The following is a 114,275-nucleotide window of genomic DNA, read 5'->3' on the forward strand; positions in this document are numbered from 1 at the left end:
GTCATCACCGAGCAGGTCTTCGCCTTCAGCGGCATGGGCCAGCTGTTCGTGCAGGCGCTTAGCCGGGTGGATCCGAATCCGATCATGGGCTTCTTCCTTGTGACCGGCATTCTGGCACTGGTGTTCAACCTGGTGGCAGACCTTGTTTATACCGTCCTTGATCCGCGCGTAAGGGTGAAGTCATGAGCACTACGTTTTCCGCCGAAACCCCCTCCAACCCGCCCGGCACGGATCCCGAGACCCCTGCCAAAGGCAAAACCAAGGGCCTCTCACAGGGGCAGATTGTCCGCAAGCGCTTCTTCGACAACACGGCTGCGATCATCTCGCTGGTCGTCTTTGCCCTGATCTGCATCCTGGCGTTCTCCTCCATCGGATTCGCCGGCATACCGGGCTGGTGGAAGTACGACCACCGGCAGTTCACCGAGCAGATCAACGGCGGCGCACCAACGTTCGTCAACCTGTTCAACTGGGGCGAGCATCCCTTTGGCCAGGACCGCATTGGCCGTGACATGTTCGCCATGACCATGCGCGGCACGCAGCAGTCCATCATCGTGATGTTCCTCGTCGGCGCCATCGCCTGCGTGGTTGGTTCAGTAGTCGGAGCAGTTGCCGGCTATTTCCGCGGCATGGTCGAAGCCGTCCTGATGCGCCTGACGGACGTCGTCATCATCATCCCGATCATCGTCATGGCCGCCGTTCTGGGCCAGATCGCCAACCGCCTGGTCGGCGAGGGCATCGGAGTGGTCCTGCTGGGAATCTTCCTCGGCCTGGCGACCTGGACGTCGCTGGCACGACTGGTGCGCGGAGAGTTCCTGTCCCTGCGTGAACGGGAGTTTGTGGACGCCGCACGCATCGCCGGTGCCTCGAACAACCGCATCATTTTCAAGCACATCCTGCCCAACGCGGTTGGCGTGATCATTGTGAACACCACCCTGCTGATGTCCACGGCCATCCTGCTGGAAACCTCGCTGAGCTACATCGGCTTCGGCGTGCAGCCGCCGGACACGTCGCTGGGCCTGCTGATCAGCCAGAACCAGGAAGCCTTCCAGACCCGCCCCTGGCTGTTCTGGTGGCCGGGCCTGTTCATCGTGGCGATCTGCCTGTGCATCAACTTCATTGGTGACGGCCTCCGGGATGCTTTTGACCCGCGGCAGAAGAAGTTCAACGCCAAGAAGGCCAAGACAAAGCCGGCTGGCAACTAGTGGCAGCCCACCTGCCCGGAGCGGGGGCAGCCGGACTAGGCTGTCCCCGCCAGGGCGAAGAGCACGGCGGCCAGGACCGGCAGGCCCAGCAGCCAGCGCCAGTTGATGCCCACGGAAGCCCGGGTGGCTTCGGTCTGGTCAGTATCAATCAGGCCCGCGTTGACCAGCTGTTCCCAACGGCCCCGGACCAGGCGGGCAGCCTGGCCGGAGTCAGTATTGCTGAGGTCTCCGGGACGAACCGAACCGCCGGCGCCGTACGTGGTGCCCGGAAGGTTGCGCAGGTGTTCGGGCTTGCCCTGATGGGTGCCCCAGACGCCGGGAGCAGGCGCGGCCCATGCCGTGTAGGAGCCCTTCGGCGTGACAAGCTTCAGGGCGAACTTGGTGTCCACGTAAATCAGGGCGGCCCACGGAACCTCGATGGTTCGGAACGGGTTAGCCAGGGTTACTCCGGACCCGGACACCCGGACGCTCGGATACCAGAACAGCCAGGCTGCCCCGGCCGGGATCAGCAGCAGGGGCGCGGTGGCAAGCAGACCGCCAAAGCCTCCGGTCCACACCGCGGACACCATGGCCGCAGCGGTCAGTACCGCGGCGACACCCACGAACCACTTGGTGGTGCGCGGTCGGAAAACTTCGGTCTCGGGCTCGCTCTGCGGGTTCGGCATAACCCCATCGTTACAGCTTTTTCAGGCACCTCCGTAATCGGCCCGATGATCCGGGACCGGCGCGCTGCCTGGACGGAAGGAAACTACAGTCATGACTGAAACCTTCAGCACAGCGGAGACCCGCAGCACGGGCCGTCCGCCGGTCCTTGAAGTCCGCAATCTCTCCGTGGACTTCGGCGTGGACAAGGAATGGGTTCCCGCCGCAAAGGACCTGAACTACTACGTGAACGCCGGTGAAGTGCTGGCGATCGTGGGTGAGTCCGGTTCGGGCAAGAGTGCCAGTTCCATGGCCCTGCTGGGCCTGCTGCCCTCAAACTCGCGGGTTACCGGAGAGGTCCTGCTGGACGGCGAGCCCCTGCTGGGTCTCTCCCAGCACAAGCTGCGGCAGGTCCGCGGCAACGACGTCGCAGTGATCTTCCAGGAGCCGATGACGGCGCTGAACCCCGTCTACACTGTGGGTTTCCAGATCGTGGAGACCCTGCGGCTGCACAACGAGCTGTCTCCGGATGAAGCGAAGCAGCGGGCGCTGAAGCTCTTGGACATGGTGGAACTGCCTGACCCGGAAAAAGCCTTCAAGTCCTACCCTCACCAGCTCTCCGGCGGACAGCGGCAGCGTGCCATGATCGCTCAGTCGCTCTCCTGCGATCCGAAGCTGCTGATCGCTGACGAACCCACCACAGCGCTGGACGTAACGGTGCAGGCCGAAATCCTGGACCTGATGCGCAACCTGCGCAACAAGCTGGACTCGGCGATCGTCCTGATCACCCACGACATGGGCGTGGTTGCCGACCTCGCGGACCGCATTGCCGTGATGCGCCACGGTGTGATCGTTGAGACGGGCACGGCGAAGGAGATCTTCGCCAATCCGCAGCACCCCTACACCCGAGCGCTGCTCGAGTCCGTCCCTCACCTGGGGCAGGGCGCTGACGGTGACGGCGACGTCGACGTGGTGGCTGCACTGGCAGCCGCGACGCACGTTGAACTTGAGTCGGTAGACCAGGAAGAGCTGGAACGGCGGGAAGCCGAAGTCCTCTCCGGGCTGCGGACCGATGAAGCCGCGAAGATTGACGCTGCGGGCGGAGAACCGGTGCTCGTGCTTGAAAACGTCGCCATCGAGTACCCGAAGCAGGGGCGCGTAGCTGCCTTCCGCGCTGTAGAGGGAGCCAACCTGCGGATCCTCCCCGGCCAGGTTATGGGACTCGTGGGCGAATCCGGTTCCGGAAAGACAACCATCGGACGTGCCGCCGTCGGGCTCCTGCCCGTAGCCGAAGGCGAACTCCGTGTAGTGGGAACGGACATCTCCGAACTCAAGCCGAACTCCAAGGCCATGCACAATCTCCGCCGCCAGGTGGGCATGGTCTTCCAGGATCCGTCCTCCTCGCTGAACCCGCGGCTGCCCATCGGCGAGAGCATCGGTGAGCCGATGTTCCTGGCCGGCGAGGCCAAGGGTGCTGCCCTGCAGCAGCGGATCGAGGAACTGCTGGACCAGGTTGAACTGCCCCGCGCCTACCGCAACCGCTACCCGCATGAACTCTCGGGCGGACAGAAGCAGCGTGTGGGCATTGCCCGGGCGCTGTCGCTGAAGCCCAAGCTCATGGTTGCGGACGAGCCGACGTCGGCCCTGGACGTTTCCGTCCAGGCGAAGGTGCTTGAGCTGTTCCAGAACCTGCAGCGTGAACTGGGCTTCGCCTGCCTGTTCGTCACGCACGATCTTGCCGTGGTTGACGTCCTGGCCGACCACATCTGCGTGATGCGGAACGGACGGATCGTGGAGCAGGGGACCCGGGACCAGATCCTGCGCAACCCGCAGGAGGAATACACCCAGCGGCTGATCGCCGCCGTTCCGCTGCCCGATCCGGACAAGCAGCGGGAGCGCCGCGAACTGCGGGCCAAGCTGCTTCAGGCATCCGGCCCGGTCGCCTAACCGCCCGCCAAGCACTAATCGAGATAACAGAAACTGCCCGTTTGGAGCTCCAAACGGGCAGTTTCTGTATGTTCGGGAACCTGCCGAAAACCCGAAAAGCACAGTCTGCTTATTTTGTCCAGTAAGTAACGTGACGCATAGTACATCGTCCTCGAATCGTTATATTGGGGGTCGCCTCGATATAGTTGGAAAGCGAGGGGGACAGGCTTCCCGGCACCCGTACATCGGGCTGGCCGGAGAGGGCATGTCCCCTTTGGTTACCCGTAAAACGTGCGTAGCCAGGACCATTAGCTGAGGTCTGCGGAAGACACTCTGGGCACCCCCACCAGCTGCTACCCGGACATCAGCGCCGGAAACAACACCGGCTTCCTTTTCTATTCAGGAGGCGGAATGCGTTTACAGCGCGTATCCAAGGTTGTCAGCGTGGCGGTGGTTGCCGCTCTCGCGCTGGGAGCCTGCGGCGGAGGATCGAACAATGCGGACTCCGCTGCCACCAGTACAAGCATTACGGCCAACGGCACCGAGCCGCAGAACCCGCTGCTCCCCGCCAACACCAACGAGGTGGGCGGCGGCAGGATTATGGACCTTCTGTTCGAAGGCCTGCTGAGCTACGACGCCGACGGCAAGACGGTCAACGAAATCGCCGAGTCCATTGAGACCACGGACTCGCAGAACTACACCATCACACTGAAGGACGGGAAAACCTTCACCAACGGTGAACCGGTAACCGCGTCGTCCTTCGTTGATGCCTGGAACTTCGGTGCCGCCGCGAAGAACGCCCAGCTCAACTCCTACTTCTTCGAGAGCATCAAGGGCTACGACGAGGTGAGCGCTGAGGGTGCCACCACCGAAACCATGAGCGGCCTGAACGTGGTGGATGAGAAGACCTTCACGGTTGAACTCAGCCAGCCCGAATCTGACTGGCCGCTGCGCCTGGGCTACACCGCGTTCTACCCGCTGCCCGCCGAGGCCTTCGAGGACCCGGCAGCATTCGGGGAAAATCCGGTGGGCAACGGCCCGTACATGCTGGCAGGGGACAACGCCTGGCAGCATGAGGTCCAGATCGATCTGGTTGCCAACCCCGACTACACCGGCACCCGGGTTCCGCAGAACGACGGCGTGACGTTCAAGTTCTACTCCTCCTACGACGCCGCGTACGCGGATCTTCAGGCGGATAACCTGGACGTCCTGGACCAGATGCCGGCAGCCGCCCAGAAGACGTTCAAGTCCGATCTGGGTGAAGGCCGCTACTCGGAGAAGCCGACGGCGCAGAACCAGACCATCACCATCCCGCAGTACCTGGAGGAGTTCTCCGGCGAAGCCGGCGCCCTGCGGCGCCAGGCCATCTCCATGGCAGTGAACCGCGAGGAGATCACGGACGTCATCTTCTCCGGCGCCCGGCAGCCTGCCAATGACTTCACGTCACCGGTAATCGAGGGCTTCAACGCCGAGCTTCCCGGCTCGGAGGTGCTCGCCTACAACCCGGAGCGGGCAAAGGAACTGTGGGACCAGGCTGAAGCCATTTCCCCGTGGCCTGAGGGCAAGGCCTTCACGATCGGCTACAACGCCGACGGCGACCACAAGGAATGGGTGGACGCGGTCTGCAACTCGCTGAAGAACAACCTCGGTGTCGACGCGCAGGGCAAGGCCTACTCCACGTTCAAGGAGCTGCGTTCGGACGCCACTGCGAAGACCCTGAGCGGAGCCATCCGCACGGGCTGGCAGGCAGACTACCCGTCGCTGTACAACTTCCTTGGCCCCCTGTACGCCACCGGAGCAGGTTCAAACGACGGCGACTACACGAGCCAGACCTTCGATGACCTCCTGGCTGCCGGCCTGTCCGCAGCCACGGCCGAAGAAGGCGCGGCTATCTTCAACCAGGCACAGGAAGTCCTGCTGAAGGACCTCCCGGTCATCCCGCTGTGGTACCAGGTCTCCCAGACCGGCTGGAGCAACAACGTCACTGACGTGGAAACCGGCTGGAACGGCGTGCCTGTCTACTACAACATCGCACGCAAGTAATAACCCCGCGCGCCGTCCGCCGCCCGGGTTTCCCCGGGCGGCGGACGGCGCCACCAGGCAGAAAACAGGATTGCTAACCATGCCACTACCTGCCAAGACCCCAGACCAAGGCAGGCCCCGGCGATGACCAGATACATTGCCCGCAGGGTCCTGCAGATGATTCCGGTGTTCTTCGGAGCCACGCTGCTGGTCTATTTCCTCGTTTTCTCATTGCCCGGTGATCCGATCGCAGCGCTGTTCGGCGACCGGCCGGTCAACGAGGTAGTTGCCGCGCAGCTGCGCGAACAGTACAACCTCGACCAGCCGTTCATCGTGCAGTACCTGCTGTATTTGAAGAACCTGCTCACCTTCAACCTGGGCAATGACTTCTCCGGCCGGCCAGTGGCCGAGGTCCTTGGTCAGATCTTCCCGGTCACCATGCGCCTGGCAGTGCTCGCACTGCTGTTCGAGGCAGTGTTCGGCATTGTCTTTGGCCTGATTGCCGGGCTGAAGAAGGGCCGTATCTTCGACGCCACGGTGCTTTTCGTCTCCCTGGTCGTCATTGCCATCCCGGTGTTTGTGCTTGGCTTCCTGCTGCAGTTCATCATCGGCGTCAAACTCGGGTGGGCGTCGCCAACGGTGGGGGCGAGTGCCGGCTGGAGTGATTTGATACTTCCCGCCGTCGTCCTGGGACTGGCGTCCTTCGCCTACGTCCTGAGACTGACGCGCACATCCGTCATCGAAAACATGAATGCCGACTACGTCCGCACGGCTACGGCCAAGGGCCTTTCCCGCGGACGGGTGGTCACCGTGCACATCCTGCGGAACTCCCTGATTCCGGTCATTACCTTCCTTGGAGCCGACCTCGGGGCGCTGATGGGCGGGGCGATCGTCACGGAAGGCATTTTCAACGTGCCCGGCGTCGGGCAGAAGCTCTACCAGGCAGTCATCCGCGGTGAAGGACCAACCATCGTTTCAATCGTGAGCGTACTGGTCCTGGTCTACGTGGTGGCCAACCTGCTGGTGGACCTGCTTTACGCCTGGCTGGACCCGAGGATCCGCTATGAGTAAGAACCAACGGACCCAGGAGCACTTCGTCGCCCCGGTGGATTCCGCCGGGCTGCCGGAAACTGACGCAGTTCAGGACGGCCGTGAGCCCCTGAGCATGTGGGGTGAAGCCTGGCGGAACCTGCGCCGCCGGCCACTGTTCATCATCTCCGCGCTGCTGATCCTGCTGATCGTTGCGGTTGCGGCCTTTCCGCAGCTGTTTACGCACACACCGGCAGACGGCGCCTGCTACCTGGCGGATTCAAACGCCGGACCCGCTCCGGGACACCCCCTCGGTTTCACGCTGCAGGGGTGCGACGTCTATGCCCGCCTGATTTACGGCACCCGGGCATCGCTGCTGGTTGGCGTGATCACCACCGTCTGCGTCGTGGTCCTCGGCGGATCGCTCGGCGCGCTCGCCGGGTACTACGGCGGCTGGCTTGACGCCGTGATTGCGCGGCTGGGTGACATCTTCTTTGCCCTGCCGCTGATCCTGGGCGCGATCATTGTGATGCAGCTGCCGATGTTCCGGGAGAACCGCAACATCTGGACAGTCGTCCTGACACTGGTGGTCTTCGGCTGGCCGCAGATCGCCCGGATCACCCGCGGTGCGGTCATCTCCGTGCGGAACGCTGACTTCGTCGTCGCCTCCCGGGCACTTGGCGTCTCCAAGTTCCAGGCGCTGGTGAAGCACGTCCTTCCCAATGCCCTCGCCCCGGTGATTGTCACCGCCACCATTTCGCTTGGCACCTTCATCGTGGCCGAAGCAACCCTGTCCTTCCTGGGGATCGGCCTGCCGCCGGACATCATGTCCTGGGGCAATGACATCTCCGCCGCCCAGACCTCGCTGCGGGCCAACCCTGCAGCGCTGCTGTGGCCTGCAGGTGCGCTGTCCGTCACCGTCCTCAGTTTCATCATGCTCGGCGATGCCGTCCGTGATGCCCTCGATCCGAAAGCCCGCAAGCTATGACATCCAACGCCCTGCAGCCGGACACGGATCCGGCCCCGCTGCTGGACATCCGCTCGCTCGCGATTTCCTTCGAAACTTCCAACGGCACGGTGGACGCGGTGCAGGACGCCAATCTGTCTGTCCTGCCGGGGGAGACGGTGGCGATCGTGGGGGAGTCCGGCTCAGGAAAATCGACGACGGCGCTCGCAGCCATTGGGCTGCTGCCCGGCAACGGGCACGTCAGCGGCGGGCAGATCATTTTCGACGGCGAGGACATCACCCATGCCGGCCCGAAACGGATCGTGGAACTGCGGGGCAACTCAATTGGCATGGTTCCGCAGGATCCGATGTCCAACCTCAACCCGGTGTGGAAGATCGGCTTCCAGGTCCGGGAAACCCTCAAAGCCAACGGCCGTCCTTCATCGGATGAGGACGTGGCCCGGGTCCTGAGCCAGGCGGGCCTGCCCGACGCCGGCTCCCGCGCCAAGCAGTACCCGCATGAATTCTCCGGCGGCATGCGCCAGCGGGCCCTGATCGCCATTGGCCTCTCCTGCTCGCCGCGGCTGCTGATCGCGGATGAACCCACGTCGGCACTGGACGTCACCGTGCAGCGCCAGATCCTGGATCATCTGGCTTCGCTCACCCGGGAGATGGGGACGGCGGTGCTGCTGATTACCCACGATCTTGGCCTGGCAGCCGAGCGCGCCCAGCGCGTTGTTGTCATGTACAAGGGCAGGGTGGTGGAGTCCGGCCCGGCACTGGAGATCCTGAGAAACCCGCAGCATCCCTATACCCGCCGGCTGGTGGACTCAGCCCCGTCCCTTGCTTCCAAGCGGATCGACACTGCGAAGGCGCGTGGCCTGAGCGCTCCGGACCTGCTCGCGGCTGACCCCGGCCAGCAATCCGGCAAGGCTACGGCGGCGGACGTCATCGAGGTCCGCAACCTCACCAAGGTCTTCAAGCTGCGCAGCGGACTGGGCCGGCATGCCGACTTCAGAGCCGTTGACGACGTGTCTTTCTCGGTAAAGAAGGGGACCACCACCGCCGTCGTGGGTGAATCGGGTTCGGGCAAGTCCACGGTGGCCCGTATGGTACTGAATCTCGAAACCCCTACCAGTGGAAGCATCCTCTTTGACGGTGTGGACATAACTACCCTGGACAAAAAGAGGCTCTTCGAGTTCCGCCGCCGGGTGCAGCCCATCTTCCAGGATCCGTACGGATCGCTGGACCCGATGTACAACATCTTCCACACCATTGAGGAACCTCTGCGGGTCCACGGCATTGGGAACAAGGAAAGCCGTTCCAGGAAGGTGCGGGAGCTGCTGGACCAGGTGGCGCTGCCCTCCTCGGTCATGCGGCGCTTCCCGAACGAACTCTCCGGCGGCCAGCGCCAGCGCGTCGCAGTGGCCCGGGCCCTGGCACTTGATCCCGAAGTCGTGATTTGTGATGAAGCCGTTTCTGCGCTGGACGTGCTGGTCCAGGCACAGATCCTGAACCTTCTTGCCGAACTCCAGGCCGACCTTGGGCTCAGCTACCTCTTTATTACGCACGATCTCGCGGTTGTCCGGCAGATTGCGGACGACGTCTGCGTTATGCAGAAGGGAAAGGTGGTGGAAACCGGAACGACGGACGAAGTCTTCAACTCACCGAAGCAGGACTACACCAGGGCCCTGCTGGCAGCGATCCCGGGGGCGGGCCTGGACCTGCCGCCCGAGGCCGCCTGATATCCGCCAAGGCGTTCACCGGAAGACAGCGCATTAGGGAACCTTTGGCAAAACGACTAGAATGGTATGGTGCCCGCTGACAGCGGCCTATCGGTGACTTCTTACACGTGTGTTCCAACGCAGCATTTGTACAGAACTGCCGGATCATCCGGAGCGACTCCGGACCACTGTGAATTATCCCCGAACTGTAACCAATGAATTGAGTCTTCACGCATGTCAGAAACCAACACGGCTGTGAACAGCGCAGTGCGTAGCGATCTCCGCAATGTTGCTATTGTGGCCCACGTTGACCACGGCAAAACGACCCTCGTCGACGCCATGCTCAAGCAGACGAACTCCTTCGCCTCGCACGGAGATGTCGAAGAACGCGTGATGGACTCAGGTGACCTGGAACGCGAAAAGGGCATTACCATCCTGGCCAAGAACACCACCGTGTTCTACAACGGCCCCGCTGCCAACGGCGAAACCATCACCATCAACGTGATCGACACCCCCGGCCACGCCGACTTCGGCGGAGAGGTCGAGCGCGGCCTGTCCATGGTCGACGGCGTTGTCCTGCTGGTGGACGCATCTGAGGGCCCGCTGCCGCAGACCCGTTTCGTACTCCGCAAGGCCCTTGCCGCGAAGCTGCCCGTGGTGCTCCTGGTCAACAAGACCGACCGTCCCGACGCACGCATCGACGAGGTCGTCAGCGAATCCATGGACCTGCTCCTGGGCCTGGCCTCCGACCTCGCGGACGAAGTTCCCGACCTGGACCTGGACCTGGTCCTCAACGTTCCCGTTGTCTACGCTGCCGCCCGTGTTGGCGCAGCCTCGCTGGAGCAGCCGGCCGACGGCCAGGCGCCCGCGAATGACAACCTGGAACCGCTCTTCCAGACCATCATTGAGCACATCCCGGCTCCGACCTACGATCCGGAAGGTGTGCTTCAGGCACACGTCACTAACCTTGACGCTTCTCCCTTCCTGGGCCGCCTGGCGCTGCTGCGCATCTTCAACGGCACCCTTCGCAAGGGCCAGCAGGTTGCCTGGGCCCGTCACGACGGCACCCTGAAGACCGTGAAGATCACCGAGCTGCTGGCCACGAAGGCACTCGAGCGTGTTCCGGCCGAATCCGCCGGTCCCGGCGAGATTGTTGCCGTCGCCGGCATCGAGGACATCACCATCGGTGAAACCCTCACCGACGTGGACAACCCCAAGCCGCTTCCGCTGATCACCGTGGATGATCCCGCGATCTCCATGACCATCGGTATCAACACCTCCCCGCTGGCCGGCAAGGTCAAGGGCGCCAAGGTCACCGCACGACAGGTGAAGGACCGCCTGGACAAGGAACTGATCGGCAACGTTTCCCTTCGGGTTCTGCCGACCGAGCGTCCGGATGCCTGGGAAGTCCAGGGCCGCGGCGAGCTCGCCCTGGCTATCCTCGTGGAGCAGATGCGACGCGAAGGCTTCGAGCTGACCGTTGGCAAGCCGCAGGTTGTCACCAAGGTGATCGACGGCAAGATCCACGAGCCGATGGAACACATGACCATTGACGTTCCCGAGGAATACCTCGGCGCCGTCACCCAGCTGCTGGCAGCCCGCAAGGGCCGCATGGTCAACATGGCCAACCACGGCACCGGCTGGGTCCGCATGGAGTTCATCGTTCCCGCACGCGGCCTGATCGGCTTCCGCACCCGTTTCCTCACCGAAACCCGCGGCGCCGGCATCTCGGCTTCCATCGCCGAAGGCTACGAGCCGTGGGCCGGCCCGATCGAATACCGCACCAACGGTTCCATGATCGCTGACCGCGCCGGCGTCGTGACCCCGTTCGCCATGATCAACCTGCAGGAACGCGGCTCCTTCTTCGTAGAGCCGACCTCCGAGGTTTACGAAGGCATGATCGTGGGCGAGAACTCCCGCGCTGATGACATGGACGTGAACATCACCAAGGAAAAGAAGCTCACCAACATGCGTGCAGCTTCCTCGGATACCTTCGAGAACCTGACCCCGCCGCGCAAGCTGACCCTCGAGGAATCCCTCGAATTCGCCCGCGAGGACGAGTGCGTGGAGGTCACCCCGGAGTCGATCCGCATCCGCAAGCTCATCCTGGACGCCAACGAGCGTGCCAAGGCCTACCGCGCCCGCGCAAAGGCCTAGTTCCATCGCCACGGCCCAAGCATCCGGTTCCCGGGTCCCGCGTTGGCGGGGCCCGGCTGCCGTGGTGCTTGGCGCCCTGGCGGCGGGCATCCTGGGAACATCACTGCACGCCCAGGTGCTCTATGCGGGGGACACTGCGCTGCCGCTCGGCGCGGTTGGGGCATTGATCTTCAGTGCCGCGGTTGCGTCCTTCGCAGGGCTCTGGACACGTTCGGTGGCTGTCAGCGCGGCCACCGGTGTCCTCACCTACGTCCTGCTCGGAACGTTCTCACTGGACATATTCAGCGGACCCCTGATCGTCACCGGAACCTCTTCCGGGCTGGACCTGCCGGTAGTCACAGCCGGGCAGATCTGGCTCTTTGGCCAGTCACTGGCCACCATTGCCGCCGTGCTGGTAACCGCCGTCGTGCTGCGCTCCGAAGCCCGCTTTGAACGCGCCTCGGCGAAGGAAAACACCCTTCCCTACGGCACCGATCCTGGTTACCGTCCGGGACCGGAACCGCTTAGCTAGCCAGGTCCCCTGAGAGTTTTTCACTGGTTCGGTCCCGGTGATGGGCCAGCATCAGTGATGTGGGTGTGCCGTCGGGGTCCGGACCGCGCAGGGCATAGTCATCGAAAACCGCACGCAGCTTGTCCATCAGGATGCGGCGGTTTTCCTCGTTAAGGCACAGGCCCATACGCACTACCTCGATGTCCGACGGGGGAAGCCCCTCGATTTCCTGCAGGAACGTCTCCACAAAGACCATGTTGGTGCCCTCAGGCAGTGAGGCTTTCCAGCTCAGGCCGGTGGCGCGGTAGGGAATTTCCTTGGCGCCGCGGTTCCCCGTGCGCGGTGTTCCGGCAGCGAGAAAACCGGTGCCCAGCAGGGTTCGTACGTGATGCAGGGCAGTGGCAGGATTCAGTTCCAGTGCTTCGGCGATTTCCTTGTTGGTCCGCTCGGCATGCAGGCACAAACGCAGAATCCGCAGCCGGACAGGGGAGCTCAGCGCTCGTCCCCGGGCCTGGATCACATCATCGTTTGGCATCATCCCAGCATACCCGTGCGGAGAGCCGGGCCTTTTTGCAGTGATCAGGCGGTTCGCGGACGCCGGCGCTCAGGAGCGGGCGGGACAGGCTTGCCGGCAGTCACCAGATTCCACGGAATCCGGACCGGACCCTTGCGGGTCATCAGGGTGCACCCCTCGGAATCCAGCGCAGTAATGGTTCCCAGCGCGTCCGTCAGTCCGCCGTCAATGCGGTAACGCACGACGGCGCGCTGCCCCGTGCCGGCGGCGCGGAGGCGTTCCTCGGGGGTTGGGGAAGTCACCGTTACATAGTACGCGGCGGTCTCCCGGCTGGGAGATAATGGAACGGACTACTAACGTGGAAGCATTACCTCGTGGAGATCTGCGGTTTCGCGGATAACCGCACACCAAGGAAGGCAAAGGGACGTGACGTACGTAATTGCGCAGCCATGCGTGGATGTTAAGGACAAGGCATGCATCGAAGAATGCCCCGTGGACTGCATCTACGAAGGTGAACGCTCCCTCTATATCCACCCGGATGAATGCGTTGACTGCGGCGCCTGCGAACCCGTCTGCCCGGTAGAGGCCATCTACTACGAGGACGACACTCCCGAAGAGTGGGCCGACTATTACAAGGCCAACGTCGAATTCTTCGATGACCTGGGTTCCCCGGGCGGTGCCGCCAAGCTTGGCAATACGCACAAGGATCATCCGATGATCGCCGCACTGCCGCCGCAGAACCAGGAATGAGCACTGCAGCCTCCGGCACTTTCGGCCTGAACCTGCCGGAGTACCCGTGGGAAGCCATGGCCCCATACGTGCAGCAGGCCTCTGCGCACGCGGACGGCGCCGTGAACCTCTCCATCGGAACTCCTGTGGACCCGACTCCGGAGTTCATCCAGGAAGCCCTTGCCGGCGCAGCCAACGCGCCGGGATACCCCACCACGCACGGAACAGCCGAGCTGCGGCAGGGAATTGCGGACTGGTTCTCCCGGCGCCGTTCCGTCCCAGGCCTGGATCCGCAGGACATCATGCCCACGGTTGGTTCCAAGGAACTGGTTGCCTGGCTCCCGCTGCTGCTGGGGCTGGGAGCGGGCGACGTCGTCGTGCGTCCCACCGTTGCCTACCCGACCTATGACATGGGTGCCGTCCTCGCAGGAGCCACCCCCGTCGCCGCGGACGACCTCTCTGAGCTCGATGACGAGACACGCTCGCGCGTCCGCCTGGTCTGGGTCAACTCTCCCGGAAATCCGACCGGCAGTGTCCGCGGCGCCGAATCGATGGCAGCCCTGGTGGACCAGGCCCGTTCACTGGGCGCGGTAGTGGCATCGGACGAGTGCTATGCGGAACTCGGCTGGGGCGAATGGGACACCGCGCGAGGCGGAACCCCGGTACCGTCAGTGCTCGATCCCCGCGTCAGCGGAGGCAGTAACGAGTCCCTGCTCGCTGTGTACTCCCTCAGCAAGCAGTCCAACCTCGCCGGGTACCGTGCCGCGTTCGTCGCAGGTGACGGCGCGATCATCGCCAACCTGGTGAACAGCCGCAAGCACGCCGGGATGATTGTCCCTGCACCCGTGCAGGCCGCGATGCTGGCGGCGCTGTCCGACGACCGGCACGTTGCGGAGCAGAAGGACAAATACCGTGCACGAAGGGAGATGCTGGTCCCCGCGCTGGAAGCTTTCGGCCTGAAGATCAGCAGTTCCGAGGCAGGGCTGTACCTGTGGGCCACCGCGGGCGAGGACACCTGGACAACCATTCAGCGATTCGCCGCACTCGGGATCGTAGTTGGCCCCGGCGTTATCTACGGAGACGCAGGCGCCGGTTTTGTCCGGGTGGCACTCACTGGAAGCGACGAACGCATCGCCGCAGCAGCGCAGCGGCTGGAGGCAGCGGCGCGCTGATTGGGCGGTTGCATTATGCAGTGATGTTGCGCTTGCACAACAAGATCGCTGCCGATTAGTGGTAACGCCCGGTAAACCGGTAGCGTTTTAGCGAAATAGATAACAGCACGAATGTGTACTATGGGCGCTCTTCTCACGAGGACGCGGGCCCGTAGCAGTGGGTTCTTCAAACTCCTGAAGGAGAAAAATGACTGAGCGACCAAGTGCCGAACTGCACTATGGGACCGAGCCGGCGGACAAGCTGGAGCTTCCCCGCATTGCGGCCAAGGAAGGCAACGACGGCTTTGACGTATCGAAGCTGCTGAAGCAGACCGGCACCGTAACGTTCGACCCCGGGTTCATGAACACCGCGGCCACGACCTCGGCGATCACCTACATCGACGGTGATGCGGGAATCCTGCGTTACCGCGGATACCCCATCGAGCAGCTGGCAAAGCACTCCAGCTTCCTCGAAACTTCCTACCTGCTGATCTACGGCAACCTGCCGACTCCCGCAGAGCTTGAAGCATTCGACCACCGGATCCGCCGGCACACACTGCTGCATGAGGACCTCAAAGGCTTCTTCGGAGGCTTCCCGCGTGATGCTCACCCGATGCCCGTGCTCTCCTCGGCAGTCAGCGCGCTGTCCACCTTCTACCAGGATTCCCTGGATCCCTTCGACGAGGAGCAGGTGGAGCTTTCCACCGTGCGCCTTATGGCGAAGCTTCCCGTGATTGCTGCGTATGCGCACAAGAAGAGCATCGGCCAGCCCATGCTCTATCCGGACAACTCCATGAACCTGGTGGAGAACTTCATGCGGCTCTCCTTCGGCCTGCCCGCCGAGCCGTACGAACTGAATCCGAAGCTGGTCAAGGCCCTGGACCTGCTGCTGATCCTGCACGCAGACCATGAGCAGAACTGCTCTACCTCCACGGTCCGCCTGGTCGGCAGCTCCAACGCGAACATGTTCGCTTCGATCTCCGCCGGCATCAGCGCGCTCTTCGGCCCGCTGCACGGCGGTGCCAACGAAGCCGTGCTGAACATGCTGCGGGACATCCAGTCCACCGGCATGCAGCCTGAAACCTTCATGGAGAAGGTCAAGAACAAGGAAGACGGCGTGAAGCTCATGGGCTTCGGGCACCGCGTCTACAAGAACTACGATCCGCGCGCCAAGATCGTTAAGGCAACGGCCCACGAGATCCTCGCGGACCTCGGCGGCAACGACGAGCTGCTGGACATCGCCATGCGGCTTGAAGAGAAGGCCCTCGCGGATGACTACTTCATTGAGCGCAAGCTCTACCCGAATGTGGACTTCTACACCGGCCTGATCTACAAGGCCATGGGCTTCCCGGAGAAGATGTTCACTGTGCTCTTCGCAATCGGCCGCCTGCCGGGCTGGATCGCCCAGTGGCGCGAAATGATGCAGGACCCGCAGACCAAGATTGGCCGTCCGCGCCAGTTGTACACGGGTGTCCCGGAGCGCAACTACCCGGAACGCTAAACAGGCACAGCCAGTGCCCAACAGGTTCTAAAAAGGACGGGTCCGCATCCTCACTGAGGATGCGGACCCGTCCTTCGCTGTACGTCCGGCGGCTATGCCTGGGTGGCGTACCCCTGCGGGTTCTGCTTCTGCCAGTTCCAGTGATCGCGGCACATGTCATCCAGGGACCGCCCGGCGGACCAGCCGAGCTCTGCCCGGGCTGCCGAGGGGTCCGCGTAGCTCACGGCGGCGTCTCCCGGGCGGCGCGGCGCGAACTCGTAGGGAACGTCCTTCCCTGCTGCCTTGGAGAAAGCGGCCAGGACCTCCAGCACCGAGGAGCCGTTGCCGGTACCCAGGTTCCAGCGCTTGACCCCCTTGCGTGCGGCAATGTAGTCAAGGGCCGCCAGATGTCCGGCGGCCAGGTCCATGACGTGGATGTAGTCACGCACACCGGTGCCGTCAGGAGTGTTGTAGTCGTTACCGAAGACCATGACCTTCTCCCGGCGTCCCACGGCGACCTGGGCGACGAAGGGCAGCAGGTTGTTGGGAACACCAGTGGGATCCTCGCCGATGCGTCCGGATTCATGCGCGCCGACCGGGTTGAAGTAGCGCAGCAGCGCGATGCTCCAGCGTTCATCCGAGGCCCCCAGGTCTGCCAGGATGTCCTCGATCTGTTCCTTGGTCCGGCCGTAGGGGTTCACCGCATCCATCGGCATATCCTCTACCAGCGGCACCTCTTCGGAAGCCCCGTAGACGGTGGCTGAGGAGCTGAAGACGATGGTGCGCACATCGTGCCGGTCCATGGCTGCCAGCAGGTTCAAGGTGCCTGCAACGTTGTTCCGGTAATAGTGCAGCGGCTTGGCCACCGATTCGCCGACTGCTTTCAGCCCGGCGAAGTGGATGACAGCTTCGGGGGAGTGCTCGGCAAAGATGGCTTCAAGTGCCTGCGGATCGAGCAGGTCCGCCTGGACGAACGAAGCCGTGCGTCCGGAGAGTTCCTGGACCCGGTTCAGGGATTCGGTGCTGGAATTGGCGAGGTTGTCCATCACAACAACGTCGTGCCCGGCCTGCAGCAGCTCGAGCGTGGTGTGGGATCCGATGTAGCCGGTTCCGCCGGTGACTAGTATTCGCATGGTTTCCAGCCTAGCTGGTCCGCCGGGCGGCCAGCCTGAGGGCCTGCCGGGTTACCCCTGTCTGCCGGGTTAGCCCTGTCTCCCGGGTTAGCCCTGCCCGCCCACGGAGGCCGGGGCAATGTGGATGGCCACCTGCGTGCCGGGAGCATCGGACGGAGTCCACGTGCCGCTTCCACGGGTCCAGGTCATGGAGTCGAATGAGACTTCATTGATGTTCAGTGCCTTGGCGTTGGCTACAGCCCACTGGGCCAGCGACCAGCCGTATTCCCCTGAAGCACCTACCACCAGGACCTCGCCGAGCACCATGGCCTGCTGCTCGCCGTACAGCGTGTTCATCGCCGCCAGGACAGCGTTCGGATCACCGGGGGCCTGCGCGGGATTGAGGGTGCAGGCCAGCGCCGCGGGCGATTGCCCGGTCAGGGCCGAAGCGAAAGCCCTTCCCTCAGGCTCATGGTCCGCGTAGGCATCCGGATAGGCGCTTCGCTGGACTGTCTGGGCGGCGACCGTAACCGGCAGGTCCTGGTACCCGGGAACTTCGACGAGAGCGTCGTAGAAGACGTTCACGGCGTAGACCGGGTCCATCACCTGCTCCTGGGAGCCCCAGCCCTGCGACGGCCGCTGCTGGAACAGCCCGCGCGAATCAGGTCCCGCGTCATCTCCGTAGTCCAGATTGCGCAGCCCGGATTCCTGCACCGCGGTGGCCAGTGCGATCGATGCCGCACGCGGCGGAAGACCGCGCGCAACGGCTACGGCAGCAATCGTTGATGCGTTGGCTGCCTGGTCCGGGTTCAGGGACCAGGAGGCGTCGTTGACAGTAGCGGTGCAGCGTTCGCGTACCGGCTTCTCCTCGTCCCGGCCCAGGGCCAGGACGAGGAGGTAGATCAGGACTGCGGCGGCTGCCGCAGCGGCAAGCAGCAGCACGCTGATGGTCCTGCGCCGTGCCGCCGGCTGGGGGTTGCGGGCCACGGCCCTGCCTCCTGGTCGGGGTCCTAGTTGGCGTGCAGCGCTTCGTTCAGTTCCACAGTTCGGGCCAGCCGCGGAAGGGCCTCAACAGCGCCGGTTGAGGAATTGCGCCTGAACAGCAGGCCCGGAACACCGGAGAGATCTGCTGCCTTGACGGTGCGGACTTCGTTTGTTTCGGGATCGGTGACGCTGACGCGTGTGCCGGCGGTGACGTACAGGCCTGCTTCAACAACGCTGTCATCGCCGATGCTGATACCCACACCGGAGTTGGCGCCCAGGAGCACACGCTCACCGACGGTGATCCGCTCCTTGCCGCCGCCGGACAGGGTGCCCATGATGGATGCGCCGCCGCCGACGTCGGAGCCGTCGCCAACGACGACGCCCGCGGAAATCCGGCCTTCCACCATCGAGGTGCCGAGGGTGCCGGCGTTAAAGTTGACGAACCCTTCATGCATGACAGTGGTGCCTTCGGCGAGGTGTGCACCCAGCCGGACGCGGTCTGCATCGGCGATGCGCACCCCGGTGGGCAGGACGTAGTCGACCATGCGGGGGAACTTGTCCACGCCGTAGACCGTGACTGCACCGCGGGCGCGCAGGCCCAGGCGGACCGAGTCGAAACCGGCAACCTGGCAGGGACCGAAGTTGGTCCATACAACGTTGGGCAGCACGCCGAAGATGCCGTCCAGGTTGATGGTGTTCGGCGCCGCAAGGCGGGCCGAGAGAACGTGCAGGCGGAGGTAGGCGTCTGCCGTCCCGGCGGGAGCCTCATCGAGGTTGATCTCGGTGCGGACTACCTCGCCGCGGGTTCCGCGGACTTCATCCGCCATGGACGCAGCGGCCTTCTCGAGATCGGCTGCGAGTTCTTCGCCTGCCTGGAGCGGGGCCAGCTCGGGGCGGGGGTACCAGACGTCCAGGAAGGTGCCGTCTGCGGCTACAGTTGCCAGTCCGAGACCGGACGCGGTGCGTGGGGAGGGGGCTGCTGAAGTGCTTGAAGTCATGGGTTCCACTCTACCGAGCGGTACTCTGGACCGGTGACCGTATTACCTGCCAAACCCCTGAACCTGCACAACGACGTCGCTTCCCTCACAGCGGCCCTGATGGACATTGAGAGTGTGTCCGGAAACGAGGCCGCGATAGCCGACGCCGTTGAGGCGGCGCTGCAGGACCTCGGCCACCTTGAAGTGGTGCGCGACGGCGATTCCGTAATGGCACGGACCAATCTGGGACGCAGCGAGCGGGTCATCCTGGCCGGACACCTGGACACGGTGCCCCTGCCGTCCGTTCCCGGGTCCCGCGGAACCGTTCCGTCCAGCTGGGACGGCGAAGTCCTCTATGGCCGCGGTGCCACCGACATGAAGGGCGGGGTGGCGGTGCAGCTGGCGCTGGCGGCAAAGCTTACGGAGCCCAGCCGGGATATCACCTTCATCTTCTATGACCATGAAGAGGTTGATGCTTCGCTGAGCGGGCTGGGCCGGCTGGAGAAGTCCTTTCCGGAGTGGCTGAAAGCTGACTTCGCGATCCTCCTTGAACCGACCGACGGGACCGTGGAGGGCGGCTGCAACGGAACCATGCGCTTCCAGGCCCGCACCACCGGCAAAGCCGCACATTCGGCCCGTGCCTGGATGGGGGAGAACGCAATCCATGCCGCTGCGGAGATCCTGGTGCGGCTGCGGGACCACGAGCCGGCCACGGTCCGTGTTGAAGGACTGGATTACCGTGAGTCGCTCAATGCCGTAAAGATCCACGGCGGCACCGCCGGCAACGTCATCCCCGATTCCGCCGTGGTGGAAATCAACTACCGTTTTGCCCCGGACAAGGACCTGGCCCAGGCCGAAGCCTACGTCCGTGAGCTGCTGGACGGCTTCGACCTGGTGCGCACCGATGCTTCCGCAGGGGCACGCCCCGGCCTGGACCGTCCCGCGGCCGCCAGCTTCGTGGAAGCCGTTGGTGCTGAGCCGAAGCCAAAGTACGGCTGGACCGACGTCGCCCGTTTCAGTGCCCTTGGGATCCCCGCCGTTAACTTCGGACCGGGAGACGCGCTGCTGGCTCACTCCGACAATGAGCACGTCACGGCCGGCGCCATCCGCGAATGCCTGCGGGCCCTTCAGGACTGGCTGGCCTAGTTTCCGGCAGTCGAACGAGACAGCAGAAAGCGCCCTTTAGAAGCTTCTAAAGGGCGCTTTCTGCTGTCTCGTTTAGGAGGACCTACCGCACGGGTGCCGGGACGCCTTCCGGGTCCACGGCTTCGTCAGTCTTGAGCAGGGCCCCTGCGCGCGCGCCGAGCAGGCGCGAAAGGCGCTGGGCGGCAAACGTCAGGATCATGTTCAGGATGATGAAGATCGCGGCGGTGACAAGCAGGGCCGGCAGGATATTGCCTTCACCCGAGGCAAGCCGGCGGGCGTAGCCGAGCAGCTCCGTGTAGCCAATAAAGGTACCCAGGGCAGAGTCCTTGAGGATCACGACGAACTGGCTGAGCAGGGCGGGGAGCATAGCCACCAGGGCCTGCGGAACCTCGACGATGCGAAGCGACTGGCTGCGGGTCAGGCCGATGGCCAGGCCTGCCTCACGCTGGCCCTTCGGCAGGCCAAACACACCCGAACGCACCAGTTCGGCGATCACGGAACCGTTGTACAGGGTCAGTGCCAGCACGACGGCGACAAACGGAACGTCCGAGGACGGAACCGGCGTGGACTTCGAGAGGAACTGGTAGAAGAAGATCATCATCAGCAGCACAGGCACCGCACGGAAGAACTCAACGACCAGGCCGGCGACCCAGCTGATGGCCTTTACCGACGAAAGCCGGCCGAGGCCGAAGACCAGGCCGAACACAATCGAAGTCACGATCGCAACGCCGGCCGCCTTCAGGGTCTCCAGGAGGCCGGGAAGCATGAAGTACTCCCAGGTCCGGCCTTCAATAAACGGATTCCACTTGGCCGCGTCGAACTGGCCCTTCTCGGCCAGGCCATAGACGACCAGTGCGAGGAGGGCAAGGATGAACAGAGTGCCGAGGATGTTGCCAACCATGATGCGGCGGCGTGCCCGGGGACCGGGCGCGTCAAAGAGTACGCTCTGGCTCATCGTGCCACCGCCAGTTTCTTCGAGGCCCAGGTGGTGAGCAGACCAATCGGGATCACAATGAGCACAAAGCCCAGTGCGAAGGTCAGGAAGATCTGCGTCATAAGGTCAGGGCGGAATTCGATCATGGTCTTCATCAGGCCGGAGGCCTCAGCAACGGAAGCTACGGCGGCCACCGTGGTGTTCTTGGCCAGTGCAATCAGGACATTGCCCAGCGGTGCAACAGCGCCGCGGAACGCCTGCGGCAGGATGATCAGCCACGCTGCGGGCAGGAAGGACAGCCCGATTGAGCGGGCAGCTTCGGCCTGTCCCAGCGGAACGGTGTTGACGCCGCTTCGGATCGCCTCGCAGACAAACGCTGCGTGGTAGACCGAGAGGGAGAGCACCGCCAGCCGGAAGAAGTTGAGTTGGAAGTCGCCGGACAGGTTGACCTGCAGCTGGGACCAGAGAGCCAGGGTGCCGAAGACCATGATGATGGTCAGCGGGGTGTTCCTGAAGATGTTCACGTATGCCGTGCCGAACCAGCGCAGGCTGGCGATTGGCGAAATACGCATCACGGCCAGGATGGTGCCGAGCACGAGGGACCAGAGCGCGGCCCAGAACGTGAGTTGGATGTTGACCCAGAAGGCCCCGACGACGTCGTATTCGCCAAAGAGCTCGAGGAAACCTTCCATATGTCACCTCTTCCGTAAAAATGTGTGGAGCGGAGTTCGGGGCAGGGCCGAAAGCCCTGCCCCGAACGTTGCCGCCGAAACCCGGCGGAGGCGGGCCGCTTAGGCGCAGGCGTCCATCGTCGGCGGGTTCAGGTCGGCGTTGAACGTGTAGTCAGCGCCTTCGGTGTTCTTCTTGATGGCTTCTTCCCAGGCGCCGTCTTCGATCATCTTTTCGATGGCAGCGTTGATGTCTTCACACTTGTCGCTGTCCTTCTGGATGCCGACGCCGTACTTCTCCTCGGAGAAGGTGTTGCCGACAACCTTGAACTGGCCCTTGTTGGCGTCCGTGGAGGCGAGGCCGGCCAGGATGATGTCGTCGGTGGTGACGGCGTCAATGGCGCCGCCCTGCATGGCGGTGACGCACTCGGCGTAGCTCGGCTGTTCCACGAGGTTGGCTTCATTGGCCAGCGTGTCCTTGACCTTCTGCGCGGACGTGGAGCCGGTAACCGAGCAGAGGGTCTTGCCGTTGAGGTCTTCGGGGCCGGTGATCTCGGAATCGTCGGAGCGCACCAGCAGGTCCTGGCCGGCAACGAAGTACGGTCCTGCGAAAGCGACCTTTTCCTTGCGGGTGTCCGTGATGGAGTAGGTCGCGAAGATCATGTCCACCTGGTCATTTTCCAGCATGTTTTCACGCTGGGCAGACGGGGTCTCGATCCATTCGATCTGGTCTTCGCCGTAGCCGAGTTCGCCGGCTACGTACTTGGCAACATCCACGTCGAAGCCGCTGTAGGAGCCGCCTTCGTCGAAGCCGAGGCCTGGCTGATCGAACTTGATGCCGATCCGGATGCTGTCGCCGCTGCCGGAATCAGCAGAGCCGCTGGCCGAATCGCTGCCGGAGTCGCCGCCGCAGGCGGACAGGGTCAGAGCGGCAGCTGCAGCCATGGCGGCAACTGCGTAACGGGTATTGCGCATTTTTTCTCCTTGCATTGCGGCCGGGGCCCGTGGGGGCCGCGGCCTTGCCTCAAAGGGTGGATGAAAAACCGGCGGACGCCCTAGTGGGCGAGGATCTTGCCGAGGAAGTCCTTGGCCCGGTCGCTCTTGGGGTTGGTGAAGAACTCTTCGGGTGCAGCCTGCTCAACGATCTGGCCGTCCGCCATGAAGATCACGCGGTCTGCTGCCTTGCGGGCGAAGCCCATTTCATGGGTCACGACGATCATGGTCATGCCCTCCTGGGCGAGCTCCACCATGGTGTCCAGGACCTCGTTGATCATTTCCGGGTCAAGCGCAGAGGTGGGCTCATCGAACAGCATGACCTTCGGCTTCATGGCCAGGGCCCGGGCGATTGCCACGCGCTGCTGCTGGCCGCCGGAAAGCTGGGCGGGAAGCTTGTTCGCCTGGTTGTCCACGCCTACCCGCTTGAGGAGCGCCATTGCCTTCTCCTTGGCTTCGGCGGACTTCATCCGCTTCACCTTGACGGGGCCAAGTGCCACGTTGTCCAGGATGGACTTGTGTGCGAAGAGGTTGAACGACTGGAAGACCATGCCGACGTCGGCACGCAGCTTGGCGAGTGCCTTGCCTTCAGCGGGCAAGGCCTTGCCGTCAATGGTGATCTCACCGTCGTCGATGGTCTCCAGGCGGTTGATGGCCCGGCACAGTGTCGATTTGCCGGACCCCGACGGGCCGATCACCACAACTACTTCGCCGCGCGCTACATCAAGGTTGATGTCCCGCAGCACATGGAGGTCCCCGAAGTGTTTGTTTACGTTCTTCAGCGAGACGAGGGGTCCTGCTTGCTCAGGCACCGGCTGCCCTGATGTTGTGTCACTGGTCATAGATAGAAGATAGCGAACAAATCAACCCCTGGTGTCCCCGATCACTCTTGCATGGACAAATCGTGACGCAAGAGAAACCAAAAGACGGCGGCGGGTGAGAGCGGGCGTGAGGTCCTCATCACAGGCTCGCGCTAGCCTTGGTAGATGGCTATGAGCGACGCAGAAGACGGAACCCGTCCAATATCGGCGAAACGGCGCGGACCTGTGGAGCTGCGCCGCGGGCAGGCGCGGGTTCCGCAGTCGGACCGGTTCCTGCTTGATACAGCGGACGGGACCCATTTCACGCATACCGATCCCTGGCGGGTATTGCGGATCCAGAGCGAATTCGTTGAAGGCTTCGGCACGCTGTCTGAACTGGGTCCTGCGGTAAGTGTCTTCGGGTCCGCCCGCAGTCTCCCGGGATCCCGCTGGTACAAGCTCGGGGAAGAGGTTGGCAGGCTGCTCTCCGAGGCAGGGCTTGCAGTCATTACCGGCGGTGGCCCAGGTTCGATGGAGGCCGCCAACAAGGGGGCAGTGGAAGCCGGAGGGGTCTCGGTTGGCCTCGGGATCGAACTGCCGTTTGAAACCGGGCTCAATGACTGGGTGGACCTCGGAATTAATTTCCGCTATTTCTTCGTCCGGAAAACGATGTTCGTCAAATACGCCCAGGGGTTTATTGTGCTGCCGGGCGGCTTCGGCACGATGGACGAGCTCTTCGAAGCAATGACCCTGGTCCAAACCCAAAAAGTAACATCATTCCCCATAGTGCTGATCGGCACCGAGTTTTGGTCCCCGCTGCTGGAATGGGTCCGCGGAACGCTGCTTGAGGAGGGAATGATCTCGGCCATGGACCTGGACCTCGTGCACCTGGTGGATGACCCGGCTGAAGCCGTGAAACTCATCATTGCCGACAGCGCCGGCCACGTTTCCCTCTGACCACGCGGACTCATCTGCGACGATGGACCCGTGATGATCCTGCTCGCCTTCCTTGCCATCGCCGCCGTCGGCGCGGCCGCACTCCTGGTGGCCGGCCGCATCGGACCCGGCCGCCTGCGCCGCAGGTCCGGTTCCGCGGACGGGGGATGGGAGGCACTTAGCCCGTCAGAACCCCTGGCCACCCTTGGCGAGCCGGACCCGCGGCTGCCTCCGGTGCTGCTGCCGGAGCATCCCGGCGCGGCGGACGTTGGGGCACTGAAGTTCTCCGTTGCCTTTCGGGGTTATCGGATGGACGAGGTGGATCAGGTGCTTGAACGGCTGGGCGCTGCCCTGGAGGAACGGGACGCCGCCCTGGCCCGGTTCCGGGGGCCCGGGCCGGAAACAGACGCCGCGTCCGCGCCCCGAACCGGCCGGCACGCCCTGATTCAGCCCGGGGAAAGCGGAACCAATCCGCAGCCCGGAAGCACCAGGCCGGGAAACATTAAGCCAGGCACCACAGAACCGTGACGGCACTTCCCGGACCGGACGGAGCGCTGCGCTGTGCATGGGCCCTGGCCAGCGGCGACTACATGGAGTACCACGACCATGAGTGGGGCCGTCCTGTGCGGGGCGAGGCCGCCCTGTTTGAACGCCTGAGCCTGGAAGGGTTCCAGTCCGGACTCAGCTGGATAACTATCCTGCGGAAGCGGGAAGCCTTCCGGGAGGCGTTTGCCGGCTTCGATCCGGCCACGGTTGCGGGGTTTGGCGAAACCAATGTGGAGCGGCTGATGGACAACCCCGGCATTGTCCGCAATGCGGCCAAGATCCGGGCCACCATCGCCAACGCACGCGCCCTTCTTGCGCTGGGGGAGGATGAGTCGCTGGAAGCCCTGCTGGAGAAGCACCGTCCGCCCGTCCATGCTGCTCCCCGAGCCGCTGCTGACATTCCCCCCTCCACGGCGGAGTCAGCGAGCCTTTCGCGTGAGCTGCGGGCCCGCGGTTTTCGTTTCGTGGGGCCGGTGACTGCCTATGCCATGATGCAGGCCACCGGGTACGTAAACGACCATCTTGCTGACTGCGCCTTTCGCTGACCCGTGCCCCTGCCCGGTGCAGTTCCGCGCGGCAGAACCCCCGGATGTGTCCTCAGACACACCGAAATTTCGCCTGCTTACGGTTGTACGGAATAATGGTCGCAAATGCGGCTCGGGCGCCTAACAACAATAGGTCCGGGGCCGCGGCAGGAACGGTGATTACTCGGGGAATAACCCCGCAGTGCGCTTTTGAAAGGGGAATTTCAATATGGCTGCGATGAAACCGCGTACGGGTGACGGGCCCATGGAGGTTACCAAAGAAGGGCGCAGCCTGATCCTGCGGGTGCCGATCGACGGCGGCGGACGGCTCGTTGTCGAACTGAACGCTGAAGAAGCAGGCAAGCTCAAGGAATGCCTCCTCGGCGTCACCAGCTAGGCTGGATGCATGCGTCCTTCCAGGCTTACTTCCAAGCCTGCTGGTGCCTCTCCGGCTACCCGCAGGATGTCCATGACGGCGGTTTCCGGGCTCGCTCCGCTTTCGGAGCGCGCCGGAGATCCAGCCGGCGGCACCGGTCTGGCGCCGCGGACTGACGAGGGCGTAGACGTCCTCGCCGTTGCTATTGCCCCCGGGCCGCCCGGGGACCGCACGGTCCCCGAACCCAGGCGCGGCGCTGTTGAAGCCGCTGTGCAGTACGGCATCGACGTGGCTGCACGGGCAGAAGCAGCCGGAGTGACGGGCAAGGCAGGGGAACACCTGGTGGTGGAACCGCCCCGGGGATCTGCCGGTCTTGCGGGCAGGCTCATTTATTTGGGAGTGGGCGACGAATCCCACCAAAGCCTGCGGCGTGCCGGTGCAAGCCTGGCCAGGGCGACATCCGGAGCCAAGAGGATCCGGACGAGCGTTGTTGACGGGCTGACCCCGCAGGCGCAGCAGGCCTTCCTCGAAGGCTTCTTCCTGGGCGGCTACCGCGCGCCGCGCACCGGTGTAACCGATGCGCCGAAGCCGATGGCCGAGGTCATGGAGGTTACCGGGCTCAAGCCGCAGGCGCTTGAGCTGGCGGAAGTTGCGGCCCGTGCGGCCTGGCTGGCCCGCGACCTGACCAATACTCCGCCGGATGTAGCCACCCCTGAATGGATCGCTGCACAGAGCGAGGCGGTGGCGGCTGCCAGGGGGCTCGACGTCGAGGTCTGGGATCCGGCGCGCCTGGCTGCTGAAGGATTCGGCGGGCTCACCGCCGTGGGATCCGGTTCTGCCAACGGCCCGCGGATGGTACGCGTCACCTACCGGCCGGCGGGCGTTGAAACCACGGACCGGGTGGTGCTGGTGGGCAAGGGAATAACGTTCGATTCCGGGGGCATTTCGCTGAAGCCCCGTGAGTCGATGCCCCCGATGAAAATGGATATGGCCGGATCGGCCGTAGTGCTGGCGGCGGTGCAGGCCGCGGCCGAGCTGCAGGTTCCCTTTGAAGTGACGGCCCTGCTCGCTTTGGCTGAAAACGCAATCGGAGCAGCGTCCTACCGGCCCGGCGACATTGTCCGGACGTACAACGGCACAACCGTGGAGATCGGCAACACAGACGCTGAAGGACGGATGGTGCTGGCTGATGCACTCGCGTACGCAGTGCAGGAGCTGAAGCCCTCCGCCGTGATCGACGTCGCGACCCTGACCGGCGCCGCCATGCTGGGTCTGGGCAAACGACATGCAGCCCTGTTTGGCAACGATCCCGAGCTTCTTACCGCGCTGGAAGCTGCAGCAAGCGCCAGCGGCGAGCCGCTCTGGCAGCTGCCGCTCGTCCCGGATTATGAGTATCTGCTTGAATCAGCCACCGCAGACCTGGCCCATGTTGCCCCAGTGAAGGCCAAAGCCGGCGGGGGTGCAATTCTTGCGGCACTGTTCCTGGAGAAATTCGTGGACGGAACTCCCTGGATCCACCTGGACATCGCCGGGCCCATGGAAGTTTCCTCGGACACCCACGAGTACTCGAAGGGGGCCACGGGCTTCGGTGCCAGGCTCCTGATCGCCTTCCTGCGTGCACGGGCTGCCCGTGCAAGGGCAGAAACAGCCTAGCGGCCGGGAAGTACCTTCACGGCCAGCTGAAGGCCGTCGCCCGTGGGCAGAAGCGAAGAAACAAGCGAATCGTTGTCCCGGATGAGGCGGCCGACCTGCCGCATGGTCGCCGTTAGGGGTTCCCGTGCGGCGGGGTCGGCCACCCGCCCGTTATCCAGGGCCCCGTTGATGATCAGCAGGCCGCCGGGCTTCAGCAGCCGCACGGCCTGCTCGGCGTACAGGACGAAGGATGGCTTGTCCGCATCGATAAACACGAGGTCGTAGGCATTGTCCGTAAGGCGGGGCAGCACCTGTGCCGCCCGGCCGGAGATGGTGCGGGTGCGGTTTCCCGGAACTCCAGCCTCGGAGTAGGCCTGGCGCGCGGCGCGCAGATGGTCCACATCGGAGTCGATCGTGGTCAGTACCGAACCCGGACCAAGTCCGCGAAGAAGGCACACACCCGAAACTCCGGCTCCGGTTCCGATCTCCACGACTGTCTGCGCCTTGGATGAAGCGGCAAGTACGGTCAGCGCAGCTCCCACCCCGGTGCTGACCGGTGCGACACCCAGTTCGTGTGAACGCTCACGCGCGCGAAGCAGGACTTCATCCTCGAAAGGCAGGGCCTCCGTGTAGGACCACGTGCTCTGCTTGTCGGCGCTCATGGATGCACAGTCTCTTTCGCTCAATAATCGTGGGGAAGCCGCGTCAGGTGTGGGTCTGCCGCAAACCGGGGCGAACGAACGCCCGCGGAACTGCGGCGGAACTGCAGCAATACAAGCTTAAGGCCACTGAAGCACGGTTTCTGCCCATCGCGCCCGGGTGAGCCGCGCCTAAAAACGAGCTGCTGCCCAATGAGCCGCGGCCACTTGTCCTGATCCGTTGGGCATGCTAACAGCGAACTCACAGAATCATGCGCAAACATGGATGGTGAACTTACTGACGATCGCCGCCCCGCAATCACGCTGAGCTGATTCCGGGGCCGCAGGCTACGTTGCGAAGGGAGGAAACCGTGACGGGGACAACGGACGTTGCAGCGGAGGCATCCGCAGGAACCGAATGGGTGCGTCCCACCTGGCAGGAGGTCGTGGAAACACACTCCGCCAAGGTGTACCGCCTTGCCTACCGGCTGACGGGCAATAAGCACGACGCCGAGGACCTCACACAGGAAGTCTTCGTCCGCGTCTTCCGCTCCCTTGCCAACTTCCAGCCCGGCACACTGGACGGGTGGCTCCACCGGATCACCACCAACCTCTTCCTGGACCAGGCCCGCAGGCGCAGCCGCATCCGTTTTGACGGCATGAGTGAAGAGGCAGAGAGCCGGCTGCCCAGCCAGGGCCCCGGGCCCGAGCGCAGCTTCGAGTTCAACAACCTGGACGTGGATATCCAGCGGGCACTCGAGGAGCTTCCTCCTGACTTCCGGGCCGCGGTAGTGCTCTGCGACCTTGAAGGACTTTCTTACGACGAAGTGGCGAACGCCCTGGGCGTGAAGCTCGGAACGGTTCGTTCGCGCATCCACCGCGGGCGCAGCATGCTCAAGGAGAAACTGGCTCACCGGGACCCGGCCCAGCGCCGTACTCCAGCCGTGGGCCTGAAGATCCCCCGCGTGGCAGGAGCCGGCTAGAGGATATGCGCCACCCCAAACGCCACCTGCGTGAGTTCCTCGACGGGGAACTGCCGGCACGCCGGCGTGATGCAGTCGAGTCCCATCTTCAGCGATGCGCATCCTGCCGCTGCCTTGTGGAAGAAGAGCGCCGCCTGCGCAGCCGGCTGAGGGCAATGAGCGTGCCGTCTCCGCGCGAAGACCTGGCCAGCCGGATCGTGGCAGACACTGCCAGCGCCCGGGTACCGCAAATCCCCGAAGCCCGTAGCCGCAGGCGTTACGCCGTCGCAATCGGGGGCATTCTCACCCTGGTGTCCGGCTTCGTCCTGGCCGGTGCCTATGTGCTGGGAAGCATCGCCGACGAGCCGCTTTCCGCGCCCCGGCAGGCACATCTGCTGGCCGGCTGGAACCAGCTGGCAGAGCAGCGCAGCCTTTCAGCCGGAGAGCTGCAGTCCCTCAGGGATGCGGGCTGGTCCTGCCCGGAACTGACCGAACTCGGCTTCACATTGGCCTCGGCCCGCACCCTGGAAGTCGCAGGACACCCCGCCGTCGCCATGGAGCTGACCCGTAACGGCGAGACCGTCCGGGTCTATGAGCAGCGCCCGCGCGAGGGCGATGCAAATCCTGAGGTGCTTCACGCCCTGACCGGCAGGCCGGCCGCGCTGGAAGGATTCAGTGCGCCCGATGCGGGCCAATCGACAACACCCCGGCTCTGGCGGAATGAGGAGCGCCCGGGGGAGGCCGTGCTCTCCGCGCGCAATGTTACTTACACACTGGCGACATCGAAGCCGGACGAAACCATGTCCTCGGTTGTTGGAGAACTCTCCCTCAGCGAGTCCGCCCGCCTGCTGGTTCCTTCGGGCGACGCGGATTCCGGAGCCGCCGAACGTATCCTGCGGGGACTGGCGCTGCTCGCGGGCGCAGGGCGTTCATCTTGAGTCCAGCCTTAAAGTGGCCCCGGTCCGGCTGGAAAAGGTAACCTTCAAAAGTGTTCGGAATTAACGGCTATGAGCTGATCATCCTGGCGGTCCTCGCCGTGGCCATCCTTGGCCCCGAACGCCTGCCCGAATACGCTTCGCAGCTGGCGCGGCTTGTGCGTGAAATGCGTCGTATGGCAAGCGGTGCCCGGGAACAGCTTCGCGAAGAAGTCGGGCCGGAAATCGACGAGGTGGACTGGCGGAAGCTCGATCCCCGCCAGTACGATCCGCGCCGCATTATCAAAGAGGCACTGCTCGACGACGTTGAGGACGCGGTCCGGCCGGCTGCGGCCCGCAGCGCCGGCTCCGCACGTCCTGTGGCGGAGCGGGCCGGAGCCGCTCCCGCCGGATCTGCTCCTGCTTTCCCCAGCCCGGCGGCGCCGCCGCCCGTCCAGCGCATCGAACGCCTGGCCGCGGGGGAACGGCCCCCCTTTGATGTCGAAGCCACCTAGGGGACGGCAGCTCAACCGTTAGCTTCGGGGTGTCACTCCGAGGTTGAGACCGGCCAGTCCGCGGGGACGCCCCGCCAGGGCAGCGGCTATCCGGCGCAGTTCGCCGCCGGCACTTTCGGCTTCTTCGGCCGACTCGTCCAGCACCACCGGTTCTCCGGCGTCTCCGCCTTCGCGAAGCCTGACGTCCAGCGGAATGCTGCCCAGCAGGGGAACGCTGTAGCCCAGCGCCTCGCCCAGCCGTTCGGAAACGAGCGTGCCTCCGCCGGAACCGAACAGTTCCATGCGCTCACCTCCGGGCAGTGTCAGCCACGACATGTTCTCGATGACACCGGAGACTTTCTGTCCGGTCTGCGCCGCCACGGTTCCGGCGCGCTCCGCGACCTCTGCCGCAGCTGCCTGCGGCGTAGTGACCACCAGGATCTCGGATCCCGGCAGCAGCTGTCCCACTGAAATAGCGATGTCTCCGGTGCCGGGCGGCAGGTCAAGCAGCAGCACGTCCAGGTCGCCGAAGTAGACGTCGGTGAGGAACTGTTCCAGCGCCCGGTGCAGCATCGGTCCGCGCCAGGCAACCGGCTGGTTCCTGTCCAGGAACATGCCAATGGAGATTGTCTTGATGCCGTGGGCCACGGGGGGCAGGATCATCTCGTCGACCCGGGTGGGCGGCGCAGTGATGCCGAGCAGTCCGGGTACGGAGAAGCCGTGGACATCGGCGTCGACCACACCCACACGCAGACCGGATGCGGCCATGGCGGCCGCGAGGTTCACCGTCACGGTGGACTTGCCCACGCCGCCCTTGCCGCTGGCAACGGCGTAGACCCGGGTCAGCGAGCCGGGACGGTTGAACGGGACCCCGCGTGCTCCGGCGGGTCCGCGCAGCTTCTCCTTGAGTTCCTCACGCTGGGCCGGCGTCATGACATCGAGGTCAACCTGGACGGAAGTGATGCCGGGGACAGCACTGAGTTCGCGTTCGACGTCGGCGGTGATGGTTCCGCGCAGCGGGCACCCCGCGATAGTGAGCAGGACACCGATCCTGGCCGCGCCGGCGTCGTTCACTTCAACGCTGCGGAGCATCCCCAGCTCAGTGATGGGCCGGCGCAGCTCGGGGTCGATGACCCGCTCCAGCGCTGCGCGGGCGGCGTCCTTGAGGGGATTCTGTGTTTCGGGCACTGCCTAGTCTTCTCCCGCACCCTGGGTCGCTTTGGACGGCGGGGTTGTGCCGTCCTGGCCGCGGCGGCGGGTGCTGCGCCGCTGGCCGTCTTCTCGGTTGTCATTGGCGTCGAGGAGTTCCTCGAGGAGCCCGCGGATTTCGGAGCGGACGTAGTCGCGGGTAGCGACTTCCCGCAGCGCGATGCGCAGCTCTGCAATCTCGCGGGTGAGGTATTCGGTGTCCAGCAGGTTACGTTCAGCGCGTTCGCGGTCCTGGCGCATGGAGACCCGGTCCCGGTCATCCTGCCGGTTCTGTGCCAGCAGCAGCAGGGGAGCGGCGTAGGAGGCCTGCAGCGAGAGCATCAGGGTCAGCAGCGTGAAGCCCAGGGCCACGCTGTCGAACCGCAGGGGCTCTGGTCCCCAGGTGTTCCAGACGAGCCAGACAACGCAGAACACTGTCATGTAGAGCAGGAACTGCGGGGTGCCCATAAAACGGGCGAAGTTCTCCGTGGCATGGCCAAAGGCATCAGGGTTGGGAGAGAGCCGCGGGAACCACCTGGTTCGGGCGGTGCGCGGAGTGTCGAGGCCGTCAGTACGGGGGCGGTTCTTCTCAGCCATTCTTCCTTCCCTGCCACGTTATGGGGCCGGTGTCGTCGGAGGCACGCCAGTCATCCGGGAGCAGGTGGTCCAGGACGTCGTCGACTGTCACTGCTCCCACCAGGCGCCCGGTGTCGTTGACCACCGGCAATGAGTTCAAGTTGTAGGTTGCCAGCATCCGGGAAATCTCCGCGATGTTGGCGAAGTCCCGCACCGGCTCCAGATCGGTATCGAGGATGTTGCCCAGGGCCTCCGGGGGAGCGGTGCGCAGCAGCTGCTGGATGTGCACGACGCCGAGGTAGCGGCCCGTGGGCGTCTCCAGGGGCGGCCGGCACACGTAGATCGAGGAGGCCAGGGCCGGGGTGAGTTCTTCCCGGCGCACGTGTGCCAGGGCTTCAGCCACCGTGGCCTCGGGCGGCAGGATCACCGGGACCGGCGTCATCAGTGAACCGGCAGTGTCCTCTTCATACTGCAGCAGTCGGCGCACGTCACGGGCGTCCTCCGGCTCCATCAGCTGCAGGAGCTCTTCCTTCTGCTCCTCGGGAAGCTCGTTGAGGAGGTCAGCGGCGTCGTCGGGGTCCATTTCCTCGAGCACGTCGGCGGCACGTTCGACGTCGAGGGACTGCAGGATCTGCACCTGGTCGTCGTCGGGCAGTTCCTGCAGCACGTCCGCGAGGCGTTCATCCTGCAGTTCGCTGGCCACCTCGATACGGCGCTTGCCGCTCATTTCGTGCAGTGCCTCAGCGAAGTCGGCGGGCTTGAGGTCATCATGCTGGGCGACGAACTGTGTCGCAGCCTGCGGGCCGGTGATGTCCCAGTGGCCCACCTCGGGCCACTCGATAATGAGCAGCTCACCCTTGCGGCGCAGACTGCGCAGGCGGGAACCGCCTCCGCCGCGCCGCACGAACAAACTTGAAACGTGCCAGTCACCGGCGCGGTTCTGCTCAATGGCGATGTCTTCGACGGTTGCTTCCCCGCTGCCGTCAGCCAGGACAACCCGGCTGTCGAACAGCTCAGCGACCACCAGCATTTCCGCCCCGCGCTGCTGGAACCGGCGCAGGTTCACCAGGCCCGTGCAGATGATCTGGCTCGGGTCCATGGAGGTGATGCGGGTGATGGGCACAAACACGCGTTTCTTGCCGGGAACCTCGACGACGATTCCCACCGCCTGGGGCGGGCGGCCCGCGCCGCGGTCCAGTACGACGGCGTCGCGGAGCCGGCCCAGCCGGTCGCCCAGGGGGTCGAAGACATCCAGGCCCAACAGCCGTGCAATGAAGACGCGCGTAGGATTTGTACTCACCCTACTTAGGCTACTTGGCGGGGGCAGGATCGGTGCATTTATGGGACCGGGCGCCGTGCCGGCGTTCACTGCCAGCGATACATTGGCGCACTATCGGCGCAACTGCGAAAGAATAGGGGAATGTCGAACCTATTTGGCGCCTCATCCCCGCGGGACCTCGGACGAACACTGCCCAGGGGTGAGCTGGTTGGCCGCTACACTGCCTACCTGGACGCCCAGAAGGCAGTTGACTACCTCGCGGATTCAAAGTTTCCCGTCCACCTTGTCAGCATTGTCGGCAACGAACTGAAGTCCGTGGAACGGGTGACCGGCCGCCTGACGTACCCGCGGGTGGCCATGTCCAGCGCCGCGACCGGTGCCTGGTTCGGCCTTTTCGTGGGCCTTGCTCTCATGCTTTTCGGCGGCGGGGATTCATACCTTTCGCTGATCCCGTCCATGGCACTCGGTGCGATTTTCTGGCTGCTTTTCGGGGTGCTGGCCTATGCCTTCCAGCGCGGACGCCGTGACTTCACATCCACCAGCCAGGTGGTCGCCACAAGCTACGACGTGGTGGTGGCGCCGGAAGCTGCAAACGAGGCCCGCCGCCTGCTTTCCCAGCTGCCCATGGTGGGCCAGAGCGGACACCCGGCACCGCAGGCGGACCAGCCGCCGTATCAGCCTCCCTTCCAGCAGCCTCCCTACCCCGGCCAGCCGGCGCAGCCCGGTACCGCACCTGAACGTCCCTCCACCTGGGCCGATCCCTACGGCACCCGCGGAGCGGGACGCCAGGATGCGCCCGCCGGGACCGGGACTCCGGAGAACTCCGGTGCGCACGCGGCACCGGGACAGCCTGTCCCCGGGCAGCCGGTGCAGGGCCAGCCCCAGCCGCAGCCTGCACAGCCTTCCGGAACGCCGCGCGGCCAGTTCCCCGACCTGCCCGACGGCCGTCCCCGCTACGGTGTCCGCCTTCCCGCCGCCCAGCAGGAAAGCCCGAAGGAAGCTCCCGCGCCGGCCGGCGCCTCCCAGCCGAAACCGGGCCATGGAGAACAACAGCCGGTTCACGAGCAGCCCGCTCCGCAGGACGGCGGGGACTCCCGCACATCCGGTGAAGGGCGCTAGCGCATACGCTCCCCGAACATACAGAAACTGCCCGTTTGGAAATCCAAACGGGCAGTTTCTGTATGTTCGATACTGTTTTCGGAAGGCTACGAGGCGTAGATCCCGGCCATCCAGTCCTCGACGTCGGACGGGTCGCGGGGCAGTGCAGCACTGAGGTTCTCGGGACCGTCTGCCGTGATCAGGACGTCGTCCTCGATCCGCACACCAATGCCGCGGTACTCCTCGGGGATGCTGAGGTCCTCTTCCTTGAAGTACAGGCCGGGCTCAATGGTGAACACCATGCCCTCTTCGATGATGCCGTCCAGGTACAGTTCACGCCGTGCCTGGGCGCAGTCATGCACATCCAGGCCCAGGTGGTGGCTTGTGCCGTGGGGCATCCAGCGCCGGTGCTGCTGGCCCTGTTCAGAGAGTGCTTCCTCCAGCGGAACCGGAAGCAGGCCCCATTCCTGGAGACGCTCTGCCAGCACCCGCACGGCGGCGGCATGCACATCACGGAACTTGTTGCCCGGCTTGGCGGCAGCGAAACCGGCGTCAGCGGCGTCCAGGACAGCCTGGTATACACGGCGCTGCACTTCGGAGTACGTGCCGTTGACCGGCAGGGTCCGGGTGATGTCCGCCGTGTAGAGGCTGTCCGCTTCCACACCGGCGTCCAGCAGCAGCAGGTCCCCGGCCTTCACCGCGCCGTTGTTGCGGATCCAGTGAAGCACCGTGGCGTTGTTGCCGGCAGCGGCGATGGTGTCATAGCCGAGGTCGTTGCCTTCTTCCCGGGCACGGGCGAAGAATGCACCTTCGACGACGCGTTCCCCGCGCGGGTGGGTAATGGCGCGGGGGAGAGCCTTCACAACTTCGGTGAAGCCGTTCACGGTTGCGGCGACTGCCTCGCGCATCTGTTCGATTTCCCAGGCGTCCTTGACCAGGCGCAGCTCCGAAAGGGCTTCGGTGAGCTCTTCATCCTTTGAATCGAGGGCACTGAAGTCCATGTTTTCCGGGTCGAGCGCGGTGTTGTAGCGGACGGTGTCCACCAGCGCGTCAACCATTTCATCGACCTTGCGCAGCAGCCGCACGGACACTCCGCCGAACTGCGGGTCGCCTACGTTGGACGTGATGGCGGTTTCAGCCTCGGAGAGGTCCCGGGTCGGCAGGTCCACGAGTGCGCTGACCTGTTCCAGGTTCATCCTCGACCCGATCCAGAATGCGCCGTAGCGTGCGTTGGAATAGAACTCTTCATTGTCGGTGCCGGCCAGCGGACGGAAGTAGAGGGTAGCGGTGTGGTGGCCGCCGTCGTCGCCCTTGCCTTCTTCCACTGGTTCCAGGACCAGGACGGCGTCCGGTTCGTGGTCCAGGCCCAGACCGGTGAGGTGGGCGAACCCGGAGTGCGGACGGAACCGGTAATCGGTGTCGTTGGAGCGGACCTTCAGGGGGCCGGCCGGGATAACCAGGCGCTCGCCCTTGAAACGCTCGGAGAGTGCACGGCGGCGGGCGGCCGCGTGGGGAGCCACTGCGGACTGCTCCGGAAGCTCATCGGACGCGGACGCCCAGCCGGAGGACATAAAGTCCTTGAACGCCTGCGATGTGGGGCGTTGGGAACGGTTGTTCACCCGGTCCTCAAGCGGCTGTCCCTCGGACAGTTCCTCAAGGCCGGAATCGGCGGGGTTCATGGAATTGGCTTCAGTACTCACCTGTCTATGCTCTCACCGGCAGTTAACAAGGCCAAACATGCCCTGGTCTCCGCGGAGCGCCAACGCCGGATCCGCGCGGCTAACCGCGTAGATTGGAGGGGTGAGAATCGACCTGCACACCCACTCCAATGTTTCGGACGGCACGGAAGCGCCAGGGGCAGTGATGGCCTCCGCCGCCGCCGCCGGACTGGATGCCGTGGCGCTGACGGACCACGACTCCACTGCAGGGTGGGGCGAGGCAGCCGAAGTGGCCCGCACCCTGGGCCTGATATTCGTTCCGGGCATGGAGGTCTCCTGCCGCACCGAGGACGGGATCAGCGTCCATGTGCTGTCCTACCTCCACGACCCGTCCCATCCGGGTCTGCTGGCCGAGATCGCCAAGTCCCGCTCGGCGCGGGTAAGCCGGGCAGAACGCATGGTGGAACGGCTTGCCGAGGACTACCCCATCAGCTGGGCAGACGTGCAGGAACAGGTTGCTCCCGGCGCCACTATTGGCCGGCCGCATATTGCCGATGCGCTGGTTGCCGCCGGGGTGGTGCCTTCGCGATCGGCTGCTTTCGCCGGAATCCTGACCGGACGCTCCCGCTATTTCGTGGCGCACTATGCCCCCGATCCCGCGCATGCGGTGCGCCTGATCCGGGACGCCGGGGGAGTGCCCGTTTTTGCACACCCCGAGGCGTCCGCGCGCGGACGTGTGGTGGGAGAACGGACTTACCTGGAAATGATCGACGCCGGGCTGGCCGGCGTGGAGATTGAACATCGGGACAACCCCCAGGACGGCCGCGCCTACCTGCGCCGGCTGGCTGCTGAGCATTCCCTGCTGGTGACCGGCTCCAGCGATTACCACGGAACGGGCAAGCCGAACCTGCTGGGGGAAAACACCACCAGCGCCGAAGTCCTGGAACGGATTACTGAACTGGGTACGGGCACGCCCGTCGTCCGGCCATAACTGGTCCGGCCATAAGAAGTAGTCCGGCAGGAGCCATCCGGTCCCTGGCGGCTAGAGCGCTGCAGGCGCCGGCCCCGGGTCCACGGACTCGGCCGGTGCGTTCTTCGGGGCAGCAGCACTCCTGGCCCGGACGCGTTTTGGCTTGGCCGGCACCAGCACCTTTGCGGCATGTCCCAGCCGGCGCTCCATAACCTCAATGGCCTGCGGATTCGCGTCGACACAGACAAACCGGCGGCCGAGCTTCTCGGCTACCGCTCCGAGGGTTCCGGATCCCGCGAAGAAATCGAGCACCCAGTCGCCCTCGCGGCTGGAAGCGGCGACGGCGCGGCGGAGCAGGCCTTCAGGTTTCTGGGTCGGATAGCCGGTCTTTTCCCGACCGGTGGGGGAGACAATTGTGTGCCACCAGACGTCGGTGGGCAGCTTGCCAAGCGCCACCTTCTCGGGCGTCACCAGTCCGGGCGCCATATAGGGCTCCCGGTCCACTTCAGCATTATTGAAGTGATACGCAGCGGGATTCTTTACATAGACCAGGATGTTGTCATGCTTGGCCGGCCAGCGGTTCTTGGCCCGTCCGCCGTAGTCGTACGCCCAGATGATTTCATTCAGGAAACAGTCACGGCCAAAAAGGGCATCGAGCATCACCTTGACGTAGTGCACCTCGCGGTAATCCAGGTGCACGTAGAGAGTTCCGTCGTCAGCCAGCAGGCGCCAGGCTTCTGCCATCCGGGGTTCAAGGAACGCCCAGTAATCTTCGAAGGCATCGTCGTAGCTGGAGAGCAGTCCTTTGACCGTGGTGTAGCTGCGGCCCTTGAACCCAGTCCGGTCGCCGGTTCCCTCGACGCTGCGGACCATGGTGGTCTGCTGCCGGCGCTGCGCCCGGCCGGTGTTAAACGGGGGATCGACGTAGATCAGGGTAAAGGAGCCGTCCGGCAGGGTCGGCAGATAGTCCGCATTGTCTGCGTGGACTATCAGCGACCCGCCGTCCGGCGTCCAGTTAGGTGTGCTCATCCGTGTGCAGGTGATCCCGGCCTATTCGGCGCCGGGTGCCTTGCTGACTACCTCACCGTTGCGGCGGCGGGTACGGCTCCGGTTCCGGCGGGGACGGTCGGACTTGGCAGATTCGCCGGCTGCGGCGGGTGCTTCAGCTGCCTTCTCCGGGCTGCGGCCTGAGCCGTCGCGTGAACCCTCGCGGGAGCCGCGGGCGCGGTCGGAGCTGCGTCCGCGGTCGGAGGACCGGCCGCCGGAGCGCTGGCCCGAATCGGAGCGGGGAGCGCGGCGTCCGCCGGACTTGCCGGTCTCGCCGAGGTCTTCCAGCTTCTCAGCATCGATGCCGGCCAGCACACGCTTGTTGCGCGGCAGGCGGCCCTTGGTGCCTTCGGGAATGTCGAGGTCGGTGTACAGGTGGGGAGAGGAGGAGTACGTCTCCACCGGCTCCGCCTGGTCCATGCCCAGGGCCTTGTTGATCAGGCCCCAGCGGGGAACACCGTCCCAGTCCACGAACGTGACGGCCGTTCCCTTGTTGCCGGCGCGGCCGGTGCGGCCCACACGGTGCAGATAGGTCTTTTCGTCCTCGGGGCACTGGTAGTTGATCACGTGCGTGACGTCGTCGACGTCGATGCCGCGGGCGGCGACGTCGGTGGCAACCAGCACGTCGACCTTCTCGTTGCGGAAGGCACGCATGGCCTGCTCACGGGCGCCCTGGCCCAGATCGCCGTGGATGGCGGCGGCAGCGAAGCCGCGGTCCACCAGTTCCTCGGAGAGCTTGGCGGCGGTGCGCTTGGTCTTGGTGAAGATGATGGTGCGGCCGCGGCCGCGGGACTGCAGGATACGAGCCACGACCTCGCTCTTGTCCAGGTTATGCGCCCGGTAGACAACCTGGCGGATGTCCTTCTTGGTCAGGCCTTCATCTTCGGGATCAGCTGCACGGATGTGCGTCGGCTTGGTCATGTAGCGGCGGGCCATGGCGACGACGGGGCCGGGCATGGTCGCGGAGAAGAGCAGCGTCTGGCGGGTTGCAGGGGTGGCTGCCATCAGGGTCTCGACGTCGGGGAGGAAGCCGAGGTCCAGCATCTCGTCCGCTTCGTCGAGCACCACAATGCGCACGTTCTTCAGCGACAGCTGGCGGCGGTTGTGCAGGTCGATCAGGCGCCCGGGGGTGCCGACGACGATTTCAACGCCCGCCTCGAGCGCTTCGATCTGCGGTTCGTAGGCACGGCCGCCGTAGATGGTGACGATGCGCGCGCCGCGGCGGCGTGCCGCCGTCGTGAGGTCGCTGGCCACCTGGACCGCGAGCTCACGGGTGGGGACTACGATCAGGGCCTGCGGGGCGCCCGGCGCGGGCAGGGCGTTATAACCCTCATCGGCGGGGACCACTACGCGCTGGAGCGCGGGAATGCCGAAACCGAGCGTCTTGCCGGTGCCGGTCTTGGCCTGCCCGATGATGTCGTGGCCGCCCAGGGCAACCGGAAGCGTCATCGACTGGATGGGGAAGGGGTGGGTGATGCCGGCCTCTGCCAGGGATTCCACGATCTCGCTGCGGACACCGAAATCGGCGAACGTCAGTTCGGGAATCTCGGCAGCTGCTTCCGTGGTGGCGATGGTCTCGGTGACATCGAGTTCTTCATTGCTGTCATCAGCGGTCAGCGACGCATCGCTGACCTGGGAAAGTTCAGTGTTCAATTACATACCGTTCAGTTAGGCATTCTGCGCTGCCGCGCTCGACGAGGGGGCATAGGGCCCATCCCGGAGCGGTGGCACGCAGGTGATGCGTCCAGCGGAAGCCGATCGCGGGCTAACAACTGCTGGCCACTCCAACTGCATTCGGCAAAGGCAGCGGCCGGAAAATATCAAGATCGCGTAGGTACTGCGGGTCTCACAACCGGGTTGGTTAGTGTCTCCAACCGGCATTTCAAGAAGGTTTCAAGAAGTGGGAACGACCGGGCATCCATTTACTACCATTCCAGTCTACCCGGTACAGCCCCGCGGACCCGCATTTGGCTTCCCAGCGCGTTAGCCTCCGCGCCCCCGCCCCGGCGGCGGTGTGCGCCCACACAGGCAGAAGGGCCATGACAGAGTTTGAAGCCGCAGGGGGGTGGAAGTGGATTGCGACCCGCGACACACCGGTACGCTGGGCACATGAGCGAGAACAACTCGGCTTCAGCGCCGGCTGACATCGAAGCGCCCGGTACGCCGGAGGCCTACCGGCAGTTTTTGGCGGATCTCCTGGGCGTCATTGCCTATGGGGAGCTCTCCGCCTTCGAACGGATGTCTTCCGACGCCCGGTTTTCTCCGACCCTGCGGGACAGGGCGGCACTGGGCCGGCTGGCGGTGCGCGAATACAACCACTTTGAACGGGTCACGGCCTACCTTGAGTCCATGGGCGTGAATGCGGAGGACGCAATGGCGCCGTTCCAGCAGTCCGTAGATGCCTTCCACGACCGCACCCGGCCGGGGGACTGGTACGAATCACTCATGAAGTTCTACGTCACGGACGCGATCTCCGACGACTTCTATGCTGCGCTGGGATCATTGCTCGATCCCGCTGCTTCCAGCCTGATTGCGTCCTTGAAAACCGAAGGCGAAGCGCCGGTGGATGTGCTCTTCGTCCGGCTGCAGGAGTCCCTGAAGGATGATCCGCGGCTGGCATCGCGCCTGGCGCTGTGGGGCCGCCGGCTGGTCGGGGAAGCCCTGACCCAGGCCCAGCGCGTAGTGATTGAGCGGGCCCTGCCCCAGGGGTTGGACGGTTTCCTCAGCCGTGAGGAATTCGATGTACAGATCCGGGACCTGTTCAGCCAGCTCACCCGCAACCATTCACGCCGTATGTCCCTGCTGGGCCTCACCGCCTGACCAAATCCCGGCACAGCGGAATAGTGCCGGGTCCGTGCGATCAGTGCCCGCCGGCTGTAGCGTTTACGGCAGGCCGCAAGGCCGCCCCGCACGGACATAAACCGTGAACGGGGCATGGGCGTTTCGTTGGGGAGCAGTATGGGATCGGAATCACCAGGCGCCGTGCGCAGGGTACTTGGAGCGGCAGCGGTAGCAGCAGCAGTTGCCGCAGCGGCGACGGGCTGCGGAGCCGGCCCGGCGCCTCAGCCGCCGCCCGCTGCGGCGCCGGCTGTGCCTCCCATGGATGCCCCTTTTGAGCCAGCCAACGCCGAGGGAGGGAAAACCCCGCCTCCTCAGGGCGTTCCCGCCCAGGCCTGGGCCGCCCTGGAGAACTTCCTGGACGTGCGCACGGCCGCCGGTGCGCCGCTGCCGGAACCCGCGGCAGATCCTGACTGCTCCCTGCCCGGTCCGGGCTGCACCTGGGATTTCGGAGCGGAGACACTCGTCTGGTCAGCCGGCACCGGACCACGGGCACTGCGGGCGGAGATCTACGAGCGCTGGAAATCTTCAGTGCGTTCCCTTGGGTGGCCGGTAACTTCCGAGTACCTCTTCGGCGGGGACTACAGAACGGACTTCGAAAAAGGATCGCTGATCTACGTCCCGCGGCTGGGCCGGATCATGGACTGGAACCCGGCGGTAGAGAAAGCAGCAGTAGTTATTGGGGACTCTCAGGCCGGGCACGACACCTGGGTGGGCAAGGGCCTTGCGTCCCTGGGATACACACCGGTCATCCTTGGTGCCGGCGGCACAGGCTACACGCAGGGCAACGGGACGGTGGACAATTATCCGTCCGCGCTGGAAACCGAGCAGTGGCTCATGCCCTGGGGCGATCCCGCGCTGGTTGTCCTGCAGGGCGGCGGCAACGACGCATATGGAGCTGACAACACGCAGATCCGGCAGAACGCACTGCAGCTCATCCGGGAAGTGAAGCGGACCTATCCCCGGTCCCGCATTGTGGTGGTGGGGGTTATCGGTGACGGCACCGGGCGGAGGGCAGAAATAGACGCCCTGCTCGGCCGTGTGGCGGCAGAGCAGGGGCTGGATTTCCTGAGCCCCAGGAACTGGTGGAAACGGTATTCGCTGACTTCAAAACTGGCAGACGGGCTGCATCTGAGCCAGGCGGGCCACACCGCTGCGGCACCGGTTTTCGCCCGGGAACTGGGAGCCATCCTGAAGCAGGGCGGGGACTAGAGCTTGAGGATCCGTTCGAGCTCATCTTTGTCGCGCGCCGTGCGCCGGGCACCTGCGGCCAGTGCTGCCGTGACGGCCGCGGCCGGCCCGGCAAGGACAGGTATGGCCCAGGAGAGCCAGTAAAAGGACGGGCTGGTCACTACCGGAGTGAACTGCAGGATGATCCAGGCAAAAAGCCCTGCTGCCAGGGATATCCCCGGCAGCAGGAGGATGCCGTACGCACGCCGTCGCGGATCAGCACCCCAGACGATGAAACCTGCCGCTGCCGTTCCGGCGGCGGCGAGCATCAGTTCGCCCATGGTTTGCGGCTAGAGAGCGCCGAACCCGACGCGGCGGACTTCCTCGGCACCGATTTCCACGTAGCCGATCACGCCTGCGGGAACAATGATGAGCCGTCCCTTTTCGTCCTTGAGGCGCAGTTCCTTCGAGCCGTTGATTGCTTCGGCGACGGTGTCGGCGACCTGGTCCGCGCTCTGCCCGGACTCGAACACGATCTCGCGTCCGACGTTCTGGATACCGATCTTTACTTCCACCGTGGTGCCTCCTGTGTAAACGAACTCAAGTGAAACGAATCTACTCTAGATTTCCTTGGGGAAGCGGCTGATTCCGCGCCAAGCTAAACGGTAGACCAGCTCGGAAGCTGCATCTATGTCCAGGTCCCCGTCTGTTTCGAGCCAGTACCGTGCGCTGACCTGCGCCATTCCGGCCAGGGCCCGCCCCAGCAGTGTTGCCTCGATGTGGGAGAGCTTTGTGTCCTCAGCGATGACGTCCGCAATGTCGCTGGCGAAGCGGGCATTGAACGCCTCGATGCGTGAGCTGACCTCGTCGTCGCTGGTCAGGTCGGACTCAAAGACCAGCCGGTGGCCCTGGCTGTCCTGCGCCACGAATCGGAAATAGGCCCGCATGGTTTCCCGGACACGGAGCTTGTTGTCAGTGGTGGAGGTAAGCGCAGTCTGGAGGAACTGCGTGAGCGTTCCAAGATGGTCATCCAGCAGTGCCAGATAAAGCTCGCGCTTGCCCGGGAAGTGCTGGTAGAGCACCGGCTTGCTGACCTGGGCCGTGTCGGCGATTTCGTCCATTGCCGCACCGTGGAATCCGCGGCTGACAAAAACTTCCTGCGCCGCCCGCATCAGCTGCCGGCGCCGTTCTTCCCGGGGGAGCCGGGTGGACTTGCCGGCGGGCTGATTGCTCACGTGTAAAGGGACCTCTTTCGAATATTCCCGGACAGACCCGGGTTATGGGACAACAGTTTACCCGTGGGTAACCCTGTGGGAAGCGAACCTGAACGGCGGGGCCCGTACGGGGCTCGAATGGCGCTGTGCAAGGGCTTAGATTGGATCCCATGAGCATTGACCAGGCCGCGGCCCTGCCGCCTCTTACCGAGCCGGCGACCGAGCTGGACCGGGAGGAGAAGGAACGGTATTCCCGGCACCTGATCCTCCCGGGCTTCGGGGCGGAGGCGCAGCTGCGGCTGAAGAACGCCCGGGTCCTGGTAATTGGTGCCGGAGGGCTGGGCTCCCCGGCACTGCTGTACCTCGCCGCAGCCGGAGTCGGCACCCTCGGTATCGTCGATGACGACACCGTGGACACCTCTAACCTCCAGCGGCAGGTGATCCACTCAATGAACGACGTCGGTGCTTCCAAGGCGCGCTCCGCCCGGGACAGTGTGCTCGCCCTGAACCCGCTGGTGAACGTCCAGCTGCACGAGGTCCGGCTTGATGCCGGGAACGCCCTGGAGATTTTCTCCGGTTACGATCTCATCCTGGATGGAACGGACAACTTCGCCACACGCTATCTGGTCAACGACGCCGCGGAGATCCTCGGCAAGCCGTACGTGTGGGGCTCCATCCTGCGGTTCGACGGGCAGGTGAGCGTCTTCTGGGGAAAGCACGGTCCCACGTACCGCGACCTGTACCCGGAGCCGCCGGCGCCGGGATCGGTACCGTCCTGCGCCGAAGGCGGCGTGCTGGGTGTGTTGTGTGCACAAATAGGTTCGGTCATGGTCAACGAGGCCATCAAACTCATCACCGGCACCGGGCGCCCCCTCCTGGGCAGGCTGCTCGTCTTCAACGCCGCAGACATGACCTGGCGGGAAGTGGGGCTGCAGCGTGATCCGGACCGTGGGGCGGTCAGTGAACTCACCGATTACGAGGCGTTCTGCGGACTGGGTGCGGTGCCGGATACGCAGCAGGTTCCGGGCATCAGCGTCACCGAACTGGCCGGCCTTCTGGCCGGACGTGCTGCCGGGGAACTGGATTTTGACCTGCTGGATGTGCGCGAACCGGGTGAATACCAAATTGTGAACATCGACGGAGCCCGCCTGGTTCCGCGGGCACGCATTCTGGCGGGGGAAAAACTGCCGGAGGTAGGACGCACTGTCTACGTTTACTGCAAGTCCGGGGGGAGGTCAGCGGAGGTGACAAGCTTCCTGCGTGCCGCCGGGTACGGCAGCGCCTTCAACGTAGAGGGCGGAATCCTGGACTGGGTGCGCAGCGTGGAACCGGAGAAACCGGCCTACTAGCACTGCGGGACAAACGCTCCAGGGGAGCAGCAGATCGTTAGGCGGACCGGGCGGTATCTGTTGATCCGTCGTCGTGCTTTTCCCGGGGCTGGTCCACGGTAATGCCGTAAATGGCTTCCAGGCCGCGGATGTAGTCATCCTGCTGGCCGCTGGCAGCCAGTTCCCGGGCACGGACGGCGGGGACGTGGAGCAGGGCCTTGACCATGCGCCGCATGGCGAATTCGACTTCCTGGCCGGCACCGGTGCAGCCGTGCTGTGCGCGGACCTTTTCAAGTTCCTTGTCCAGGACGCCGAGGGTGTGCTTCCGCAGTGCCACGATGGCTGAGTCCAGCTCACGGCTGAGCTGCGCTTCGGAGAACGCCTGGGCAGCGTCGGTGACAATCCGGTTGGCCTGCTGCAGGGATTCGGCCTGCTCCGCAGGGGCTGCCAGACGGACGGACTCCAGCGTGATCACGTCAACGCCGTCGAGCTCCCGGACTGCCGGGTCGAAGTCGTGGGTCAACGCCAAGTCGATGATGACCAGGGGTTTGCCGGAACCGTTGCGTACCCGGCGGATGTCCTCGGCACTGACCTGGTTCTCGGAACCCGAGCAGCCAATGACGACGTCGGCGCGGGCAACCGCTTCGCCCAGGGACTCCCGGTCCAGTGCCGTGCCGCCGCGGGACGCGGTGAAGGACTCAGCACGCCCGGAGGAGGAGTAGACCGAGATGTCGGTGCAGCCGCGTTCCTTGAGCAGGGCCATGGTGGCTCCCGCATAGGCGCCAGTGCCGAAAACGACGACGGCTTTGTTCCGCCAGTCAGTGTCAACGGAAAGATCAGTGGCCAGCTCAAGCGCCACGGACACGATTGAAAGGCCGCGCTTGCCCAGGGCAGTGAGGGCGCCGACGTCCTTTGCCGTTCGTGAGGCGGTCTGGAACAGGCGCGTCAGGGTGCCGCTGGCAGTTCCCTTTTCCTGTGCCTCAATAAGTGCGCGGCGCACCTGCCCGGCAATTTCGCGTTCCCCGACGACGGCGGAGTCAAGTCCTGCGCCGACGGCGAACAGGTGCTTGGCGACGTCCTGGCCGGTGTTGGTGGTGAAGGACCGGGAGACGAGGTCTTCATCCAGTCCGGAGTGCCGGCTGATCTCGGCAACGGCCGCAGAACGGGCTGCTTCCAGGTCTGCCTCCGAGCGGGCTTCGCAGTAAACCTCGAAGCGGTTGCACGTGGCCAGAACCACGGCGCCGGCCACGGCGGGGCCGTTTTCCAGCAGGGAGGAAGGGACCTTGGGCGCGCCGGCACTAAGCCGGGCAACGGTTTCCAGGTCTACGTCAGAGTGTGTCGCAATGAGGGATAAGAGAACCACAGTGGCTTAATACTAGCCACCCGTTGCTCAATCGGTGTCATTGGCGACGCTCGTCACGGGTGATCTCGGACGCAATCAGCGGCTGGACTCCGCTTCCATCTGCCCGACGAGCCCCGGTTATCCTTTGGCAGTTTTTTTGGAGAGAATCAGAATATGACTCTCAGCGCCTCTCATCCGCTCATGGATGGCCGCACGGCCGATTCCCCGCTTATTGCTGCCTACCGCGGCAAGACCCCGTCCCGGCGTCCGGTCTGGTTCATGCGCCAGGCAGGCCGGTCCCTGCCGGAATACCGGAAGGTCCGGGAGGGGATTGGCATGCTCGATTCGTGCCTGCAGCCTGAACTCGCGTCCGAGATAACCCTTCAGCCGGTCCGCCGTCATGATGTTGATGCCGGCATTTTCTTCTCCGACATTGTCATTCCGCTCAAGCTGGCCGGAGTGGACGTGGACATCGTTCCGGGAGTGGGGCCGGTCCTGGGCGCTCCGGTGCGCACCGCCGCCGACGTCGCAGCCCTGCCCGAACTCACGGACGAGGCGCTCGAACCCATCCGCGAAGCCGTCCGGCTCACGGTGGACCAGCTGGGCTCGACGCCGCTGATCGGCTTTGCCGGCGCACCCTTCACGCTTGCCGCGTACATGGTCGAAGGCAAGCCCTCGCGGGACCACCTCGGTCCGCGGACCATGATGCACGCCGATCCCGAAACCTGGCAGGCACTCACAAACTGGGCCGCTGATGCCTCCGGCAAGTTCCTCCGTGCCCAGCTGGAAGCGGGAGCCAGCGCAGGCCAGCTCTTTGATTCATGGGCCGGTTCGCTGGGTCTGGCCGACTACACCTCCAAGGTGGCCCCGGCCTCCGCCCGGGCACTTGAGCACGTCCGCGGACTGGGCGCCCCGCTGATCCATTTCGGCACCGGCACCTCCGAACTGCTTGCTGCCATGCGGGACGTGGGAGTCGACGTCGTCGGTGTTGACTACCGGCTGCCGCTCGACGAAGCCAACCGCCGCCTGGGCGGAAGCGTCCCGTTGCAGGGCAATATTGATCCCGCGCTGCTCGAGGCGCCGTGGCCGGTGCTGGAAGCCCACGTCCGTCAGGTCCTGGAAGCGGGTTCGGCTGCGCCGGGCCACGTGGTGAACCTCGGACACGGCGTTCCTCCGGAGACTAACCCCGAAGTGCTGACCCGGGTGGTGGAGCTCATCCACTCCGTGGAGCCGTAGCCATGCCCGCTTCGCGCAGCAATCCCGGCCAGCCGGCGTCCGAAGGCACGCGTCCCGCGGCAGTGGTGGTGGGCGGCGGCATTTCCGGACTCATCGCCGCCCGTGACCTCGCCCGTGAGGGTTTTGAGGTGACGGTGCTGGAAGCAGCCGATGCCTTCGGCGGCTGCGTCGGCACCCATACCGTGGCCGGTCTGCAGCTGGACAGCGGGGCGGAGTCCTACGCAAGCCGCTCACCTGCCGTTCCCGGCCTCCTGGCGGAGCTTGGCCTGCAGGAGAAGATTGTGCAGCCGAATCCTGACGGAGCATGGCTCCAGCTGGGCGGAGCGGATCTGGCTGCCGCCGCCCAGCGCATGCCGCAGACCGGACTGCTGGGCATCCCCGCCGATCCGTGCGCTGAGGAAATCGCGCGTGCCATCGGCCGGACCGGCGTAGCCCGGGCATCCCTGGACCGGCTGCTCCCGGTTGCACCCCTGCTGCGCCGTGAACAGGTCAGCCTTGGCGAAGTGGTGCGCTCGCGGATGGGGGACGCCGTCCTCAAACGCCTGGTGACTCCTGTAGTTGGCGGGGTCTACTCCGCGGACCCCGACGTACTGGACGCAGATTCAGTGGCTCCCGGTCTCCGCAAAGCCATGGCCGAGCACGGATCACTGGGTGCCGCGGTCGGAGCCATGCGGAAGGCGGCCCCAGCCGGATCCACCGTCGCCTCCCTCCGGGGTGGCATGGGCACCCTGACCCGCGCGCTGACCGAGGACCTTGCTGCCCGTGGCGTGCACCTGTACGCCGGCACCCCGGTGACCGGGATCGAGCGCACAGGCACTGGTTTCCGGGTGAGCGCGGCAGGCACCGCCTATGCGGCTGCCGCGCTGGTCGTGGCAGCAGACGGACCGTCGGCCGTTGACCTGCTGGCGCCGTGCGTGCCCGAACTCGAGGAGTACCGCCCGGGCCCGGGCCCCGGCGTCGCGCTTGTCACCCTGGTGGTCGACAAACCCGAACTTGATGCCGCGCCGCGGGGGACCGGTGTGCTGGTATCCCGGGATGCCGAAGCCGTGCAGGCCAAGGCGCTGACCCACGCTACTGCCAAGTGGCAGTGGCTGGCCGATTCCACCGGTCCCGGAACGCACGTGCTGCGGCTGTCTTACGGCCGCGGGCTCGGGCCCGGACAGGAGGCGGACGCAACTGCCCTCCGCCCGGACGGGGAACTCTTCGAAGCGGCTCTGGCGGATGCGTCTGCGCTGCTTCAGGTGCCGCTCGAAAAGGCGGACGTCATCGGCTGGGACGTGGTCCGCTGGATTGGCGCGCTGCCGTCCGCGACCGTGGGCCACGCTGACCGGGTGGCTGCCGTGCGTGCTGCAATTGCAGAGGTGCACGGACTCGAAGTGGTGGGCGCCTGGCTTGCAGGCACCGGCCTGGCCGCAGTGACTGCGGACACAAGGTACCGGACCGAGCACCTTGCCGAAGCCGTAAAATCATAAAAATGTTCTACGCTTTGTAGAAGTTCCGTATTCGCCTAAGCCTGCCGGAAGCGGCAGACTGTAAGTCATGAGTGAGTCCATGGGTCAGAACGCACCAGCCGAAGCCGAAACACAAGAACAGTTCTTCACACTTTGGACCGTTTTCAAGCGGTCAGATCTTCCCCGTGAAACCAGCGACGGTGCCCTGGGCGCCTTCGAGGAACTGGTGGGCAGCTTCGCTGCCGAAAATGTAACCCTCCGCGGCATCTACGACGTTTCCGGCATGCGTGCCGATGCAGACATCATGATCTGGCTGCACGGCGGAAAGGCTGAAGCCCTGCAGGCTGCCCTGCGGCAGGTGCGGCGCTCCGAGCTCTTCGCCGGCACCGAGATTGCCTGGTCCGCCATGGGCGTGCACCGTGACGCCGAGTTCTCCAAGAACCACTGGCCCTCCTTCGCCCGCGGCATCGATCCCGAATCCTGGATCTGCGTATACCCGTTCGTCCGCTCCTACGAGTGGTACCTGCTGCCAGCCGAAGAGCGGGGCGCCATGCTCCGCGACCACGGGATGCTGGGCCGGGAATTCCCGCAGGTCCTTGCAAACACCGTCGCCTCGTTCGCCCTGAACGACTGGGAGTGGATCCTGGGCCTTGAAGCCCCCAACCTGGTGGACCTCGTGGACATGATGCGCCACCTGCGTTCCACTGAAGCGCGCAACCACGTGCGTGAAGAAACCCCCTTCTACACCGGCCGGCGCATCAGCGCTGCCGAAGTTTCCGAGGTGCTCCGATGACTTCACACTCCTCCGAATCCACCTTCAACCCGCTGGAAGGCGTCAGCGAGGACGGCGTGATGGCTCCCGCAGAATACGATGCCATCCTGCTCGCTTCCTTCGGCGGCCCCGAAGGCCAGGAAGACGTTATCCCCTTCCTGCGCAACGTGACGCGCGGACGCGGGATCCCCGATGAACGGCTCGAGGAAGTCGCCACCCACTACCGGGCCAACGGCGGCATCAGCCCCATCAACGAGCAGAACCGCGCGCTCAAGGCAGCTCTTGAAGCTGAGCTGGACCGCCGCGGGATCAAACTGCCCGTGCTGTGGGGCAACCGCAACTGGGATCCCTACATCAAGGATGTCCTCCAGGACGCGTACGACGCCGGTTACCGCCGCCTGCTGATGGTCACCACCAGCGTCTACTCCTGCTACTCCTCCTGCCGCCAGTACCGCGAAGACCTGGGCATCAACCTGGTTGAGACCGGGCTGGACAAGAAGCTGCAGGTGGACAAGGTCCGGCAGTACTTCGACCACCCGGGCTTCGTGGAGCCCTTCGTCGAAGGCGTCCGGGAGTCCCTGGCCAGGGTCCGGGAACAGCTGGCGGAAGCCGGGAAGGAAAACGGGAAGATCGAAATCCTGTTCTCCACCCACTCCATTCCCACCGCCGATGCGGAAGCGTCCGGCCCGCGCGACGTTGAGTTCGAAGAAGGCAGCGCCTACGTTGCCCAGCACCTGGCCAATGCGCGGGCCATCATGGACCGCGTTCCCGAGGCCGCCGGCCTGGACTGGCAGCTGGTGTACCAGTCCCGCTCCGGTGCCCCGCACATTCCGTGGCTGGAGCCTGACATCAACGACGCCATCGCCGAGCTGCCCGCCAAGGGCGTGGACGGCGTCGTCATTGTTCCGCTGGGCTTTGTCAGCGACCACATGGAAGTCATCTGGGACCTGGACACCGAGGCCATGGAGACCTGCACCGAGCTGGGCCTGGCCGCCCACCGTGCCCCCACCCCCGGGATCCACGAGAAGTTCGTTTCCGGACTGGTGGACCTGCTGTGCGAGCGCACGGTTGAAAACCACATTGCCGAGCGTCCAGCACTCACCAAGCTGGGACCCTGGTACGACGTTTGCCGTCCCGGGTGCTGCGCGAACCTGCGCGGTGAAAAGCCCACCATTGCAGGGGCGGATTCAACAGTAGGTGTGCAGTAGTGGCACATTCGCCGGTGCTGATCGGCACCCGCGGCTCAGCGCTGGCGGTCACCCAGACCACCACCGTTGCGAACACGCTGGCCGAACTTGGCGGTTTCGACGTTGACCTTGTGCGCGTCCGGACCGAGGGCGACGTGAACCGTGCCGCCCTGTCACAGATCGGCGGAACCGGGGTGTTCGTAGCCGCGCTCCGCGAATCCCTGCTGGCAGGGGACTGCGACGTCGCCGTGCACTCGCTCAAAGACCTGCCCACCGCCGAGGCTGGCGGGCTGACCATCGGCGCCATCCCTGCCAGGGTGGATGTCCGGGACGCGCTCTGCGCGCGGGACTCGCTGACCCTGGCGCAGCTGCCTGCCGGTGCAAAGGTTGGGACGGGCTCGCCGCGGCGGGCTGCCCAGCTTCGCGCTGCCCGGCCGGATCTTGAAATCGTGGATATCCGCGGCAACGTGGACACCCGCCTTGCCCGCGTTGCCGGGCTGGTGGACGGCGGCCCGGGAGACCTCGACGCCGTCGTGCTGGCCGCTGCAGGCCTGAGCCGGCTGGGACGCCTGGACATGGTTTCGGAGTTCCTGGACCCAGCCGTCATGCTGCCTGCCCCCGGACAGGGTGCGCTGGCAGTTGAATGCCGTACCTCCGACGCAGCCGAGGGACCGCTTAGCCGTGCCCTGGCCGCCTATGACGACACCGCCAGCCGGCTCGCCGTGACTGCCGAGCGTGCGCTGCTGCAGCGGCTGGAGGCCGGCTGCACGGCGCCGATCGGTGCGCTGGCCCGGGTCACTGAACAGGGCCTGGCCCTGGAAGCAGTGGTCTGCAGTGACGACGGAACCCGGATCCTCCGGCGGTATTCCTCCACGATGCAGGTGGACGAAGACGGTGCACGGGCCCTCGGGATCCGCATGGCGGAAGACCTCCTGGCGGCCGGCGCAGCGGATCTGACCGAGCTGGCATCCTAAGCGGCCGCGCCTAGATGACCGGAGGAAGCAGCAGGGAGAACCGGGCCGCAGGCGGGTCCGGCGGTTCCCTGTCCGGAGCTGACGTGGTGCTGCTGCGCAGTCCCGGCCGCGCAGGCCCCATGACCCGCGAACTTCGTTCCCGGGGAGCGCGGGTACATCTGATGCCCCTGATCGACTTCCAGCGGCCGGCGGACACCGAACCGGTTTCCGCCGGCCTGCGCAGGCTTGGTGCAGGGGACTTCACCTGGATTATCTTTACGTCCGCTACGACCGTCGGGGCTCTCTCCCTCGCTGCGGAGGACCTCGGCGGAACCCTGCCCGGCCTGTGCTCCGGCACGCGGGTGGCAGCCGTCGGCAAGGGAACGGCCCGTGCACTCGAAGCGGCCGGCATCTCAACGGACCTGCTTCCCGGCGCGGACCAGTCAGCACGCGGGCTCGCCGCGGCATGGCCGGCGTCGGAAGACGGAGCGAACCGGGTTTTCCTGCCGCAGGCGAACATAGCCGATCCGTTCCTGCGGACCGCGCTGGCGGCCTTCGGCTGGGACGTCTGCACCGTTGCCGCATACGAGACGGTGGACTATCCGGCTCCGGAAGACCGCCGAATCAGCGCCGAGCCGGAGGGCGACCAGGAACTGCTTTCCCCGTCCCGGTACCGTGCCGGCGCAGCGTTCCCGCACGCCGTCGTCGTAACCTCTCCCAGCACCGCCCGGCGGTTCGTCCGCGATGCACTGGTGCCCGGAACCGCCGTGCTCGCAGCCATCGGTGATCCCACGGCCGCCGAACTGCGCGGGCTGGGCCATCCGGCGGCCGCCACGGCAGAGCACCCCACTCCCGCCGGAATCGCCCGTGCCGTGGAAGCGGCGCTGGCAACCATAGATTTCCCACACCCTCACCCGGAAGGCAGAGAACAGCCATGAGCTTCCCCCAGCACCGCCCCCGCCGGCTGCGGACCACACCGGCCATGCGGCGGATGACCGCCGAATACCGCCTCGATCCGGCCGAACTCGTGCTGCCGGCCTTCATCCGCGAAGGCATCACGGAACCGAACCCCATCACCTCGATGCCCGGCGTCGTGCAGCACACCACACAGACGCTCAAACGCGCCGCTGCTGAAGCCGTGGAGCTCGGCGTCGGCGGCATCATGCTCTTCGGCATCCCCGCTGAGCGAGATGCCGAAGGCAGCGCCGGAACCGATCCCGAAGGCGTGCTGAACAAGGCAATCGCTGACGTGCGTGCTGAAGTCGGCGACGACCTGGTGATCATGAGCGACGTCTGCCTGGACGAATTCACCGACCACGGCCACTGCGGTGTGCTCGATTCAAACGGCGTGGTGGACAACGACACCACTCTTGAAATCTACGGCCGCATGGCAGTGGAGCAGGCCCGTGCCGGAGCGCACGTCCTCGGCCCGTCCGGCATGATGGACGGCCAGGTCGCCGTGATCCGCCAGGCCCTTGACCAGGCAGGGTTCCAGGACGTCTCAGTCATTGCCTACGCCGCAAAGTACGCGTCGGCGTTCTACGGTCCGTTCCGTGAGGCAGTGGACTCCCAGCTCAAGGGAGACCGGCGAACCTACCAGATGGACGCAGCCAACCGCCGCGAAGCACTCCTGGAGGTCGAGCTCGACCTCGAAGAGGGCGCAGACATGGTCATGGTCAAGCCGGCCATGAGCTACCTGGACATCCTCGCGGACGTCGCGGCGATGTCCCCGGTTCCGGTAGCGGCTTACCAGATCTCCGGCGAATACGCGATGATCGAAGCTGCGGCCGCGAACGGCTGGATCGACCGCCGCCGCGCCATCGAAGAATCCGTCCTCGGCATCAAGCGTGCCGGTGCCAACATCATTCTCACGTACTGGGCTGCCGAGCTGGCCGCCTGGCTGAAGGAAAGCAAGTAATGACCCAGACGACCTCCTCCGAAGAGCTCTTTGACCGCGCCCGTGCCCTGATGCCCGGCGGCGTGAACTCACCCGTGCGCGCCTTCGGCTCGGTGGGCGGCACCCCGCGCTTCCTGGTTTCCGCCAAGGGCCCGTACGTCACCGACTCCGAGGGCCGCGAATATGTGGACCTGGTTTGCTCCTGGGGCCCGGCGCTGGTGGGCCACTCCCACCCCGACGTCCTGGCCGCCGTGCATGCCGCAGTTGACCGCGGACTGTCCTTTGGCGCTTCCACTCCGGCAGAGGCCGAGCTGGCAGCCCTGGTGATGGACCGGGTCAAGCCGGTTGAGCGCCTGCGCATGGTGTCCACCGGCACCGAAGCCACCATGACAGCCGTGCGCCTGGCCCGGGGATTCACCGGCAGGAACCTGGTTATCAAGTTCGCCGGCTGCTACCACGGCCACCTGGATTCCCTGCTCGCATCCGCCGGTTCCGGCGTCGCGACCCTGGCGCTGCCCGGCTCCGCCGGCGTTACCGAGGCCACTGCAGCGGAGACGCTGGTGCTGCCCTACAACGACGTCGCTGCCGTGGAAGCAGCGTTCGCCGAGCACGGCGCGAACATCGCTGCTGTCATCACCGAGGCGGCCCCCGCGAATATGGGTGTTGTTTCCCCTGCTGAGGGCTTCAACGCCGCGTTGTCCCGAATCACCACGGCCCACGGCGCCCTGCTCATCCTTGACGAAGTCCTCACCGGCTTCCGCACCTCCCCTGCGGGCTACTGGGGTCTGACCGGCCAGAAGGAAGGCTGGGCTCCGGACCTGTACACCTTCGGCAAGGTCATTGGCGGCGGCATGCCCGTAGCTGCCCTGGGCGGCCGCGCCGAGGTCATGGACTACCTGGCACCAATCGGCCCGGTCTACCAGGCCGGCACCCTGTCCGGTAACCCGATCGCCATGGCTGCCGGCGTAGCAACGCTGACGGCCGCCACCGCCGACGTCTATGCGAACATCGACGCACGCTCGGCCCAGCTGTCCCAGGCTGTCTCCGATGCGCTCTCCGCAGAAGGCGTGAACCACAGCGTCCAGCGTGCCGGAAACCTGTTCAGCATCGCGTTCGGCACTGCCGGGAACGGGGTACACAACTACGCTGACGCCCTGGCCCAGGAAGCATTCCGCTTCAAGCCGTTCTTCCACTCGATGCTTGACTCCGGCGTCTACCTGCCGCCGTCGGTCTTCGAAGCCTGGTTCCTTTCGGGCGCACACGATGACGCCGCGATGGACCGGATACTGGCGGCCCTGCCGGCAGCAGCGAAGGCTGCGGCTGCCGCCCAGCCGTAGCGCCCTCCCGCGTCGAGATGACAGAAACTGCCCGTATCAGCACTGATACGGGCAGTTTCTGCTATCTCGGTGAAGTGCCTAGCCCAGGATGTCCCGGCGGTTCAGCGCCCACACCGCCAGCCCCGTGAAAAGAATGCAGGCAGCGGCGAGCAGTCCCAGACCGGGTAAGTCGAAGCCATCCGCCAGAGGGTCGTTCCGGTAGGCCCAGGAATAAGGCGAGAAGTTCCGCAGCCAGTCCAGGTCCGAGTTCTGGTTCGCCAGCGCGTTCATGACGTAACCCGCTGCAGCCACCCCTGCGGCGGTACCCAAGGCCACGGTTCGGCGGCCGGTGAGGGCACCTGCTGCCATCGCGATGCTGCCGGACAGATAACCCAGTCCAAGCCACGCTGCCTCCACTGCCGCCACGTTTGCGGCGTCCAGGCCAAGCTCAGAGGGGCCGCCGAGGGCAAGCACCACTACCGCCGTCGCCACAGCGAACCAGAGGAGCCTCACCAGGATCCCCAGCGCTGACTCCACGGCATACCGGACCCTGCCGACGCCATGGGAAAGGACCAACTCCAGCCGCCCGGATTCTTCGGCGCCTGCTATTGCCGTGCTTCCCCAGGAAACCGCAGCCGCAGTGATGAGGACGAACCCCAGCAGCCCGAAGAACGTTGCCTGGACGTACCCCGGACCGGAGAGGATGTCCTCGTAGCCCAGGGCATTCACCAGCTCGGCAGGAAGCGAGCTGATCAGGCTGCGCATCTCGGCGCCGTTCATGGAGGGGTAGAGCGGCAGGTAGAGCAGCAGCACGGCGGCAAGGGCCGCGGTCCAGATGAGGGTCGAGCGCCATGAATCGATGACCGCCCTGCGGAAGACCGGCAGCGGTTTAGGTGTGGAGATCATCGGCGGGCTCATTCCGGGCCCTTTCGAATGTCCCCGGCAGCGGCGTCGGGCCCGCCGTACAGCTGCAGCACTGATTCCTCGAGGTCAGGTTCTTCCACCGCAAGGTCCAGTATCCGGTGCCGTGCGAGCACCCTGATGAAGGCGTCAACCCCGCCGTCCAGCGTGCCCCGGACACGGGCAGTTCCATCCTGCCACGTGACGGTTCCCTGCAGTCCCGCAGCAGCGAGTTCGTCTTCCAGCACCGGGCCGGCCCCGCCAGCGGCTGCCAGCGAAGCCCTTACATGACGCAGTCGGTTTAGGCGCAGGGAGGCTACGTCCCCCTGCGCCACCACTTTGCCCAGCGAGAGGACGGCAACCTGGTCAGCGCTTTGCTGGATTTCGCTGAGGACGTGGGAGCTGAGCAGGACGGTGCGGCCTGCAGCGCGTGCCTCGGCGAGCATTTCCAGGAACTCGCGCTGGACCAGCGGATCGAGTCCGCTGGTGGGCTCGTCAAGGACCAACAGGTCCGGGTCATGCATAAAGGCCTGCACCAGGCCCAGCTTCTGCCGGTTGCCCTTGGACAGGGTTCGAACCGGCCGGGAAAGGTCCAGACCCAGCCGCTCAGCGAGTGTTTCAACGCGTCCGGCAGGAACCGGTGAGCTGATCTGCGCGAAGTGTTCCAGCAGTGTCCGGCCCCGCGCCCGGCCGTTGAGCCGGAGGTCTCCGGGAACGTAGCCGATTCGGCGGCGCAGGGCGGGTCCGCCGGACCGTGGCGGAACCCCCAGGACGAGGGCCTGGCCCGACGACGGCCGGATGATGTCCAGCAGCATCCGCAGGGTTGTGGTCTTGCCGGAACCGTTGGGGCCGATCAGCCCGAAGACACATCCAGGCTGGACACTCAGGTCCAGTGAATCCACGGCCGTGCGGGACCCGTAGCGCTTAGTCAGCGCCCGGGTTTCTATGACCGGCGGCATTCGGCACCTCCCACTCGGCAGTGGACATTATGCTAGCTCCGCTCCGGGCCGGTTGAACTCCCGAGATAGCAGAAACTGCCCGTATCCGGGATGGATACGGGCAGTTTCTGCTATTTCGATGAAGCGGCGAACCGGGCTTAGAACGCCGGGGTCACGTCACCGTTGGGCCACTTCTCCTCGATGAAGGACTTCACCTCGGGGGAGTGGAGGAGCTCTTCGAGCTTGTCGATCCGGGCGTCCTTGCTGCCGGCCTTCCAAGCCAGCAGGTTGGCGTACGGATTGTTGTCGAGGGACTCCACCAGCAGGGCGTCCTCCGTCTTCAAACCGGCGTCGAGGATGTAGTTGCCGTTGATGATTGCAAGATCCACGGTGGGATCGGAGAGATCGTTGACCAGCAGTTCAGCCTGGTTCTCGACGAAATCCAGGTTCTTCGGGTTCTGCTCGTCGTTCAGCGAGATCACGGAAGCGTCCGCGGGGACATCCTTGAGCAGGCCGGCGTCCTCAAGCAGGGCAAGGGCCCGGGCCTGGTTGGACGGATCATTGGTGATGGCTACGCGGGCACCTTCTTCGACGTCGGAGATGTCCTGGTGCTTTTTGCTGAAGACCGCGTAGGGCTCAATGTGGATGCCCTCCCCGCGCTCAAAGTCGTAACCGCGTTCCTCGATCTGTGCGTCCAGGTAGGCGCTGTGCTGGAAGTAGTTGGCGTCGATTGAGCCGTCATCCAGGGAGATATTCGGGGTCACATAGTCATCGAACGGAACAACTTCGAGTTCCAGCCCGGCATCTGCGGCGAGGTTGTCGGCCACGTATTCCAGGATGACAGCGTGCGGCTGCGGGCTGGCGCCCACAGTCAAGGTGACCGGATTGGCAGGATCGAGGCTCTCCACAGCGCTGGAGGAGGATTCAGAACCCCCGCAAGCCGTCAGCGCCAGAGCCGCGGCCACGCCGGTGGCCACGAGTGAAAATGCTTTCCGCATTGGATGCGTTTCCTTTCGAAGGTCCGGCCCGGGAACCCCGGGCCGGCTGTTGTGCAGCTAGCGGCTACTGGCTGCAGGCTCCGGCGGGTGCGCAGACACCCGCCGGAAAAACTGGGGTGCGCAGAATCAGACCCGGGTCCGCGCGTCGTCCGTTGCCGGGGCTTCCGCTGCCGGAGCATCCGCGGCCGGGACAACGGGTGCCGCTGCCCGCGAAGGACGCCGGCGACGCCGCGTGGTGCCCGCTGCTGAACGGTGGTCCACGCGGCGGGCGGCAAAGTCTCCCGCGAGCTGGATGATCTGGACGATCGCAACGATGATGACGATCGTGACGACCATAACGGCCGTGTCGAAGCGCTGGACGCCGTAGTTGTAGGCCAGCCGCCCCAGGCCTCCGCCGCCGATGATGCCCGCCATGGCTGAGTAGCCCACGAGGGTTACCAGGGTGGTGGTCAGGGCTGCGACCAGTCCGGGAAGGGCCTCCGGCATCAGAACCTTGCGGATAACCTGCATCCGGGTGGAACCCATGACCAGGGCAGCATCGATCTTCCCGCCTGCCACATCACGCAGAGAGGTCTCCACCAGGCGTGCGAAGAAGGGAATGGTGCCGATGCTCAGGGGCACGCATGCAGCCAGCGGGCCGATCGAGGAACCGGTGACCAGACGGGAGAACGGAATTAGGATCACCATCAGGATTGCGAACGGAATTGAACGCGTGATGTTCACAATGATGTCCGAGAGGATCCGGTTGGTAACCGGCATGGGCCGCAGGCCACCGGGTGCGGAGGTGTGCAGGAAGATTCCCAGGGGCAGGCCGATGAGGAGCGTGAAGAAACCGGATACACCAACCATCAGCAGCGTGTCGGCCACGGCCTCGGGCAGTGCCTTGGTGATGCCGGGATTGTTCGCAAGTTCTTCGAACAGGTTCATGCTGCCACCTCCACAGAAACGCCCTGGCCGGCCAGATAGTCCTTCACCGCGTCCATATCCGTCCGTTCGTCGAGCTGCACCCGCAGCCTGCCGAACCGTTCACCGGCGAGAGTCTCAACGCTGCCGGCAAGGACATTGACGTCCGTGTCAAAGCGCCGGGTCAGTCCGGAAAGCACTGGCTCGGTTGCATGTTCGCCAACCATGAGCAGCTCCACCACGGGGCCTCCGGGCACGGGAGGAGTTGCGGGAAGGGGAATCAGCGCCTTGGCCAGACGGCCGCCAAGGTGGGAAGCGACTTCCTGCAGCGGGCCGTGTTCCACGACCCGTCCGGCCTCGAGCAGCGAGACCGAGTCGCAAATCCGCTTCACTACGTTCATCTCGTGCGTAATGATCAGCACGGTCAGTTCCAGCCGTTTGGTCAGCTCGGAAATCAGGTCCAGGATTTCATCCGTTGTCCGCGGGTCCAGTGCAGAAGTTGGTTCATCGCAGAGCAGCACGTCCGGCTGTGCCGCCAGGGCGCGGGCTATGCCGACCCGCTGCTTCTGGCCGCCGGAGAGCTGGGCCGGGTAAGCACCGGCGAAGTCCTGCAGGCCTACGAGCGAAAGCAGCTCGGCAACCCGGGCCTCGGTGTCCTTCCGGCTGGTGCCGACAAGCTCCAGCGGGTGCGCGATGTTGGCTGCCGCCGTGCGTGAATCCATGAGGTTCGCGTGCTGGAACACCATGCCGATGCGGCGGCGTGCCAGCCGGATTTCGGAATCCTTGACGTTGGTCAGTTCCCGTCCGTCGATGGTCACGGTCCCCGACGTTGGGCGGTCCAGCAGCGTCAGGCAGCGCACCAGGGTCGACTTTCCGGCACCGGAATGGCCGATGATGCCGTGGATCGATCCTTTGGGCACGCTCATGCTGACCCCGTCCAGGGCCACCACGTCACGGGAGCCTTGGCGGTATACCTTGCGCAGGTCAGTAACTGTGATCATTCATCCTCAATGTCTGCGTACTTCGTAGGAGGTCGTGCAGGGGGAAAACAGCCCGGAGGAAGGGACGCCAACGGCCCGGCTGTGTGGGAAGTGCCTGCCAATCGCGTGACACGGGGCGCGTACGGCCGCGCCCGGGCGCCATCAGCGCCTGACACTGTCTTAAGTATGTCAATGCTACGCGGGCGGAGGTCCCATGCCGAAATCCGGAATGTGGGGAAGGAACCTGCTGTGCGGGGGATTCCGGGGTATGGACGTGCTGCCTGGGACGTTTGCTAGCTGGGGGAGAATTCCATCACCAGCTGGCCACCGTCCTCCTCCGCCAGCACAGGAACTTCCAATGCCGGTACAGGGACTTCCGGCACCGGAACAGCAACAGCGGCGGCAGGGACGGCGGAGGCCGACAATGCAGCAGGAACGGAAACAGCGAACGGTGCGGGCTTGAGCGGCCAGGTGCCGTCGATGACGGACTCCGGATCGCGGCGGCGCAGGTAGGCCTGGAAACTCGCTGCCTGTTCTGCCGCCCACTGAACCTGCAGGGAGTGCAGCACCGCTGCTTCCTGTGCCATGACGGGGAAGGCATTCGCCACCGCGGCTCCGACGCTGAGGGTTGCCAGCACGTCTGCGGCAGAGGTGTGCGCGTTCTCGAAAGCCACCCCGTAGTGCTCTGCCATGGCGGTCAGGGTGCGCTTTCCGCGGCGGAAGCGGTCTGCCTGCTTATCCATGATGTAGGGATCGATAACAGGATGCGGCACCGGAGCCGTGAGCCCGTGGCGTTCGGCTTCGCGCGCCAGGACAGTGAAGTCGTAGGCGGCATTGAACGCCAGCACCGGGATGCCGGCGGCAAAGGTGTCCGCCAGGACTGCGCTGATCTGGCGGACTGCTTCGGCAGCGCTGATTCCGTCGCGGCGGGCCGTTTCGGTGCTCACTCCGTGGATCGCTGCTGCTTCGGCGGGGATTTCGACGCCGGGGTCAACCAGCCATTCATGGTGGGCCATGATGCTCCCACTGCCGTCCACCAGGATGATGGATGCGGTGACAATACGTGCCTGCTGGGGATCCCGTCCCGTGGTTTCCAGGTCGAAGGATGCTCGGGGAAGTTCGTGCCAGCTCAACATGTATTCAAACCTACCGGCGGGCACGGACATTACCCGGAATCAGCGCGCCGGGCATGGCTAAGCTGGAATCATGCGGGAGGACTTTAGGGAAGCAGTGCTGGCCGTGGCCGCGCTGATTCCCCCGGGCCGGGTGCTGGCCTACGGGGACATTGCCGAACTGCTCGGTGCCGGCGGGCCGCGGCAGGTTGGGTCAGTGTTGTCCAGGGAAGGAGGTTCGGTCCCCTGGTGGCGGGTGATCCGCTCATCAGGTGAGCCCCCTGCCTGCCACGGACGGCGCGCATGGACGCATTACCTGCAGGAGGAAACTCCACTGCGGGGCAGCGTGGAACCGGACGGGTCCGGTTACCGGGTCCGGATCAGCCAGGCACGGTGGCAGCCCGACGACGCCGGCTGGGAAACACTTGATGCGCTGCGGAACCGGCTGGCTGCCGGCGCATCGCCGGCAAAGCAGGGAATGTCACCGGGACATGGTGAAGTGGAGGTATGAGCATCAACCTGCGGCTAGTTCCGCCCGCCGCGGCCGGCCAGGCCGCACCGCAGCTTAGCCCGGACCAGCGTGCCGCCGTCGAGCGCCCGGCCGGGAGCGGGCCCCTCCTTGTACTGGGCGCACCCGGAACCGGAAAGTCCACGGTCCTGGTGGAAACCGCCGTCGAGCGCATCACACACGGCGGATTGGATCCTGCCGGCGTGCTTCTGCTGGCACCGTCGCGGCTGGCAGCTGCCGCGCTCCGTGACTCGCTGTCCGCCCGGCTGGAACGAACCATCAGCGCCGCTCCGGCACGGACCTGGGCGTCCTACGCCTTCGACGTCATCCGCCGTGCCAAGGCCGAGGGCCTAATGCCGCACGTTACCCGCGCCCCGAAACTGCTGTCCGGTGCGGAACAGGACGTCATCATCAAGGAGCTGCTCGCCGGGCACGGACAGAACGGCGTGCCGCAGCTGCCCTGGCCCGACTCACTGTCCCTGGCACTGGGCACGAGGGGGTTCCGCCAGGAGATCAGGCAGCTGTTTGACCGGGTGATTGAACTCGGGCTCGCTCCCGAACAGCTGGAGGACTTTGGCCGGCGGTACGGGAGGCAAGACTGGATTGCTGCAGCGCATCTGTACGCCGAATACCGCGATGTCCTGGATCTGCGTATGCCGGAGGCCTTCGACCCCGCCGGGATCATCACTACGGCAACGGACATTCTGGCCTCCGAGCCCGGGTTCCTGGCGGCAGAGCACGAGCGGCTCCAGCTGATCCTCGTTGATGACCTCCAGGAAGCCAACGGCGCGATCCACCGCCTCCTGGGGCTGCTGGCCCGGGACCGCGAAGCCGTGGTCACTGCCAGCCCGGACACCGTGGTCCAGGGGTTCCGCGGCGCCCGCCCGGATCTGCTCGGTGACCTGAAGAACGTGCTGGGTTCCGATCTCCAGACCGCGGTGCTGCAGACCCAGCACCGGCTGGCTGAACCCGTCGCCGCCGCCTGGCACCGCTGCGCCTCACGCATTTCCGTGGTGAAGGGACTCGCCGCTGCGCGGACCCCCGGCGGCCGCAGCGGAAATGATGGAACCGGTCCGGTGTCGGCGACGGCCCACGTGGTGGATTCGCCCATGCATGAGCAGCGTTACGTAGCCCAGCGGATCCTGGAAGCGCAGTTGCTGGACGGCCGGCAGCTGGAGGACATCGCCGTGATTGTGCGCACCGGAGGCCAGCTGGCACGGATCCAGCGCTACCTCATCAGCCAGGGGATCGAGGTGCGTGTGCCGGTGGCTGAAAAGGCTGTTCGCGACGAAGCCGCCGTCCGGCCCCTGCTCGATGCCTTCGGCGTTGTGCTGGACCAGGACCTGCTGACTCCGGAACTGGCGGACTCGCTGCTCACTTCACGGATCGGCGGGGCAGGATCGCTGGACCTGCGCAGGCTGCGGCAGGCGCTGCGCCGTGAAGAACTTCGTGCGGGCGGCGGGCGCAGTTCCGACGCCCTGCTGGTGGAGGCACTGCTGGACCCGCTTTCCGACTCCGGGCTGGCGCTCGCCGGACTGGGCTGGGAGGCGGCGCCCGCCAAGCGGCTGGCAGCTATGCTGCGTGCCGGCCGCGAAGCAGCTGGGCAGCCCGGTGCCAGTGCCGAGACTGTCCTGTGGGCTTTGTGGTCGACGTCGGGGTGGTCCAAAAAGTGGGCGGAAGCCGCCCTCTCGGGAGGATCGGCGGGAATCCGGGCCGACCGGGACCTGGACGCGATCATGGCACTGTTCCAGACTGCTGAGCGCTACGTCGACCAGCTTCCGGGCTCCACACCGGCACAGTTCCTGGACTACCTCACCAGTTCCGAACTGCCCATGGACACCCTCGCAGCCAGGGCACAGCAGCGTGGCGCGGTTGAACTGCTGACCCCGGCCAGCGCCGCAGGGCGCGAATGGCCCGTGGTGATCGTCGCCGGTATCCAGGAGGGTGTCTGGCCCAACCTCCGTCTGCGCGGGGAACTGCTCGGCAGCGGGGACCTGGTGGCAGCCGTCGAGTTCCCCGACACCGACTACCGCTCCGCCCGCAACCCGCAGGCGCTGATGCAGGCGACCCGCTACGACGAACTGCGCAGCTTCTCCACTGCGATCTCCCGCGCCCGGGATGTGCTGGTCTGCACGGCCGTGGCTTCGGATGACGAGCAGCCCTCCCAGTTCCTGGACCTGGTGGACCCGCTGCCTGACGGCGTCGGAGTTCGCCCCCGCACAGAGGTCCTGCGCCCGCTGACCCTGCGCTCCCTCGTCGCGGAACTGAGGGCCCATGCCCAGCAGGCCGAAACCGATCCGGAGACAGCGCGCGAAGCGGCTTTCCACCTCGGCCGGATGCTCCGGCACCCGGTCCGTGTGCCCGGAGCTGCGCCGGCGGAGTGGTGGGGTCTCCGTCCGCTGTCCAGCACCGGACCGATCCTGCCGACCCAGGCACCCATTCCGGTCTCGCCTTCCAAGGTGGACGCCGTGATGAAATCACCCCTGAGCTGGTTTGTTTCTGCCGTGGGCGGGGAACAGGCCACCGATTTTGCCCGTTCGCTTGGCACACTGGTTCACCAGATCGCCCAGGAGATGCCCGATGCCACCGGCACCGAATACACGCAGGAGCTTCGCAGGCGCTGGCCTTCCCTTGGCATGAAGGACAACTGGGAAGGGAAGACAGATCTCAAGCGGGCCGAAACCATGGTGGGCAAGCTGGCGGAATACGTAATCAAGATGCGCCAGGGCGGCAGGTCCCTGGTTGCCGTGGAACAGGACTTCGAAGCGGCAATTCCGGTGGAAGTCCGAAGCGCAGTCCGGACGGCCCTGCTGCGCGGCCAGATCGACCGGCTGGAGAAGGACGCCGAAGGAAGGCTGTACATCGTGGATCTGAAGACCGGCAGGAGTGCGCCGAAGAAGGCGGACCTCGAAGGGCACCCCCAGCTGGCTTCTTACCAGGAGGCAGTTCGGGAAGGCGCGCTTGACGAGGGTCCACGGGTCCCGGGCGGCGCTGCCCTGGTGCAGCTGGGCACCAGTTCCAAGGGCGTCGCTGTGCAGGAGCAGCCGCCGCTGGGCCCTGATGACACCAGTGCGCTGGAAATGATCCAGCAGGCCGCGGCGCTTATGTCTGATGAGAAGTTCGACACCGTTCATGACCCCGCGCGCAGCGGACACGGCGGACACGGCGGACACGGCTGCCGGCTGCCGGAGATCTGCCCGCTGTGCACTGAGGGAAAGCAGGTCACGGAATGAGTGTCGACGTGAGTGATGACGTGGAGCAGAACACGCCGTTCCAGCCGCAGTACTCTGCCAGGAGACTGGCGGAGATGCTGCACGACGGCGATCCGCAGGACGTCCAGTACCCCACCGGGGCCCAGCAGCAGATCATTGAGGGTCCGTTGGAACCGCTGCTGGTGGTGGCCGGAGCAGGGTCTGGAAAGACCAAGACCATGGCCGACCGCGTGGTCTGGCTGGTGGCGAACAAGCTGGTTGCACCGGAACAGATCCTCGGCGTTACCTTTACCCGCAAGGCGGCCGGGGAACTGGCCAGCCGTATCCGCGGACGGCTGCGGCTGCTGGAACGCAAACTGGGGGAGGACACCGGTGACCATGACCCGCAGCTCGAAGCTGCGGTCTCCACCTACCACTCCTATGCCAACGGCATCGTCAATGACTACGGCCTGCGCATCGGCGTCGAACGTGACTCCGTAATGCTCGGAGGTGCCCAGTCCTGGCAGCTGGCCAACGAGGTCGTGGAGGCCTACACCGGGGACTATGAGCATTTCACCGCCGCTAAATCCACTCTGGTCACTTCGGTGCTGCAGATGGCTTCGGAATGCTCTGAGCACCTAAAGACGCCGGCGAGGGTCCGTGCCGAGCTCGAGAAGCATGTGGCCGGGGTTCTGGCCCTGCCATACCAGGCAGGCAAGCCCAAGCAGCCCACCCAGGCGGCAAAGGACCTGGTCAACAAGCTCCGCACCCGTATCTCGGTTACGGAGCTGGTAGAGGCTTACCAGCGCGCCAAGACTGAGCGCAGGCTGCTGGACTTCGGTGACCTCGTGGCGCTCGCCGCCCGCATTGCCGAGGAGATCCCCGAAGCACGCGAGATGGAACGTGCCAAGTACAAAGTGGTGCTGCTGGACGAGTTCCAGGACACCTCCCACGCCCAAATGGTCTTGTTCTCCACGCTCTTCGGCAACGGCACTCCGGTAACGGCGGTGGGCGATCCGCACCAGTCGATCTACGGTTTCCGCGGGGCATCCGCGGGTCAGCTGGGCACTTTCCGGGAGCACTTCCCGCGGTTCAATTCCGACGGCAGCCGTTCGCTGGCCGGCGTCGCCAACCTGTCCGTGGCCTGGCGGAACTCAACCTCCATCCTCGCTGCTGCCAATGCAGTCTCCGGAGCCCTGAACGCACCGGTGCCGTGGCTGAAGAACAACCGGCCGCTGGACGTCCCGGAACTGCAGGCCAAGCCAAAAGCGCGCGTCGGCGATGTATTCCTGGGCCGCTACCTGAGCGAGAAAACCGTCACCCTGCCGGACGGTACCGTGAGCGTGGGGGAAGCCGAAGCACTGGCCACCGAGATCGCCCGGGTCCGCACCCAGTGGTTTAGGCACCCCAGCCATGAAACCGATGGCCGCGGGAACGCGCTGCCGCCCACTGTGGCTGTGCTGTGCCGCGGCAAGAAGCAGTTCGACTCGATCCGCCGGGCGCTGGAAGACCGGGGTATCCCCGTGCAGATCGTAGGCCTTGGCGGGCTGCTTTCAACCCCGGAGATCGTGGACCTGCTCGCAGTCCTGAGGGTCCTCAGCGATCCGGGACGCTCTGACTCAATGCTCCGCATCCTTGCCGGGGCGCGCTGGCGCATTGGTCCGGCAGACCTGATGGCGCTGGCTGACTGGTCACGGCACCTTGTCCGGGTCCGGGAACGGGCTGTGCGGGTCCAGGATCTCTCGGATGTACACGGGCCTGATGAAACCGGCGCCGCCGTCGTCGAAACCGATCTCGCGGAAGCCGGAAGCCTGGTGGAAGCCGTGGACTACCTGCCCAAACCGGGATGGGTCTCCAGCGCCGGACGCACGCTGACAGAGGAAGGGCTGGCCCGGCTGAGCGCTCTGCGCGATGAACTGCGGCAGCTGCGCGGGTACGTCGGGGAAGACCTGACCACCCTGATCGGCGAGGTGGAGCGCCGCATCCTGCTGGACATCGAGGTAGCGGCCAAGCCGGGTATCAGCATCCACGAATCCAGGCGGAACCTGGACGCGTTCATCGACGCAGCCGCCACATTCAGTGCCTCCGCGGACCGTGTGGACCTCGCGGCCTTCCTGGCCTGGCTGGAAGTTGCCGACGAGGAGGAGAACGGCCTGCCGGTCACCGCGCTGGAGACCTCCCGCGAAGCAGTCCAGCTGCTGACAGTCCACGCGTCCAAAGGCCTGGAGTGGGATGTAGTGGCCGTACCGGGTCTCTCGGAGGGCCAGTTCCCGAACGCGAAGGATTCACGCTGGAGCAGCGGAAACTCCGCCATCCCGTGGAACCTGCGCGGAGACGGACCGGACCTGCCGCAGTGGGACTGGGAACAGCCGGACCAGAAATCCTGGCTGGAAGCCGAGAAACAGTTTGCCGAAGATGCGCGCGGCCATGCGGAGCGCGAAGAGCGGCGGCTCGCCTATGTGGCCTTCACCCGTGCCAAGGACATCCTGTTCTGCACCTCCAGTGCCTGGGGCGGCGGCCGGACCAAGCCGACACCGGCGTCGCGCTATCAGCTGGAACTCTACGAACTCGGTAAGGGCGGTGCACCCGGCTACCATCTTCTCTCCTGGCTGGAACCGGAGGACGAAGGGGACGAGAACCCGGCGAACGCGGCAGTGGAGCGGGCCAGCTGGCCCAAGGACCCGCTGCCTGCGGAGAGGCGGGCGGCCATGGAAGCCGCTGCCGAAGCGGTGCTCGCGGCCGCCCGCGAATCCGTTCCGCCGGCCGGGTCCCGGGACAAGGGCGCTGTTTCGGAGACCGGGAACGACGTATTCGAACCCCGGCGCTGGGGGCGGGACGTAGAGCTGGTCCTTGCCCGGCACCGTGCGCCGGACGAGGTAATGGAAGTTGAACTGCCCGCCCATATCTCGGCCTCCATGCTCGTGGACCTGCAGGATGATCCTGAGGCAGTGACCCGACAGCTGCGCCGTCCTGTTCCGCGGGAACCGGGGATGGCAGCCCGCAAGGGAACAGCGTTCCACGCCTGGATTGAGGAGTACTTCGGCCGCAGCGGCATGCTCGACATTGACGAGTACCCCGGGGCCGCAGATGCCTACGTTGACGAGGCTTACCAGCTCGAGGACATGGTGGCCACGTTTGAAGCTTCTGAGTGGGCACAGCGGACGCCGGCTTACATCGAGGTTCCGGTCGAGACACGGGTCAACTCCGTCGTCGTCCGGGGACGGATCGATGCCGTGTTCCAGGATGAGGACGGCGGCTGGGACCTGATCGACTGGAAGACGGGCGCTCCGCCTTCGAAGGAGAAGCTGGCGGTCCGCTCGGTGCAGCTGGCGGTTTACCGGCTGGCCTGGGCGAGACTGAAGGGTGTTCCCCTGGAAACGGTTCGTGCAGCGTTCTACTACGTTGCGGCAGACAAAGTGATTCGTCCGCACAACCTTCTTGGGGAAGAGGAGCTGGAACGGATCATCCTCGATGCCGCAGGCGGTTCGGATGCATAAGGCCGGATGACGCCGGCTTTCCGTTCGGGCCATGGCGCGGGCGGAGAAACCTGAACAGCGCCGCCGTCCCGGACCGGACGGCGGCGCTGTTCGTATTGTGTGCTGTGTGCCGGCTACGGGGTGGCCCGGCGGAGGGTCCCATAGGATCCGGCTGCCAGGACCACTCCGACGAGCAGCAGCCAGCCGGTCAGGGCCAGGGGTGTGAGCTGCATGAACCAGGCGCCCACCGAAGCCCACGAGTCTGTGTATGACGCGAGTCCAACCGCGCCAAGCAGAAGCAGGCCGAATCCGACGAGTGCTGCTACCAGGCCCGTGGTCCTCCATCGCCGGTAAACGGTGGCGAACCAGAAACCGAACATAAACAGGAGAATTGTCAGCGCGAAGTACAGCAGGATCTGGACCCACCAGGCAGACTCAACGACCCAGGGCAGCGCGTAGATGTTCCCGTCGACTCCCCAGCCGTTCGTTGCCTGTTCCACCAGTCCCAGCACCCAGTACAGGACACCCAGTGCGAGTGCCAGGACTGAGAACAGTCCCAATGTTCCGATGTAGAAGGACCGGCGGCTGACGCTCATGGCCTGCGAAAACGGGAAGGTCAGGCTCAGCGACTGGACGCCGGCCGCCAGAAAATACCACATGACCGCCTGGCCGGAGAACGCCATCCTGGTGCCTTCGCCGCCGTCAGACGGGACCATCGCCAGGATCGCGATGGCGATGAGCGTGGATGAGGCGATGATAATTCCCGGGATGCCAAGGTACAGCCACTTGTTCAGCAGCTGCATACGCGCGACGGCGAGGGGGCGGTTCATCGCAGGACCTCCAGATCCTTCTCGTTATTCTCCTGATGGGAGCCGTAGTGTTCGTTGGCTTTGAGGGTGCGCCGGATGATGAGCTGCTGCAGCGACACCGGGGCGAGTTCCAGCCCAAGGGCCTGCGCCCGCTGCCGGTCATCGGCGGACAGCGGAGTGTCCACCGTGACCGAGGCCAAAGCGCCCAGTCCTTCCCGGTGCAGGATCGGACGTCCCGCAACGAACTCCTCCACGGAGGACGATTTCCCTGCCACCGCGAAGGCGGATCCGGTGATGGCTTCCACCTCGTCATCCATCACGATGCGCCCGCGGTCGATGACGATGACGTGTTCGAGCAGGTTCGCCACTTCGTCGATCAGGTGGGAGGAAAGAATGATCGTCCGCGGATGGTCTGCGAAGTCGGTCAGCAGCCGGTCGTAAAAGAGCTGCCGGGCGACGGCGTCGAGTCCCAGGTACGGTTCGTCGAAGAAAGTCAGCTCTGCCCGGGATGCCAGCCCGATGATCACGCCGACGGCGGACAGCTGGCCACGGGAGAGTTTCTTGATCCGGTGCTTCTTCGGCCGGGGGAGCTGGAAATCCTCGAGCAGGGTGTCCGCGAGGTCCTTGTCCCAGTTGGGGAAGAACAGGGCAGCTGCATCCAGGGCATTCCGGACAGTGAAGTCATCCGGGTATTTCTGCGACTCCCGGACGAAGCACAGCCGGGAGAGGACGTGCTCGTTTTCGAATGGGTTTCCGCCGAACACCCGCACTTCGCCGGAGGTGGCAAAGCCCTGTGCGGTCAAGATGGACATCAGGGTTGTCTTCCCTGCGCCGTTGCGGCCCAGAAGGCCGTAGATGCGGTTTGGGGCGATGTCGAGATTGACGTCGTCAAGGGCCACCTGGTCCTTGTATCGGCGGGTCAGTCCGCGGGTTTCTATGACGTTCATGGTGCCGGGGTCCCTTCGTGTTCAGCGGCACTGCGTTGGATGAGGTTTGTGAGTTCCTCCATGCTGATCCCGAGTTTCCGGGCCTCCAGATGGAGTGGCTGGACGTATTGGCGGTAGAACTGCTCCCGGCGCTTGGCCAGGACCTGTGCACGGGCTCCGGGTGCAACGAACATGCCGATTCCCCGGCGCTTGTAGAGGAGTCCTTCGTCAACCAGAAGGTTCACGCCCTTGGCCGCAGTGGCCGGGTTGATCCGGTAGAAGGCTGCAATCTCATTCGTTGACGGCACCTGTTCCTCCTCCGCCAGCACGCCGTCCAGCACATCTGACTCGATCCGTTCGGCGATCTGCTGGAAGATCGGTTTGCTGTCGTCGATCACGGCATCCTGCTTACGCTGGCTTGTTGGTTCATTACTTGACTAACTAACCATGGAACCAGGATGTCCGTCAATAGTGCTCCCAAAAATAAAAGCCCGCCTGAAAATCAGGCGGGCTTTCACTGGGCTTTGCAGCGATACCGGGGTGTCAGGAGTTCCTGGTGTCTTTGGCTGCAGGGGAATCAGCCACAACCAGCGGAATTGCCGTGGTAGCGGGACCCGCTTCAGCTTCCTCGCCGGTCTCATCCACATCCGGAGCGGGGGACTCCTCCGGGGTTGGCAGAGCGTCTTTCTCGGCCCTAACCTCTGCGGGCTCCGCCGCCGGCTCTGGTTTGGGGGACGGTTCCGGTTCCGGAATGGGCATAACCGTAACCTTGCCGCCCCCGGTGGACGGCCTGGTGCCGGTGGAGACGGCGGGGGCGCCCGGTTTTGCGGGAACCGCCTTAGCAGCGGAGCCGGTCTGCAGGAGCGGCTCGGCCTGGACCGCGGGACTGGACGGCGCCGAGGGGCCCGCAGCAGCATCCGCACCGGCATCCGCTGCGTCCTCCAGCGCCTCTTCCTGGGCCAGGATGTCCGCTTCCAGCGTCGCGAGCATCTCTTCGGCTTCCTCCACCATTGACTGGTTCTGAGCAGCCAGCCCGCGGACCAGCCACTGGGCAAGGGCAAACTCCGCAGACAGGGCTGCCCGCCTGATTAGGTGGGGGTCTACGGCATCGGGCCGGGCGGCAACGTAGGCGCTGTGGACTGTGTCCGTGAAACGGGAGTTGTTCGCCGCGATGAGCCAGGCAAAATCATCTGCGGGGTCACCGATCCGCAGATCGGTCCAGCCATTCACGGCGCTGATCCGGTTCCCGGAAATGAGCAGGTTGTCCTCGTGAAGGTCCCCGTGCACCACAGTGGGGCTAAAACGCCAGAGTCCAACGTCCTCCAGTGCGTGCTCCCAGCGGCGCAGCAGGGTCGGGGGAATCTTGCCGGTCGTCGCGGCCTGGTCCAGCTCATTCAGCTTGCGCTGGCGGAACTCATTGGCCGTGTAGCTCGGCAGGTCCGCGTTGTTCACGAGGGACTGCGGGAGGGCATGAATGGCGGCCATCGCACGCCCGACGTCCGCCGCGAGATCACCCCCGGCCACGGCCAGCTCGTCAATATCCTTTGTGGCCCCGGGAAGATGGGAGTAGACAAAGGTGCACAGCTCGCCCTGACGGACGGTTCCTGCGACATAGGGCAGCGCGAAGGGCAGTTCGGCGCGGACAGCCGGCACAAAAGCCCGCAGAACAAGCAGCTCAGTCTCCAGGCGCATGCTTGCTTCCACATGCTTGGGGGAACGCACCCGCCATTGTTTTCCGGCGTCGTCAACCAGGAGCGCGGAGTCGAAGTCCGCGGCGTCGTCGGGCGAACCGGCCACGCCGGTAAGCGCCAGCGCCGGTACGGCGGCGCTGGCCAGGGCTGCCAATTCCATGGGTGTGCGTTTCACACTTTCAACCGTAGGGGCAGATGTGGTGCGAGTAACCCATAGGCACCCGGCGAGTCGGAAGAGCGTGAGGAAAAACTCAGCCGGGGATGCCGCATTGTCCACTGGCGGGCCACGGCTTTCTGGTTGGGCCCGCGAAGTAAGTACGGTAGGGGTATGAGCAGTCCGTTACGCACGCCAGACTCCCCGCAGCTAGGACGGCTTCCGCTTGCACGCGGGGCCATAGACCGCGGCAGTGAGCGGAGGACAGCCGGAGACCTCTTCGAGCAGATCAGTGCCCTGGAGACCACCCGGGTGATGTACTTTTCCCGCGGGAAGGCCCTGATCCGGGAAGAGAAACTCGTCCTTGAGCCCGCCGGTCCCGAAGGCTTTGGCGATGAGCCCGTCTACCTGGGCCGAACGCTCGAAGACGGCCAGGTTCCTGCCGGTGCGGACATAGTGATGGTCACGCTGGCCGAACCCGATCCTGAGATGGAAAGCAGCGGTGCCCGCTGGGCAGGGCTGCGCGACGTCGCGGTTACTCTGGGGTCCCTGGACGCGGGACTGTTTGTGGAAGCCTGTGCGGTTGCGAACTGGCATGCCACGCACACCCACTGCCCGCGCTGTGGTGCCCCCACCCGAATGGAGCAGGGCGGCTGGGTGCGCCGCTGCTCCGAAGACGGCAGCCAGCACTTCCCCAGGACTGATCCGGCGATCATCGTGGCCATCACCGACCCCCAGGACCGGATCCTGCTGGGGCGGGCCGCGGCCTGGCCGGGCAACCGTTATTCCACCCTTGCCGGCTTCGTGGAACCCGGGGAGTCCCTCGAAGCGGCAGTCATCCGCGAGGTGGCGGAGGAATCCGCAGTCGTGGTGCGCAACCCGCAGTATCTGGGGTCCCAGCCATGGCCGTTCCCGTGCTCGCTGATGCTTGGTTTCTGCGCCGAGGCGGATGGCACCGAACCGCGGGCCGACGGCGTCGAAATGGCAGACGTGCGGTGGTTCACCCGCAGGGAACTCACCGATGCGGTCGCCTCCGGGGAGCTCAGCATCCCCTCTTCCATCTCGATTGCCCGGAACCTGATCGACCGCTGGTACGGCGGCCCCGTTCCGGAACCGGAGGGCAGCAAGTGAGCATTGATACCCTCGAAGCCCGCATCCTCGCCGGTCTCGACGACGAGCAGCGCGAAGTAGCGACCACTCTTTCCGGGCCGCTCTGTGTCCTTGCCGGAGCCGGCACCGGCAAGACCCGTGCCATCACCCACCGCATGGCCTACGGCGTCCACTCCGGCATGTACAAGCCGCAGCAGGTCCTCGCCGTAACCTTCACGGCCCGTGCCGCCGCTGAGATGCGCACCCGGCTGCGGGATCTCGGTGCAGGGGGCGTGCAGGCGAAGACATTCCACGCTGCTGCCCTGAAACAGCTGCAGTACTTCTGGCCGCAGACCGTCGGAGGGCCGCTGCCCGCACTGCTGGACCATAAGGCGCAGCTCATCGCCGAGGCGGCACGCAGGCTGCGCCTCTCCACCGACCGGGCGGCTATCCGCGATGTAGCAGCTGAGATCGAGTGGGCGAAGGTTTCAATGCTGACCCCGGACAGCTATGTGCGGGCAGCAGCAGGCCGTGATGCTCCTGCGGGCTTCGACCTCACCACCGTCTCGCGCATCTTCCAGTCCTACGAAGACGTGAAGGTAGACCGCAACGTCATCGACTTCGAGGACGTACTGCTGATTATCGTCGGCATCCTGCAGGAAGATCCGCGTGTGGCTGCGACGGTACGCGACCAGTACCGCCACTTTGTGGTGGACGAATACCAGGACGTTTCGCCGCTCCAGCAGCGGCTGCTGGATCTGTGGCTGGGGGAGCGGGATGAACTCTGTGTAGTCGGCGATGCCAGCCAGACCATCTACTCCTTCACCGGTGCCACGTCCCGGCACCTGCTCGAGTTCACTCACCGTTTTCCCGGCGCCCAGGTAGTCAAGCTCGTCCGGGACTACCGGTCCACACCGCAGGTCGTGAACCTGGCAAACCGGATCCTTGCTGCGCGCACGGCAGAGGGGGAGCGCTCGCGGAATGCTCCTCCCTGGCCTGCGCCCCTCGAACTCATTGCCCAGCGCCAATCCGGTCCGGAACCGGAGTTCACCGAGTGTTCGGATGACGAGGCAGAAGCCGCACAGGTTGCCGGCCGCATCCGGAAGCTTCTCGATGCAGGGGTTGAAGCCAGCCAGATCGCGGTCCTGTTCCGCACCAACGGACAGTCCGAAGCCTATGAGCAGGCCCTGTCAACCGCAGGAATCGGGTATCAGCTGCGCGGCGGCGAGCGGTTCTTCGCCCGGCGTGAAGTGCGGGACGCTATGCTCCAGCTGCGCGCGGCGTCCCGGTCCGTCGGGAACGAACCCGTGCCCCAGCTGGTACGTGACATCCTGGCCAACCTCGGGTACACGGCCGAGCCGCCCTCAGGCGGAGGAGCTACCCGGGAGAAGTGGGAGTCACTGGCTGCGCTCGTTGCGCTGGCTGATGAGCTGCATGCGAACCGCACCCTGGACCCGGACAGCATCTTTACCCTGCAGGATTTCACCGCCGAGCTGGAGGAGCGGGCCGCTGCCCAGCATGCACCGAAGGTACAGGGAGTGACCCTGGCCAGCCTGCACTCAGCCAAGGGCCTGGAATGGGACGCGGTTTTCCTGGTGGGCCTGAGCGAAGGACTCATGCCGATTTCCTTCGCGGACACTCCGGAAGCCGTTGATGAAGAACGGCGGCTGCTCTACGTGGGCATCACCCGTGCGCGGGAGCATCTCTTTCTTTCCTGGTCGACAGCCCGGACGCCAGGCGGCCGGGCGAACCGCAAGCCCTCCAGGTTCCTTGACGGACTTCGGCCGAATACCTCGCGTGACACCGGTACCCCGCGGCAGGCAAAGCCTGCCCGGCGGAAGGTCACCGGGCCGGCCAAATGCCGTGTCTGCGGGAGCCTGCTTGTCAGCGGAGCGGAACGGAAGATGGGCCGCTGCGGGGACTGTCCCGCAACTTATGACGAGGCAACCTTTGAAGCACTGCGTGAATGGCGGCGGGAGGCAGCCGCAGAGGCCGGCGTCCCGGCGTTCGTTGTGTTCACGGACGCTACCCTGGTTGCCATCGCCGAGGATAAGCCGCCTACGCTGAACCGGCTTGCGACGCTGCCGGGTGTGGGCCCCTCCAAGCTCGAACGCTATGGCGAGGCCGTGCTCGAGGTGCTGTCCAAGAGCCCGCAGCTGTAGTTCCGGCGCGGCTAGGCCGCCCGGGCGGACTGCAGCCGGCATCCGCAGCTGGGGTGGAACTCCAGCGGCTCTATGCCGGCATGGCCGTCGGCAGCACGAAACTGCAGCACGGCAGACCAGGTCACCGGCTGGGCCACCCCGTCGATGAAGGACAGCGCCTGTCCTGCGGCGGCAGCGGCTGCCAGGGCCGCTGAGGACACTTCTTCGCCTCCCGGACCTGCGTTCTCATCCTGGGCGGGGCCCTCCGGAGCCAGGGCAGCGGCATACCAGCCCGGATCCGCGTCCCCGCGGTGCCGGTCCAGGCACCCCAGGCATGGTGTTGCCCCGGGAACCACCAGCGGGCCAACCTGGTAACCGTACTGCTGGGCCGCTATTGCCAGGTGCGGCTGCTCGCGCCGGCCTTCGGGCAGGGCGTGCAGCGGGGCAGGCTGCTCGCAGGCCAGAATCGACAGATCGACGCCAGCGGGGCCGGCTTCGGCTGACGGCCACGGGATCTGAACCACCCGCACAGTGGGGTCGATTCGGTACAGCTGGCGTTTGACAGCCTGGAACCGCGGCATCCCGATATCAGTCAGGGCGTAGGCGGGTCCGACGTCGCTGGGACGCACGATACCCGCATCGCCCAGCAGCACGGTGCCAATACCGGCGGCCGCAAGGATCCGTGCGGCCAGCGCCCCGCACCGGCCAAGTCCCAGGACCTCGACGGCTGCCGAGCCGCGCAGCGCTACCGGTTCCAGGGCGTCGCGGCCATAGACGGCCGAGAGCCGTTCAAGGTCGGGACCAAGCCGCTCCTGGCGCAGCGGCGGCAGGAGCCTGCGGTCAGCCGGATTCGCCAGCAGAACGGGTGCCAGCGCCCGAAGCAGCTGCTCGCTGCGCTGGGTGTCAACACCTGCGGCTGCCGCCGCTTCCGGTTCTCCGCCGTCGGGAATCCCTGAGCGCAGGGCATGGATGAACGTGAGGTCGGCGTCCGTCAGTCCGGCGAGGAGAAGGGCTCCGCTGCCCAGCCCGAACTGCCGGCGGTCCGAACCGAGGTCCAGGACGTAAATCCCCGGGTTGATCCGCATGTCTGGACTCCTTCGGATTGGAATGTGCTGTGCCGGGGCACCATGTAAGCACGTCCAGGATGGGGCCGCAGGAGTTTTCCACAGGTTTCGAATGCACCCGTCGAGGCGAATAATGTGGAGATATGCCATCTGTCTCCACCCCAGCCACCACCCGTGCCGGGCTGCCCATCGAAGTGCGGCGTTCGGCACGCCGCAAGCGCACGGTCAATGCCGTTTTCCGGGACGGAGTGGCCGTTGTTTCGATCCCTGCCCACTTCACAAAGGCCCAGGAAGCCGAGTGGGTCCAGCGCATGGTGGACAGGCTGGAGACCAAGACGGCCGCTCCGCCTGCCGCGGACCCGGCGGAGGCGCACTCCGGGCTGGCCGAACGCGCCGCGGAGCTGTCCCGGCAGTACCTGGGCGGTGCGGCCCGGCCAATTTCCGTCCGCTGGGTGGGGAACCAGAACTCCCGCTGGGGCTCTGCGACTCCGGCCAGGGGGACCATCCGGCTGTCCGACAAGCTGATCGGCATGCCCCAGTGGGTGGTGGACTACGTGCTGCTGCACGAGCTCGCGCACCTGATCGAGGGGTCCCACAGCCCGAAGTTCTGGCGCCTTCTCCAGTCCTATCCGCACACTGAAACAGCCAAGGCTTATCTCTCCGGCGCCGCGTACGCCAGTGCGCGGGGTCTTAAGGGAGAGTTCGCCGAGGACTAGGCGGAGGGTCCGTTCTTTCCGGAGCCGTCCCCGGAGCCATGTTCATCCGGGCCGTCGCCTTCGGAACCGCCGTCGCCGCTATCCGGCCGGGACTCCGTACCGTCTTCGCTGTCGGCAGCGCCGTCGTCCTCAGGAGTGTCGAACCCGCCGTCCAGCAGCCGCCGGAGCGCTGCATCCACGTCGGAGTCCGAAGCGTCCAGCAGCTCGCGCCGCTTGCTGAAGCCCGCGGGATCATCCAGGTCCTTGGAAGTTGGCATGAGGTCCGGGTGCTGCCAGATGGCGTCCCGGCCTTCGATCCCGCGTTCTTCGCGCAGCTGAGCCCACAGGGCGGATGCGTCACGAAGACGGCGCGGGCGGAGCTCAAGGCCCACCAGCGAAGCAAAGGTGTGTTCCGCCGGTCCGCCGCTGGCACGGCGGCGGCGGATCATTTCGCGCAGCGCCTGGGCTGAGGGAAGGTTCGACGTCGCTGCGGCAGCTACCTCATCCACCCATCCTTCAACCAGGGCTAGGGCCGTCTCCAGCCGTTCCAGGGCAGCGTCCTGCGCGGGAGTGCGTTCGGGCTGGAAGACACCTCCGGCGAGTGCTTCCTGGATCGACTCCGGGTTGGCCGGATCAATATCCCGGGCAACCTCCTCGATCTTCGAGACGTCGATGTGGATGCCCCGGGCGTAGCTTTCGATGAGGCCGAAGAGGTGGGCGGCGAGCCACGGCGCGTGGGCAAACAGCCGGGCGTGCGCGGCCTCGCGGACTGCGAGGTACAGCCGGACCTCGGCGTCGGGGACGTCGAGCCCCTCGCCGAACGAGGCGACGTTGGTCGGGAGCAGCGCCATGGTGCCCTCGGACAGGGGCAGGCCAATGTCGGTTGAGCTGAGGACTTCCTTGGACAATGCGCCAACTGCCTGGCCCAGCTGGATGCCGAACATGGCCCCGCCCATGTTCGCCAGCATGGAAGAAGCGCCGCCCATCATGGACTTCATTTCTTCCGGCATCTGAGTGGTAATTGCATTTGAGAGTGCCTGGGAGATGCTGACTGCCACCGGCTCGGTCAGCCGCCGCCAGGAGTCCATTGTGGCTTCAACCCACTCTGCGCGGGACCAGGCCCTGCCAAGAGTCGTTGTCGAGGGGAAATCCGTTACCGGATCGAGCCACATCTGAGCTACGTGAAGGGCTTCGTCCACCTCGCGGGCCTGGGACGCCGTAATCGACGGGTCACCTCCCGCTGCGGCCACCCTTCTGGCGTTGTCTTTGGCGAGCTGCCAGTTGACCGGCCCGTCGGACGGGGTGCTGAACATGGCCTGGACCTGCTGGAAAATCATGGCCATGGCGTTCGGATCCGAAGGCAGGCCGGCTGCCTTGGCCAGTTCCTGCGGGTCGATGCCTCCGGCCTGGCCTCCGCCGCCAAAGAGGCGGGCAAGCATCTCGGACAGCGGATCCTGGGGAGTGTCCCCGTGGTCGGAGGGATTTGAGCTCATGGGTACCACCGGTCCTGTGGAAGTTCTAGTGCATTGGCAGCGGTGGGTCACCGGCTGCGTGGAATCCCACGTTACCGGCACCTGCCGGGCACTGTCCCGTATTCGCGGGATTCGTTCGCTGTTGGCAAAGGCGCACGTGGGAGAATGTCGGCAGAGCCCGTGTGCGCCCGGGTCCAGGCAAGCCCATTCCCGTGCGCATGTACCGCCCGATACTCCCGGTGCCAGACCGGACTGAGGCCACGAGCCCCAGGAAAGGACAGCAGATTGCGTTCTCCGAACGAAGAACCGCCCGCAGGCAGCGCAGCAGGTGCCGAACCCGCAGGCACTGCCCCGCGCGCACGCCCGGGGCAGCGCCCGCCCCGCCGCCGGGCGCTGATGATCGCCGGCGGCACCGCATTCGTGCTGGGCGCTGCTGCCCTGCTGCTGCCCGCCCCGTACGTCCTTGAATCGCCCGGACCGACTTTCAATACGATCGGGGAAATAGGGGACAGCCCGCTCATCACCATCGAAGGTGAGCAGACGTACTCGACGTCCGGGGAGCTGGCGCTCACCACCGTGTATGTGTCCGGAGGCCCTAATGGTGCGGTGAACATGGGGGAAGTGGTCGGTGCCTGGCTGGATCCGCAGGACGCCGTGCTGCCCGTCGATTTCGTCTATCCGCCGGGAACTACCAGGGGGGAAATCCAGGAGGGCAACGCCGAGGCCATGACCTCTTCGCAGGAATCCGCTGTGGCGGCCGCACTGGATGAACTGGGGATTCCGTTCACGGAGGAAATCTCGGTGGCCGGGATCATGGAGGGTGCTCCGGCGGAGGGTGTGCTGGAAACCGGAGACATCATTGTGTCAGTGGACGGCAATCCGGTGACCAGCGTGGAGAGCCTGCGTGAATCACTGAATGCCACCGGCGGGGACGCCGCCCGTATTACGGTGAGGCGCGACGGAGAGGAACAGACCCTTGAGGTGACCCCGTCCCTGGCGGAGAGCGGTGCATACCAGGTAGGCGCCTACCTGAGCATCGATTTCACCTTCCCGTTCGAAGTGGCAATCGCCCTTGAGAATGTCGGCGGAGCCTCTGCCGGGATGATGTTCGCACTGGGAATCATCGACAAGCTGACCCCGGGGGAATTGACCGAGGGGCACCGCTTCGCAGGCACGGGCACCATCGATGCTGACGGCCAGGTTGGACCGATCGGCGGCATTGAGCAGAAGATGGTTGGCGCCGCGGAATCGGGAGCAGAATTTTTCCTGGCGCCTGTTGCCAACTGCGATGACGTAACGGGTAATATTCCGGACGGCCTGGAAGTGGTCAGCGTGAGCACCCTGGAAGAGGCGCTCACTGCCGTGAAAACCCTCGCATCCGGGAGCGGTGCCGGGGACCTGGCACGCTGTCCGTGACGGTGCCGGGACACCGCAGGCGCGGAGGGATCGAATCACGATCCTAATAAGGTTCCCGTCCTAACCGCTGATAAGTGGCCCCGAGCGCATTTAACAGGGCAGAATAAGGAACCACGGCAAGAAACGGGCAGGCCGTCGGACACAGGGGTCGTTAGTTGCTTTGATACCGAGGCAGCAGAGATCCGAACTCGCCGAGCTGCCGCAGGTGCCGTGAGCCGACGTACCGAACGATGAGGTAACTGTGACTTCCGGACCTAATGGCCCATTCTCCCGACCGAGCCCCAGCACCACCCGTCGGCGGCGCAGCCCGCTGATTGCCACCCTGATCGTCGTAGCCGTACTGGTGATCGGGTTTGTCTACTTCTCCCAGGTTTACGCTGACGTGCTCTGGTACAACCAGCTTGGCTTCCTTGAGGTCTTCGTCAAGGAAAACCTGACGCGGATTGCGCTGTTCGCAGCAGCTTTCCTGATCATGTCAGTCTGTGTGTACTTCAGCATCCGTGCTGCCTACTCATCACGGCCGATCTATGCGCCCGACAGCGCCCTGCAGGACAACCTGAACCGCTACCAGGCGCAGCTTGAGCCGGTGCGGAAACTGCTGATGATCGGCATTCCGGTTGTGGTCGGCGGTTTCGCCGGCACGGCGGCAATGGCCATGTGGGAACAGGCTCTGCTGTTCTTCAACCGCAAGGACTTCGGGCAGACCGACCCCGAGTTCAACATGGACTACAGCTTTTACCTCAATACGCTGCCGTTCGTGGGCTTCATTGTCGGTTTCCTGATCTCTGTCGTGGTGGTCAGCGGTATTGCCGGCCTGCTCACCCATTACCTCTACGGCGGCATCCGCCTGGAAGAAAAGGGTGTATTCGTCAGCCGTCCGGCGCGCATCCACATTGCCGTGATCGCCGCATCCTTCCTGCTGCTCCAGGCCGTGAACTTCTGGCTGGACCGCTACAACACCCTGCTGAGCACCTCCGGTGCCTGGACGGGTGCCCTGTACACCGACGTCAATGCCGTCATCCCGACCAAGGCGATCCTTGCGGTGGCCTCGGTGATCGTGGCGCTGCTGTTCATCCTTTCGGCCATCATCGGCCGCTGGCGCCTGCCGATCATCGGCACGGCGATGCTCGTGATCACCGCCATCGTTGCCGGCGGGGTCTACCCCTGGATTGTGCAGCGCTACCAGGTCGTTCCCTCGGAGCAGACGCTTGAGCGCGAGTACATCCAGCGCAACATCGACCTGACGCGCGAAGCCTACGGGCTTGCCGACACCGAAGTGATCGACTACGACGCAACGGTTGATGCCAACGCCGGGGCCCTGGCAGCCGATGCCGGAACCACCGCGAACATCCGTCTCCTGGACCCGAATGTCGTTTCGGACGCGTTCGGCCAGCTCCAGCAGTTCCGCCAGTACTACCAGTTCCCGGAAACCCTGAACGTTGACCGCTACGACGTAGAGGGCGACGTCCAGGACACTGTTATTGCCGTCCGTGAGCTGAACGTCAACGGCGTTCCCGATGGCTGGGTGAACGAGCACATCCTGTACACCCATGGCTACGGCGTGGTTGCTGCCCGCGGCTCCACCGTCCAGCCTGACGGCAAGCCCAGCTTCATGGAATCCGGAATCCCCTCCACTGGTGTGCTGGGAGACTACGAGCCCCGGGTGTACTTCGGTGAGTCCTCCCCGGACTACTCCGTAGTAGGTGCGCCTGAAGGATCCGCTCCGGTGGAGATCGACCGTCCGCAGACCGGCAATGCCGAGGACGACACGCAGACCACCTTCTCCGGTGACGGCGGACCGAGCGTAGGCAACCTGTTCAACCAGCTTGTCTACGCCATCAAGTTCCAGTCCACGGAGCTGCTGCTCTCCGACTTCGTTAACGAAGACTCCCAGATCCTCTACGACCGCGATCCCCGCGAACGCGTGGAGAAGGTTGCTCCGTACCTGACGGTGGATGGAAACGCCTACCCCGCCGTTGTTGACGGACGAGTGAAGTGGATCGTGGACGGTTACACGACCAGCCGCTACTTCCCGTACTCCACCCAGCAGGAACTGGCTTCGGCCACTACCGACTCCCTGACCGGCGGCGCCTCAGCCGCACTGCCGGCAGACCGGGTGAACTACATCCGCAACGCGGTCAAGGCGACCGTGGATGCGTACGACGGTTCCGTGACCCTCTACGCCTGGGACGACGAGGATCCGCTGCTGAAGGCCTGGCAGGACGTCTTCCCGTCCACGCTGAAGCCCTACAGCGACATGTCAGCGGACCTGATGGCGCACGTCCGCTACCCGGAGGACCAGTTCAAGGTCCAGCGTGAGCTTCTGGGCCGCTACCACGTCACCGATGCCGAGTCCTTCTACAAGAACGACGACGCGTGGTCCGTTCCGTCCGACCCGACCCGGACGAACTCCGACGTCAAGCAGCCGCCGTACTACCTCTCGCTGCAGATGCCGGGCCAGGACGCGCCGGCATTCTCCCTGACGACGCCGTTCATTCCGTTCGTAGCCCAGAACGGCGAAGCCCGGAACGTGCTCTACGGCTTCCTCGCGGCCGACGCCGACGCCGGCACCGGCAACGACGGCGAGAAGTCGGAGGAATATGGAACTCTGCGGCTGCTCGAACTCCCGACTGATACGGCTGTGCCCGGCCCCGGCCAGGCACAGAACCGCTTCAACTCGGATCCGACCGTTTCCAATGCGTTGAACCTGCTGCGCCAGGGTGCCTCCGAAGTCATCAACGGCAACCTGCTCAGCCTGCCCGTAGGCGGCGGCATGCTCTACGTGCAGCCCGTCTATGTGCAGTCCTCCGGTGCCTCCTCCTATCCGACGCTCCAGCGCGTCCTGGTGAACTTCGGTGAAAAGGTGGGCTTCGCTCCGACCCTGGACGAAGCACTTGACCAGGTCTTTGGCGGCGACTCCGGAGCCGTTACCGGCGATGAGGAGAATGTTGGCGAGACGCCGGTTGATCCCAGTGCTCCGCCCGTGGAGACCACGGCCCAGGCAGACCTTGAAACTGCACTGTCCGACGCAGGCGCTGCAATCCAGGAAGGCCAGGAGGCCCTGGCCAGCGGCGACTTCGCAGCCTATGGCGCAGCGCAGGACAAGCTGAACGCCGCGATCCAGCGGGCCATCGCTGCACAGGACAAGATGGCAGGCGCAGCAGCGGGTGCCGATTCGGGCGACGCCGGTGCAGAGGATAGCGGGAACGAGGGTTCAGGAGAGTAGCCGGTTTGCAGCTCAACCCCGCGGCGGGTAACATGGATAACACGCCGCGGGGTGGAGCAGTTCGGTAGCTCGCTGGGCTCATAACCCAGAGGTCGCAAGTTCAAATCTTGCCCCCGCAACCAAGAAAATCCCCGTCCGGGTTCCGGACGGGGATTTTGTTTTGCCGGCAGTGCACCCATCAGCGCCGGCCATGCCGTCTTTGGGGGACTGGTTCCAACGAACCCGGGCTCCACTACACTGCGGGAATGAATCCCCGCCAGTATCCGGGGTTGAACGGAAGGCCGGAGCCGCGTGTCCAGAACGACCCGGACCGCGGTGAGAGTGCGCTGCAAAAACTGGACCGGAACTGGACGGACCTGCTGCAGGAACTCCGGGTACTGCAGACGGGTATTCAGATCCTTACCGGCTTCCTGCTGACGCTGCCTTTCCAGGAGCGGTTTACCACCCTTTCACCCATACAGGTGGGAATCTACCTGGCGCTGGTGGTGCTCTCCGTGCTGGTCACCGCTGTCCTGATGTCCACCGTGGTGATGCACCGGTCCTTCTTCCAGCGGCGGATCAAGTACCAGCTGGTGCGCAACAGCGACCTGCTGCTGCGCTGGACACTCGTGCTGGTGGGGCTGATCCTGATTGGCACGCTGGGACTCGTTTTCGACCTCGTGCTGGGCGGCTGGGCAGGAGCTGTGGCCGCCGGCGCAGCCGCACTGGTGCTGCTGCTCCTTTGGATCGTGGTTCCGCAGCGCAGCAGGAGGCTCGCGGTTCGCCGGAAACTCGAAAGCAGCACCTGACACGGAAGCAGGCCGGCACCCGCATGGGGTGCCGGCCTGCTGCGGTAATGAGGAAACTAGTTCTGTTCGATTGCTGACTGGTTGGCTGCAGAGGCCTTCAGAGCGGCAAGCCGGGCTTCTACCTCCGTCTGCTCGCCCAGGTCCTCCAGGGACTCGAACTGAGCGTCGAGGCTGGAGGCAGCGAGCTCATTGGCACCGCGTACCTTCGCCTCTTCACGGCGGATCTTCTCTTCGAAACGGCCGACCTCAGAGGTGGGATCCATGACGTCAATGCTCTTGATCGCGTCGTGCATCTGGTTCTGCGCCGCAGCGTTGCGGGAGCGCGCGATAAGTTCGTTGCGCTTGGACTGCAGCTGCTGGAGCTTGTCCTTCATCTGGTTCAGCCCGGTCTTCAGCCGCTCGACGATTTCTTCCTGGGAAGCGATTGTCGGCTCGGCGCCGCGGGCCTCGTTCTCCGAGGCCATCTGGCGCTGGATTGCCACCTTGGCCAGGTTGTCGAACTTCTGGGCATCGGCGGTGTTGCCGCTGGCCCGGAACTCGTCAGCCTTGCGCGAAGCTGCGAGGGCCTTGTTGCCCCAGCTGCGTGCATTTTCCAGGTCCTCGTTGTAGTCGTCCTGAAGCATGCGCAGGTTGCCGATGGTCTGCGCCACGGCGCTTTCCGCCTCGGCGATGTTGTTGCTGTAGTCCCGGACCATCTGGTCAAGCATCTTCTGGGGGTCTTCCGCCTGGTCCAGAAGCGCGTTGATGTTGGCCTTGGCCAGTTGGGCGATCCGCCCGAATATGGACTGCTTTACCATCTGTCTGCCTTTCACATGTGTGCAAGTAACCTGCGTTGTGCTGTTGTCAGCCTGTCAAAATACCGGTGCTGCAGTAACCCCGTCCCGGTAATTACCGGGGATGTTACGCCGCTAGAAGTTGCCCCCGGAGGAACCGAAGCCGCCGCCTCCGCCGAAGCCGCCGCCTCCGCCACCGAAACCGCCGAAGCCGCCGCCGCCCCATCCTCCGCCGCCCCCGTGCGAGCCGCCGCGGAGGATCGAGTCGATGAGGATGCCGCCCAGAATGGCACCGCCCAGGCCGCTGCCGCCGCCGCGGCCGCCGTACATTCCGCCGCCGCCGAAACCTCCCATGCCGCCCATACCGCCGAAACCATCGACGTCCTGCTGGGCCATCTGGGAAGCCTGCGCCGCCAGGGCGTTTGCCTGCTGGGCGTACGCCAGCGCGCTGACCGGATCCGAGGACTGAAGTGCAATGGCCTGCTGCAGGTTGCGTTCAGCTTCTGCCAGGCGGGTCCGCGCCTCGCTGCCAACCCCGCCGCGGCGGGCCCGGATGTAATCGGAAGTGCCGGCGATCTGCGCCTGCGCGGACATGATGGTGTGCTGGAGGGCGTCGCGTGCCCGCCGTTCCTGTTCCTGCCGGTCGCGCAGTCCTTCGAGAGCTGCATCAAGCTGGGCATTCGAGGCTTCAAGCCGTCCCAGCAGGTCCACTGGATCGTATTTCTCCCCGCGGGCCGCTGCCACAGCATCAAGTGCCTGTTCGACGCCGGCGATCGGACCGGCGAGCGCGGGCTGCGCACCGCCCTGTGAGAAGGCACGTGCCTGGGCGAGGTCCTGCTTCGCGTCGGCTACGGCGCGGTCCAGTTCCGCGGCTGCTTCGTCCAGCCCCTTGCCCGTGCGGTCGATGGCGTCCAGGAGGACGTTGGCCTGATGCACACTCTCCTCTGCAGCCCGGACAGCCAGTACTGCCGCGGAGGTATCTCCGCCCTGGAGCCTCTCTTCGGCGGTGGCGGATGCGTTTGATACAAATGCCAGCCGCTCCCGCGCCTGGTCAATGTTGTCCCGCACCTGGACCAGCGCGGAGTCACTGTACTTCGCGGACAGGCCTTCCAGCGCAGCACGGGCTGAGTCCAGCCGTTCTTCGGCGTTCCGGGCCGAGTCCTGGGCAGCGGCAAGAGCGGCAGGGGCGTTGCGTTCCAGTTCGCGCAGCGCGTCAAAGTCCTTCTTGTGGGCCTGCAGGGAGTCATTCACTGCTTCACAGCGGCGGATGATGTCCTTGAGCCAGGCGCGCTGCTGCTCCTCGGTATCGGGGATTTCGTCGTCAAGCTGCTGCTGCATCTTGAACGACTCACTCATGTGGGCGCGCGCAACTGCCAGGTCGTCGGTGAAAGTCGAGACGGCGTCGTCTCCGTACTGGGCTGCGGCAAAAGCCAGTTCCTGCTCGCTGGACTTGATTGCGTCGTCGGCCGCCACCAGCAGGCTTCCTGCCTGCTTGCGCAGCTCCGGGACGCTCATGGCGTCGAGCGGATCCTTGGGTGCAGCCGCTTCACGGCTGGTCAGTGCGCGCTGCTTCCTGGAACGGCTTCGAACCAGGGCGAAGACCGCAAACGCGCCCACCAGGACCAGTCCGGCCACCAGGAACGCCGGTACCAGGCTGCCGCCTCCGCCGCGGGATGTGGTTTCCCCGCTTCCTCCGCCGGCGATGTCCTCCAGCGATTCGGCGGCGTTGACGGCAGAAGCAGTCCAGTCCTGGGAAGTGATGTCCTGGTTGCCCAGGAGCGGTTCCTGTGCGGCCTGGAGCATGGCGTTGCGCCGGGACTCGTTTAGAACCGACTGGTCACCCGTGGCAACCTGCATCTTGCGGTCTTCGGTGGCGATTGCCAGCAGAGCTTCCTGGGCTCCCATGCCCTTGGTCTCCACTACGTCCCGTGCCCACGCGGTCGCGTCAGAGGGATCCGTGAACGTGTCGACGAAGACGACGTACAGGGTGTAGCCCGTGGATTCCTGCAGCTCTGTGATGGCGTCCCGGACCTCCGATGTACCAGCTCCGAGGGAGTCATTGGTATCCACCAGATACTGGCCCGGCGGAATGGTGACGGGCGGGTCGGCATGGGCTGCGGTCGGAACCAGCACCCCCAGCAAGCCGAGAGCAAGCACGGCTGCCAGCCGTGTGGTCCTGAACCGCATAAATTATCCTTCGTCTGTCATTCGTCTGTCCACGACAATCCTGTCGATGCTGCAACGGACTGCAGGGCGGATGTACCCCTGATTCTAGGGGTGGCCCCACCACCCGTCCACCAAGAAACCGTATCCTACAAAGCTGGTGGTTGACCTTATGTACCGGCGGCTGACTAGGCCCGACGGCGCCGATACCACCCGGCTCCCGTAGACGAACGCTTTCGGGGAATTCCCAGCGAGTATCCAGAAACCTTGTGCCTTTGTCACAGGGTGCACTGTCATAGTGGATGGGTCGATACTTACGGGTACAGCAATCTTGAAAGGACGGCCCATATGAGTGAGCACTTTGGGGGCAGCGAAGGCCCGCAGCGGCCGTTGCCTCCCCGTCCGCCGGCGCCGCCGTCGTCCTCAGTTCAACCGGAGTCTTCAGTTCAGCCGGAGTCCCAGGTTCCGCAGGAACAGCAGGGCGGTTCCGCGGCAGGTTCCGCCCCCACCGCGGCCGGCGCCCACGCGGCCGGCGGGGCAGCCTCCCGGGACGCGTCCTGGACCCAGACACAGCCGGCGTTTTACGGTCCGCCTGCGGCCCCGCCCGGGAACGGCGGCGGGTACCAGGATCCGAACTACGGCGGCGGGTATTCCGGCTCCGCTTATCCGGCGAATCCGGGCAAGCGCCGCTACGGGACCGGGACGCTGGTAGGCGCTATGCTTGTTGCCGGCCTGCTGGGCGGAGGCGTGGCCGTAGCAGCCAACTCAGTGATGGGTATCGGCAATGCCACGGCGGGAACCACCGGCCAGTCCCAGACAGTGGTGGTTAATGACCGGGATGACGTCAACGCCATTACGGCCGCCGCGGTCAAGGCATCGCCGAGCGTGGTGACAATCGAGGTTTCGGGCTCGGGCGCATCCGGAAGCGGCTCGGGCATCATCCTGGACGATGACGGCCACATCCTGACCAACACGCACGTGGTGACCCTGGGCGGTACCGTGGCCACACCTACCATCGAGGTCCAGACCGAAGACGGACGGGTGCTCTCGGCAACCGTTGTCGGGACAGACCCGCTCTCAGACCTCGCGGTCATCAAGGTGGATGCCCCGGACCTGGTTCCGGCGACGCTGGGCGATTCGGATGAACTGAACGTGGGCGACTCCGTGATCGCAATCGGTGCTCCGCTGGGGCTCTCCGGCACGGTAACGGACGGAATTGTTTCCACGCTCAACCGCACCATCAGCGTGCAGTCCTCGGCGGCACCGGAAAACGAGTCGGACACCGCTCCGGAAGACGACGGGTTCGGATTCCGCTTCGCCCCGCCGGACGGCTCGTCACAGAACCAGAGCTCAGCGGCGTCGTCCATCTACCTGAACGTCATCCAGACGGATGCCGCCATCAACCACGGAAACTCCGGCGGTGCCCTGGTAAACACTGACGGTGACGTCATAGGCGTGAACGTGGCGATCGCTTCTGCCTCCAGCACCGGCAGCGGCGAAGACAGCGGAAACATCGGCGTCGGCTTCGCCGTACCCGCCAGCTACGCGCAGCGTGTGGCCGACGAGATCATTGAGAACGGGTCGGCCACGCACGGTTTCCTGGGCGTTTCCGTCACACCGGCGACGGGCGCGGGCTCATCGTCTTCCTTCACCATTGGAGCCGCCATCGCGGACAACCCCGCCAGCGGGACCCCGGCAGCGCAAGCCGGCCTGCAGAAGGGGGACATCGTCACGGCGGTGGACGGCATCCCGATCACGGACGCTAAGTCGCTGACCGCGGCGATCCGCATGCAGCCGGCCGACAGCAAGGTGACGATTGACTACGTCCGCAACGGACAGGCTGAGAGCACCGACGCAACGCTGGGCGACTCAGCGGACCAGTAACTGTAAAACCGGATTGGCTCCGGGCCCCTGGCGCAAGCCGGGGGCCGGAGCCAATGTGCATATATGCGCAGTGCGAAGCGCTTCCGCGGCGCCGGGCTTTCACCGCCGCGGTATTCGAGCCGGGGCGCTGCGTGTGATTAGCTTGAATCTGTCACCGCCGACGGGCGGGGGATTGCCGGGATCCGACCGGCGGAATCTTCCTACAGGAAAGGCCGGAATGCAGGAGTCAGCCAACAGGCCGCTGAACATTGTTGTTTTGGTGAAGCACGTCCCGGACACCCAGTTTGACCGGCAGCTTGCCGGACCGGACCACACCCTTGACCGCTCGGAGAGCATCCTCTCCGAACTGGACGAATATGCGCTTGAAGCAGCGTTGCAGCTGGCCGAGGAACGCGGCGGCGAGAAGCGCGGCAACTCCGTTACCGCCGTCACAATGGGCCCGTCCGCAGCAGCGAACGCAGTCAAGAAATCACTCCAGATTGGTGCATACAAGGGCGTCCACCTGCTGGATGACGCACTGGCCGGTTCCGATGCTGCCGGCACGTCCCTGGCCCTGGCCGCCGTCGTGAACCACCTCAACGCCACCGCCGGACCCGTGGATCTGGTCATAACCGGGATGGCATCCACCGACGGCGAGACGTCGCTGGTTCCGGCCCAGCTCGCCGAACGGCTGGGTTACGCCCAGCTCACGTTCGCTTCCGAGCTGGAGGCCGCGGACACCGCCTCCGGCCCAGGGCTGAGGGCCCGCCGCGACGGGGATTCCTACTCCGAAATCGTCGAAGCCCCGTTCCCGGCCGTGGTTTCAGTCACCGACCAGGCCAACGAACCGCGCTACCCCAATTTCCGCGGCATCATGGCGGCGAAGAAGAAGCCGGTAACCGTCCTGTCCCTGCAGGAAATCGGGGTGGACTCTGCCCAGGTCGGCAAAGCCGGTGCCTGGACCTCGGTTGCTGCCTCCGCTCCGCGCCCAGCACGCGGGCAGGGAACGATCATTACCGACGACGGAAACGCCGGCGTAGCGCTGGTGGACTACCTCGCCTCGCAGAAACTCATCTAGCACGTCCCTTACGGCGCTGCCGCGCCTGTACCCCTAGGAGAGCGCCCAATGGGCTCCGTACTGGTCTTCATTGATGTTCCGTCCCTTCCCCTTCCGCGGGCCAGCCGTGAGCTGCTGGCCCTTGCTGCCACCATCGGCACCCCCGCAGTCGCGTCCCCGCAGCCTCTTTCCGAAGATGCCGCCGCGGAGCTTGCCGGCTACGGAGTGCAGCGGATCTTCGAACCCAGCCAGCCGCTGCCTGAAGTCCTGGTAGCCGCCAAGGCTGCGTTCCTCGCTGAGGCCGTCCGCGCAGCAGCACCGGATGCCGTCCTGCTGGGCAATTCCTTTGAGGACCGTGAGGTTGCGGCACGCGCCGGAGTGAAGCTCGGCTCCGGAGTGATTACGGACGCCGTCGCCGTGGCGCCGGACCTGGCCGTCACAAAATCCGTTCTGGCCGGTTCCTACACTTCCACCTGCCGTGTCGAAACCGGCGTTCCCATCATCACGGTGAAGGCCAACTCAGTGGAACCCGCGGAGCGGGGCGCAGCCGGATCACCCGAACGCGGCCTCGTGACTGTCCCCGAGACAGGACCGGCGGCGGTTGTGATGGAACGGTCCGAGAAGCGCGTCAGCGGACGGCCGGAGTTGTCCGAGGCCCGCGTGATCGTGGCCGGCGGCCGCGGCCTGGACGGGGACTTTGGTCCGGTGGAGGAACTTGCGGACCTGCTCGGCGGTGCAGTGGGCGCCTCCCGTGCGGCGACGGATGCAGGCTGGATTGAGCATTCGGCCCAGGTGGGCCAGACCGGCAAGACTGTCTCGCCCCAGCTGTACATCTCTGCCGGCATCTCCGGTGCGATCCAGCAGAAGGCCGGTATGCAGACCGCCAAGGTGATCGTCGCGGTTAACAAGGACGCCGACGCCCCCGTCTTTGAAATCGCGGACTTCGGTGTTGTGGGCGACGTCTTCAAGGTGCTGCCGCAGGCCGCGGAGGAGATCCGGAAGCGCCGGGCGTGAGCGCATTCCCAACCGGAGTCCCTGGGCGCGTCCTCGCGTTCGCCGCGCACCCGGATGACATCGACTTCGGTGCCGCCGGGACGCTCGCCAAATGGTGCGCCGCGGGCGCCGAAGTGACGTACTGCATCATGACCTCCGGGGACGCCGGAGGATTCGAACCAGGTGACCGGGAAGGCATGACGGCGCGGCGCAATGCTGAGCAGCGCGCCGCAGCGGACATCGTCGGGGCCGGGGAAATCCACTTCCTGGGGGAGCGGGACGGCTTCCTGGCCGTCAATCACGAGGTTGTGGGCAGGACCGTGGAGCTGATCCGCCGGGTGCGTCCCGACGTCGTGCTTTCGATGCACCCGGAACGGAACTGGTCCCGTCTCCAGGCCAGCCATCCAGATCATCTGGCCTGCGGCGAGATCGTGACCAGGGCGGTATACCCTGCGGCCGAAAATCCCTTCGCCTACCCCGAGCTCGCCGCCGGCGGGCTCGAAGCATACAAGGTGCCGTGGCTGTTCTTTTACGGAGCGCCGCGCGAGCGCGAAAACCACGCCGTTGACATCACCGCAGAAGTGGACCGAAAGCTCTCAGCCATCCGGGTCCATGCCAGCCAGCATCCCGACCTCGCAGGCATGGAGTCCGGGGTGCGCTCATTCCTGCAGGAAAACGCCGTGCGCCATGGCCTGCCCGAAGGCGCCAGCGCGGAGGTCTTCCACGCGGTGGGAGTCAACACCCCCGCCACGATCGCAGGTTTCTAGGGTTTGACGGCCGTTACGATCAGGGTGTCGGCATTGAGCGTGTACTCCTCGCCCAGTTCTGCGAGGAACGCCGTGCGGACGCGCTCGGCGGCACCGGGGTCGGCGGGCAGCAGCTGACGGAGCGGGCTGCCCATCACCAAAGCCCAGGCCAGGTCCTGGCTCAGTGCCACCGGAACCGGGGTGTGAACGGCCTTCACTCCGGTCAGCCCGGCGGACTGCAGCCGGTCCGTGGCCTTTTCCGGGGTGTTGATGCTCAGCATGTTGTCCCGTGAGCCGCCGCTGGCTTCCGGCAGCTCCACGCCTTCGGCGGCGCAGTGGCGGAAGAGAGCGGAAGTGAATTCCGTGAGCGCGCCCTCAGCCCAGGTGCTAAGCGCCAGGCGGCCGCCGCTTCGCAGCAGGGACACCAGATGGCGAAGCCCCGCGTCCATGTCCGGGAGGAAGAACACGGCGTAACCGCACAGAACGACGTCGTACTCCGTGTCCGGCTGCCAGGAGAGTACATCGGATACGTGGAACGAAGCGTTTTCCAGGGACAGCGTCTGGGCCTTCGCAGCCGCCACTTCCAGCAGCTCCGCTGAGAGGTCCACCGCGTCCACGACGGCTTCCGGGCCGGCGCTCTGCGCCGCCGGCACCGTGATGGCTCCGCCGCCGCTGCAGGCGTCCAGGACGCTCTCACCCATGCTCACATCGGCCGCGGCCACCAGGGCATTGCCCATTGGGTTCCACAGGGACGGGGCGAGGCGTTCAAAGTCGAGTGCACCGGCGTTGAAGGTCTCGGCAAGGGGATGCTGCTCGGGCATGGTGTGTCCTTTGGCTTAGAGCTGGGCACCTGCGAAGCCGTGCTGGCGCCAGGCTTCGTAGACAGCAATGGAGGCGGAGTTAGCGAGGTTCAATGACCGGAGGGAGGGCAGCATGGGCAGCCGGACGCGGGCCGTGACGTGCGGATCGTTTTTTACTTCAGCGGGCAGGCCTACCGATTCGGGACCAAAGAGCAGCACGTCTCCGGGCTGATAGGCGACGTCGGTATATGAGGTATCCCCGTCCGAGGTGAAGGCGTAAACCCGTTCGGGCTGCAGCGCTTTCCAGGCAGCTTCCAGATTCGGGTGCACACGAAGCACTGCCAGGTCGTGGTAGTCCAGTCCGGCGCGGCGCAGCTTTGAGTCTTCAAAATCAAAACCCAGGGGCTCCACCAGATGGAGCTCTGCGCCGGTAATGGCGGCAAGCCGGATTGCGTTTCCCGTGTTGCCGGGGATTTCAGGGGTATAGAAGAGGATGCGGAACACGTCTTTATCCTATGCCCGCGCCGCTACTGTTTCGCCGCATCAAGGAGGGCGCCCAGCACGGGAAGGAGCACTGTGTTCGGTTGAGGTCCGGTACTGAAGAACCGGCGAAGGTCCCGGGCAAGGGTTCCCGGGTTCACGACGTCCACCGGAGCTGACTCAGGAAGATTGGGCGGTGAGTCGATGACGGGTTCAAAAGGGTTCTGGTTGGCGTTGTGGAGTACCAGCCAGCCGGAGACCCGGACGTCCGGGAACCTCTCCTGCAGTGTCCGGACGGCGTCGTCCAGCCGAAGCGATCCGACTGCATGCCCGCGGTGGCGCAGGGTTTTGCCGTCCCAGTACCAGGCCCCGGGAGAGGCCATCATCGAATCGATGACCGCCATCCGGTACCCGCCGAGCAGGACATGGCCGATCTCCAGCACCCCTCCCCGGCGGCCGCTGTCCGGAATTCGCAGACTGTTGACCAGCCTGCCTGCCGGGTAATCCGGGAGAAGGGAGTTGGCCAGCAGCCCGATAGTCAGGTTTTCAGCGTCGTACCGGGAACCGGCAGATGAACCCATCCGTTTGAACAGGCCGGGTCGTTCCGGCTCGCCGTTAACCTGGCGGCTGATCATCGCCAGGGGAATTGCCGGCGGCCGCTGAGGGGAAAAGTCGGGTTCAAAGACCGGAGACTTACCAAAGTCGGGGTTTGGTGCCGGTCGTCCGGGACGGCCCGGGGCGGTGCCGGCGCCGGTTCCCGCAGGACGGGCAGGGGAGGAGCCATTTGGTGCGGCGCCGGTGCCGGCATGACCCAGACGCCGGTCGTAGGCGCTTCGCTGGAGCGGATCGGAGAGTACCTGGTATGCCTCCGATACGAGGTGGAAGAGCTCGCTGCTGCCGCCCTGGTCCGGGTGGGACCGGCGGGCTGCACGACGGTAGGCCGACTTGATCTGCTCGCTCGTCGCGGACGGCGTGAGTCCCAAAACCTCATACAGCGATTGGTTTGGGGGAGTCACTGCTGGTCCTCTCGATAGCGAGTCGTCGGCGGCGGCATCCCGGCGCGGGTCCGTGGTGCCATACCTGCACATCACGGTGCAGGCACCGGTATAACGCTGCAGGCCGCGGATTAGTTCGCAGCCTGGCGGAGAGCCAATTCTAGCGTTCGAAAAAGGGATGCAGACGCATCGGCTGCAGGCCGGTTTGGTGAAGGACTCCGGGGCGCGGAGCGCCGAAGGAGCACAAGCCGTTAGAATTGTCTGGTGCCCGTGTACCTCGACCACGCGGCGACCACGCCGATTTCGGCTTCGGCCCTCGCCGCACTCACCTCCGAACTGAGCCGCAGCGGCAATCCTTCCTCGCTGCACGGCTCCGGCCGGCGTGCCCGGACGGTTGTTGAAGACTCCCGGGAAACCCTTGCCGCCGCGCTGGACTGCCATCCTTCCGAAGTCATCTTCACCTCCGGTGGCACAGAGGGGGACAACCTGGCAGTCAAGGGACTGTACTGGTCCCGCCGCGACGCAGATCCGCGGCGGACCCGCATCCTGTGTTCCCCGGTGGAACATCACGCTGTGCTTGACACGGTGGAATGGCTCGAAAAACATGAAGGCGCCGTCGTTTCCTGGCTGCCCGTGGACTCGGACGGCGTGGTCAGCCTCGACGCGGTGCGCCGCGAGCTGGAGGAACACGGTGGGGAGACGGCACTGCTTACGGTGATGTGGGCGAACAACGAGGTTGGTGCCATCCAGGACATTCCGGCCCTGGTTGAACTCGCGCACGCCCACGGCGTACCCGTGCACTCGGACGCGGTGCAGGCCTTTGGCACCGTTCCCGTGAGCTTCCGCGAATCCGGCCTGGACACCATGGCGGTCAGCGGACACAAGATTGGCGGCCCTGTGGGAGTCGGTGCGCTGGTAGTGGGACGGGCAGTGAAGCTCACGCCGGTGCTGCACGGCGGCGGCCAGGAGCGGGACATCCGTTCAGGAACCCTGGACAAGCCCGGAATTGCCGCGTTTGCTGCGGCGGCCCGGGAAACCACCGAAAACCTGCAGGAAGAAGCCGCACGGCTGCGCACTCTGCGCGACTACCTGATTACCGCCGTCGAACGCACGGTTCCCGACGCAGTACTCCGGGGACCGCGCGACGACGAGGCGGGCACCCGCAGGCTGCCCGGCAACGCCCACTTCACCTTCCCCGGGTGCGAGGGAGACTCCCTGCTTTTCCTCCTGGATCTTGCAGGGGTAGAGTCGTCCACCGGCTCGGCGTGCACCGCCGGCGTGCCCCGGCCCTCCCATGTGCTGCTTGCCATGGGACTAAGTGAAACCGAGGCCCGCGGGGCCCAGCGCTTCAGCCTGGGGCATACATCCACGGCTGACGACGTTGATGCATTGATAGATGCCCTGCCCGAGGCCTATGAGCGGGCCAAGAAGGCCGGCATGGCGGGCAGCGAAAGCAGCATTCGAACAGCAGGGACAGGTTTTTTCTCATGAAGGTTTTGGCAGCAATGAGCGGCGGAGTCGACTCCGCCGTAGCCGCAGCAAGGGCAGTAGAGGCAGGGCACGACGTCGTTGGGGTCCACCTGGCGCTCTCCCGGATGCCCGGTACGCTGCGCACCGGCAGCCGCGGCTGCTGCACCATTGAAGACTCGCGTGACGCCTGGCGGGCCTGCGACATCCTGGGGATCCCCTACTACGTCTGGGACTTCTCCGAACGCTTCAAGGAAGACGTGGTGGATGACTTCGTCGCCGAGTACGCGGCCGGCCGCACCCCCAATCCGTGCATGCGCTGCAACGAACGCATCAAGTTCGCTGCCCTGCTGGAGAAGGCACTTGCCCTGGGATTCGACGCCGTCTGCACCGGCCATTACGCCAAGGTGATCACCGACGCCGACGGCAACCCGGAACTGCACCGCGCCGCTGACTGGGCAAAGGACCAGTCCTATGTGCTCGGTGTGCTGACCCACGAGCAGCTCAGGCACGCCATGTTCCCTCTCGCTGACACCCCGTCCAAGGCGGAGGTGCGGGCTGAGGCTGAGCGCCGGGGCCTGTCTGTGGCCAACAAGCCCGACAGCCACGACATCTGCTTCATTCCCGACGGCGACACCCGCGGCTGGCTCGAAGAGCGCATCGAAATGACCGAGGGCGAGATCGTGGATCCCACCGGCGAAACCCTCGGCACGCATCCCGGTGCCAACGCGTTCACCGTCGGCCAGCGCAAGGGCCTGAAGCTGGGCCGCCCGGCTGCCGACGGCAAGCCGCGCTTTGTACTGGAGATCCGGCCGAAGGAAAACAAGGTCATTGTCGGACCGGAAAAGCTGCTTGAAATCGACCAGATGCGCGGCATCAAGGTCTCCTGGGCCGGGCTGCCCATCCGTGAGATAGCCACCGGGGAAACCTTCGAGTGCACCGCGCAGGTCCGCGCGCACGGCGACCCTGTTCCCGCCACCGCCTGGATGGAAACAGGGGAGGACTCCCGCAGCGAGCTCGTGGTCCGGCTGAAGGATCCCATGCGCGGAGTGGCCCCCGGGCAGACCGTGGTGATCTACCAGGGCACCCGGGTGCTGGGCCAGGCCACGATCGACTCGGCACGTTCCCTGCAGTGGGACCCCGCAGCAGTCTCCTAGCCCCGGCCGCCGTAACCTGCGCCGGTGCCGGCCGTCCGGGACCCTAAACTGGAGTCATGAGTACTGCACCAGCTGACGACGACTTCGACCCCAAAGCCAGCTCCCTTTCCGGCAAGGTGGCCGACGAGGTCATGGACGAGCTGCTTGCCATGCGCAGCAGCATCGACAACATCGATGCGACGCTGGTGTATCTGCTGGCCGAACGGTTCAAGGCAACCCAGCGGGTGGGGCACCTGAAGGCCGAGCACCACCTGCCCCCGGCTGACCCAGGCCGTGAAGTTGCACAGATCGCCAGGCTCCGGCGGCTGGCGGAAGACGCCCACCTGGACCCGGCCTTCGCCGAGAAGTTCCTGAACTTCATCATCAGCGAGGTCATCCGGCACCACCAGGCCATCTCCGAGACCCGCAACGGCGGAAGCAATGACGCAGGAGCCTGAAACTTCCCAGCCGGCCCCGCCGTCCGGGGTCACAGCTACGGCAGCGGGCACCTGGCCCGGAACAGATCCGCTGGAAGCGGCGAAGACCATCCGGGGCGAACTGGGTGAGCCGCACCTGCCCTTCCTGGTGGAACTGCCCCAGCGGGGCCCGGGTGCCGACGCCACCGGACGTACCGCCGCACTGCTCGTGGAGCTCCCGGTGGACCTGCAGCCGCATGGCTGGCGCCTGGTGGACCGTCCCGGCGTCGACCACCGCCGCGCAGTTTCGCTGCTCTCACGAGACATTAACACCCTTGCCGACGTCATCGGCGAGGAGGAAGCACCTGGCCCCGCCCTGAAGGTCAGCCTCCGGGGACCGCTCTCCCTGGCCGCTTCCCTTTACCTGCACAACGGTGAGCGGGCGCTTTCGGACGCCGGTGCCCGCCGGGAGATCGCCGAATCCCTCGCCGCAGGTGCTGTCGGTTACGTTGAGCGGGTCAAATCCATAGCGCGGGGAGCAGCGATTACGGTTCAGCTGGATGAGCCCCTGCTGGACCGGGTCCTGAGCGGACGCATTCCAACAGCGAGCGGCTACCGGACGCTGCGGTCGGTTCCGGCACAGGAAGCCTCACAGGCCTGGACTGCACTGCGGGAGACCCTGCTGGCAGCCGGTGCAGGCGAGGTCGTCCTGAATCTGCCCTCCGCGGACCATGGCCGGCCCGGATCGGGGCTGGACCTTGCACTGGGAGCAGGGGCCGACGGCGTTGCGCTGCCAGCCCGAGGTCTTTCCAGCCGTGACTGGGAGGGACTCGCAGAAGCGATCGAGGCCGGGAAGCAGATCTGGCTGGGCATCCTGCCGCTTCCTGCCGCCGGTGCGGCACCCCACCAGGTAACGGGGCTCGTTGAGGACGTCACCGGACCGTGGTCCCGGGTGGGACTGCCGCTGCGGGACCTCCCGGCACTTCGGATCATGCCCGACGGTGACCTGGCGGATCTTGCGCCGTCCAGCGCCAGGCGTGTCCTGGAGCGGCTGGCCCAGACCGCATCGGCCCTGGACCAGCTGGCCGCTGAAGGCTAAGGCCCGTCCTTCCGGAGAGCAGGCCTAGAGCCGCCGTTCCCACTTCTCGGGTTCCACATCCGGTGGAAGCACACCGTCGAAGTCCCGGTATTCGTAGCGGAAGCTGCCGTCATAGACGAACACGGTGCCGAGCTGCCGCTGGCGCACCAGGGTCCGGATCCGGAACATCCCGGATTCTGCGTCCCACCACTGCTCGGCGTGGGCGTCGGCGCCTGCGAGGACAGGGACCGGCACCCGCAGCCGGCCCAGGAACAGCCGGGTGTGCGGGGAATGCATGTGCAGCCTGCCGTCCGCAGAGACGGAAAGCTGAAGGTCCGTGGCCAGGTTCCGGCGCCTGCCCACATAGTCCGTCAGCCCCGCGGGGGAGGTCAGGGACGTGGTGTCCTCGAAGATCCGCTCGGCGCGGTCAAAACTGAAAGTACGCACCGCCGTTAGCGAGGACCGCCCAAACGGGTCCAGATGTGCATAGTTGCGGATCGTAAACGGAACGGCGCGGCCGTAATCGGGGAAGAAAGCATTGGTCACCGGCAGGGCAGACATCAGGGGCCGCAGTACCGGGCGGGGGCTGCCGGCGACGTCGAACACGCCGGTTCCCACTCCGTACCGCTGCTCGCCGGGAGCCAGCGAGAAGTAATCCTGCAGTTCGGGCTGAAGCCGGTCGAAGTCGGCGCCCAGCGCCCGCTGGTATACGGACCCGTCAGTCATTCCTCCACACTACGCCGCCGGACCGGCTGAACGGTCTGCGGACGCAGCTAGAGCCTGCCGGAGGCCTTCAGCCGGATGTACATATCGGCCAGCTTCGGAGGGAGCTCATAAGGCGGTTCATCCACCACTTCAGCTCCCATTGACTTCAGCTGCGCTGTTACGGCTGCCCGGTCCAGCAGGGCACGTTCGGCTGCTGCCGCCCGGAACACGTCCGCGGCGCTTCCACGCCGGGAACGGAGGTCATCCAGTGCCGGGTCCCGCACGGAAGCCACCACCACCACGTGCTTGGCCAGCAGGGCCGGAAGCACCGGAAGCAGCCCCTCTTCCACCGCTCCGGCATCCAGGGAGGTAACCAGCACAACCAGCGAACGCCGCGATGACACGGAGGAAATGATTCCCGGCAGCAGCGAGAAGTCGGCCTCAATGAGTTCGGCGTCCAGTGGCGCCATCGTCCCGGCCAGCCGGCTCAGCAGGTTCGCCTTCGCGGCAGAATCCACCCGTGCCCGCACGCGGCGGTCAAAGGCGACGAAGTCCACCCGGTCCCCGCCGCCCTGTGCGAGCATCCCCAGAAGCAGGGCAGCTTCAATCCCCGTATCCAGGCGGGGTTCGTCGAGAATCCGCGCGGCTGCGGTGCGGGAAGTGTCCAGCGCGATGATGACCCGGCGGTCCCGTTCCGGGCGCCAGGTTCGTACCACCGTGTCCCGCCGCCGCGCCGTTGCCCTCCAGTCGATAGAGCGGACATCGTCGCCGCGCACGTAATCACGCAGGGAATCGAACTCTGTGCCCGCTCCGCGCAGCTGCACGGAGGCGTTGCCGTCGATTTCCCGCAGCCTGCGCAGTTTCGCCGGCAGGTGGCGCTTGGACCGGAACGGGGGCAGGACCCGCAGCGTGCCCGGGTAGGGAACGGTCCGCTGCCGGGCCGCCAGCCCCAGCGGGCCAAAGGAACGAACAGTAACCGAAGCGGTCCGAAGGTCGCCGCGCCGTTCAGGGCGCAGGGTTCCCGGTGCCCTTCGTGCTTCCCCGGCCGGGACCGTGAGGCGGCGCTGGGGCTGGAGCTGGCCGGCCGACGGCTGCCAGGCATCCCGGATGACGGCGTGAAGAGTGCGGCCGGAGCCATTGCGGACCACCAGTGCAGCAGGGACGTCTTCATCCAGCCGGGCACTTTCCGGCAGGACGCGTTCCAGCCGGACCTTCAGCGGGGACGCCGCCAGGGCCAGGTCCAGTGCTGCGGCCGCAGCAAGCACACCGAGCCAGCCCAGTATGCTGACCGGTCCAGGGAAGAGCACGACTGCCACGGCGCCGGCGGCTGCCAGAAGGACCAGTCGGGACGAGATGGCCATCGGCTACCGGGGTACCGGGACAGTGGCGAGGATGCTGCCCAGCACGTCATCCACGCTGACGCCGTCCATCTGGGCTTCGGGCCGCAGCGCAACCCGGTGCCGCAGCGCCGGCAGCGTCAGGGCTTTCACGTCGTCGGGCGTGATGAAGGAGCGGCCGGAAAGCCAGGCCCAGGCCCGTGCCGTGTTCAGCAGCGCCGTGGCACCGCGGGGGGAGACGCCCAGCTGGAAAGACGGCGCTGAACGGGTGGCGCGGACAAGGTCCACGATGTAGCCCAGCACTTCCGGGGCGGTTTCCACCCGCGCCACCGCTTCGCGGGCGGCCAGCAGGTCGGTTTCCCCCGCCACCGGACGGACGCCCGCTGCAGCCAGGTTCCGCGGGTCGAAGCCGCTGCCGTGCCGTCGGATCACTTCGATTTCGTCGTCGCGGCCGGGGAGCTCCAGCGTCATCTTCAGCAGGAAACGGTCCAGCTGCGCTTCGGGGAGGGGATAAGTGCCTTCATACTCAACCGGGTTCTGGGTCGCTGCCACCAGGAACGGGTCCGGCAGCTGGCGGGAGACCCCGTCCACTGTGACCTGGCGTTCCTCCATGGCCTCCAGCAGTGATGCCTGCGTCTTGGGAGGAGTGCGGTTGATTTCATCGGCAAGCAGGATGTTGGTGAAGACCGGCCCCTCACGGAAACTGAACTCGGAGGTCCGCCCGTCGTAGATCAGGGAGCCGGTCACGTCACCCGGCATGAGGTCCGGGGTGAACTGCACGCGTTTGGTGTCCAGGGACAGCGCTGCGGCCAGGGTCCGGACCAGCAGCGTCTTCGCTACGCCGGGGACACCTTCCAGCAGAACGTGGCCGCGGGCGAGCAGGGCAATGATCAGCCCGGTAACTGCGGCATCCTGTCCCACCACCGCCTTTGCGACTTCCTGCCGGACGCCTTGCAGGGCCCGGCGCGCGTTTTCGCCGGCATCGGACGAAACGCCGGGCGCCTCGGCGGAGCCGGAGACCGAAGGGTAGTGCTGGGTCATGATTCCGTTATCTCTTCCTCTAGGTAGAGCAGTTCCTGTGACCACGTCACGAGGTCGCTGTCGTTTGCAGGTGCGTGCCGGTTGAGCAGGGCGTCGATCTCGGACACCGGGCGTCCGGTACTGCGTGCTGCCGCCTCCACAACGGCGGCACTGGTGCTGCCGGGCCCCAGCCGGAGCCTGGCCGCCAGGCGGACCATGGTGCCGGCACGCAGATTCGCCGCGGCGCGGTCCAGTGCCCTGCTGTCCTGGTAGAGACGCGCCCGGCCGTCTGCTGTCTCCGAAGCACGGACCACCACCGGCATGGGTTCCATTGCCAGCGGGCCCAGCCTGCGGCCCCGCCAGAATGCCGCGATTGCTGCCACGACCACAACCCACGCCAGCAGGGGATCCACCCAGTCCGGAAGCAGGCTGAACGGGTTGGCAGGGGCATCGCCGGCGGGGATGTCGGACGGGACGGGCAGATACCAGACCAGGGTGCCGGCACTGCCGAGGGAACGCAGAGCCAGGGCCGCGTTGCCGTTCTCGGTGATGGTGCCGTTGGCAAGCAGTCCGGAGTAGCCCAGGACGGCAGCCGAGCCGTCTTCTTCGGCAGCGAAGAGGCCGGCCGGCTCCCCGGCACCGCCGGTCACGGGAAAGCACGTGACCGGGCCGCGGTAAGCCAGTCCGCCGGCGCTGACCGTTCCGGCAGCCTCTGCCGCAGGGTCCGCGCAGCGCGGACCGGTCACCTCACCGGTTTTGACAGTCTCTTCGGGGACCAGCCCGGCCTGGGAGATCCCTGGTGCCAGCCCGCGCAGCTGCGCAAACGTCGGTTCCACAAGGACGGCCTTCCCGGCAGCGGCACGCAGTTCAGCCAGCTGGCCGGCGCCGAGGTATTCGTTCGGATCGAAGAAGAGCAGGGTCGCATCCTGCGCGTCCAGGGCCCGCAGTGCGCTGTTGAAGTCCGGTGCCTGAACGACGTCGACTCCCCGTTCGCCCAGAACCCTCACCAGCGCCTGCGCACCATTGGGGGAGGGGTTGCCGGCGGAGAGCGGGGTGCGGTCGGCACTGGTGGAGGTCAGCAGGCTAAGCACGACGCCTCCGGCCAGTACGAGCGCCAGGATGATCCACAGCCGCCAGGCGCGGAACCGTCTGCGCAGCCGGGACGGACCTGCGGACGTACCGGAAACATTGCCCCCGACGGCGTGCCCCGCTGCGGTTTCCACCGCTGCGCCGCTCATTTCGGGACCGCCAGGGACGGCTGCGCGGTGCGCTGCGGGGCGGCAGGCGAGGAGCCCAGCAGGCGTGCATCAAGTTCTCCCGCGCGGCGGGCATCCTGCTCCGCGGCCTGGCCGCCGCCGTAGCGGACTTCATCGAAGCGGCGGCTGAGCCAAAGAATTTCCTCCGCCGCAGCCGGGAAGACTGCTGAGAGCGAAGCCCCCGCTTCATGGGCGGTCCGTCCGGGCCGGGGATCCAGGATGACCCGTTCCTCGGCAGAGCGCAGGATCGCCCGGAGCCGTTCGGCCAGTGACCTGTCCCAGTCGCCGGCGCGCAGCGCTTCCTCGGCAAGGGCCCGGTGGCTGACCGCGTCCTGACCGGTTTCGGCGTCGTCGAAAACCCCGTCCGGCCTGCGCCTTGCGTTCAGGCGCGGCCGGATGATCAGGACGGCAAGGGCCAGCAGCAGCAGGGCACCAAGGCCCAGCAGGAGGACACCGGTGGAAGCACCCACCCCCTGGATTCCTGACACCACATCAGCGAGCCACTCCAGCACAGCCGTCAGCGCCCGCTCCAGCAGGCCCGGCTGGGCCTCCTGGTATTCGGGCTTCGAGAGTTCGGACTGCAGCCAGTCGCGGGCCTGGTCAGCGTCAGGTTCCACCGGCACCTGCAGGACGGGTGCGGTACGAATGCTTGTCTCCATGCAGCCCTAGGCAGAACCGGGGTATGGGCTGCCCGGCCACTGGCCGGCCGGTGCCGGGGGCTGGTTCCGGCCAGGAACGAACTCAGGGCCGGAAGCCGCTGCGACTTCCTGGTCCTTCATCAGCGCAACGTCGAATCCCTCGCGGCGCATGCGCAGGTCGATGTACAGCAGCGACGTAACCGCCGCCTGGAAGGCGTATCCGATTGCGCCGAAGAAGGCGGAGACTGCCGTAGTAAGGATGAGCACCGGGATGACGGAGGAAATGTCGTCCGCTGCAGCCTCTCCCGTGCCGAAGGACGCGAAGAGCGTGATCAGCATGGTTATGGGAGTGCTGATCACTGAAACGATGATGGAAACAATCACGCTGGTCAGCAGAAGGATGCCGAAAGTGCGCCACCAGTTGCGCCGGGTGAGGGTCCAGGACCGGGAGACCGCAGCGAAGACTCCGCGGGGTTCGGCGACCAGGGCCGCCGGGGCCAGTGCCAGTTTCACCGAGAGCCAGGCAAACACGGCAATCAGCGCGAGCACACCGATAACGGTCAGGAACACCCCGAACGGGCCAAGGAATTCAATGACGAAGATCAGGGCGAAGATAAAGGCGACGATGCCTGCCGCCACGGCAGCGAACATCAGCAGGCCCAGTCCGGCAAGCCTCAGCATTGATCCTTTGGCCAGCCGCCACGTCTGGCCGAAGCCGGTCTTGAGGTTCAGGATTGCCCGGGCAACCGGAATAACCAGCAGCCCCTGCATGAGCAGGATGCCGATCGCGGAGACCACGGTCAGCGCCGTACCGCCGGTCAGGGCAGTAGCGCCCAGTGAGAGTGCCTGCTCGTCGGTGAGCTCCGACTCGAGGCCAATGTCCGAAAGCGGTGCCAGGAGTGACTGTCCGAAGATCACCGTCAGGACAGAGATGACGGCCTGGATGATGATTGCGGTGCCGAAGGTCGCTGCCGGGTTCCGGCGGCAGGCCTGGAAGGCACCGTCCATGATTTCCCCGAGACCGAGGGGACGCAGCGGAATGACCCCCGGCTTCGGGGGAGCGCTGTACGCGCCGGGCGGATAGGGACCCTGGGGGCCTGCCCCGGGGGCGCCGTAGGGGCCGGCGTTCCAGCCCTGCGGCCCGTACGGCGGGACGCCGCCCGGCTGGGACGGGTTGCCTGCCGGCGGACCCCACGGCGGCTGTCCCCACTGGGGCACCTGGCCCCACTGCGGCTGCTGTCCCCAGGGCGCCTGAGGCGGAGGGGAGGGCTCATGCCCGGCTCCGGGGCGGGGTGCGCCGCCGGGTTCGGGTTCGTTGTGATTGTCCTGACTCATCCTTGCGCCCCGCCTTTTTGGGTGATCGTCCTGTTTCTCCTAGTCCGACTATAGTTTCTGGACGCCGTGAGAGGGACCCGGCGGGCCGGACGGAAATATGCCGTTAGGGATGATAGGGATAACATGGGCTATTCCGGCATGCCTGGCTTCAGGCTGGGTGCCGCATGTCCGGTGAGAGCACACATCATGGCGTGTGGCTGCCGGACAGCCCAGGACGTCGAATGCCCTGGCAGGGCGGGAAAGTAACGGGGAACTGAAAAGCATGAAGGCACGGATACTGGTCGTAGACGACGACGAAGCGCTGGCCGAAATGATCGGTATTGTGCTTCGCAACGACGGGTTCGACCCCGTTTTCTGTGCCGACGGCGCCCAGGCGCTCGAGGTTTTCCGCAGCTCCAAGCCGGACCTCGTCCTCCTGGACCTGATGCTTCCCGGAATGGACGGCATTGAAGTGTGCCGGCAGATCCGTGCCGAGTCAGACCTTCCGATCGTGATGCTGACCGCCAAATCCGACACCGCCGACGTCGTTCGCGGCCTCGAATCCGGTGCCGACGACTACGTGCCCAAGCCGTTCAAGCCGGCCGAACTGGTGGCACGGGTGCGGGCGCGGCTGCGCCCGGTTGATTCCAAGGCACCCGAGACACTGTCCATTGGCGAGATCAGCATCGACGTCGCCGGCCACTCCGTTTCACGCGGCGCCGAGCGCATTGCACTGACACCCCTGGAATTTGATCTCCTGGTGGCACTTGCCCGCAAGCCCTGGCAGGTCTTTACCCGTGAGATGCTCCTGGAGCAGGTGTGGGGTTACCGTCACGCCGCAGACACGCGGCTGGTCAACGTGCACGTCCAGCGCCTGAGGTCCAAGATTGAGCGGGATCCGGAAGCACCCGAAATTGTCCTGACGGTCCGCGGTGTCGGTTACAAAGCCGGCCAAAACTAGTACCTTCCCCTCCGCCGGTGCGGAGGAGGGCAGTGTGCCGGACAGTTTCAGAACCCAGGTCCGCGCGCGGCTGCAACGCGCCCTTGCAGCGGTGCGCCGGGGAGCTGAATCCGCGCACCGGGCCACCACCGCCAAGGTTGCCGCCCGCTGGCGCACGTCCCTCCAGTTCAAGACCGTTCTTGCAACGCTGCTGCTGGTGACCGTGGCCGCAGGCGGGATCGGGGCCTTCCTTTCCAACCAGATCGCCGGCGCGCTGTATGAGGAACGCCTGACGCAGTTCCAGGCCGAAGCCAGTTCGGGCCTGAGCAGCGTGAAGGAGAACTTCCGCACCACTGCCGCGGTCGACAGGGAAAGCACCGAACGGCTCGTCTCCAACACCCTGTCCCTGCTTGAGGGCAGGGGAGCTGAAACACCCCGCAGATACCTGCTCACGCCGCTGCCGGACCAGGAAAACCTCTACGTTTCACCGCTCGGCGACGGAATCACCGCCAGCGGTATCCCCGATCCGCTGAGCGAGGCCGTCGCGGCGCTTGATCCCGAGGGTGAGGACGTCGTCCACTGGTCCGCGCTGGCGCTGGCCCACGGCGAACCCGGGCTGGCTTTCGGCACCAAGGTGACGCTGCCTCCTGACCGGTCCGAATACGCGCTTTACCTCATTTATGACCTGTCCACCATGCAGCAGACCCTGGACGACATCCACCGCATCCTCTGGATTGCCGGCGGACTGCTGCTGGTCATCATCGGCACCATCGCGTGGGTAGTGACCAAAGCAGGCGTCGGCGCCGTCAGCGCAGCGGCATCGGTTTCGGAAAAGCTGGCCGCCGGTGAGCTGCAGGAACGCATGGAGGTCAAGGGAGAGGACGAGGTCGCCCGTCTGGCAGCGTCGTTCAACCATATGGCCGCAACGCTGCAGGACCAGATCACGCAGCTGGCCCAGCTTTCGCGCATGCAGCAGGGCTTCGTCTCCGATGTCTCGCACGAACTCCGCACCCCGCTGACCACAGTGCGCATGGCAGCAGAGGTGCTCTACGATGCCCGGGACGGATTCGATCCGGTGTCCAAACGGTCCACCGAGCTGCTTTATCACCAGGTTGAACGGTTCCAGGCGCTGCTGGCGGATCTGCTGGAAATCAGCCGGTTCGACGCCGGTGCTGCTGAACCGGACCTCGAAGCCGCGGACATCCTCGGCATTGTCCGCGACGTCGTGGAAGCCACCGAGCCGCTGGCACTGAACAACGGTTCCCAGGTCCGCATTGTGTGCCGGGAAGAACGTGTAGTGGTCGACGCCGATCCCCGCCGGGTTGAACGGATCGTGCGGAACCTTGTGGTCAACGCGCTCGAACATGGAGAAGGCAAACCGGTCGAGATCGCCGTCGCCACGAATGCCGACGCCGTTGGCGTGGCGGTCCGGGACTACGGCATTGGAATGACCGAGGACGACGCAGCGCGTGTCTTTGACCGGTTCTGGCGCGCAGATCCGGCACGGGCGCGGACAACCGGCGGCAGCGGACTTGGCCTGGCGATCGCCGCCGAAGATGCCCGGCTTCACCGGGGCTGGCTGGAGGCCTGGGGCAGCCCGGGCGACGGCGCGTGCTTCCGGCTGACCCTTCCGCGGCGCCACGGAGAAGGTTTTGCAGCCTCTCCGGTGCCGCTCTCGCCGCAGGACACCGCGCTGCCGGCACCCCCGCGGGCACTTACTGCGGCCCCTGCCGAGGGGGAGGAATCCAATGCCTAGAGCCCACATTGCCCGCCGTACTGCTGCAGTGCTGATCGCCGGACTGCTCTTCGTCTCCGGCTGCTCCTCGATCCCGACGGTGGGGCCGGTTGGCACAGCCACGGCCAACGCCGGCGGCAACAGCCTGACAAACCAGCTCAACTACAGCCCGCCCGGGCCGGCTGAGGGAGCCGGCCCGCAGGAGATCATCGAAGGATTCATCAGGGCAGGAGTGGGCGCCGCCGAGGACTACAGCGTTGCCCGCGAGTACCTGACTCCGGAACTGACTGCATCCTGGGTGCCCAACGAGCGTGTGGTTATCTACGGTGCGGACCCCAACATAGTGCCGCTGCCGGAACCAAATGCCTTCCAGATCCAGCTGGAAGTGGTCGGTTCGGTCAACGCCAAGGGAATCCGCACGGTGTCCGCACCGGGGACAACCGAGACGATCCAGGTTCGGCTTGTGGAGCAGGACGGCGAATGGCGGATCAACGGCATTCCGAACGGCGTGATGATCTCCGACGTAACGTTCCCAACCGTTTTCCGGGCACACAACCTGTATTTCTACTCCAGCACGTACCGCTACTGGGTGCCGGACACCCGCTGGTTCGTCCAGCGTTCGGGCATGGCGGCCTCAGTGGTAAATGCGATGCTTGCCGGCCCGGCCCCTTATCTCGAAGGCGCGGTCACCAGCGCCTTCCCCGTGGAGACAAAACTTGCCCGCGACGCGGTCCCGGTGGTTTCCGGGGTGGCTACCGTGGACTTCTCCGCTGAGGTCCTGGAGGATTCCACGGACCTCAACCGGCAGCAGATGGAACTTCAGCTGCAGCAGAACCTGCGCCAGCTCAACAACGTCAACTCTGTGGAGATGACCGTCAACCAGCGGGCCGTTGATCTGGGGCCCGAAAGCAGCGAGCTGCTGCCGGTTCAGGCTGATCCATCGGCAGGGGACACCCAGGTGGGTGTTCTGGGGAAGGAACTGGTCTTCTTCCGTGACCGGCAGGCGAAGGGCATTGAGAACCTGCCGGATGTCTCCGAATACGGCCCGCGGGATCCGGCCGTGTCCGTGGACCTGTCAACCATCGCTTTCCTGTCGGGTGACCGCAGCACCCTCCTGGTAACCGGCCCGGACAAGGACGTAGCCCAGGTTGCAACTGGCAGCGGGCTCAGCGGGCCGAGCATCGATCCTGAGGGCTGGATCTGGTCTGCCGCGGAAGCTGGTCAGGGGAGCAGGCTCATCGCTGTGGGGCCGAACCTTGCGGCATCCACACAAGCCGGACTGACTCCTTCCTGGCTCGCAGACATGCGTGTCCGGGAACTGCGTATCTCCCGGGACGGGGCGCGCGCCCTGCTTGTGGTGGAGCAGGACGGCGCATCCCGGGTCCTGGTCGCCGGCGTCGTGCGTTCCTCGGACGGCACCCCGCAGACACTGACCACCCCCCTGGAACTGTGGACGACCGAGCCGGTCTCCACAGCGGTCTGGGCCGGTGAAAACCGGGTCGCGGCACTGCAGCGGGGACAGGATGACGCACTTACCCCGGTGGTCCTTGATCCGGCGGAAGACAACCGTGAACTGGCAGACTGGGAGGGCAGCTTCGGCATCAGCGGAGGCGACGGGCCCGAGGATATTTTCCTGCAGACCGGAGAAGCCGTTTACAAGAAGCTCGGCAACGGCTGGATCCGCGAGATCGACGGAATCCGGGACCCGTCCTTCCCCGGCTAACGCCACCGGCCCTGCACAGGTCCGTCCGTTTCCCGGTACCCGTCCCGTGTTTCCGGAATCCGGTCCCCTGTCCCGCAGCCAGCAGCGGGCAGGCGCGATCATGGGCGCATGGCAGCACTTAGGAGACTCGAGGAACTGCTCGCCCTGCCTGGGCCGGCAGCAGCCGCCGCAGCTTTGAATGAACTGCGCTCGGTGCTGCTGCCGGTGGAATGCGTTGCCTGCGGAACCCCGGACGCGTCGCTTTGCCTGCCCTGCCTGGCAGCCTTCCGCCAGGCCACCCTGCGCCCTTTCGACGCATCAGAACGGGCTGCCATGCTTCCCCGCCATGAAGAAGCGGATCATCTTCCTTTGCCGGTGACCGCCGCCGGACGTTACGGGGCAGAACTGGCAAGGGTAATGCTGGCGTACAAGAACCACGGGCACACAGACCTCACAGGCATCCTTGCCGAAGCGATGGCCCGTGCCCTTTACAGCGCGCGGTCATCAGCAGCCCACAGCGGGCACCTGGCAGTGGTGCCCGTCCCGGGATCTTTCCGGGGCAGGACCAGGCGCGGGTATGACCCACTGGAGCTGATCCTGGCGAAGATAGAGCGGCGGGGCCTGCTTCCCGCAGGAACAGGCATTCACCGCTCCCTGCGGTTCCGGCCGGCGGCTGCAGCAGCCGGAGTGCTCGGCCGGAGCAGAGGCGGGCAGAAGACGCTGAGGGCCCGTGCACGGCGCCGGAACGTCCACGGAACCATGACTGCCCGCCCGGGTACGCTCCAGGGGGCCACAGTGCTTGTTGCCGACGACGTTCTGACTACCGGGGCGACGCTGGCCGAAGCTGTCCGGGCACTCCGTGGCGCCGGGGCACACGTAGCCGGAGCGGTGGTAATCGCGGCGGTGCGTGCTCCGTCCTGAGCCAATCGGGCAGGCCGGGGCATATAAGAGTCCGGCCGCCGAAAACTCAGCCCGCCGAAGCACAGGCGGACACAGCGGCCAAGGTCAGAAGGTGAATTAACCTTCCCGGTGATCTAACGTGTTGGGTATGGATTGCTTCAAGAAACGGAGCGGTCCTGCGGCAACGGCCGCGTAGGAAACTGGCAGCGGCCGTTGTTGTGTCACCGAAGAATATTGGAGGGCACCATGGAATTCATGATCAGCGGACGCAATGTTGCAGTATCCGATCGGTTCCGTCAGTACGCCGCCGAAAAAATCGGCAAGGTCGAAAACCTCGGAGACAAGGTACAGCGGGTGGATGCCCGGGTTACCAAGCACGAAAACGTCCGTGAGGCGGATAGCTCCCTCACCGTGGAATTGACCGTACTCGGCCGTGGACCAGTGGTCCGTGCAGAGGCCTCTTCCGCTGACAAATTTGCAGCCTTCGATCTGGCTTACGGCAAGCTGATGGAACGCCTGCGCCGCGCCAGCGACCGGCGCAAGGTGCACCGCGGCCGCCACACCCCGGTTCCTGTCCGGGTTGCCACCGCGGGGCTGGAGCCAGTCAGCAGTTCCGAACCGCTCTCGTCCCAGTTCGCGGCCGCCGAGCCGGCCCCGGCCGAGAGCAGCGAAACCGACCAGGACATGCAGACCGGCGACTGCCCGGTCCTCATCCGTCGCAAGGTCTTCCCGGGTGCCCCCATGAGCCTTGACGACGCCGTCGACAACATGGAACTGGTTGGCCACGACTTCTACCTCTTTGTCGACGCTGCCACCGGAGCACCGTCCGTGGTCTACCGCCGGAAGGGGTGGACCTACGGCGTTATTACGCTGGATTCCAAGTGCGCCGAAGGGGCCGAGGAGATCCGCGGCTACCGGGACGCCACGCCGGCCAAGGACGTGAACGCCGGCGCCTAGGGGCCAGTGCTCGCCGGTCCTAGGATGGGTGCATGCCAGCAGCCTTCTCCCTTGACCGGGCACGCCGCACCATCCTCGGTGCCCAGCAGCTAGCCAAACCGCGGCCTGTCCGCCCGACTTCCGGGCAGGCGGGCCGCGTTTTTGATGCGCTGGCGCTGCTGCAGATTGACTCGGTGAATGTGCTGGCCCGCAGCCACTACCTACCCCTCTTTACCCGGCTGGGCGCCTACGACCGGGCTGCCCTGGACCGGATGTCCACCCGGCATCCCCGCCGGATGGTTGAATACTGGGCCCATGAAGCCAGCTTCATCCGCCCGGATCTGTTTGCAGACCTGCGCCAGTGGCAGCGCCGGACCTGGGTGCGTGCCACCTCGATGCCGGAGGAACCGCGCAGCCAGCTCACTGAAGCTGTGCTGGGCCTCCTGCAGCAGAAGCATCCGCTGTCTGCACGGGAGGTGGAGACCTTCCTTGGTCATGGCACACAGCCCGGCACCAAGTCATGGGGCTGGAACTGGACTGATTCAAAACGCGTCCTGTCGGACCTTTTTGAACAGGGACTGATCTCATCGGCCGGACGGGGAACAGCCTTTGAACGGCTCTATGCTCCCGCAGCCGCAGTGCATCCTGACGGCGAAGCGGCACTGGAGCCGGCGGACCGCAACGAGGCCCTGCTGCGGCTAACGGAAACGGCGGCACGGGCAATAGGCCTGGGGACGGCACCAATGCTCGCCGACTATTTCCGCCTCCCGCTGCGGGACACGCTCGCCGCAGCCCGGCGCCTTGCACTGCAGGGGCGTTTGGAGGAAATCACAGTCGAGGGATGGAAAGGTCCGGTCTTCCTTCACCCGGAGGCAGGGACACCGAGGCGGTGCCACGGGCGCGGCCTGCTGAGCCCCTTCGATTCGCTGGTCTTTGACCGGCGCCGGCTGCAGGCAGTCTTCGGTGTCCATTACCGGATCGAAATCTACACACCCGCCCGCAAACGCCAATACGGGTATTACGTACTGCCGTTCCTCCTGCGCGAGGCGATCGTGGCACGGGTCGACCTGAAAGCCGACCGCGCCGGCCGGGCCCTGCTGGTCCAGGCAGCCCACAGCGAGCCCGGTTCCCCGGACGACACCGCCGTTGAGCTTGCCGCGGAATTGCGGCTAATGGCACAGTGGCTGGGGCTCGCAGAGGTTATGGTAAGACCTGTGGGCAACCTTGCGCCCGCCCTGAAACTGGCAGTTGACCGTGGATGACCCCCATGCGGGAACCAAGGCGACCTGCCGGACGTCTCTCACGTAGACTGGGGACGCCAGATTTCGGCAACACTAGATTGGGAGCAAATCAGTGGCATCACTTCTCGAACGAGTTCTTCGCACGGGTGACAAGAAGACGCTGAAAACACTGCGTAACTACGCCGATGCGATCAACGTGCTCGAGGACGAGTTCAAGGGCATGACCGATGCCGAACTGCGCGCCGAGACGGATAGCCTCAAGGAACGCCACGCGGACGGTGAGAGCCTGGACGACCTGCTCCCCGAGGCCTTTGCCCTGGTCCGTGAAGCAGCCGGCCGGACACTCGGCATGCGGCACTTCGACGTGCAGATGATGGGCGGCGCCGCCCTGCACCTGGGCAACATCGCCGAAATGAAGACCGGTGAAGGAAAGACCCTGGTGGCTACGGCCCCGGCCTTCCTCAACGCACTGACCGGCCGCGGTGTCCACGTGGTCACGGTCAACGACTACCTCGCTGAATACCAGTCAGACCTGATGGGCCGTGTCTTCCGCTTCCTGGGCATGTCCACCGGCTGCATCCTTGCCAACCAGGATCCGGCCACCCGCCGTGAGCAATACGCAGCGGACATTACCTACGGAACCAACAACGAATTCGGGTTCGACTACCTGCGCGACAACATGGCCTGGAGCTCCAACGAGCTGGTCCAGCGCGGACACCACTTCGCAATCGTCGATGAAGTGGACTCCATCCTCATCGATGAGGCGCGGACCCCGCTCATCATCTCCGGCGCCGCCAGCGGCGATGTCAACCGCTGGTACACGGAGTTCGCCAAGGTAGTGCAGCGGCTGACGCTGGACGTCGACTATGAGGTCGATGAAAAGAAGCGCACCGTGGGTGTGCTGGAGTCCGGCATCGAAAAGGTCGAGGACTACCTCGGCATTTCCAACCTCTACGAAGCTGCGAACACACCCCTGATCGGTTTCCTGAACAACGCCATCAAGGCGAAGGAGCTCTTCAAGCGGGACAAGGACTACGTCATCCTCAAGGGCGAGGTCCTGATCGTCGACGAGCACACCGGACGCATCCTCGCCGGGCGCCGCTACAACGAGGGCATGCACCAGGCCATCGAGGCGAAGGAAGGGGTGCAGATCAAGGCCGAGAACCAGACACTGGCGACCGTCACGCTGCAGAACTACTTCCGCCTCTACGAAAAGCTCGCGGGCATGACCGGCACGGCCGAAACTGAAGCCGCCGAGTTCATGAGCACCTACAAGCTCGGCGTTGTACCCATTCCGACCAACAAGCCGATGGCGCGCCTTGACCAGTCGGACCTGATCTACAAGAACGAAGTCGCCAAGTTCGACGCCGTCGTCAAGGACATCGCCGAACGGCACGCCTCCGGCCAGCCCGTCCTCGTGGGCACCACCAGCGTGGAGAAGAGTGAATACCTTTCCAAGCAGCTCGCCAAGGCCGGCATCCGGCACGAGGTCCTGAACGCCAAGAACCATGCGCGTGAAGCGGCCATCGTCGCACAGGCCGGCCGCAAGGGTGCGGTTACAGTGGCAACCAACATGGCCGGCCGCGGTACCGACATCATGCTTGGCGGTAACGCAGAGTTCAATGCCGTTGCGGAGCTGAACAGCCGCGGACTGGATCCCGCCGAGGACCCGGAGGCCTACGAAGCAGCCTGGCCTGCCGCCCTTGAGAAGGCACAGGAAGCGGTTGCTGCCGAGCACGACGAAGTTCGTGCGCTGGGCGGACTCTACGTGCTGGGCACCGAGCGCCACGAGTCGCGGCGAATCGACAACCAGCTGCGCGGCCGCTCCGGACGTCAGGGCGACCCGGGTGAATCCCGGTTCTACCTGTCGCTGACCGATGACCTGATGCGCCTGTTCAACTCCGGCGCAGCAGAGCGGATCATGAACAGCTCCTCCATGCCGGACGACGTCGCGCTGGAATCGAAGCTCGTTTCCAAGGCCATCCAGAACGCCCAGGGCCAGGTTGAGGCCCGGAACGCCGAGCAGCGCAAGAACGTCCTGAAGTACGACGACGTTCTCAACCGCCAGCGCGAAGCCATCTACGGGGACCGGCGCCGCATCCTCGAAGGCGACGACCTGCAGGAAAAGATCGGGTTCTTCCTCGAAGACGTGATCACCGCCGTCGTCAACGATGCAACGGCCGAAGGACACGGCGATGACTGGGACCTCGAGACGCTGTGGAAGAACCTGAAGATTGTCTACCCCATCGGACTCACCATCGATGAGGTCATCGACGAGGCAGGCGGCCGTTCCAGCCTGACCCGGGACTTCCTGCTGGATGAAATCCTCTCTGACGCCCGGCTTGCCTACCAGGCACGCGAAGACGCCATCGGCTCGGCCGCAATGCGCGAACTCGAGCGGCGTGTTGTCCTCTCTGTGATCGGCCGGAAATGGCAGGAACACCTCTACGAGATGGACTACCTCAAGGAAGGCATCGGCCTGCGGGCGATGGCACAGCGCGATCCGCTGGTTGAGTACCAGCGCGAAGGTTTCGTGATGTTCCAGACGATGATGGAGGCGATCCGCGAGGAGAGCATCCGTTACCTGTTCAACGTTGAAGTCCAGGTCACCCAGCCCGCAGCCCCCGAGGCGCTGCAGGGAATCAAGGACGCACGCGGCGTCGTTGGCGCCCCCGTGATCAAGGCTCCGGGTCTGGACGCTCCCGAGCGTCCGGCCAGCCTGCAGTTCTCTGCACCGAACAGCCAGGGCCAGGTGGAGACCCGGGTGGAACGCACAGCCGCGGCGAAGCCGGGCAGTGCACAGTCCCCGTCTCCTTCCCGCAAGGACAACCGCGCCAAGAAGAAACGGCGCAAGTAGCGTCACCCGATTTCCAGGGCCGCAACTTTCCAGAGTCCGCGCCGCAGCTCCAGACGGAGAGCTACGGCGCGGACTCTGTCCG

103 protein-coding genes and 1 tRNA gene (2 of these 104 cut by a window edge) are annotated in these 114,275 nt (G+C 65.4%); 59 read left to right on the forward strand and 45 right to left on the reverse strand.

What is annotated here, in order from left to right; translation table 11 throughout:
- Both FYJ28_RS04645 and FYJ28_RS04650 read left to right on the forward strand, forming a co-directional pair.
- Positions 1–186 carry the end of an ABC transporter permease gene (locus FYJ28_RS04645; RefSeq protein WP_055239455.1) on the forward strand. The gene continues 1,356 nt to the left of window position 1, outside the view, so 186 of the gene's 1,542 nt are visible here — the last part of the coding sequence; the start codon falls outside the window, past its left edge; the stop codon is at positions 184–186.
- Positions 183–1,202 carry an ABC transporter permease gene (locus FYJ28_RS04650; RefSeq protein ID WP_154578423.1) on the forward strand — a complete coding sequence of 340 codons (1,020 nt, stop codon included), beginning with the start codon at positions 183–185 and terminating at the stop codon, positions 1,200–1,202. The genes FYJ28_RS04645 and FYJ28_RS04650 overlap by 4 nt, the downstream gene beginning before the upstream one ends.
- Positions 1,203–1,237: 35 nt before the next feature.
- Here FYJ28_RS04650 and FYJ28_RS04655 read toward each other — a convergent pair whose 3' ends face one another.
- Positions 1,238–1,867, reverse strand: coding sequence for a PH domain-containing protein (locus FYJ28_RS04655; protein WP_154578424.1), 630 nt, complete (start codon positions 1,865–1,867; stop codon positions 1,238–1,240).
- A gap of 91 nt (positions 1,868–1,958) precedes the next feature.
- Between FYJ28_RS04655 and FYJ28_RS04660 the strand changes: the two genes are divergently transcribed.
- The 7 genes from FYJ28_RS04660 (at position 1,959) to FYJ28_RS04690 (ending at position 12,159) form a co-directional block, all read left to right on the forward strand.
- Positions 1,959–3,791, forward strand: coding sequence for an ABC transporter ATP-binding protein (locus FYJ28_RS04660; RefSeq protein ID WP_154578425.1), 1,833 nt, complete (start codon positions 1,959–1,961; stop codon positions 3,789–3,791).
- Positions 3,792–4,181: 390 nt separating this feature from the next.
- Complete coding sequence (locus tag FYJ28_RS04665) at positions 4,182–5,813, forward strand: peptide ABC transporter substrate-binding protein (protein WP_055239459.1); 1,632 nt, start codon at positions 4,182–4,184, stop codon at positions 5,811–5,813.
- Between the two features lie 123 nt (positions 5,814–5,936).
- Complete coding sequence (locus FYJ28_RS04670) at positions 5,937–6,863, forward strand: ABC transporter permease (RefSeq protein ID WP_055239460.1); 927 nt, start codon at positions 5,937–5,939, stop codon at positions 6,861–6,863.
- Positions 6,856–7,809, forward strand: a complete 954-nt coding sequence (locus FYJ28_RS04675; RefSeq protein WP_055239461.1) for an ABC transporter permease — start codon at positions 6,856–6,858, stop codon at positions 7,807–7,809. The genes FYJ28_RS04670 and FYJ28_RS04675 overlap by 8 nt, the downstream gene beginning before the upstream one ends.
- Positions 7,806–9,512, forward strand: coding sequence for a dipeptide ABC transporter ATP-binding protein (locus tag FYJ28_RS04680; RefSeq protein WP_154578426.1), 1,707 nt, complete (start codon positions 7,806–7,808; stop codon positions 9,510–9,512). Before FYJ28_RS04675 ends, FYJ28_RS04680 begins: the two co-directional genes overlap by 4 nt.
- A 213-nt stretch (positions 9,513–9,725) precedes the next feature.
- Positions 9,726–11,648, forward strand: coding sequence for a translational GTPase TypA (gene typA, locus FYJ28_RS04685; RefSeq protein WP_055239463.1), 1,923 nt, complete (start codon positions 9,726–9,728; stop codon positions 11,646–11,648).
- A gap of 61 nt (positions 11,649–11,709) precedes the next feature.
- Positions 11,710–12,159 (forward strand): hypothetical protein, encoded by a 450-nt coding sequence (locus FYJ28_RS04690; protein ID WP_152969836.1) that lies wholly within the window; start codon positions 11,710–11,712, stop codon positions 12,157–12,159.
- Here FYJ28_RS04690 and FYJ28_RS04695 read toward each other — a convergent pair.
- Complete coding sequence (locus FYJ28_RS04695) at positions 12,152–12,673, reverse strand: ArsR/SmtB family transcription factor (RefSeq protein WP_154578427.1); 522 nt, start codon at positions 12,671–12,673, stop codon at positions 12,152–12,154. The two genes, FYJ28_RS04690 and FYJ28_RS04695, sit on opposite strands and share 8 nt — an antisense overlap.
- A 44-nt stretch (positions 12,674–12,717) precedes the next feature.
- A complete protein-coding gene (locus FYJ28_RS04700) occupies positions 12,718–12,954 on the reverse strand; it encodes a hypothetical protein (RefSeq protein WP_055239465.1) in 237 nt (78 codons plus the stop codon).
- A gap of 124 nt (positions 12,955–13,078) precedes the next feature.
- Between FYJ28_RS04700 and fdxA the strand changes: the two genes are divergently transcribed.
- From fdxA to FYJ28_RS04715, 3 genes are all read left to right on the forward strand, one after another.
- Positions 13,079–13,402, forward strand: a complete 324-nt coding sequence (gene fdxA, locus FYJ28_RS04705) for a ferredoxin (RefSeq protein ID WP_055239466.1) — start codon at positions 13,079–13,081, stop codon at positions 13,400–13,402.
- Entirely contained in the window at positions 13,399–14,553 is a 1,155-nt protein-coding gene (gene dapC / locus FYJ28_RS04710) for a succinyldiaminopimelate transaminase (RefSeq protein ID WP_055239467.1), read from the forward strand. The genes fdxA and dapC overlap by 4 nt, the downstream gene beginning before the upstream one ends.
- 187 nt (positions 14,554–14,740) lie before the next feature.
- The gene (locus FYJ28_RS04715) at positions 14,741–16,033 is read left to right on the forward strand and encodes a citrate synthase (RefSeq protein WP_055239468.1); all 1,293 of its coding nucleotides are present in this window, start codon (positions 14,741–14,743) and stop codon (positions 16,031–16,033) included.
- 92 nt (positions 16,034–16,125) lie between these two features.
- Here the strand turns inward: FYJ28_RS04715 and galE are convergent, their stop codons facing one another.
- From galE to dapD, 3 genes are all read right to left on the reverse strand, one after another.
- Positions 16,126–17,145 carry a UDP-glucose 4-epimerase GalE gene (gene galE / locus FYJ28_RS04720; protein WP_055239469.1) on the reverse strand — a complete coding sequence of 340 codons (1,020 nt, stop codon included), beginning with the start codon at positions 17,143–17,145 and terminating at the stop codon, positions 16,126–16,128.
- Positions 17,146–17,232: 87 nt separating this feature from the next.
- Positions 17,233–18,111: a hypothetical protein gene (locus FYJ28_RS04725; protein ID WP_055239470.1), complete on the reverse strand. Its 879-nt coding sequence runs from the start codon at positions 18,109–18,111 to the stop codon at positions 17,233–17,235.
- Between the two features lie 23 nt (positions 18,112–18,134).
- Positions 18,135–19,106, reverse strand: a complete 972-nt coding sequence (dapD, locus tag FYJ28_RS04730) for a 2,3,4,5-tetrahydropyridine-2,6-dicarboxylate N-succinyltransferase (protein ID WP_055239471.1) — start codon at positions 19,104–19,106, stop codon at positions 18,135–18,137.
- 33 nt (positions 19,107–19,139) lie between these two features.
- Here dapD and dapE point away from each other — a divergent pair, with 33 nt between their 5' ends.
- Positions 19,140–20,231 (forward strand): succinyl-diaminopimelate desuccinylase, encoded by a 1,092-nt coding sequence (gene dapE / locus FYJ28_RS04735; protein ID WP_055239472.1) that lies wholly within the window; start codon positions 19,140–19,142, stop codon positions 20,229–20,231.
- Positions 20,232–20,313: 82 nt separating this feature from the next.
- Here dapE and FYJ28_RS04740 read toward each other — a convergent pair whose 3' ends face one another.
- From FYJ28_RS04740 to FYJ28_RS04755, 4 genes are all read right to left on the reverse strand, one after another.
- On the reverse strand, positions 20,314–21,186 hold the full coding sequence (locus tag FYJ28_RS04740) for an amino acid ABC transporter permease (RefSeq protein ID WP_055239473.1): 873 nt from the start codon (positions 21,184–21,186) through the stop codon (positions 20,314–20,316).
- On the reverse strand, positions 21,183–21,857 hold the full coding sequence (locus FYJ28_RS04745; RefSeq protein WP_055239474.1) for an amino acid ABC transporter permease: 675 nt from the start codon (positions 21,855–21,857) through the stop codon (positions 21,183–21,185). The genes FYJ28_RS04740 and FYJ28_RS04745 overlap by 4 nt, the downstream gene beginning before the upstream one ends.
- A gap of 99 nt (positions 21,858–21,956) precedes the next feature.
- Positions 21,957–22,808, reverse strand: coding sequence for a glutamate ABC transporter substrate-binding protein (locus FYJ28_RS04750; RefSeq protein ID WP_055239475.1), 852 nt, complete (start codon positions 22,806–22,808; stop codon positions 21,957–21,959).
- 80 nt (positions 22,809–22,888) lie between these two features.
- A complete protein-coding gene (locus FYJ28_RS04755; RefSeq protein ID WP_055239476.1) occupies positions 22,889–23,668 on the reverse strand; it encodes an amino acid ABC transporter ATP-binding protein in 780 nt (259 codons plus the stop codon).
- A gap of 150 nt (positions 23,669–23,818) precedes the next feature.
- Here FYJ28_RS04755 and FYJ28_RS04760 point away from each other — a divergent pair, with 150 nt between their 5' ends.
- The 5 genes from FYJ28_RS04760 to FYJ28_RS04780 all read left to right on the forward strand — a co-directional run bounded on the left by FYJ28_RS04760 (position 23,819) and on the right by FYJ28_RS04780 (position 27,661).
- Complete coding sequence (locus FYJ28_RS04760; protein WP_154578530.1) at positions 23,819–24,583, forward strand: TIGR00730 family Rossman fold protein; 765 nt, start codon at positions 23,819–23,821, stop codon at positions 24,581–24,583.
- A gap of 33 nt (positions 24,584–24,616) precedes the next feature.
- Positions 24,617–25,090, forward strand: a complete 474-nt coding sequence (locus FYJ28_RS04765) for a DivIVA domain-containing protein (protein WP_154578428.1) — start codon at positions 24,617–24,619, stop codon at positions 25,088–25,090.
- Between the two features lie 62 nt (positions 25,091–25,152).
- A complete protein-coding gene (locus FYJ28_RS04770; protein ID WP_082413314.1) occupies positions 25,153–25,653 on the forward strand; it encodes a DNA-3-methyladenine glycosylase I in 501 nt (166 codons plus the stop codon).
- A 208-nt stretch (positions 25,654–25,861) separates the two neighbouring features.
- Positions 25,862–26,029 (forward strand): DUF3117 domain-containing protein, encoded by a 168-nt coding sequence (locus FYJ28_RS04775; protein WP_082413265.1) that lies wholly within the window; start codon positions 25,862–25,864, stop codon positions 26,027–26,029.
- A 9-nt stretch (positions 26,030–26,038) separates the two neighbouring features.
- Positions 26,039–27,661, forward strand: coding sequence for a leucyl aminopeptidase family protein (locus FYJ28_RS04780; protein ID WP_154578429.1), 1,623 nt, complete (start codon positions 26,039–26,041; stop codon positions 27,659–27,661).
- On the opposite strand, the gene FYJ28_RS04785 is transcribed toward FYJ28_RS04780, so the two are convergent.
- Positions 27,658–28,302: an O-methyltransferase gene (locus tag FYJ28_RS04785; RefSeq protein WP_055239480.1), complete on the reverse strand. Its 645-nt coding sequence runs from the start codon at positions 28,300–28,302 to the stop codon at positions 27,658–27,660. The two genes, FYJ28_RS04780 and FYJ28_RS04785, sit on opposite strands and share 4 nt — an antisense overlap.
- A 347-nt stretch (positions 28,303–28,649) precedes the next feature.
- On the opposite strand from FYJ28_RS04785, the gene sigE reads away from it, so the two are divergent.
- The 3 genes from sigE to FYJ28_RS04800 are packed head-to-tail and all read left to right on the forward strand — an operon-like array spanning position 28,650 to position 30,669.
- Positions 28,650–29,261: an RNA polymerase sigma factor SigE gene (sigE, locus tag FYJ28_RS04790; RefSeq protein WP_055239481.1), complete on the forward strand. Its 612-nt coding sequence runs from the start codon at positions 28,650–28,652 to the stop codon at positions 29,259–29,261.
- Between the two features lie 5 nt (positions 29,262–29,266).
- Positions 29,267–30,178, forward strand: a complete 912-nt coding sequence (locus FYJ28_RS04795; protein ID WP_154578431.1) for a zf-HC2 domain-containing protein — start codon at positions 29,267–29,269, stop codon at positions 30,176–30,178.
- Positions 30,179–30,228: 50 nt separating this feature from the next.
- Complete coding sequence (locus FYJ28_RS04800) at positions 30,229–30,669, forward strand: hypothetical protein (protein ID WP_055239483.1); 441 nt, start codon at positions 30,229–30,231, stop codon at positions 30,667–30,669.
- An 18-nt stretch (positions 30,670–30,687) separates the two neighbouring features.
- Here the strand turns inward: FYJ28_RS04800 and FYJ28_RS04805 are convergent, their stop codons facing one another.
- The 3 genes from FYJ28_RS04805 to FYJ28_RS04815 are packed head-to-tail and all read right to left on the reverse strand — an operon-like array spanning position 30,688 to position 33,712.
- A complete protein-coding gene (locus tag FYJ28_RS04805) occupies positions 30,688–31,836 on the reverse strand; it encodes an Mrp/NBP35 family ATP-binding protein (protein ID WP_326831509.1) in 1,149 nt (382 codons plus the stop codon).
- Positions 31,837–31,839: 3 nt separating this feature from the next.
- Positions 31,840–32,433, reverse strand: a complete 594-nt coding sequence (locus FYJ28_RS04810; protein ID WP_154578432.1) for a DUF1003 domain-containing protein — start codon at positions 32,431–32,433, stop codon at positions 31,840–31,842.
- A complete protein-coding gene (locus FYJ28_RS04815; RefSeq protein ID WP_055239486.1) occupies positions 32,426–33,712 on the reverse strand; it encodes a magnesium transporter MgtE N-terminal domain-containing protein in 1,287 nt (428 codons plus the stop codon). The genes FYJ28_RS04810 and FYJ28_RS04815 overlap by 8 nt, the downstream gene beginning before the upstream one ends.
- Before the next feature lie 120 nt (positions 33,713–33,832).
- On the opposite strand from FYJ28_RS04815, the gene FYJ28_RS04820 reads away from it, so the two are divergent.
- On the forward strand, positions 33,833–34,810 hold the full coding sequence (locus FYJ28_RS04820; protein WP_195840596.1) for a general stress protein: 978 nt from the start codon (positions 33,833–33,835) through the stop codon (positions 34,808–34,810).
- Positions 34,811–34,896: 86 nt separating this feature from the next.
- On the opposite strand, the gene FYJ28_RS04825 is transcribed toward FYJ28_RS04820, so the two are convergent.
- On the reverse strand, positions 34,897–36,468 hold the full coding sequence (locus FYJ28_RS04825) for an aminopeptidase P family protein (RefSeq protein ID WP_055239488.1): 1,572 nt from the start codon (positions 36,466–36,468) through the stop codon (positions 34,897–34,899).
- 121 nt (positions 36,469–36,589) lie between these two features.
- Between FYJ28_RS04825 and FYJ28_RS04830 the strand changes: the two genes are divergently transcribed.
- A complete protein-coding gene (locus FYJ28_RS04830; protein ID WP_326831510.1) occupies positions 36,590–37,438 on the forward strand; it encodes a PHP domain-containing protein in 849 nt (282 codons plus the stop codon).
- A gap of 51 nt (positions 37,439–37,489) precedes the next feature.
- Here the strand turns inward: FYJ28_RS04830 and FYJ28_RS04835 are convergent, their stop codons facing one another.
- On the reverse strand, positions 37,490–38,446 hold the full coding sequence (locus FYJ28_RS04835) for a DNA-methyltransferase (RefSeq protein ID WP_154578433.1): 957 nt from the start codon (positions 38,444–38,446) through the stop codon (positions 37,490–37,492).
- A 21-nt stretch (positions 38,447–38,467) separates the two neighbouring features.
- Positions 38,468–40,117: a DEAD/DEAH box helicase gene (locus FYJ28_RS04840; RefSeq protein ID WP_154578434.1), complete on the reverse strand. Its 1,650-nt coding sequence runs from the start codon at positions 40,115–40,117 to the stop codon at positions 38,468–38,470.
- Between the two features lie 456 nt (positions 40,118–40,573).
- On the opposite strand from FYJ28_RS04840, the gene FYJ28_RS04845 reads away from it, so the two are divergent.
- On the forward strand, positions 40,574–41,284 hold the full coding sequence (locus FYJ28_RS04845; RefSeq protein WP_082413269.1) for a ferritin-like fold-containing protein: 711 nt from the start codon (positions 40,574–40,576) through the stop codon (positions 41,282–41,284).
- 138 nt (positions 41,285–41,422) lie between these two features.
- Positions 41,423–42,514 (forward strand): GDSL-type esterase/lipase family protein, encoded by a 1,092-nt coding sequence (locus FYJ28_RS04850; RefSeq protein WP_195840597.1) that lies wholly within the window; start codon positions 41,423–41,425, stop codon positions 42,512–42,514.
- Here FYJ28_RS04850 and FYJ28_RS04855 read toward each other — a convergent pair.
- The 3 genes from FYJ28_RS04855 to FYJ28_RS04865 are packed head-to-tail and all read right to left on the reverse strand — an operon-like array spanning position 42,511 to position 43,707.
- On the reverse strand, positions 42,511–42,813 hold the full coding sequence (locus FYJ28_RS04855; RefSeq protein WP_154578436.1) for a hypothetical protein: 303 nt from the start codon (positions 42,811–42,813) through the stop codon (positions 42,511–42,513). The two genes, FYJ28_RS04850 and FYJ28_RS04855, sit on opposite strands and share 4 nt — an antisense overlap.
- 9 nt (positions 42,814–42,822) lie before the next feature.
- Positions 42,823–43,047, reverse strand: coding sequence for a DUF3107 domain-containing protein (locus FYJ28_RS04860; protein ID WP_055239493.1), 225 nt, complete (start codon positions 43,045–43,047; stop codon positions 42,823–42,825).
- Positions 43,048–43,092: 45 nt separating this feature from the next.
- A complete protein-coding gene (locus FYJ28_RS04865; protein ID WP_326831511.1) occupies positions 43,093–43,707 on the reverse strand; it encodes a TetR/AcrR family transcriptional regulator in 615 nt (204 codons plus the stop codon).
- A 149-nt stretch (positions 43,708–43,856) separates the two neighbouring features.
- Here FYJ28_RS04865 and moeB point away from each other — a divergent pair, with 149 nt between their 5' ends.
- Positions 43,857–45,035, forward strand: coding sequence for a molybdopterin-synthase adenylyltransferase MoeB (gene moeB / locus FYJ28_RS04870; protein WP_154578437.1), 1,179 nt, complete (start codon positions 43,857–43,859; stop codon positions 45,033–45,035).
- A 37-nt stretch (positions 45,036–45,072) separates the two neighbouring features.
- Here the strand turns inward: moeB and FYJ28_RS04875 are convergent, their stop codons facing one another.
- A complete protein-coding gene (locus tag FYJ28_RS04875; RefSeq protein ID WP_326831512.1) occupies positions 45,073–46,377 on the reverse strand; it encodes a glutamyl-tRNA reductase in 1,305 nt (434 codons plus the stop codon).
- A 153-nt stretch (positions 46,378–46,530) separates the two neighbouring features.
- Between FYJ28_RS04875 and hemE the strand changes: the two genes are divergently transcribed.
- From hemE to hemL, 8 genes are all read left to right on the forward strand, one after another.
- Positions 46,531–47,592: a uroporphyrinogen decarboxylase gene (gene hemE / locus FYJ28_RS04880; RefSeq protein ID WP_055239497.1), complete on the forward strand. Its 1,062-nt coding sequence runs from the start codon at positions 46,531–46,533 to the stop codon at positions 47,590–47,592.
- Positions 47,593–47,594: 2 nt separating this feature from the next.
- Positions 47,595–49,064 carry a protoporphyrinogen oxidase gene (hemG, locus tag FYJ28_RS04885; RefSeq protein ID WP_154578438.1) on the forward strand — a complete coding sequence of 490 codons (1,470 nt, stop codon included), beginning with the start codon at positions 47,595–47,597 and terminating at the stop codon, positions 49,062–49,064.
- A gap of 67 nt (positions 49,065–49,131) precedes the next feature.
- Positions 49,132–49,836: a hydrogen peroxide-dependent heme synthase gene (gene hemQ, locus FYJ28_RS04890; RefSeq protein WP_154578439.1), complete on the forward strand. Its 705-nt coding sequence runs from the start codon at positions 49,132–49,134 to the stop codon at positions 49,834–49,836.
- Positions 49,833–51,023 (forward strand): ferrochelatase, encoded by a 1,191-nt coding sequence (locus FYJ28_RS04895; RefSeq protein WP_055239500.1) that lies wholly within the window; start codon positions 49,833–49,835, stop codon positions 51,021–51,023. The genes hemQ and FYJ28_RS04895 overlap by 4 nt, the downstream gene beginning before the upstream one ends.
- Positions 51,023–51,976 (forward strand): hydroxymethylbilane synthase, encoded by a 954-nt coding sequence (gene hemC / locus FYJ28_RS04900; protein WP_326831513.1) that lies wholly within the window; start codon positions 51,023–51,025, stop codon positions 51,974–51,976. Before FYJ28_RS04895 ends, hemC begins: the two co-directional genes overlap by 1 nt.
- Before the next feature lie 14 nt (positions 51,977–51,990).
- Positions 51,991–52,893, forward strand: coding sequence for a uroporphyrinogen-III synthase (locus FYJ28_RS04905; protein WP_154578440.1), 903 nt, complete (start codon positions 51,991–51,993; stop codon positions 52,891–52,893).
- On the forward strand, positions 52,890–53,873 hold the full coding sequence (gene hemB / locus FYJ28_RS04910; RefSeq protein ID WP_154578441.1) for a porphobilinogen synthase: 984 nt from the start codon (positions 52,890–52,892) through the stop codon (positions 53,871–53,873). The genes FYJ28_RS04905 and hemB overlap by 4 nt, the downstream gene beginning before the upstream one ends.
- On the forward strand, positions 53,873–55,189 hold the full coding sequence (hemL, locus tag FYJ28_RS04915; protein WP_154578442.1) for a glutamate-1-semialdehyde 2,1-aminomutase: 1,317 nt from the start codon (positions 53,873–53,875) through the stop codon (positions 55,187–55,189). The genes hemB and hemL overlap by 1 nt, the downstream gene beginning before the upstream one ends.
- A 78-nt stretch (positions 55,190–55,267) precedes the next feature.
- Here the strand turns inward: hemL and FYJ28_RS04920 are convergent, their stop codons facing one another.
- From FYJ28_RS04920 to FYJ28_RS04945, 6 genes are all read right to left on the reverse strand, one after another.
- Positions 55,268–56,074: an ABC transporter permease subunit gene (locus tag FYJ28_RS04920; protein ID WP_154578443.1), complete on the reverse strand. Its 807-nt coding sequence runs from the start codon at positions 56,072–56,074 to the stop codon at positions 55,268–55,270.
- An 8-nt stretch (positions 56,075–56,082) separates the two neighbouring features.
- Entirely contained in the window at positions 56,083–57,027 is a 945-nt protein-coding gene (locus FYJ28_RS04925) for an ABC transporter ATP-binding protein (protein ID WP_154578444.1), read from the reverse strand.
- Between the two features lie 137 nt (positions 57,028–57,164).
- Entirely contained in the window at positions 57,165–58,004 is an 840-nt protein-coding gene (locus FYJ28_RS04930) for a MetQ/NlpA family ABC transporter substrate-binding protein (protein ID WP_154578445.1), read from the reverse strand.
- A gap of 126 nt (positions 58,005–58,130) precedes the next feature.
- On the reverse strand, positions 58,131–58,931 hold the full coding sequence (locus FYJ28_RS04935; protein ID WP_154578446.1) for a methionine ABC transporter permease: 801 nt from the start codon (positions 58,929–58,931) through the stop codon (positions 58,131–58,133).
- Positions 58,928–59,908, reverse strand: coding sequence for a methionine ABC transporter ATP-binding protein (locus tag FYJ28_RS04940; protein WP_154578447.1), 981 nt, complete (start codon positions 59,906–59,908; stop codon positions 58,928–58,930). Before FYJ28_RS04940 ends, FYJ28_RS04935 begins: the two co-directional genes overlap by 4 nt.
- 272 nt (positions 59,909–60,180) lie before the next feature.
- On the reverse strand, positions 60,181–61,023 hold the full coding sequence (locus tag FYJ28_RS04945; protein ID WP_154578448.1) for a 3'-5' exonuclease: 843 nt from the start codon (positions 61,021–61,023) through the stop codon (positions 60,181–60,183).
- Between the two features lie 70 nt (positions 61,024–61,093).
- On the opposite strand from FYJ28_RS04945, the gene FYJ28_RS04950 reads away from it, so the two are divergent.
- Genes FYJ28_RS04950 through FYJ28_RS04960 form a run of 3 tightly spaced genes read left to right on the forward strand, consistent with a single transcriptional unit; the run spans position 61,094 to position 68,195 of the window.
- A complete protein-coding gene (locus FYJ28_RS04950; protein ID WP_154578449.1) occupies positions 61,094–61,510 on the forward strand; it encodes an MGMT family protein in 417 nt (138 codons plus the stop codon).
- Positions 61,507–64,740 (forward strand): ATP-dependent helicase, encoded by a 3,234-nt coding sequence (locus tag FYJ28_RS04955; protein ID WP_154578450.1) that lies wholly within the window; start codon positions 61,507–61,509, stop codon positions 64,738–64,740. Before FYJ28_RS04950 ends, FYJ28_RS04955 begins: the two co-directional genes overlap by 4 nt.
- Entirely contained in the window at positions 64,737–68,195 is a 3,459-nt protein-coding gene (locus FYJ28_RS04960) for an ATP-dependent DNA helicase (RefSeq protein WP_154578451.1), read from the forward strand. Before FYJ28_RS04955 ends, FYJ28_RS04960 begins: the two co-directional genes overlap by 4 nt.
- Positions 68,196–68,308: 113 nt before the next feature.
- On the opposite strand, the gene FYJ28_RS04965 is transcribed toward FYJ28_RS04960, so the two are convergent.
- The 4 genes from FYJ28_RS04965 to FYJ28_RS04980 form a co-directional block, all read right to left on the reverse strand.
- Entirely contained in the window at positions 68,309–69,004 is a 696-nt protein-coding gene (locus FYJ28_RS04965) for a hypothetical protein (RefSeq protein WP_055239511.1), read from the reverse strand.
- Positions 69,001–69,930 carry an ABC transporter ATP-binding protein gene (locus FYJ28_RS04970; RefSeq protein WP_055239512.1) on the reverse strand — a complete coding sequence of 310 codons (930 nt, stop codon included), beginning with the start codon at positions 69,928–69,930 and terminating at the stop codon, positions 69,001–69,003. The genes FYJ28_RS04965 and FYJ28_RS04970 overlap by 4 nt, the downstream gene beginning before the upstream one ends.
- Positions 69,927–70,307 (reverse strand): GntR family transcriptional regulator, encoded by a 381-nt coding sequence (locus FYJ28_RS04975; protein ID WP_055239513.1) that lies wholly within the window; start codon positions 70,305–70,307, stop codon positions 69,927–69,929. Before FYJ28_RS04975 ends, FYJ28_RS04970 begins: the two co-directional genes overlap by 4 nt.
- A 145-nt stretch (positions 70,308–70,452) precedes the next feature.
- Complete coding sequence (locus tag FYJ28_RS04980; protein WP_326831514.1) at positions 70,453–71,775, reverse strand: macrolide 2'-phosphotransferase; 1,323 nt, start codon at positions 71,773–71,775, stop codon at positions 70,453–70,455.
- Positions 71,776–71,928: 153 nt separating this feature from the next.
- On the opposite strand from FYJ28_RS04980, the gene nudC reads away from it, so the two are divergent.
- Together nudC and FYJ28_RS04990 are read left to right on the forward strand one after the other, a co-directional pair.
- Positions 71,929–72,885: an NAD(+) diphosphatase gene (gene nudC, locus FYJ28_RS04985; RefSeq protein ID WP_055239515.1), complete on the forward strand. Its 957-nt coding sequence runs from the start codon at positions 71,929–71,931 to the stop codon at positions 72,883–72,885.
- Positions 72,882–75,005: an ATP-dependent DNA helicase UvrD2 gene (locus FYJ28_RS04990; RefSeq protein WP_326831515.1), complete on the forward strand. Its 2,124-nt coding sequence runs from the start codon at positions 72,882–72,884 to the stop codon at positions 75,003–75,005. Before nudC ends, FYJ28_RS04990 begins: the two co-directional genes overlap by 4 nt.
- 11 nt (positions 75,006–75,016) lie before the next feature.
- On the opposite strand, the gene FYJ28_RS04995 is transcribed toward FYJ28_RS04990, so the two are convergent.
- Positions 75,017–76,069, reverse strand: coding sequence for a ThiF family adenylyltransferase (locus FYJ28_RS04995; protein WP_195840598.1), 1,053 nt, complete (start codon positions 76,067–76,069; stop codon positions 75,017–75,019).
- A 122-nt stretch (positions 76,070–76,191) separates the two neighbouring features.
- Here FYJ28_RS04995 and FYJ28_RS05000 point away from each other — a divergent pair, with 122 nt between their 5' ends.
- On the forward strand, positions 76,192–76,764 hold the full coding sequence (locus FYJ28_RS05000; protein WP_154578453.1) for a M48 metallopeptidase family protein: 573 nt from the start codon (positions 76,192–76,194) through the stop codon (positions 76,762–76,764).
- Here FYJ28_RS05000 and FYJ28_RS05005 read toward each other — a convergent pair.
- A complete protein-coding gene (locus FYJ28_RS05005) occupies positions 76,761–78,236 on the reverse strand; it encodes a zinc-dependent metalloprotease (RefSeq protein WP_154578454.1) in 1,476 nt (491 codons plus the stop codon). The two genes, FYJ28_RS05000 and FYJ28_RS05005, sit on opposite strands and share 4 nt — an antisense overlap.
- Positions 78,237–78,500: 264 nt before the next feature.
- Here FYJ28_RS05005 and FYJ28_RS05010 point away from each other — a divergent pair, with 264 nt between their 5' ends.
- The 4 genes from FYJ28_RS05010 to FYJ28_RS05025 all read left to right on the forward strand — a co-directional run bounded on the left by FYJ28_RS05010 (position 78,501) and on the right by FYJ28_RS05025 (position 83,645).
- Positions 78,501–79,631, forward strand: a complete 1,131-nt coding sequence (locus FYJ28_RS05010; protein WP_229780224.1) for a YlbL family protein — start codon at positions 78,501–78,503, stop codon at positions 79,629–79,631.
- A 241-nt stretch (positions 79,632–79,872) separates the two neighbouring features.
- Entirely contained in the window at positions 79,873–82,857 is a 2,985-nt protein-coding gene (locus tag FYJ28_RS05015) for a UPF0182 family membrane protein (RefSeq protein ID WP_404320474.1), read from the forward strand.
- A 45-nt stretch (positions 82,858–82,902) separates the two neighbouring features.
- Positions 82,903–82,979 (forward strand) — tRNA-Met (locus FYJ28_RS05020).
- A gap of 123 nt (positions 82,980–83,102) precedes the next feature.
- Positions 83,103–83,645, forward strand: coding sequence for a DUF6328 family protein (locus FYJ28_RS05025; protein WP_229780226.1), 543 nt, complete (start codon positions 83,103–83,105; stop codon positions 83,643–83,645).
- Positions 83,646–83,701: 56 nt separating this feature from the next.
- On the opposite strand, the gene FYJ28_RS05030 is transcribed toward FYJ28_RS05025, so the two are convergent.
- Both FYJ28_RS05030 and FYJ28_RS05035 read right to left on the reverse strand, forming a co-directional pair.
- Entirely contained in the window at positions 83,702–84,442 is a 741-nt protein-coding gene (locus FYJ28_RS05030; protein WP_055239521.1) for a PspA/IM30 family protein, read from the reverse strand.
- A gap of 111 nt (positions 84,443–84,553) precedes the next feature.
- The gene (locus FYJ28_RS05035) at positions 84,554–86,605 is read right to left on the reverse strand and encodes a TPM domain-containing protein (protein ID WP_154578456.1); all 2,052 of its coding nucleotides are present in this window, start codon (positions 86,603–86,605) and stop codon (positions 84,554–84,556) included.
- A gap of 324 nt (positions 86,606–86,929) precedes the next feature.
- Between FYJ28_RS05035 and FYJ28_RS05040 the strand changes: the two genes are divergently transcribed.
- The 4 genes from FYJ28_RS05040 to FYJ28_RS05055 all read left to right on the forward strand — a co-directional run bounded on the left by FYJ28_RS05040 (position 86,930) and on the right by FYJ28_RS05055 (position 91,261).
- Complete coding sequence (locus FYJ28_RS05040; RefSeq protein ID WP_154578457.1) at positions 86,930–88,465, forward strand: S1C family serine protease; 1,536 nt, start codon at positions 86,930–86,932, stop codon at positions 88,463–88,465.
- A gap of 217 nt (positions 88,466–88,682) precedes the next feature.
- The gene (locus FYJ28_RS05045) at positions 88,683–89,522 is read left to right on the forward strand and encodes an electron transfer flavoprotein subunit beta/FixA family protein (RefSeq protein ID WP_195840599.1); all 840 of its coding nucleotides are present in this window, start codon (positions 88,683–88,685) and stop codon (positions 89,520–89,522) included.
- Between the two features lie 48 nt (positions 89,523–89,570).
- Positions 89,571–90,515, forward strand: coding sequence for an electron transfer flavoprotein subunit alpha/FixB family protein (locus FYJ28_RS05050; protein WP_055239524.1), 945 nt, complete (start codon positions 89,571–89,573; stop codon positions 90,513–90,515).
- On the forward strand, positions 90,512–91,261 hold the full coding sequence (locus FYJ28_RS05055) for a PIG-L deacetylase family protein (RefSeq protein ID WP_326831516.1): 750 nt from the start codon (positions 90,512–90,514) through the stop codon (positions 91,259–91,261). The genes FYJ28_RS05050 and FYJ28_RS05055 overlap by 4 nt, the downstream gene beginning before the upstream one ends.
- Here the strand turns inward: FYJ28_RS05055 and FYJ28_RS05060 are convergent.
- From FYJ28_RS05060 to FYJ28_RS05070, 3 genes are read right to left on the reverse strand one after another with little or no spacing between them, the layout of a single operon-like run.
- The gene (locus tag FYJ28_RS05060; protein WP_055239526.1) at positions 91,258–92,061 is read right to left on the reverse strand and encodes a class I SAM-dependent methyltransferase; all 804 of its coding nucleotides are present in this window, start codon (positions 92,059–92,061) and stop codon (positions 91,258–91,260) included. The genes FYJ28_RS05055 and FYJ28_RS05060 overlap by 4 nt on opposite strands.
- 15 nt (positions 92,062–92,076) lie before the next feature.
- On the reverse strand, positions 92,077–92,544 hold the full coding sequence (locus FYJ28_RS05065) for a tRNA (cytidine(34)-2'-O)-methyltransferase (protein WP_055239527.1): 468 nt from the start codon (positions 92,542–92,544) through the stop codon (positions 92,077–92,079).
- 23 nt (positions 92,545–92,567) lie between these two features.
- A complete protein-coding gene (locus FYJ28_RS05070) occupies positions 92,568–93,536 on the reverse strand; it encodes a J domain-containing protein (RefSeq protein ID WP_195840600.1) in 969 nt (322 codons plus the stop codon).
- 243 nt (positions 93,537–93,779) lie between these two features.
- On the opposite strand from FYJ28_RS05070, the gene FYJ28_RS05075 reads away from it, so the two are divergent.
- The 4 genes from FYJ28_RS05075 to FYJ28_RS05090 are packed head-to-tail and all read left to right on the forward strand — an operon-like array spanning position 93,780 to position 97,633.
- Positions 93,780–95,006 carry a cysteine desulfurase family protein gene (locus tag FYJ28_RS05075; RefSeq protein WP_326831517.1) on the forward strand — a complete coding sequence of 409 codons (1,227 nt, stop codon included), beginning with the start codon at positions 93,780–93,782 and terminating at the stop codon, positions 95,004–95,006.
- Positions 95,003–96,139: a tRNA 2-thiouridine(34) synthase MnmA gene (gene mnmA, locus FYJ28_RS05080; RefSeq protein ID WP_055239530.1), complete on the forward strand. Its 1,137-nt coding sequence runs from the start codon at positions 95,003–95,005 to the stop codon at positions 96,137–96,139. The genes FYJ28_RS05075 and mnmA overlap by 4 nt, the downstream gene beginning before the upstream one ends.
- 56 nt (positions 96,140–96,195) lie before the next feature.
- Entirely contained in the window at positions 96,196–96,576 is a 381-nt protein-coding gene (locus tag FYJ28_RS05085) for a chorismate mutase (RefSeq protein ID WP_055239531.1), read from the forward strand.
- On the forward strand, positions 96,560–97,633 hold the full coding sequence (locus FYJ28_RS05090) for a hypothetical protein (RefSeq protein WP_154578460.1): 1,074 nt from the start codon (positions 96,560–96,562) through the stop codon (positions 97,631–97,633). The genes FYJ28_RS05085 and FYJ28_RS05090 overlap by 17 nt, the downstream gene beginning before the upstream one ends.
- Positions 97,634–97,657: 24 nt before the next feature.
- Here the strand turns inward: FYJ28_RS05090 and FYJ28_RS05095 are convergent, their stop codons facing one another.
- Genes FYJ28_RS05095 through FYJ28_RS05120 form a run of 6 tightly spaced genes read right to left on the reverse strand, consistent with a single transcriptional unit; the run spans position 97,658 to position 103,903 of the window.
- Complete coding sequence (locus tag FYJ28_RS05095; RefSeq protein ID WP_055239533.1) at positions 97,658–98,338, reverse strand: DUF4166 domain-containing protein; 681 nt, start codon at positions 98,336–98,338, stop codon at positions 97,658–97,660.
- 47 nt (positions 98,339–98,385) lie between these two features.
- Positions 98,386–99,678, reverse strand: a complete 1,293-nt coding sequence (locus tag FYJ28_RS05100; protein ID WP_154578461.1) for a DUF58 domain-containing protein — start codon at positions 99,676–99,678, stop codon at positions 98,386–98,388.
- A 3-nt stretch (positions 99,679–99,681) separates the two neighbouring features.
- Positions 99,682–100,695, reverse strand: a complete 1,014-nt coding sequence (locus tag FYJ28_RS05105) for an AAA family ATPase (protein WP_055239535.1) — start codon at positions 100,693–100,695, stop codon at positions 99,682–99,684.
- Positions 100,692–101,912: a DUF4350 domain-containing protein gene (locus FYJ28_RS05110; RefSeq protein WP_154578462.1), complete on the reverse strand. Its 1,221-nt coding sequence runs from the start codon at positions 101,910–101,912 to the stop codon at positions 100,692–100,694. The genes FYJ28_RS05105 and FYJ28_RS05110 overlap by 4 nt, the downstream gene beginning before the upstream one ends.
- Positions 101,909–102,589, reverse strand: coding sequence for a DUF4129 domain-containing protein (locus FYJ28_RS05115; protein ID WP_154578463.1), 681 nt, complete (start codon positions 102,587–102,589; stop codon positions 101,909–101,911). Before FYJ28_RS05115 ends, FYJ28_RS05110 begins: the two co-directional genes overlap by 4 nt.
- 6 nt (positions 102,590–102,595) lie before the next feature.
- Positions 102,596–103,903, reverse strand: a complete 1,308-nt coding sequence (locus FYJ28_RS05120) for a proline-rich domain-containing protein (RefSeq protein ID WP_055239538.1) — start codon at positions 103,901–103,903, stop codon at positions 102,596–102,598.
- 262 nt (positions 103,904–104,165) lie between these two features.
- Here FYJ28_RS05120 and mtrA point away from each other — a divergent pair, with 262 nt between their 5' ends.
- The 7 genes from mtrA to secA all read left to right on the forward strand — a co-directional run bounded on the left by mtrA (position 104,166) and on the right by secA (position 114,193).
- Positions 104,166–104,843, forward strand: coding sequence for an MtrAB system response regulator MtrA (mtrA, locus tag FYJ28_RS05125; protein WP_055239539.1), 678 nt, complete (start codon positions 104,166–104,168; stop codon positions 104,841–104,843).
- A gap of 34 nt (positions 104,844–104,877) precedes the next feature.
- Positions 104,878–106,578, forward strand: coding sequence for an MtrAB system histidine kinase MtrB (gene mtrB / locus FYJ28_RS05130; RefSeq protein WP_326831518.1), 1,701 nt, complete (start codon positions 104,878–104,880; stop codon positions 106,576–106,578).
- The gene (locus tag FYJ28_RS05135; protein WP_154578464.1) at positions 106,571–108,280 is read left to right on the forward strand and encodes an LpqB family beta-propeller domain-containing protein; all 1,710 of its coding nucleotides are present in this window, start codon (positions 106,571–106,573) and stop codon (positions 108,278–108,280) included. The genes mtrB and FYJ28_RS05135 overlap by 8 nt, the downstream gene beginning before the upstream one ends.
- Before the next feature lie 108 nt (positions 108,281–108,388).
- Positions 108,389–109,180 (forward strand): ComF family protein, encoded by a 792-nt coding sequence (locus FYJ28_RS05140; protein WP_154578465.1) that lies wholly within the window; start codon positions 108,389–108,391, stop codon positions 109,178–109,180.
- Positions 109,181–109,405: 225 nt separating this feature from the next.
- Positions 109,406–110,116, forward strand: coding sequence for a ribosome hibernation-promoting factor, HPF/YfiA family (gene hpf / locus FYJ28_RS05145; protein ID WP_154578466.1), 711 nt, complete (start codon positions 109,406–109,408; stop codon positions 110,114–110,116).
- A gap of 32 nt (positions 110,117–110,148) precedes the next feature.
- Positions 110,149–111,357, forward strand: coding sequence for a winged helix-turn-helix domain-containing protein (locus FYJ28_RS05150; RefSeq protein WP_154578467.1), 1,209 nt, complete (start codon positions 110,149–110,151; stop codon positions 111,355–111,357).
- Between the two features lie 91 nt (positions 111,358–111,448).
- Positions 111,449–114,193 carry a preprotein translocase subunit SecA gene (gene secA, locus FYJ28_RS05155; RefSeq protein WP_326831519.1) on the forward strand — a complete coding sequence of 915 codons (2,745 nt, stop codon included), beginning with the start codon at positions 111,449–111,451 and terminating at the stop codon, positions 114,191–114,193.
- Positions 114,194–114,195: 2 nt separating this feature from the next.
- Here the strand turns inward: secA and FYJ28_RS17240 are convergent, their stop codons facing one another.
- Positions 114,196–114,275, reverse strand: partial view of an Rv3235 family protein gene (locus tag FYJ28_RS17240; RefSeq protein WP_229780227.1) — the end only. Its footprint extends 448 nt past the window's final position; 80 of the gene's 528 nt are visible here — the last part of the coding sequence; its start codon lies off the right edge, out of view — the gene reads right to left on this strand; its stop codon occupies positions 114,196–114,198.

The organism is Arthrobacter sp. BL-252-APC-1A, assembly GCF_009696625.1.
Lineage (GTDB): Bacteria > Actinomycetota > Actinomycetes > Actinomycetales > Micrococcaceae > Arthrobacter_B.

Bases quoted from the DNA above. Each gene is read 5' to 3' on its own strand.
- FYJ28_RS04650 (WP_154578423.1), top strand. From the start codon at position 183: ATGAGCACTACGTTTTCCGCCGAAACCCCCTCCAACCCGCCCGGCACG.
- FYJ28_RS04655 (WP_154578424.1), bottom strand. From the start codon at position 1,867: ATGCCGAACCCGCAGAGCGAGCCCGAGACCGAAGTTTTCCGACCGCGC.
- FYJ28_RS04660 (WP_154578425.1), top strand. From the start codon at position 1,959: ATGACTGAAACCTTCAGCACAGCGGAGACCCGCAGCACGGGCCGTCCG.
- FYJ28_RS04665 (WP_055239459.1), top strand. From the start codon at position 4,182: ATGCGTTTACAGCGCGTATCCAAGGTTGTCAGCGTGGCGGTGGTTGCC.
- FYJ28_RS04670 (WP_055239460.1), top strand. From the start codon at position 5,937: ATGACCAGATACATTGCCCGCAGGGTCCTGCAGATGATTCCGGTGTTC.
- FYJ28_RS04675 (WP_055239461.1), top strand. From the start codon at position 6,856: ATGAGTAAGAACCAACGGACCCAGGAGCACTTCGTCGCCCCGGTGGAT.
- FYJ28_RS04680 (WP_154578426.1), top strand. From the start codon at position 7,806: ATGACATCCAACGCCCTGCAGCCGGACACGGATCCGGCCCCGCTGCTG.
- typA (WP_055239463.1), top strand. From the start codon at position 9,726: ATGTCAGAAACCAACACGGCTGTGAACAGCGCAGTGCGTAGCGATCTC.
- FYJ28_RS04695 (WP_154578427.1), bottom strand. From the start codon at position 12,673: ATGCCAAACGATGATGTGATCCAGGCCCGGGGACGAGCGCTGAGCTCC.
- dapC (WP_055239467.1), top strand. From the start codon at position 13,399: ATGAGCACTGCAGCCTCCGGCACTTTCGGCCTGAACCTGCCGGAGTAC.
- FYJ28_RS04715 (WP_055239468.1), top strand. From the start codon at position 14,741: ATGACTGAGCGACCAAGTGCCGAACTGCACTATGGGACCGAGCCGGCG.
- galE (WP_055239469.1), bottom strand. From the start codon at position 17,145: ATGCGAATACTAGTCACCGGCGGAACCGGCTACATCGGATCCCACACC.
- dapD (WP_055239471.1), bottom strand. From the start codon at position 19,106: ATGACTTCAAGCACTTCAGCAGCCCCCTCCCCACGCACCGCGTCCGGT.
- FYJ28_RS04740 (WP_055239473.1), bottom strand. From the start codon at position 21,186: ATGAGCCAGAGCGTACTCTTTGACGCGCCCGGTCCCCGGGCACGCCGC.
- FYJ28_RS04745 (WP_055239474.1), bottom strand. From the start codon at position 21,857: ATGGAAGGTTTCCTCGAGCTCTTTGGCGAATACGACGTCGTCGGGGCC.
- FYJ28_RS04750 (WP_055239475.1), bottom strand. From the start codon at position 22,808: ATGCGCAATACCCGTTACGCAGTTGCCGCCATGGCTGCAGCTGCCGCT.
- FYJ28_RS04755 (WP_055239476.1), bottom strand. From the start codon at position 23,668: ATGACCAGTGACACAACATCAGGGCAGCCGGTGCCTGAGCAAGCAGGA.
- FYJ28_RS04760 (WP_154578530.1), top strand. From the start codon at position 23,819: ATGAGCGACGCAGAAGACGGAACCCGTCCAATATCGGCGAAACGGCGC.
- FYJ28_RS04765 (WP_154578428.1), top strand. From the start codon at position 24,617: ATGATCCTGCTCGCCTTCCTTGCCATCGCCGCCGTCGGCGCGGCCGCA.
- FYJ28_RS04770 (WP_082413314.1), top strand. From the start codon at position 25,153: ATGGAGTACCACGACCATGAGTGGGGCCGTCCTGTGCGGGGCGAGGCC.
- FYJ28_RS04775 (WP_082413265.1), top strand. From the start codon at position 25,862: ATGGCTGCGATGAAACCGCGTACGGGTGACGGGCCCATGGAGGTTACC.
- FYJ28_RS04780 (WP_154578429.1), top strand. From the start codon at position 26,039: ATGCGTCCTTCCAGGCTTACTTCCAAGCCTGCTGGTGCCTCTCCGGCT.
- FYJ28_RS04785 (WP_055239480.1), bottom strand. From the start codon at position 28,302: ATGAGCGCCGACAAGCAGAGCACGTGGTCCTACACGGAGGCCCTGCCT.
- FYJ28_RS04795 (WP_154578431.1), top strand. From the start codon at position 29,267: ATGCGCCACCCCAAACGCCACCTGCGTGAGTTCCTCGACGGGGAACTG.
- FYJ28_RS04810 (WP_154578432.1), bottom strand. From the start codon at position 32,433: ATGGCTGAGAAGAACCGCCCCCGTACTGACGGCCTCGACACTCCGCGC.
- FYJ28_RS04820 (WP_195840596.1), top strand. From the start codon at position 33,833: ATGTCGAACCTATTTGGCGCCTCATCCCCGCGGGACCTCGGACGAACA.
- FYJ28_RS04825 (WP_055239488.1), bottom strand. From the start codon at position 36,468: ATGAACCCCGCCGATTCCGGCCTTGAGGAACTGTCCGAGGGACAGCCG.
- FYJ28_RS04835 (WP_154578433.1), bottom strand. From the start codon at position 38,446: ATGAGCACACCTAACTGGACGCCGGACGGCGGGTCGCTGATAGTCCAC.
- FYJ28_RS04845 (WP_082413269.1), top strand. From the start codon at position 40,574: ATGAGCGAGAACAACTCGGCTTCAGCGCCGGCTGACATCGAAGCGCCC.
- FYJ28_RS04850 (WP_195840597.1), top strand. From the start codon at position 41,423: ATGGGATCGGAATCACCAGGCGCCGTGCGCAGGGTACTTGGAGCGGCA.
- FYJ28_RS04855 (WP_154578436.1), bottom strand. From the start codon at position 42,813: ATGGGCGAACTGATGCTCGCCGCCGCCGGAACGGCAGCGGCAGGTTTC.
- moeB (WP_154578437.1), top strand. From the start codon at position 43,857: ATGAGCATTGACCAGGCCGCGGCCCTGCCGCCTCTTACCGAGCCGGCG.
- hemE (WP_055239497.1), top strand. From the start codon at position 46,531: ATGACTCTCAGCGCCTCTCATCCGCTCATGGATGGCCGCACGGCCGAT.
- hemG (WP_154578438.1), top strand. From the start codon at position 47,595: ATGCCCGCTTCGCGCAGCAATCCCGGCCAGCCGGCGTCCGAAGGCACG.
- hemQ (WP_154578439.1), top strand. From the start codon at position 49,132: ATGAGTGAGTCCATGGGTCAGAACGCACCAGCCGAAGCCGAAACACAA.
- FYJ28_RS04895 (WP_055239500.1), top strand. From the start codon at position 49,833: ATGACTTCACACTCCTCCGAATCCACCTTCAACCCGCTGGAAGGCGTC.
- FYJ28_RS04905 (WP_154578440.1), top strand. From the start codon at position 51,991: ATGACCGGAGGAAGCAGCAGGGAGAACCGGGCCGCAGGCGGGTCCGGC.
- hemB (WP_154578441.1), top strand. From the start codon at position 52,890: ATGAGCTTCCCCCAGCACCGCCCCCGCCGGCTGCGGACCACACCGGCC.
- hemL (WP_154578442.1), top strand. From the start codon at position 53,873: ATGACCCAGACGACCTCCTCCGAAGAGCTCTTTGACCGCGCCCGTGCC.
- FYJ28_RS04920 (WP_154578443.1), bottom strand. From the start codon at position 56,074: ATGATCTCCACACCTAAACCGCTGCCGGTCTTCCGCAGGGCGGTCATC.
- FYJ28_RS04925 (WP_154578444.1), bottom strand. From the start codon at position 57,027: ATGCCGCCGGTCATAGAAACCCGGGCGCTGACTAAGCGCTACGGGTCC.
- FYJ28_RS04930 (WP_154578445.1), bottom strand. From the start codon at position 58,004: ATGCGGAAAGCATTTTCACTCGTGGCCACCGGCGTGGCCGCGGCTCTG.
- FYJ28_RS04935 (WP_154578446.1), bottom strand. From the start codon at position 58,931: ATGAACCTGTTCGAAGAACTTGCGAACAATCCCGGCATCACCAAGGCA.
- FYJ28_RS04940 (WP_154578447.1), bottom strand. From the start codon at position 59,908: ATGATCACAGTTACTGACCTGCGCAAGGTATACCGCCAAGGCTCCCGT.
- FYJ28_RS04945 (WP_154578448.1), bottom strand. From the start codon at position 61,023: ATGTTGAGCTGGCACGAACTTCCCCGAGCATCCTTCGACCTGGAAACC.
- FYJ28_RS04950 (WP_154578449.1), top strand. From the start codon at position 61,094: ATGCGGGAGGACTTTAGGGAAGCAGTGCTGGCCGTGGCCGCGCTGATT.
- FYJ28_RS04955 (WP_154578450.1), top strand. From the start codon at position 61,507: ATGAGCATCAACCTGCGGCTAGTTCCGCCCGCCGCGGCCGGCCAGGCC.
- FYJ28_RS04960 (WP_154578451.1), top strand. From the start codon at position 64,737: ATGAGTGTCGACGTGAGTGATGACGTGGAGCAGAACACGCCGTTCCAG.
- FYJ28_RS04965 (WP_055239511.1), bottom strand. From the start codon at position 69,004: ATGAACCGCCCCCTCGCCGTCGCGCGTATGCAGCTGCTGAACAAGTGG.
- FYJ28_RS04970 (WP_055239512.1), bottom strand. From the start codon at position 69,930: ATGAACGTCATAGAAACCCGCGGACTGACCCGCCGATACAAGGACCAG.
- nudC (WP_055239515.1), top strand. From the start codon at position 71,929: ATGAGCAGTCCGTTACGCACGCCAGACTCCCCGCAGCTAGGACGGCTT.
- FYJ28_RS04995 (WP_195840598.1), bottom strand. From the start codon at position 76,069: ATGCGGATCAACCCGGGGATTTACGTCCTGGACCTCGGTTCGGACCGC.
- FYJ28_RS05000 (WP_154578453.1), top strand. From the start codon at position 76,192: ATGCCATCTGTCTCCACCCCAGCCACCACCCGTGCCGGGCTGCCCATC.
- FYJ28_RS05005 (WP_154578454.1), bottom strand. From the start codon at position 78,236: ATGAGCTCAAATCCCTCCGACCACGGGGACACTCCCCAGGATCCGCTG.
- FYJ28_RS05025 (WP_229780226.1), top strand. From the start codon at position 83,103: ATGAATCCCCGCCAGTATCCGGGGTTGAACGGAAGGCCGGAGCCGCGT.
- FYJ28_RS05030 (WP_055239521.1), bottom strand. From the start codon at position 84,442: ATGGTAAAGCAGTCCATATTCGGGCGGATCGCCCAACTGGCCAAGGCC.
- FYJ28_RS05035 (WP_154578456.1), bottom strand. From the start codon at position 86,605: ATGCGGTTCAGGACCACACGGCTGGCAGCCGTGCTTGCTCTCGGCTTG.
- FYJ28_RS05040 (WP_154578457.1), top strand. From the start codon at position 86,930: ATGAGTGAGCACTTTGGGGGCAGCGAAGGCCCGCAGCGGCCGTTGCCT.
- FYJ28_RS05045 (WP_195840599.1), top strand. From the start codon at position 88,683: ATGCAGGAGTCAGCCAACAGGCCGCTGAACATTGTTGTTTTGGTGAAG.
- FYJ28_RS05050 (WP_055239524.1), top strand. From the start codon at position 89,571: ATGGGCTCCGTACTGGTCTTCATTGATGTTCCGTCCCTTCCCCTTCCG.
- FYJ28_RS05060 (WP_055239526.1), bottom strand. From the start codon at position 92,061: ATGCCCGAGCAGCATCCCCTTGCCGAGACCTTCAACGCCGGTGCACTC.
- mnmA (WP_055239530.1), top strand. From the start codon at position 95,003: ATGAAGGTTTTGGCAGCAATGAGCGGCGGAGTCGACTCCGCCGTAGCC.
- FYJ28_RS05085 (WP_055239531.1), top strand. From the start codon at position 96,196: ATGAGTACTGCACCAGCTGACGACGACTTCGACCCCAAAGCCAGCTCC.
- FYJ28_RS05090 (WP_154578460.1), top strand. From the start codon at position 96,560: ATGACGCAGGAGCCTGAAACTTCCCAGCCGGCCCCGCCGTCCGGGGTC.
- FYJ28_RS05095 (WP_055239533.1), bottom strand. From the start codon at position 98,338: ATGACTGACGGGTCCGTATACCAGCGGGCGCTGGGCGCCGACTTCGAC.
- FYJ28_RS05100 (WP_154578461.1), bottom strand. From the start codon at position 99,678: ATGGCCATCTCGTCCCGACTGGTCCTTCTGGCAGCCGCCGGCGCCGTG.
- FYJ28_RS05105 (WP_055239535.1), bottom strand. From the start codon at position 100,695: ATGACCCAGCACTACCCTTCGGTCTCCGGCTCCGCCGAGGCGCCCGGC.
- FYJ28_RS05110 (WP_154578462.1), bottom strand. From the start codon at position 101,912: ATGAGCGGCGCAGCGGTGGAAACCGCAGCGGGGCACGCCGTCGGGGGC.
- FYJ28_RS05115 (WP_154578463.1), bottom strand. From the start codon at position 102,589: ATGGAGACAAGCATTCGTACCGCACCCGTCCTGCAGGTGCCGGTGGAA.
- FYJ28_RS05120 (WP_055239538.1), bottom strand. From the start codon at position 103,903: ATGAGTCAGGACAATCACAACGAACCCGAACCCGGCGGCGCACCCCGC.
- mtrA (WP_055239539.1), top strand. From the start codon at position 104,166: ATGAAGGCACGGATACTGGTCGTAGACGACGACGAAGCGCTGGCCGAA.
- FYJ28_RS05135 (WP_154578464.1), top strand. From the start codon at position 106,571: ATGCCTAGAGCCCACATTGCCCGCCGTACTGCTGCAGTGCTGATCGCC.
- FYJ28_RS05140 (WP_154578465.1), top strand. From the start codon at position 108,389: ATGGCAGCACTTAGGAGACTCGAGGAACTGCTCGCCCTGCCTGGGCCG.
- hpf (WP_154578466.1), top strand. From the start codon at position 109,406: ATGGAATTCATGATCAGCGGACGCAATGTTGCAGTATCCGATCGGTTC.
- FYJ28_RS05150 (WP_154578467.1), top strand. From the start codon at position 110,149: ATGCCAGCAGCCTTCTCCCTTGACCGGGCACGCCGCACCATCCTCGGT.